This is a genomic window from Dongshaea marina, from assembly GCF_003072645.1.
GTDB lineage: Bacteria > Pseudomonadota > Gammaproteobacteria > Enterobacterales > Aeromonadaceae > Dongshaea > Dongshaea marina.
Genome location: NZ_CP028897.1, coordinates 1742185 through 1857527 on the forward strand (window position 1 = coordinate 1742185; position 115343 = coordinate 1857527).

Annotated in this window: 91 protein-coding genes, 4 pseudogenes and 3 riboswitches (2 of these 98 only partly in view); of the genes and pseudogenes, 69 read left to right on the top strand and 26 right to left on the bottom strand. The window is 50.1% G+C overall.

What is annotated here, in order from left to right; translation table 11 throughout:
* A protein-coding gene (locus DB847_RS08485) for a glycoside hydrolase family 5 protein (RefSeq protein ID WP_199911776.1) crosses the window boundary here: on the top strand, nt 1-1127 show its 3' portion. Its footprint begins 13 nt before the window's first position; 1127 of the gene's 1140 nt are visible here — the last part of the coding sequence; the start codon falls outside the window, past its left edge; its stop codon occupies nt 1125-1127.
* 332 nt (nt 1128-1459) lie between these two features.
* Complete coding sequence (locus DB847_RS08490; protein ID WP_199911777.1) at nt 1460-2161, top strand: hypothetical protein; 702 nt, start codon at nt 1460-1462, stop codon at nt 2159-2161.
* Nucleotides 2162-2316: 155 nt separating this feature from the next.
* Here DB847_RS08490 and DB847_RS08495 read toward each other — a convergent pair whose 3' ends face one another.
* Both DB847_RS08495 and DB847_RS26335 read right to left on the bottom strand, forming a co-directional pair.
* Nucleotides 2317-2982 (bottom strand): hypothetical protein, encoded by a 666-nt coding sequence (locus DB847_RS08495; protein ID WP_108650289.1) that lies wholly within the window; start codon nt 2980-2982, stop codon nt 2317-2319.
* A 308-nt stretch (nt 2983-3290) separates the two neighbouring features.
* Nucleotides 3291-6069, bottom strand: a pseudogene (locus DB847_RS26335) (insulinase family protein).
* A gap of 219 nt (nt 6070-6288) precedes the next feature.
* On the opposite strand from DB847_RS26335, the gene sixA reads away from it, so the two are divergent.
* From sixA to DB847_RS08550, 9 genes are all read left to right on the top strand, one after another.
* Nucleotides 6289-6762: a phosphohistidine phosphatase SixA gene (gene sixA, locus DB847_RS08510; protein WP_108650291.1), complete on the top strand. Its 474-nt coding sequence runs from the start codon at nt 6289-6291 to the stop codon at nt 6760-6762.
* A gap of 221 nt (nt 6763-6983) precedes the next feature.
* Nucleotides 6984-7388 carry a GNAT family N-acetyltransferase gene (locus DB847_RS08515; RefSeq protein ID WP_159084477.1) on the top strand — a complete coding sequence of 135 codons (405 nt, stop codon included), beginning with the start codon at nt 6984-6986 and terminating at the stop codon, nt 7386-7388.
* Nucleotides 7389-7588: 200 nt separating this feature from the next.
* On the top strand, nt 7589-8548 hold the full coding sequence (locus tag DB847_RS08520; RefSeq protein ID WP_108650293.1) for a nucleoside hydrolase: 960 nt from the start codon (nt 7589-7591) through the stop codon (nt 8546-8548).
* Between the two features lie 998 nt (nt 8549-9546).
* Nucleotides 9547-9684: riboswitch (cobalamin riboswitch) on the top strand.
* A 34-nt stretch (nt 9685-9718) separates the two neighbouring features.
* Entirely contained in the window at nt 9719-11896 is a 2178-nt protein-coding gene (gene scpA / locus DB847_RS08525) for a methylmalonyl-CoA mutase (RefSeq protein ID WP_108650294.1), read from the top strand.
* A gap of 103 nt (nt 11897-11999) precedes the next feature.
* Nucleotides 12000-12779: a methylmalonyl-CoA decarboxylase gene (scpB, locus tag DB847_RS08530; protein WP_108650295.1), complete on the top strand. Its 780-nt coding sequence runs from the start codon at nt 12000-12002 to the stop codon at nt 12777-12779.
* Between the two features lie 117 nt (nt 12780-12896).
* Nucleotides 12897-14399 (top strand): succinate CoA transferase, encoded by a 1503-nt coding sequence (locus DB847_RS08535; RefSeq protein ID WP_108650296.1) that lies wholly within the window; start codon nt 12897-12899, stop codon nt 14397-14399.
* Between the two features lie 36 nt (nt 14400-14435).
* Entirely contained in the window at nt 14436-15413 is a 978-nt protein-coding gene (gene meaB / locus DB847_RS08540) for a methylmalonyl Co-A mutase-associated GTPase MeaB (protein ID WP_108650297.1), read from the top strand.
* Between the two features lie 79 nt (nt 15414-15492).
* Nucleotides 15493-15750, top strand: a complete 258-nt coding sequence (locus tag DB847_RS08545) for a TfoX/Sxy family DNA transformation protein (RefSeq protein ID WP_108650298.1) — start codon at nt 15493-15495, stop codon at nt 15748-15750.
* Nucleotides 15751-15763: 13 nt separating this feature from the next.
* Nucleotides 15764-15988, top strand: a complete 225-nt coding sequence (locus DB847_RS08550; RefSeq protein WP_108650299.1) for a cysteine-rich CWC family protein — start codon at nt 15764-15766, stop codon at nt 15986-15988.
* A gap of 46 nt (nt 15989-16034) precedes the next feature.
* Here DB847_RS08550 and DB847_RS08555 read toward each other — a convergent pair whose 3' ends face one another.
* Nucleotides 16035-17423, bottom strand: coding sequence for an alanine/glycine:cation symporter family protein (locus tag DB847_RS08555; RefSeq protein WP_108650300.1), 1389 nt, complete (start codon nt 17421-17423; stop codon nt 16035-16037).
* Nucleotides 17424-17907: 484 nt separating this feature from the next.
* Here DB847_RS08555 and DB847_RS08560 point away from each other — a divergent pair, with 484 nt between their 5' ends.
* Both DB847_RS08560 and DB847_RS08565 read left to right on the top strand, forming a co-directional pair.
* Complete coding sequence (locus DB847_RS08560) at nt 17908-19035, top strand: DUF481 domain-containing protein (RefSeq protein WP_159084478.1); 1128 nt, start codon at nt 17908-17910, stop codon at nt 19033-19035.
* Nucleotides 19036-19044: 9 nt separating this feature from the next.
* Nucleotides 19045-19743, top strand: coding sequence for a hypothetical protein (locus DB847_RS08565; protein ID WP_108650302.1), 699 nt, complete (start codon nt 19045-19047; stop codon nt 19741-19743).
* Nucleotides 19744-20518: 775 nt separating this feature from the next.
* On the opposite strand, the gene DB847_RS08570 is transcribed toward DB847_RS08565, so the two are convergent.
* From DB847_RS08570 to DB847_RS08585, 4 genes are all read right to left on the bottom strand, one after another.
* On the bottom strand, nt 20519-21070 hold the full coding sequence (locus DB847_RS08570; RefSeq protein WP_108650303.1) for a hypothetical protein: 552 nt from the start codon (nt 21068-21070) through the stop codon (nt 20519-20521).
* A gap of 387 nt (nt 21071-21457) precedes the next feature.
* The gene (locus DB847_RS08575) at nt 21458-22108 is read right to left on the bottom strand and encodes a substrate-binding periplasmic protein (protein ID WP_159084479.1); all 651 of its coding nucleotides are present in this window, start codon (nt 22106-22108) and stop codon (nt 21458-21460) included.
* 260 nt (nt 22109-22368) lie between these two features.
* Nucleotides 22369-22824, bottom strand: coding sequence for a glycoside hydrolase domain-containing protein (locus tag DB847_RS26005; RefSeq protein ID WP_267897751.1), 456 nt, complete (start codon nt 22822-22824; stop codon nt 22369-22371).
* Nucleotides 22824-25121 (bottom strand): glycoside hydrolase domain-containing protein, encoded by a 2298-nt coding sequence (locus DB847_RS08585; protein ID WP_159084480.1) that lies wholly within the window; start codon nt 25119-25121, stop codon nt 22824-22826. The genes DB847_RS26005 and DB847_RS08585 overlap by 1 nt, the downstream gene beginning before the upstream one ends.
* Before the next feature lie 882 nt (nt 25122-26003).
* Between DB847_RS08585 and DB847_RS08590 the strand changes: the two genes are divergently transcribed.
* The 10 genes and pseudogenes from DB847_RS08590 to DB847_RS08630 all read left to right on the top strand — a co-directional run bounded on the left by DB847_RS08590 (nt 26004) and on the right by DB847_RS08630 (nt 39042).
* Entirely contained in the window at nt 26004-27767 is a 1764-nt protein-coding gene (locus DB847_RS08590; protein ID WP_159084481.1) for a substrate-binding domain-containing protein, read from the top strand.
* Nucleotides 27768-27958: 191 nt separating this feature from the next.
* Entirely contained in the window at nt 27959-28468 is a 510-nt protein-coding gene (locus DB847_RS08595; RefSeq protein ID WP_159084482.1) for a hypothetical protein, read from the top strand.
* 1455 nt (nt 28469-29923) lie between these two features.
* Nucleotides 29924-30451 carry a translesion error-prone DNA polymerase V autoproteolytic subunit gene (umuD, locus tag DB847_RS08600; RefSeq protein ID WP_234418539.1) on the top strand — a complete coding sequence of 176 codons (528 nt, stop codon included), beginning with the start codon at nt 29924-29926 and terminating at the stop codon, nt 30449-30451.
* Nucleotides 30448-31716, top strand: coding sequence for a translesion error-prone DNA polymerase V subunit UmuC (gene umuC / locus DB847_RS08605; RefSeq protein WP_108650310.1), 1269 nt, complete (start codon nt 30448-30450; stop codon nt 31714-31716). Before umuD ends, umuC begins: the two co-directional genes overlap by 4 nt.
* Before the next feature lie 333 nt (nt 31717-32049).
* Nucleotides 32050-32967 (top strand): annotated as a pseudogene (locus DB847_RS08610) (IS5 family transposase).
* Nucleotides 32968-33717: 750 nt separating this feature from the next.
* Nucleotides 33718-35100, top strand: a complete 1383-nt coding sequence (locus tag DB847_RS26340) for a molybdopterin-dependent oxidoreductase (protein ID WP_325049155.1) — start codon at nt 33718-33720, stop codon at nt 35098-35100.
* 197 nt (nt 35101-35297) lie between these two features.
* Nucleotides 35298-36641 carry a molybdopterin oxidoreductase family protein gene (locus DB847_RS26345; protein ID WP_325049156.1) on the top strand — a complete coding sequence of 448 codons (1344 nt, stop codon included), beginning with the start codon at nt 35298-35300 and terminating at the stop codon, nt 36639-36641.
* 12 nt (nt 36642-36653) lie between these two features.
* Nucleotides 36654-37334 carry a 4Fe-4S dicluster domain-containing protein gene (locus tag DB847_RS08620; RefSeq protein ID WP_108650311.1) on the top strand — a complete coding sequence of 227 codons (681 nt, stop codon included), beginning with the start codon at nt 36654-36656 and terminating at the stop codon, nt 37332-37334.
* Nucleotides 37331-38275: a dimethyl sulfoxide reductase anchor subunit family protein gene (locus tag DB847_RS08625; protein ID WP_108650312.1), complete on the top strand. Its 945-nt coding sequence runs from the start codon at nt 37331-37333 to the stop codon at nt 38273-38275. The genes DB847_RS08620 and DB847_RS08625 overlap by 4 nt, the downstream gene beginning before the upstream one ends.
* A 125-nt stretch (nt 38276-38400) precedes the next feature.
* Nucleotides 38401-39042, top strand: coding sequence for a sulfite exporter TauE/SafE family protein (locus tag DB847_RS08630; RefSeq protein ID WP_108650313.1), 642 nt, complete (start codon nt 38401-38403; stop codon nt 39040-39042).
* A gap of 124 nt (nt 39043-39166) precedes the next feature.
* Here the strand turns inward: DB847_RS08630 and DB847_RS08635 are convergent.
* A protein-coding gene (locus DB847_RS08635; RefSeq protein ID WP_407644441.1) for an IS1 family transposase occupies nt 39167-39912 on the bottom strand; the annotation gives its coding sequence in 2 pieces (ribosomal slippage) (nt 39167-39627 and nt 39627-39912; 747 coding nt in all).
* A 21-nt stretch (nt 39913-39933) separates the two neighbouring features.
* On the opposite strand from DB847_RS08635, the gene DB847_RS08640 reads away from it, so the two are divergent.
* From DB847_RS08640 to DB847_RS08685, 10 genes are all read left to right on the top strand, one after another.
* The gene (locus DB847_RS08640) at nt 39934-40851 is read left to right on the top strand and encodes an IS5 family transposase (RefSeq protein WP_108648954.1); all 918 of its coding nucleotides are present in this window, start codon (nt 39934-39936) and stop codon (nt 40849-40851) included.
* A gap of 140 nt (nt 40852-40991) precedes the next feature.
* Nucleotides 40992-41357, top strand: coding sequence for a hypothetical protein (locus DB847_RS08645; protein ID WP_108650314.1), 366 nt, complete (start codon nt 40992-40994; stop codon nt 41355-41357).
* A gap of 410 nt (nt 41358-41767) precedes the next feature.
* Complete coding sequence (locus DB847_RS08650) at nt 41768-43561, top strand: PLP-dependent transferase (RefSeq protein ID WP_108652938.1); 1794 nt, start codon at nt 41768-41770, stop codon at nt 43559-43561.
* Nucleotides 43562-43973: 412 nt separating this feature from the next.
* Entirely contained in the window at nt 43974-44654 is a 681-nt protein-coding gene (locus DB847_RS08655) for an ABC transporter substrate-binding protein (protein WP_159084483.1), read from the top strand.
* Between the two features lie 35 nt (nt 44655-44689).
* Nucleotides 44690-45049 carry a hypothetical protein gene (locus tag DB847_RS08660; RefSeq protein WP_159084484.1) on the top strand — a complete coding sequence of 120 codons (360 nt, stop codon included), beginning with the start codon at nt 44690-44692 and terminating at the stop codon, nt 45047-45049.
* Nucleotides 45050-45061: 12 nt separating this feature from the next.
* The gene (locus DB847_RS08665; RefSeq protein WP_108650317.1) at nt 45062-45898 is read left to right on the top strand and encodes a cache domain-containing protein; all 837 of its coding nucleotides are present in this window, start codon (nt 45062-45064) and stop codon (nt 45896-45898) included.
* Nucleotides 45865-49155, top strand: coding sequence for a response regulator (locus DB847_RS08670; RefSeq protein ID WP_108650318.1), 3291 nt, complete (start codon nt 45865-45867; stop codon nt 49153-49155). The genes DB847_RS08665 and DB847_RS08670 overlap by 34 nt, the downstream gene beginning before the upstream one ends.
* 30 nt (nt 49156-49185) lie before the next feature.
* Nucleotides 49186-50010: a CheR family methyltransferase gene (locus tag DB847_RS08675; RefSeq protein WP_108650319.1), complete on the top strand. Its 825-nt coding sequence runs from the start codon at nt 49186-49188 to the stop codon at nt 50008-50010.
* The gene (locus DB847_RS08680) at nt 50007-50633 is read left to right on the top strand and encodes a chemotaxis protein CheB (protein WP_108650320.1); all 627 of its coding nucleotides are present in this window, start codon (nt 50007-50009) and stop codon (nt 50631-50633) included. The genes DB847_RS08675 and DB847_RS08680 overlap by 4 nt, the downstream gene beginning before the upstream one ends.
* On the top strand, nt 50630-51775 hold the full coding sequence (locus DB847_RS08685; RefSeq protein ID WP_108650321.1) for a hybrid sensor histidine kinase/response regulator: 1146 nt from the start codon (nt 50630-50632) through the stop codon (nt 51773-51775). The genes DB847_RS08680 and DB847_RS08685 overlap by 4 nt, the downstream gene beginning before the upstream one ends.
* Nucleotides 51776-51802: 27 nt before the next feature.
* On the opposite strand, the gene DB847_RS08690 is transcribed toward DB847_RS08685, so the two are convergent.
* From DB847_RS08690 to DB847_RS08705, 4 genes are all read right to left on the bottom strand, one after another.
* Nucleotides 51803-52639 carry an SDR family oxidoreductase gene (locus DB847_RS08690; RefSeq protein WP_108650322.1) on the bottom strand — a complete coding sequence of 279 codons (837 nt, stop codon included), beginning with the start codon at nt 52637-52639 and terminating at the stop codon, nt 51803-51805.
* Nucleotides 52640-52714: 75 nt separating this feature from the next.
* On the bottom strand, nt 52715-53119 hold the full coding sequence (locus DB847_RS08695; RefSeq protein WP_108650323.1) for a MarR family transcriptional regulator: 405 nt from the start codon (nt 53117-53119) through the stop codon (nt 52715-52717).
* Entirely contained in the window at nt 53094-53993 is a 900-nt protein-coding gene (locus tag DB847_RS08700; protein ID WP_159084485.1) for a hypothetical protein, read from the bottom strand. The genes DB847_RS08695 and DB847_RS08700 overlap by 26 nt, the downstream gene beginning before the upstream one ends.
* Nucleotides 53994-54303: 310 nt before the next feature.
* Nucleotides 54304-55044, bottom strand: a complete 741-nt coding sequence (locus DB847_RS08705; protein WP_108650325.1) for an HlyD family secretion protein — start codon at nt 55042-55044, stop codon at nt 54304-54306.
* Between the two features lie 624 nt (nt 55045-55668).
* On the opposite strand from DB847_RS08705, the gene DB847_RS08715 reads away from it, so the two are divergent.
* Together DB847_RS08715 and dbpA are read left to right on the top strand one after the other, a co-directional pair.
* The gene (locus DB847_RS08715) at nt 55669-57240 is read left to right on the top strand and encodes an ABC-F family ATPase (RefSeq protein ID WP_407644459.1); all 1572 of its coding nucleotides are present in this window, start codon (nt 55669-55671) and stop codon (nt 57238-57240) included.
* A gap of 87 nt (nt 57241-57327) precedes the next feature.
* Nucleotides 57328-58716 (top strand): ATP-dependent RNA helicase DbpA, encoded by a 1389-nt coding sequence (dbpA, locus tag DB847_RS08720; protein ID WP_108650328.1) that lies wholly within the window; start codon nt 57328-57330, stop codon nt 58714-58716.
* 183 nt (nt 58717-58899) lie between these two features.
* Here dbpA and DB847_RS08725 read toward each other — a convergent pair whose 3' ends face one another.
* Nucleotides 58900-59772, bottom strand: a complete 873-nt coding sequence (locus tag DB847_RS08725; RefSeq protein ID WP_159084486.1) for an alpha/beta fold hydrolase — start codon at nt 59770-59772, stop codon at nt 58900-58902.
* Nucleotides 59773-60336: 564 nt separating this feature from the next.
* Here DB847_RS08725 and DB847_RS08730 point away from each other — a divergent pair.
* The 3 genes from DB847_RS08730 to DB847_RS08740 are packed head-to-tail and all read left to right on the top strand — an operon-like array spanning nt 60337 to nt 62365.
* The gene (locus tag DB847_RS08730) at nt 60337-60840 is read left to right on the top strand and encodes an NAD(P)-binding domain-containing protein (RefSeq protein WP_159084487.1); all 504 of its coding nucleotides are present in this window, start codon (nt 60337-60339) and stop codon (nt 60838-60840) included.
* 8 nt (nt 60841-60848) lie between these two features.
* Complete coding sequence (locus DB847_RS08735; protein WP_159084488.1) at nt 60849-61460, top strand: NAD/NADP octopine/nopaline dehydrogenase family protein; 612 nt, start codon at nt 60849-60851, stop codon at nt 61458-61460.
* Nucleotides 61457-62365, top strand: a complete 909-nt coding sequence (locus DB847_RS08740; protein ID WP_108650332.1) for a DMT family transporter — start codon at nt 61457-61459, stop codon at nt 62363-62365. The genes DB847_RS08735 and DB847_RS08740 overlap by 4 nt, the downstream gene beginning before the upstream one ends.
* 298 nt (nt 62366-62663) lie before the next feature.
* On the opposite strand, the gene DB847_RS08745 is transcribed toward DB847_RS08740, so the two are convergent.
* The 3 genes and pseudogenes from DB847_RS08745 to glgC all read right to left on the bottom strand — a co-directional run bounded on the left by DB847_RS08745 (nt 62664) and on the right by glgC (nt 65881).
* Nucleotides 62664-63611, bottom strand: coding sequence for an AEC family transporter (locus DB847_RS08745; protein WP_108650333.1), 948 nt, complete (start codon nt 63609-63611; stop codon nt 62664-62666).
* 195 nt (nt 63612-63806) lie between these two features.
* Nucleotides 63807-64610, bottom strand: coding sequence for a DUF2071 domain-containing protein (locus DB847_RS08750; RefSeq protein WP_108650334.1), 804 nt, complete (start codon nt 64608-64610; stop codon nt 63807-63809).
* A 39-nt stretch (nt 64611-64649) separates the two neighbouring features.
* Nucleotides 64650-65881, bottom strand: a pseudogene (gene glgC, locus DB847_RS08755) (glucose-1-phosphate adenylyltransferase).
* A gap of 209 nt (nt 65882-66090) precedes the next feature.
* Here glgC and DB847_RS08760 point away from each other — a divergent pair.
* From DB847_RS08760 to DB847_RS08780, 5 genes are all read left to right on the top strand, one after another.
* Complete coding sequence (locus DB847_RS08760; protein WP_108650335.1) at nt 66091-66579, top strand: prolyl-tRNA synthetase associated domain-containing protein; 489 nt, start codon at nt 66091-66093, stop codon at nt 66577-66579.
* Between the two features lie 178 nt (nt 66580-66757).
* Complete coding sequence (gene sbcD, locus DB847_RS08765) at nt 66758-67987, top strand: exonuclease subunit SbcD (protein WP_108652939.1); 1230 nt, start codon at nt 66758-66760, stop codon at nt 67985-67987.
* Nucleotides 67984-70776 (top strand): AAA family ATPase, encoded by a 2793-nt coding sequence (locus DB847_RS08770; protein ID WP_108650336.1) that lies wholly within the window; start codon nt 67984-67986, stop codon nt 70774-70776. Before sbcD ends, DB847_RS08770 begins: the two co-directional genes overlap by 4 nt.
* On the top strand, nt 70752-71672 hold the full coding sequence (locus tag DB847_RS08775) for an SbcC/MukB-like Walker B domain-containing protein (RefSeq protein WP_108650337.1): 921 nt from the start codon (nt 70752-70754) through the stop codon (nt 71670-71672). The genes DB847_RS08770 and DB847_RS08775 overlap by 25 nt, the downstream gene beginning before the upstream one ends.
* 221 nt (nt 71673-71893) lie before the next feature.
* The gene (locus tag DB847_RS08780) at nt 71894-72562 is read left to right on the top strand and encodes a glutathione binding-like protein (RefSeq protein WP_108650338.1); all 669 of its coding nucleotides are present in this window, start codon (nt 71894-71896) and stop codon (nt 72560-72562) included.
* Between the two features lie 34 nt (nt 72563-72596).
* On the opposite strand, the gene DB847_RS08785 is transcribed toward DB847_RS08780, so the two are convergent.
* From DB847_RS08785 to DB847_RS08790, 3 genes are all read right to left on the bottom strand, one after another.
* Nucleotides 72597-73457 carry an SLC13 family permease gene (locus DB847_RS08785; RefSeq protein WP_108650339.1) on the bottom strand — a complete coding sequence of 287 codons (861 nt, stop codon included), beginning with the start codon at nt 73455-73457 and terminating at the stop codon, nt 72597-72599.
* A gap of 117 nt (nt 73458-73574) precedes the next feature.
* Nucleotides 73575-73814: a hypothetical protein gene (locus DB847_RS24320; RefSeq protein WP_159084489.1), complete on the bottom strand. Its 240-nt coding sequence runs from the start codon at nt 73812-73814 to the stop codon at nt 73575-73577.
* A 59-nt stretch (nt 73815-73873) separates the two neighbouring features.
* Nucleotides 73874-74401: a DOMON domain-containing protein gene (locus tag DB847_RS08790; RefSeq protein ID WP_159084490.1), complete on the bottom strand. Its 528-nt coding sequence runs from the start codon at nt 74399-74401 to the stop codon at nt 73874-73876.
* 312 nt (nt 74402-74713) lie between these two features.
* Between DB847_RS08790 and DB847_RS24325 the strand changes: the two genes are divergently transcribed.
* Both DB847_RS24325 and DB847_RS08795 read left to right on the top strand, forming a co-directional pair.
* The gene (locus DB847_RS24325) at nt 74714-74884 is read left to right on the top strand and encodes a hypothetical protein (protein ID WP_159084491.1); all 171 of its coding nucleotides are present in this window, start codon (nt 74714-74716) and stop codon (nt 74882-74884) included.
* Nucleotides 74881-75957, top strand: coding sequence for a C45 family peptidase (locus tag DB847_RS08795; RefSeq protein ID WP_108650341.1), 1077 nt, complete (start codon nt 74881-74883; stop codon nt 75955-75957). The genes DB847_RS24325 and DB847_RS08795 overlap by 4 nt, the downstream gene beginning before the upstream one ends.
* A 71-nt stretch (nt 75958-76028) precedes the next feature.
* Here DB847_RS08795 and DB847_RS08800 read toward each other — a convergent pair whose 3' ends face one another.
* From DB847_RS08800 to DB847_RS08815, 3 genes are all read right to left on the bottom strand, one after another.
* Nucleotides 76029-76484 carry a hypothetical protein gene (locus DB847_RS08800; protein WP_108650342.1) on the bottom strand — a complete coding sequence of 152 codons (456 nt, stop codon included), beginning with the start codon at nt 76482-76484 and terminating at the stop codon, nt 76029-76031.
* Between the two features lie 293 nt (nt 76485-76777).
* Nucleotides 76778-78190: an amino acid permease gene (locus DB847_RS08805; RefSeq protein WP_108650343.1), complete on the bottom strand. Its 1413-nt coding sequence runs from the start codon at nt 78188-78190 to the stop codon at nt 76778-76780.
* Between the two features lie 451 nt (nt 78191-78641).
* A riboswitch (Lysine riboswitch) is annotated at nt 78642-78820 on the bottom strand.
* A gap of 194 nt (nt 78821-79014) precedes the next feature.
* The gene (locus DB847_RS08815) at nt 79015-80607 is read right to left on the bottom strand and encodes a Na+/H+ antiporter NhaC family protein (protein ID WP_108650345.1); all 1593 of its coding nucleotides are present in this window, start codon (nt 80605-80607) and stop codon (nt 79015-79017) included.
* Between the two features lie 453 nt (nt 80608-81060).
* Nucleotides 81061-81238, bottom strand: a riboswitch (Lysine riboswitch).
* A gap of 211 nt (nt 81239-81449) precedes the next feature.
* Between DB847_RS08815 and nhaD the strand changes: the two genes are divergently transcribed.
* Complete coding sequence (nhaD, locus tag DB847_RS08820) at nt 81450-82823, top strand: sodium:proton antiporter NhaD (RefSeq protein ID WP_108652940.1); 1374 nt, start codon at nt 81450-81452, stop codon at nt 82821-82823.
* 129 nt (nt 82824-82952) lie between these two features.
* Nucleotides 82953-83708 (top strand): substrate-binding periplasmic protein, encoded by a 756-nt coding sequence (locus DB847_RS08825; RefSeq protein WP_108650346.1) that lies wholly within the window; start codon nt 82953-82955, stop codon nt 83706-83708.
* 156 nt (nt 83709-83864) lie between these two features.
* Here the strand turns inward: DB847_RS08825 and DB847_RS08830 are convergent, their stop codons facing one another.
* Nucleotides 83865-85445, bottom strand: a complete 1581-nt coding sequence (locus DB847_RS08830) for a Na+/H+ antiporter NhaC family protein (protein WP_108650347.1) — start codon at nt 85443-85445, stop codon at nt 83865-83867.
* Nucleotides 85446-85710: 265 nt separating this feature from the next.
* Here DB847_RS08830 and DB847_RS08835 point away from each other — a divergent pair, with 265 nt between their 5' ends.
* Nucleotides 85711-86964, top strand: coding sequence for an MFS transporter (locus DB847_RS08835; protein ID WP_108650348.1), 1254 nt, complete (start codon nt 85711-85713; stop codon nt 86962-86964).
* An 81-nt stretch (nt 86965-87045) separates the two neighbouring features.
* A complete protein-coding gene (locus DB847_RS08840; RefSeq protein ID WP_108650349.1) occupies nt 87046-87699 on the top strand; it encodes a class I SAM-dependent methyltransferase in 654 nt (217 codons plus the stop codon).
* A gap of 29 nt (nt 87700-87728) precedes the next feature.
* Here DB847_RS08840 and DB847_RS08845 read toward each other — a convergent pair whose 3' ends face one another.
* Nucleotides 87729-89354: a methyl-accepting chemotaxis protein gene (locus DB847_RS08845; protein WP_108650350.1), complete on the bottom strand. Its 1626-nt coding sequence runs from the start codon at nt 89352-89354 to the stop codon at nt 87729-87731.
* A 110-nt stretch (nt 89355-89464) separates the two neighbouring features.
* Between DB847_RS08845 and DB847_RS08850 the strand changes: the two genes are divergently transcribed.
* The 3 genes from DB847_RS08850 to DB847_RS08860 all read left to right on the top strand — a co-directional run bounded on the left by DB847_RS08850 (nt 89465) and on the right by DB847_RS08860 (nt 91239).
* A complete protein-coding gene (locus DB847_RS08850; RefSeq protein ID WP_108650351.1) occupies nt 89465-90031 on the top strand; it encodes a nucleotidyltransferase family protein in 567 nt (188 codons plus the stop codon).
* A 77-nt stretch (nt 90032-90108) separates the two neighbouring features.
* Nucleotides 90109-90798: an SIMPL domain-containing protein gene (locus tag DB847_RS08855; RefSeq protein ID WP_108650352.1), complete on the top strand. Its 690-nt coding sequence runs from the start codon at nt 90109-90111 to the stop codon at nt 90796-90798.
* A gap of 183 nt (nt 90799-90981) precedes the next feature.
* Complete coding sequence (locus DB847_RS08860; RefSeq protein ID WP_108650353.1) at nt 90982-91239, top strand: hypothetical protein; 258 nt, start codon at nt 90982-90984, stop codon at nt 91237-91239.
* Between the two features lie 51 nt (nt 91240-91290).
* On the opposite strand, the gene DB847_RS08865 is transcribed toward DB847_RS08860, so the two are convergent.
* On the bottom strand, nt 91291-91983 hold the full coding sequence (locus tag DB847_RS08865; protein WP_108650354.1) for an AIM24 family protein: 693 nt from the start codon (nt 91981-91983) through the stop codon (nt 91291-91293).
* Between the two features lie 596 nt (nt 91984-92579).
* On the opposite strand from DB847_RS08865, the gene DB847_RS08870 reads away from it, so the two are divergent.
* The 11 genes from DB847_RS08870 (at nt 92580) to DB847_RS08920 (ending at nt 107238) form a co-directional block, all read left to right on the top strand.
* Nucleotides 92580-93575 carry an Ig-like domain-containing protein gene (locus DB847_RS08870; protein WP_108650355.1) on the top strand — a complete coding sequence of 332 codons (996 nt, stop codon included), beginning with the start codon at nt 92580-92582 and terminating at the stop codon, nt 93573-93575.
* 953 nt (nt 93576-94528) lie between these two features.
* Nucleotides 94529-95545, top strand: coding sequence for a hypothetical protein (locus DB847_RS08875; protein ID WP_108650356.1), 1017 nt, complete (start codon nt 94529-94531; stop codon nt 95543-95545).
* Between the two features lie 531 nt (nt 95546-96076).
* A complete protein-coding gene (gene tssB, locus DB847_RS08880; protein ID WP_108650357.1) occupies nt 96077-96595 on the top strand; it encodes a type VI secretion system contractile sheath small subunit in 519 nt (172 codons plus the stop codon).
* Complete coding sequence (gene tssC, locus DB847_RS08885; protein WP_108650358.1) at nt 96588-98069, top strand: type VI secretion system contractile sheath large subunit; 1482 nt, start codon at nt 96588-96590, stop codon at nt 98067-98069. The genes tssB and tssC overlap by 8 nt, the downstream gene beginning before the upstream one ends.
* 37 nt (nt 98070-98106) lie before the next feature.
* Nucleotides 98107-98589, top strand: coding sequence for a type VI secretion system tube protein TssD (tssD, locus tag DB847_RS08890; protein WP_108650359.1), 483 nt, complete (start codon nt 98107-98109; stop codon nt 98587-98589).
* 49 nt (nt 98590-98638) lie between these two features.
* Nucleotides 98639-99052, top strand: a complete 414-nt coding sequence (gene tssE, locus DB847_RS08895) for a type VI secretion system baseplate subunit TssE (protein WP_108650360.1) — start codon at nt 98639-98641, stop codon at nt 99050-99052.
* A gap of 10 nt (nt 99053-99062) precedes the next feature.
* Nucleotides 99063-100763: a type VI secretion system baseplate subunit TssF gene (tssF, locus tag DB847_RS08900; protein WP_108650361.1), complete on the top strand. Its 1701-nt coding sequence runs from the start codon at nt 99063-99065 to the stop codon at nt 100761-100763.
* Nucleotides 100727-101725 (top strand): type VI secretion system baseplate subunit TssG, encoded by a 999-nt coding sequence (gene tssG / locus DB847_RS08905; protein ID WP_108650362.1) that lies wholly within the window; start codon nt 100727-100729, stop codon nt 101723-101725. The genes tssF and tssG overlap by 37 nt, the downstream gene beginning before the upstream one ends.
* Nucleotides 101718-104345, top strand: a complete 2628-nt coding sequence (gene tssH, locus DB847_RS08910; protein ID WP_108650363.1) for a type VI secretion system ATPase TssH — start codon at nt 101718-101720, stop codon at nt 104343-104345. The genes tssG and tssH overlap by 8 nt, the downstream gene beginning before the upstream one ends.
* A complete protein-coding gene (locus DB847_RS08915) occupies nt 104342-105889 on the top strand; it encodes a type VI secretion system Vgr family protein (RefSeq protein WP_108650364.1) in 1548 nt (515 codons plus the stop codon). Before tssH ends, DB847_RS08915 begins: the two co-directional genes overlap by 4 nt.
* Before the next feature lie 233 nt (nt 105890-106122).
* Nucleotides 106123-107238: a hypothetical protein gene (locus DB847_RS08920; protein ID WP_159084492.1), complete on the top strand. Its 1116-nt coding sequence runs from the start codon at nt 106123-106125 to the stop codon at nt 107236-107238.
* 134 nt (nt 107239-107372) lie between these two features.
* On the opposite strand, the gene DB847_RS08925 is transcribed toward DB847_RS08920, so the two are convergent.
* Entirely contained in the window at nt 107373-107987 is a 615-nt protein-coding gene (locus DB847_RS08925; protein ID WP_159084493.1) for a YdcF family protein, read from the bottom strand.
* Nucleotides 107988-108502: 515 nt separating this feature from the next.
* Between DB847_RS08925 and DB847_RS08930 the strand changes: the two genes are divergently transcribed.
* From DB847_RS08930 to DB847_RS08950, 6 genes and pseudogenes are all read left to right on the top strand, one after another.
* Nucleotides 108503-109471: an Ig-like domain-containing protein gene (locus tag DB847_RS08930; RefSeq protein WP_108650367.1), complete on the top strand. Its 969-nt coding sequence runs from the start codon at nt 108503-108505 to the stop codon at nt 109469-109471.
* Nucleotides 109472-109612: 141 nt separating this feature from the next.
* Nucleotides 109613-110428, top strand: a pseudogene (locus DB847_RS26615) (DUF2169 domain-containing protein); the annotation flags it as partial.
* Nucleotides 110429-110623: 195 nt separating this feature from the next.
* Entirely contained in the window at nt 110624-113311 is a 2688-nt protein-coding gene (locus DB847_RS08935) for a pentapeptide repeat-containing protein (protein WP_234418540.1), read from the top strand.
* A complete protein-coding gene (locus DB847_RS08940; protein WP_108650369.1) occupies nt 113298-114371 on the top strand; it encodes a pentapeptide repeat-containing protein in 1074 nt (357 codons plus the stop codon). The genes DB847_RS08935 and DB847_RS08940 overlap by 14 nt, the downstream gene beginning before the upstream one ends.
* A gap of 26 nt (nt 114372-114397) precedes the next feature.
* The gene (locus DB847_RS08945) at nt 114398-114793 is read left to right on the top strand and encodes a PAAR-like domain-containing protein (RefSeq protein WP_108650370.1); all 396 of its coding nucleotides are present in this window, start codon (nt 114398-114400) and stop codon (nt 114791-114793) included.
* 305 nt (nt 114794-115098) lie between these two features.
* Nucleotides 115099-115343 carry the start of a DUF2169 family type VI secretion system accessory protein gene (locus DB847_RS08950; protein ID WP_159084495.1) on the top strand. 1516 nt of this gene lie beyond the right edge of the window, so 245 of the gene's 1761 nt are visible here — the first part of the coding sequence; its start codon is at nt 115099-115101; its stop codon lies off the right edge, out of view.

Genomic DNA, 115343 nt, shown 5'->3' on the forward strand with positions numbered 1-115343 from the left:
AAATTCTCCTTCTCATCTGTTCATCTTTATTGGTGAGCTCAAATACTTTTGGCGCCGATCTGATCCATTTTTGGGACGAGCCTCAGCATGGCGGCAATAGCTTCAATCGATTACCACCTGATCAGGCCTATTTTGAGGCACTGAGACAGTACCATGCCAGTTGGGTTCGGCTGGCTTATGGGAAGTGGAAGTCCAAAGAGCGTGATTTCCTGATAGGGGATGCAGATGACTATCAGGGGCTGGTGAAGTCGGATTTGAACACCCTAAAATCTGTCATTGGGCGAGCTCACAAGGCCGGGCTCAAGGTTGTGGTCACTCCCCTGTCTCTTCCACTCGCTCGCTGGAGCCAAAATAATGGGGGAAAAACCGATAGCCGGTTATGGCAGAGTAAGGGCAACTGGCAAGTCGCTGCAAAGTTCTGGCGAGATCTCGCCGCCGAGTTAAAAAATACCCCCGGGATTGCGGCCTATAACATTATTAACGAGCCGACACCCGAAAAAGGTGCAGGCCTTGCCGAACATGCCACGGTGAAGCAGATGCAGGCCTGGTATGCCAAACACAAAGGGGGGGCCAGAGATCTGCCGCTTTTTTATGAAACCATCATCCGGGCGATCCGTAGCGTAGATCCACTGACACCAATCATGGTGGATGCAGGTTGGTATGCCGCAGCCGATGATTTTAGCTATTGGCCAAAACCACTTTCAGATAAACGGGTGCTCTATAGCTTTCATATGTATGAGCCCTATGCGGCGACCAGCGGCCCGAACCTTCGGCGCAAACACCCCTATGTTTACCCTGGCAAGGTGCCCTTTGGAGATGGAGCTGTTCAGCTTTGGGATGCAAAGCGGGTTGCTCAGTATCTGACCCTGCCGGTCAACTGGGCAAGAGAGCAGAAGATCCCGATGAACCGGCTGGTGGCGGGCGAGTTTGGCTGTGTTCGTAAGATGAATAGCTGCAAGCAGTATCTGACGGATGTATTAACCGTTTTGGATCAATACCGGCTGCACTGGGCTTTTTATAGCTTTCGCGAAGATAGCTGGGATGCGATGAACTATGAGCTTGGCCCCAGCAAAATGTTGGATGGAAATATTGGCAGGCCCAGGAAAAAGGAGAGCCCGATCCTGTGAAATACCACTCATCTCCTCTGTTTGAAGTGATCCAAAAACGACTGTGAGGGAGAGCTGATGTTCAAGTCAATGATTGGCTGTTTACTGATTAGCTTATTCTCCTTTACAAGCTATGCATCCCCTCAGGTTTATCTCTTTATGGGGGAGGCTCTGTCAAAGCACACCGGCGCCTGATTGAGAATGATCCTATTGCGGGCGTGCAGAAAATATACTCCTGGAGATTGCTTGAACCAGAAAAAGGGGTCTATAATTTCGAGCCGATCCGCCGTGATCTGAAGCTTTTGCAGTCAATTCATAAAAAGTTGTGGATCCAAATCCAGGATAAATCATTTATGCCTGAGATTATCAATGTTCCTGATTATCTCAGGGCGAAACGCTATGCAGGAGGTATTACGCCACAGACCGATTTTCCCGGGGAGGGCAAGCCCCTGTCCAGTGGTTGGGTTGCCAAGATGTGGATCCCCTGTGTGCGAGAAAGGTTTCAAAAACTGCTGCAACAACTTGGCAAAGCCTTTGATGGAGAAATCGCCGGGATCAACCTGACGGAGACCGCCATCAGTCTGGATGAGAAAAACCTGCCAACTCACTTTAGTTATGACCGGTATTTTGGCTCTGTTTTAGCCAATATGCTGGCTCTTCGTCAGGCTTTTCAGCGCAGCCAGGTGGTGCAGTACGTTAATTTTTTCCCCGGAGAGTGGAACAATGATCGCCAATATATGAGCCGCTTGTTTGCATTTGCACTCAAGTATCATATTGGGCTGGGTGGGCCGGATGTGGTTCCGTATCGCAAGGGGCAGATGAAAAATAGCTATCCGTTTTTTCACTGTAATAAAGGCCGGCTGCCCCTGATCGCAATGGCGATCCAGGAGCCGGATTATAGTTACACCACCCCTGAGACAGGTCAAAAATTTACCGCCACACAGTTGTATCGATTTGCGACCCGCTACCTGGGGGCAAAGGTGATTTTCTGGAATATTCAGCAGCCACAATACTCACAGCAGGTTAAGCCATTGCTGAATAAAGTGTTGGGTTGACAGAGTCATGGTTCGGAGCTGCCCTGGCTTGAGAGCAGCTCCATTATGGTCACGCCAAAAAAGCGTTGAATCACTCAATTTTACTTCTCCAGCTTATCGAGCTTCAGACTCTGAGCCCTTATTTGGTTCAGCGATTCTTTGTTTGGGTCCAGGAGCTAATCTACCAACAGTATTTGAAGCACATTTTCCATGCCTACATCTATTTCCCGAATGGAGCTATCTAGCCGTGTAATCTGAGTATTGATACTGGTGATATTTGTTCCTAACTCTCCAACGCTGGTATTAACTGTATCTAGTCGGGAGTTGGTTTCATTAAGTCTTACTTGCTCTGTGGTAATTGCATGATTCACATCTTCGATTCTTGTATTCAGCGTGGTCGTGATCTCTGTCTCGAAGCTCGCCAGTTTTGATCCTGTGTTGGCTATCGACTGGTTTGTTGCATTAAGCCTTGAGTTAATCAGTTCTGTTTTATCCAGAACAGTACTTACTTGTGTGGCACAAGCCTGGCGCTCTTCCAAACACTTTTTATCCATCTCCCCGATAAGCTCATGCTTGGCCATTGAAAACTCATGCAATGTCTTTTCAAAGCTATAGGAGAATCCAAGAACGATACTCAGCTCAACTCCAAGAATGGTCTCAGCGGCAAGGCCGCCGATGACCCGGTTTTCATTACCGGCGATGATGTCTGACTTTGCCCCAAGATGCACTGAGGTATCTGAGCCGGTAAAGTGACTATAGGCATTGACGCACTTGAGGTAGTAGTTACCCGCACCTGTATCTGCATAAGAGCCTGGTGTCGCTATTGGGTGGTCGGAACTCATGCTCTCTCCCTGTTGATTTCACTCCATCTCATATCATGCTAAAGATTGCTGGTTGACGGGGTCAATGCGCCAGGAATCGGGCTTGAGGCCGCTTCTTTTTTGCTGTTGATTGGCAACTGAAAGGCTTAGGGCAGTATAGAGACCCCGGCTTATTTTATTTGCCAGAAGTTGTCACAACCGGTGTCAGCTTTGTTAAGCATTAAAAGCGCAAAACATTTTAAAAAGTCTCTGAACCGATGAGGGGTGCGAACAGAGTTGACGCTCCTATAGCGAAGAGAGGGGTTCGCTCTTCGCCAGGAGAGATCCAACTAACTTGTATAGAATTTTTTGACCCTGAGTTTGAAGGCGCGGCTATCATCCAGATAGATCCCTTGCTCAATGGGCTCCTGATGATCCGGATGCTGACCATGGCTGCAGAGCAGCAGGCGGCTGGAGCGTGAAGAGCGTAACCCACTCATAAAGCGGATCAGATCGCTGCGTTCAAACTTCTCAATCTCTCCGGCGATTTTTGAGCGGATTTCAAAATTAAGATCTTTATTGCCTATGCTGATCCAAAGACGCTGACTGCGGCTGCGCAGGTTTGTATCCTTGTCTCTGAAATGTGCCAGCAGTCCCGATTTTGTCTCCTGCCACTGTTGCTCGTTGATCTCCAGCATTATCAGCGGGAAGTTGTCGATAAAGCGGTCGATCCTTTGCTGTAGCTGTTTGGGGCCGACCCTTGGAGACTGCACATAAAAAATCAATCCCGGATGTTGATTGAGAGGGAGTAGTCCGGTACCTACCACATAGCCCAATTGCTGACGGGTTCTCAATTCATTAAAAAATGAAGAGGAGATCAGCTGGTTGGCAAAGCAGACCCGGGCGATCTGAGCCGGAGTGATGCTACGGGACTGATAATAGACCAGGACCCCTGAGTCCGGGTGAGGGCAGTTGATCTCATAGATAAGAGTCGGGCAGTTGCTGATGTCTATTAGCTTACGTCGGGTTTCCCGGCTGGGAAGGGTGTTGGGAGTCAGCTCTTTTTCCAGCATGGCAGCTATTTTTAATGCCTCTTCAGGTTCAAAATCCCCATGGGCAAACATCTCGATATGCACCGCCTTGTAAAGGTTCTGAATAAATTCCGGAAGCTCTTCGAGGGCGATCCCATCGAGGTGATGCAGCAGTTGTTGCAGCGGGGGTTATTGGGTTGCAGCAGGGAGGTGAGCTGGTTGAATAGCTGGTTGATGGGGCGTCCCTTGATCTGATTATTCCAGCTCCGCTTGAGCTGTTGTTTGATCTGGGCAAACCGCTTGGGATCCGGGTACCCCAGGGTCCGGTTCCCCAGGATGGTTTCCAGTAGCAGGTGCTGTTTCTGACTAAATCCGCCAAGATGGATGGTAAAGCCTCCCTGGTGGGCATAGATATGGTAGCTGAGTCCGGCCTGCTCCGCCGGGTAGGTGAGCTGATTGAGATGATCGCACAGCAGAGCCACAGCCAGCCGGGTCATGGTGATATGGCGAACCGAGCGCACCGCATGCTCACTGTCGACGGCAACATAGATATTGCCCTTGGGAACCCTGAATTCATGTTCCTGAAAATGCCAGAGACGAAAACCGGGCTTATCGATGAGGCACATAGGCTGGTGCTGTTTGTCGCGAGGCTCCCGGGGCGTAAGGTTCTCGCAGATAAAAGGATTGGGAGGCGCCAGAGTGATCGGCGATGAACTGCTATGGGTTTGCAACTGCCTGAGCCAGTCTGGATCCAGCTTCTCCTTTGCGTAAGGAGTATTGTACCAGGGGCATACTGATCTGTGGTGCAGTTGGGAGCTGTCAGGTAGAGATTGAGATTTGGAGTATCCAGCTGTTGCAGTAGTTGTTCGATCTGTTTGGCATCGAAGGATGCCATCATATAGTCACCCTGGATCCAGTCATCCTCCTCATAGTGGAGCATGTTTAACGAGAGACCGGATGCAAAGTCGATGGGCTTATTTTTTTCCTGATAGCGAAACGCCGTCTGCAGTACCTGTTGTCTCTCCCGGTAGCGCCACTGCTGGAGGCCTTCGGCCCGGATCTGCCTGAGTGTCGCCAGGGTGAGCTCGACAATCTGCGGGTAGTGCGCCAGCCCTGACTCGGTCAGACCAAACTCGATATCGTAATTTTTGAAATTGTAGCCACTGATACCGCCCCCGGCAGAGAGGCGGGTGATCCAACCCCTTTGTCTGAGTATCTGCAGCAGGCTACCGGGACCTTCGTCACCCAGAAGGTGGCTGATGAAGCTCAGGGGTTTTTGTTGATAGAGCTGCCGGGTTTCTGGCAGGGCAAAGGTCATCTGGAGTTTTCTAAGCTCCTTAATCGGGCTGATATGGTAAATAAAATTGAGATCCTGCGGGCGATACAGTGGCTGATCCGCAAGGGCGTGCTGTTGCTCTGTATCTGGGATATCCGAGAAATGACGAAGGACGAGCGCTTCGAGGCTGGGAAGATCAAGTTGTGAGTAGAGGACCAGGGTCATGTTGCTGGCCCTATAGTGAGTTTTGACAAACTCAACAAGCTCGGGACGAACCGATGCATTATCTTTGTCGGCGAGGGTTTCAAGATTACCGACCGAGAACTTAGAAAAGGGATGAGCGGGATTCACGCTCTCTTTGAGCACCTGGTAAAAACGTCGGGTTTCATCCTGTAGCTTTAAGCGAAACTCTGACTCAATGGCCTGACGCTCTTTATTGATCAGCGCCTCATTGAGAGTCGGGCAGACAAAAAACCGGGAAAAGCGTTGCAGAGCCGGTTCAAAAAAATCATGCTCAATGTCGAAAAAGTAGTTGGTGATCTCTGTGCCGGTCCAGGCGTTGTGCTGTCCACCATGCTGAGAGATAAAGCCATGGTACTCATCGGGCTTGGGGAAGGCTTCGGTCCCCAAAAACAGCATATGTTCGACAAAGTGGGCCATCCCCGGGCGATCTTGCGGATCATGAAATTGACCGGCATTGACCGCGATAGCGGCCGCCGAACGCTCGCTATCCGGATCACTGACCAGCAGCACCCGCAATTGATTGGCGAGAGTGAGACTAAGATAGTGGCGCAGATCATTGGGGCTCGTCACTAGGGGCATGGTGGTGGTCCATAAAGCTCTGAATGGTTCTCTTTATTATCAACAGCCCCCTCGTCAGGTGCAAACCCGGATTGTGGCTCAGGCCCTGTTGAGCTCTCAGATTTGGTTAAAATCGCAAACATCAATTACTCCTGAGTCCAATGAACTAGGATGGGATATTTATTTGTGGGCCATAGCGCAGTAACATGGAGCAACAGATGACAGAGGTAAGAGGTTGTGATGCGAGTCTTTATTATGCGCCATGGACAGGCGGTTACCCACGCTTCACGGGATGCGCTTCGTCCGCTGACTGATGTCGGTAAACAGGAGTCGCGAGCCGTTGGTTATTGGTTGCGGGATAAAATATCTGAGCTTGATTATGTGATGCATAGCAGTTACCTGCGTGCGCAGCAGACCTGGCAGATCATCAGTGATATTCTCCCGACGCCCAAGCGAGTGGATCTCAGTGATGAAATAGTCCCCCATGGCGATCCGCAGCTCATCGCAGACTATCTGCTTGGATTTGCCGAGCATCATGGCTACCAGAACATACTGTTGGTGAGCCACCTTCCTTTCGTCGGCTATCTGGTTTCTGAGCTTGCCAGTCATCAGGGCGCTCCCATCTTTCCAACCTCAGGGGTTGCCTGTATCGAAATCGAGGATAATGGCGACAGGGGTGAGCTTCGCTGGCTTGAGGGACCCCACAGCATCTGAACTTGCGGGCTTCGAAGTGCTCAGGGGCTATTGTTGCAGATCTTCAAACCTGCGGACGTTCTGCAAAGAGTCACCTCGTTGACCCCGGGTGTGAAACCTTCTTGAACCCATCACATTGGAAGAGGCTTATGACTTAGCCTCTGCTCCAAAAAGTTTCGAAGGGGTTATGCCAGTTGCCGGGGTGATGAGGCGAGCTTGTGGCATTTTGGACGGTGATCCGGATGATATCTAAATACAAAGCAATCCATCAGCAACAGATTATAGATGCCATTTCACAAGATCCGGATTGGGCTTGCTTCACCCAGGGTGATGCACTCGAACACTATAAGGCGGCATTAGAGAGCGGGGTTACTTATGTCGCCCATAGTGACGGGGAGTTTTGTGGTTACCTGAGGGCTCTGCTAGATCCTCATTTTGCACTCTATATCAGTGAACTCTATGTCGTCACCAAATGGAGAAATAACAAGATTGGGCAAGCCCTTTTGCAGAAGGCCTCAGATGATCACAGCGAGTTAAGCGTTTATGTGTTATCCGATGAGGATGGCTATTATCTGAAAAAAGGATACGGCAAGGCTGGCTCTGTCTTTTTACTATCAGAGCCCGGGGTGCCTGACGATGTCCTCTAATGAAGCGATGGAAAAATCATTCACCATAGGGTTAATCATGACCTGGGCTCCGGCCTGGACGCGTTAGCGGTTGTGAGCCGAGCTCCCCGACCTTGATATCAGGTTCAGATCTCATTTTCTACCAGAGATAGCCTCCTTCAGGGGGCTGTAACTACCGGCTTCTATCCCGGGGCCCGATTTTCAATCACAAGGAACTTCTCATGATAAAAAAAATAATTATTGATACCGATCCCGGCATTGATGATGCCTTTGCGCTGCTATTTGCCAAGCGGCATCCTCAATTGCAATTGATGGGGATCACCACGGTTGCAGGGAATGCCAGTGTCGAGCAGACGACCCACAATGCGCTGTTCTTAAAAGAGCAATTTAAGATGGAGGTTCCTGTCTGTCAGGGGGCTGCGGTTGCGCTGCATGGTGAGCCTCATCAGTACCCGGCCCATATTCATGGGCACAATGGCTTAGGTGATATTGAGATCCCGCAGGCGGTTCCCGAGCTTCACTCTCTGTCTGCGGTTGATTTTTTGATCCAGAGCATAATGCAGCATCCGGGGGAAATCACCCTGGTGACATTGGGCCAGCTTACCAACCTGGCCCTGGCTCTGGAGCGTCAGCCTGAAATCGCGAGTCTGGTCAAAGAGGTTGTGGTGATGGGAGGAGCTCTCGGATACCAGGGGCATCAGGGAAACCTGACGCCGGTTGCGGAGGCAAATATTGGTTGCGATCCGGAGGCGGCAGAAAAAGTGTTTGCCGCCAACTGGCCCCTGACCCTGGTTGGGCTGGATGTGACCAATGAGATCTGGCTGGATACGCTGCAGCTCAACGAATTGGCCGACAAAGGGGGAGCAGAGGGGGAGCTACTCGCTACGATCAGCGGCTGTTATGCCGACTTTTATCATCAAAACACCGGGCGTGAAGGGGTGGCGGCCCATGATGTATCCGCAATCGCTTATCTGGTGGCGGCTGAGCACTTTGAGACCAAACAGGGAGTGTTAAGAGTGGTGACCCAGGGCTGGTCGCGTGGGCAAACCCAACTCATTGTCAAAAATCGCCGCCTGGCCAATGATCCCGATTGGTGTGATTTGCCGGAAAAAACTGCCTGTATTGGCGTTGACTCGAAGCGGCTTAACCAGATCCTGATGGAGACCCTGCTCTATCAATAAGCTAATGCCTGTGGTTTGAGCGGCAGCAACCGCTACTTCTGACAGGCTGAGGCTTCGAATCATCATTTCCTGAGGATTCCTTCTTGGCCTGCGATATATAAAGCCCTGCAGCTGATTCCATCGAACGGGAGTGGTGAATTCAGATGATAAGTACAAGGTTCATATTTGGGGTTGCTCAGGGCTCGGAAAGGATCTTTGCTATCTCCTTCCATGGGCGGGTGGCTCCTATTGGGAGGAGGTGTCGCTTAGATAAATGAGATATTCGTCACACAAAACCCTCTTATTAATTGAATCACAAGCATCTACTCCTAAGAAATCACCTTTTTAACAGCCTAAAAAAGACTCTCCCTCTCCTGCTGGTTAATCAAATGTTAATTTAGTTCTTTGTTTGTTTCCTCCTCCTGAGGGCGATTATGTCAGCAAGATATAAATGACAGCTTAGCTATTGGCCGACCGAGCCGGCAGGGGGATCTTCAATCGTCCCTTGCGCCTTTATTCTCAAGGCTTCCGTGAAGGGTGAGAGCTTACGTTTTACGGGTTATCACTCATCCGAAAGTGACCAATTATGACAGCTTGAGACTATTTATGATCCAATCTGTATGTAGCGGAAAAGTAACATTGAGTCGACTGAAACGAGCCTGAATATGTTTTCAGAGCTGACTCAGGATGAAAATTGACCATTTTTAAACGATTATGGGTCATCCTTTGAGGGATAGATTTGTTGTGAGGGGTGTCGGTATCATATTTTCGTCGAGTGAGAGATAGCCATCTGTTTATTGAATGTGGAATATGTTTAATACCCGATTTATCCAAATGGATGGCCGAAAGAAATTTATATGAATACATATCATTAAATTCCACTCTCTTTATAAGTACAGAGGAAAATCAGATTAAGTATCGTGATAAATAAGCGAGTGGTTTGCTTTTCTTGTCTACTTATTCCTACTGAGATGAAGAATACGATTAATTCACTGCACAGGTGATTCTAACTGTTTTTCTATCTCAGTTATTTTAAAAGGATCCATAACTGCATCTGAAAGGATCTATGGGGAATCTCGTGAGAATCGAGAGCGGTCGCGCCACTGTGAGCGGGTATTTAACTCGTGAGCCAGACCTCCATAAAAGACAACGCATTCTTCGCGGGATGAGAATGAAAATGCGGAGTTGAATATGTCAGTTGAAACACAGCAATGGGAACAAGCTGCCACCAAACAGCTGAAAGGAAAGCCTGTTGATAGCTTAAAGCGGACAACCCCTGAGGGAATAGAGGTTAAGCCTCTTTATACCGCTGAAGATCTGGAAAACCTTGAAACTCAAAACACCATGCCGGGCCTGGCTCCCTATGTTCGTGGCCCTTACCCAACCATGTATGCCGGACGCCCCTGGACCATACGTCAATATGCGGGCTTCTCTACCGCTAAAGAGTCCAACGCCTTCTATCGTAAGAACCTGGCTGCCGGGCAGAAAGGTTTGTCGGTTGCGTTCGATTTAGCAACTCACCGTGGCTATGACTCAGATAACCCCAGGGTTGCCGGCGATGTGGGTAAGGCCGGGGTTGCGATCGACAGCGTCGAAGATATGAAGATCCTGTTTGATCAGATCCCGCTGGATAAGATGTCTGTTTCCATGACCATGAATGGTGCCGTGATCCCCGTGATGGCGAACTATATCGTCGCCGCAGAGGAGCAGGGCGTTAGCCAGGAGCAGTTAACCGGGACAATTCAGAACGATATCCTGAAAGAGTTTTTAACCCGTAATACCTATATCTATCCGCCAGCACCCTCAATGCGGATCATCTCAGACATCATGGGGTATTGCTCCAAGAATATGCCGCGCTTTAATACCATCAGTATTAGTGGTTACCACATGATGGAGGCGGGGGCCAATGCGGTTCAGCAAACCGCTTTTACCATTGCCGATGGGATTGAGTACTGTAAGTCTGCGATCGCTGCCGGCCTGAGTGTCGATGACTTTGCACCACGTCTGTCTTTCTTCTTTGGGATCGGGATGAACTTCTTCATGAATATTGCCATGCTGCGTGCGGCAAGATTCCTGTGGAATGAAGAGATGATGAAGTTTGATCCGAAAAACCCTAAATCCTGCATGCTGCGGACCCACTGTCAGACCTCAGGCTGGAGCCTGACCGAGCAGCAACCCTATAACAACATCATCCGTACCACCCTCGAGTGTATGTCTGCGGTACTCGGTGGCACTCAGTCATTGCATACCAACGCCTTTGATGAGGCGATTGGTCTGCCCACCGAGTTCTCGGCGCGGATCGCCCGTAATACTCAGATCATTGTGCAGGAAGAGTCCCAGGTGTGTGATGTCATTGATCCCCTGGGTGGCTCCTACTATGTGGAGTCTCTGACCAACTCCATCATCACCGAAGCCCGCAAACTGATTCGTGAAATTGAAAAGCTTGGTGGCATGTCCAAGGCGATTGAGTCCGGGATGCCGAAGAAGCTGATTGAAGAGGCTGCGGCCCGCACCCAGGCACGGATCGAGCTGGGTGAAGATGTGATTGTCGGGGTCAATAAATACAAGCTGGATCAGGAAGCTGAGGTTCCGGTGCTGGAGATCTCCGATGAGGTTCGCCTGGAGCAGATTGAGAGCCTGAAGAAGCTTAAAGCGACCCGGGATAACAGCGCCGTTGAACAGGCGCTGGCCAAGGTAACCCGGGTGGCCCGTGATGGTGGAAACCTGCTGGAAGTTGCCGTGGAAGCGGTGCGCCTTCGTGCCACCGTGGGTGAGATCAGTGATGCGATGGAGACAGTGTTTGGCCGTTACAGCGCTAAATCTGAGCTTATCTCAGGTGTTTACTCATCAGAGTATGGTCAGGAAAACAGCGGCTTTGAGCAAACCAAGCTACGCACCGCAGCCTTTGCCGAGCAGGAGGGACGTCGCCCAAGGATCCTGATCGCCAAGATTGGCCAGGATGGGCACGACCGGGGCAGCAAGGTGGTTGCAACCGCACTGGCCGATCTCGGGTTTGATGTGGATCTGACACCAATGTTTGTGACCCCGCAGGAAGCGGCCAAGATGGCGATGGAGAATGATGTGCATGCGATCGGTGCTTCCTCTTTGGCTGCCGGACACAAATATATAGTGGCAACCCTGGATAGTGAGCTGAAAAAGCATGGCGCTTCGGATATCAAGATCTTCATCGGTGGGGTGATCCCACGCCAGGATTACGATGAGCTCTATCAGGAGGGAGCAAAAGCGGTGTTTGGCCCAGGCTCAAACATAGTGGATGTTGCCAATGAGATCCTGGATATGATCAGTGAGCCGCAATCTTCTGAGCAGCAGGCAACTGAGCAGAGTGAAACCGCAGGCTGCCCAGCCTAATCATCCTGAAAAACGTTTTTATCCTTTTTACTGCCAAGGGGGAGTTTCTCCCCCAGCCTTCAGACCAGGGCAGTTCAATTTACAAAGATTAATAGGGGTTATTATGTCTCTCGTAGAAACTAAATTCGAAAATCACGTCGGAACCATCACCTTAAATGACCAAAGACACCTCAATGCGCTGAGCGCTGAATTGGTCGATGATATTATTCATGCCCTCAATGAGTTTAATAACTCTGAAACTCGCGCCGTGATTATTCGTGCGCCGAAGGGGGTCAAGGTGTTCTCGGCCGGTCACGATGTGAAGGAGCTTCCAAAAGGCACGGTCGATCCCCTGACCTATAACGATCCACTGCGTCGCGTGGTGCGTGAGCTGGAGCTGTTCCCACACCCAACCATAGCCATGATGGAGGGAACCGTATGGGGAGGTGCCTGTGAGCTGGTGATGAGTTGTGACATCCTGATCTCCTCTGATACATCCACCTTTGCGATCACTCCGGCCAAGTTGGGCGTTCCCTATAATCTGTCGGGTGTCCTCAACTTCATGCAGAACATCAGCATCCCGGTGATGAAAGAGATGCTATTTACAGCCGAGCCGATCTCCGCTTCTCGCGCCGTCGAGATCGGGATGATCAACCACGCTGTGCCTGTCGAGCAGCTTGAGGGCTTTACCATTGAGATGGCGGCCAAGATCACCCGTAACGCACCATTATCTATCTCGGTGATGAAAGATGAGATGCGGGTTCTGGCCGGAGCCTTCCCGCTCAACCCGGTTGACTTCGAACGAATCCAGGGCAACCGTCGCAAAGTCTACAACAGTAAGGATTACCTCGAAGGGATCAATGCCTTCTTTGAAAAGCGCCGCCCCGAATTTAAGGGCGAGTAGTGGTCTGTTATCGGGTCATGCGCTGACTCGCGAACCACTTCTGTTCGATATTTTCAAAGACAGTACCGGGCGGCTCAACGGATGAGCTCCCCGGTGAAAACAAACAGGAAGGCATAGATGAATATTCAAACACATGCTCCGGTGCTCAGTGCTGAGGAGGCTGCCGCACTGATCCCCCACGATGCCATGATAGGCTTTAGTGGATTTACATCGGCAGGTGCCGCCAAGGCGGTGCCACGGGCGCTGGCTCAGAGAGCGAAAGCGCTGCACGCAGCACAAACGCCCTTTAAACTCAAGGTCCTTGCGGGGGCATCCACGGGTAAGAGTGTGGACTCGGCCCTGGCTGAGGCCAACGCGATCAGCTCCAGAGTGGGCTACCAATCCTCCCGCGAGCTTCGCAAACAGATTAATGCCGAAGAGGTGGATTTTATAGATATTCACCTGTCTCACCTGCCACAAATGGTGCAGAGCGGCTCACTGGGCAAGCTTGATTTTGCGGTGATTGAGGCGACCGAGTACTCTCCCGACGGCCGTGTCTATCTCAGTACCTCCATCGGTGCCTCACCGACCTACCTTGAGTGCGCCGATAAGGTGATTATCGAGATCAACCGTTATCACTCGCCACGCTTAAGTGAGATGACCGACATCCTGAGTGTGAAGCGTCCACCACACCGGGATCTGATCCCGATTTTTAATCCGCTCTCCAAAGCGGGTCGCCAGTATGCCAGTGTCGACCCACAAAAAGTGGTCGGGATTGTGTATACGGATGAACCGGATGAGGTTCCTCCCTTTGCCGCCCCGGATAAGACCAGTGAGCTCATCAGCAATCATGTGGTGGAGTTTTTGCTGTGGAAGATGAGTACAGGGCAGATCCCCAAGGAGTTTCTGCCGATTCAAAGTGGCGTGGGTAACATAGGCAATGCGGTGATGAATGGGCTGGGTCATCACAAGGATATCCCTCCCTTCACCATGTTTACCGAGGTGCTTCAGGATTCCATCGTGGATCTGATGGAGAGTGGTAAAGTTCAGGGAGCCAGTACCTGTGCGCTGACGATCCTTCCGGAAAACCTGGAGCGGATCTATAACAACATGGACTTTTTTGCGCCCCGGGTAGTGCTGCGGCCACAGGATATCTCCAATAACCCGACCCTGGCACGCCAGCTGGGAGTGATCGCTATCAACACGGCCCTTGAGGTGGATATCTATGGTAATGTGAACTCCACTCATGTGTGTGGCACAGATATGATGAACGGCATTGGTGGCAGCGGTGATTTTGAGCGCAATGGCTACCTGTCGATCTTTGTCTGTCCCTCCATCGCCAAGGGCGGCAAGATCTCGACAATCGTGCCTATGTGCACCCATATCGATAGCAGTGAGCACTCGGTGGATGCCATCATCACCGAGCAGGGGATCGCCTACATTCGTAATCTGTCACCTAAAAAACGCGCCGAGGTGATTATCGAAAACTGTGTCCACCCCATGTACAAGGATTTCATGAGAGATTATCTCGCATCCTGTAAAAAGGGGCATATCCGCCACAACCTGAGCCGCTGCTTCGAACTTCACCAGAATCTCCTGGAGCAGGGAGCTATGCTGCCCGGATTACGGGAAACCGCATGAGGGCCCTGAGCCGGATTGATATGGGAGATCATTAAGATGAGATTTGATACGGCCGAGGATTACATCCGTGGGATCCTGTCCGGCAACCGCAGGGCCCTGGCCAAGGCGATCACTCTGACCGAGAGCTCCCATGCCAGGCATGAGTCACTGGCACAACAGGTGATGCTCGGAGTGATGAAGGAGACCGGACGGGCGATCAGGGTCGGGATCACCGGGGTACCCGGCGTGGGTAAGAGCACTTTCATCGAGTCTCTTGGACTCTACCTGGCCGGGTTGGGCCATAGGGTCGCCGTGCTGGCTGTCGATCCCAGTAGCCCGATCAGCGGTGGGAGTATCCTGGGAGATAAGACCCGGATGGAGAAACTCTCGACTCATGACAATGTGTATATCCGCCCCTCTCCCTCTTCGAATCACCTGGGGGGAGTGACCCGCAAGACCCGCGAGGCGATGCTACTTTGTGAGGCTGCAGGTTTTGACGTGATCCTGGTGGAAACCGTGGGGGTCGGTCAGTCTGAGGTGGCGGTGGCCTCTATGGTGGACTTTTTCCTGGTGCTGATGCTGGCCAATGCCGGCGATGAGCTACAGGGGATCAAAAAAGGGGTCCTGGAGCTGGCGGATAGCCTGGTGATCAATAAAGCCGATAAAAACAGTATGGATCGGGCCCTGGTGGCGAAGAAGCAGTATGAAAATGCCTTTCATCTGTTGCGGCCGGCTTCGCCGAACTGGTCACCCAAAGTCCTGACCTGTAGCGCCCTTGAGAGCCGGGGAGTCCCTGAGGTATGGGAGACGATTTTGAGTCATCACCAGTCCCTGAGCCAAAGTGGCGAGCTTTCGCAAAACCGCCAGCGCCAATCACTGGACTGGATGTGGTCCATCATTGATGAGGGGCTCAAGAGCCACTTCATGGGCTTGCCCGAAGTTCAGCAGGCGATCCCGCAACTGGTTGCCTCTTTAGAAGATCAGAGCCTGAGTCCCGTCATGGCGGCTAACCGGGTTCTTGACCTTATCAAATAGTGAAGCAACAGCCGGGTGAGGTAGCCTCAGTTACCGCCCGGCTGCGTTTTCCTGCCCTGTTCGACACTTAGGAGAGTGTATGAGTCTTAGTTCACTGGTTAAGCTGGCCCCCGAGGTTTATGATCCCTCTGTCTCAGAGCTGCTGGATGCATCCATGGAGTTAAAAACCATAGGTGCCATTCGCTCTTTTATTCAGCTCAAGGGGCAAGGTGCGGATCCTTCGATGATGCGCTTTTTGCACCAGCTGGTCTCTATGCTCGAAGAGCAGCATTGGAGTGAGGTTGCCAAGCCTGAGAAAAAACGTTTGCTGGCCGAGATCCAGCAGTTATTAGCCTGATTTGAGAACCCTGATGCCCCAGATAAAAGAGAAATTGTGTCCTCTGTGCCATAAACCCAATGGCTGCATGGTGAACAGCGAGCAGCCCTGTTGGTGCACCGAGCGAAAAATACCTGCAGCCCTGATCAAACGTGTTCCTGAAAAGCTGCAGGGCAAAGCCTGTATCTGCCAGAGCTGTGTCACCGCATATCATGCAGAGACTCTGATCGTTTCGGCCGAGCTAAAACAGACCCTCTGAGCCTCTCTCCTTGGTTACAACTCCTGTCACAGCGGCACAATCGGGCTCAGTGCTTATGGGGGCAGCTGGCTACGGCTCGCTCCAGTGCCTTGAATGCAAAATACTCCCGGGTGGTGTGAAAGACCACTGGGCTGAGTAGCACCAGTGCTATCAGGTTAGGGATCGCCATCATCGCATTGAGGGTATCCGCAAGTAGCCAGATAAAACTCAGTGAGCCGGTGGCCCCAACCGGAATTGCACAGATCCACAGCAGGCGAAAGGGAAGAATGGCCTTGTCTCCCAGCAGGTACTGCACGCATTTTTCTCCATAAAAGCTCCACCCCAGGATGGTGGTAAAGGCAAATATTGCCAGTGCGATCGCCACCACATAGCCACCGACTCCGGGGAGGGTGGAGCTAAATGCATGAGCGGTTAACACAGAGCCTGTTTCACCCGAGTTCCAGGCTCCCGAGACCACTATGGCCAGCCCGGTAATGCTACAGATCACCAGGGTATCCAGGAAGGTTCCCAGCATGGCTATGAGCCCCTGCTTAACGGGTTCGTTGGTCTGGGCGACTGCATGAGCGATAGGTGCGCTGCCAAGGCCTGCTTCATTGGAGAACACTCCCCGGGCAACTCCAAATTGGATGGCAGCAGCAACACCGGCACCTGCGAAACCACCACTGGCTGCAACCGGATTGAAGGCACTGTGTAAGATGAGCCAAAAAGCCTCTGGAATCGCACTGTAATTTGCGATGAGAACAATCAGCCCTCCAGCCAGGTACAGTAAGGCCATCAGGGGAACCAATCGACTGGCGACCTGGGCTATTCTTTTGACACCACCAATGATCACAGAGCCGACCAGCAGCATGGTGATCAGGCCACTCACCCATAAGGGGATCCCAAAGCTTGACTCCAGGGCATGAGAAACCGAGTTAGCCTGAACTGTGTTGCCGATGCCAAAACCTGCGATTGAACCAAACAGGGCAAACAGAGCTCCCAGCCAGGCCCATCTTTTCCCAAGGCCATTTTTGATGTAGTACATGGGGCCACCTACATGGTCTCCCTTGTCATCCCGCTCACGAAATTTGACAGCGCAGACCGCTTCAGAATACTTGGTTGCCATCCCAACCAGGGCTGTACACCACATCCAAAACAGGGCTCCGGGTCCGCCAAGGAAGATAGCGGTGGCGACGCCCGCAATATTTCCTGTGCCAATGGTGGCAGAGAGTGAGGTCATCAGGGCGCTGAACGGGCTTATCTCTCCCTCTTTTTTACTCTCCTCATCGCTTCTTCTTCCTTTCCATAAGAGTCGGAAACTGGTGACGAGTTTTCTAACCTGTAACCCCCTGAGTCCCAGGGTCAGAAACAGTCCAACTCCCAGGATCATCACGAGCATCGGGATGCCCCATACAAAGCTATTGATTTGCTTGATTAGTTCGGTAAGCCAATTCATGCAGATCCTCCGCAGTGATCACTCTAAAAGAGTGGATGCCGATAATGAGGGTAGCTGGCTAAGAGGGGTAACCAATATAAGAATTATCCCGGATTTTGCCTGTGCCAGCTGGGGTTAGCCCCACATGTAACAAGTTTGTTAAATTATCAACTATTGCTGGCTGTCGCAAATCAATTACAAATGAGTCTCATTTTAACCCGTTAAAACCCCCAGGCACGCAAGCCTTGCTGTTGCTGCCGGGGTCTGATTACCCAGGCCCGTGATTATCGATTTGCAGGGCTATTTTTGAAATGGGTCGGGTGGCGACGAAAATTGACAGGAGAGCACCGACAACCCTCAAGATTGAGCCCCTCCGGTTATTGCATCGAGCCCTTGGATCAGTAATGATCTCCATTCAAATGGTGCAAAGTGCCCCTTAAGGGGTCATAAGCGTATTGATGGGTATTATGAATAAGGCAGGGTTAGGGTGAGGAGCAAAGTTTTATTGTACACGGCTGTTATGCTGGGATGTAGCTACTCCCTGAACTCAAATGCTGAAGAGGTGATGCTCTCCAACGGGGATATGCTGACAGTCACCATTAAGTCGATCAAAAAGAATGTGTTGCATGCTCACAGCCCGGTTCTGGGGGATCTCAATATCCCGGTCAGTGGCATCAAGAGTATCGCTCTTGACGAGTCCTACTGGGTGAAGGTCAAAGGAGGAAGTGAGTTTAACTTCATCAGCTTCAAGGGGGGAGTGAAACGCTATTATCCCAGTGCAGATCACAGCCACTTCATCGATATCAAGGACTTTACCAGCCTGGCCGAGCTGGAAAAAAATAAACCCAAACAAGTTGCAAAGCCCAAAGTCGTCGCTCCCAAGCCAGTACTGGCGCCGGTGCCGGTCAGTAAGATTAGTCCTCCCGTTAAAAACAGTGTGATTACCGCAGAGGATCTCAAAGAGGTTCCTAAAAACGAGTGGTTGTTCTCCAATCAGCTCTCCGGTTATCTGGATTTTGATGATCTGGGGAGTCACGAGGATAAAAAAACCACCATTAGTGGCAGCGGTAGCCACCAGGCGCGTAATACCAAGAATCGCCATACCCTTAACTGGAGCTTTGAAAATGAGATGGAGGATGGCGAGCACGATGAAAAATATGCCTTAGGGTATGACTATAACCACTTCATCGATGGCAAGAAGAAGTATGTGCTGGGCAAAGCCAACTTTACCTTTGATGATGGCGAGTCTCCCTATAAGATCACGACGGCCAATACGGGTATGGGTTACCAGCTATTTGACAACAATGATCTGTCGTTGAACGTCGAGGCGGGCCCGGGATACACGATTCAGGAATATCGCAAGCAGGATGATGTTCACTCCCTCTCAGCCTTTATCGGTTTACACTATAATCAGCAGATCACCAAGGCCCTGTCGATATTCAATACTACCGATGTGAATTACATCCTCAAGAATGATTCGTTTATCGTCACCGGCAAGGTTGGACTCAAGCACATGCTCACCGAGACCCTGTGGCTGGAAGTGGTCAGTAAATACAATTGGAATTCGGATCCGGATTCTGGTTTTAGTAACTATAACGGTAATCTTAAGTTTGGTGTTGGCTTTGCCTGGTAGATTGGTTTCATGATTAAAAATATTGTAATTGCCTTGTTGGCTGTGGCCTGTGTAGCCCTTGGTGTGATGAACTATCAGCAGAAACAGGTGCTCAAGCCCTATCGGGAGCATCCGGTTAAGGTCCTCGATTGCCAGAACTCTGAGGATCCTTTGGTGAGCCTGTGGTGCCGGGCCGGGCAGAGCTTTGATGCATCCGACTATGCCAAACAGGGGAAGGAGAGTCGCAGTCAGTATATCGATGGCTGGCTCCATGGGATCACCCTGCAGCTCGATGATAAAGTTGCTGCGGATGATTCAAAGAATACTCAGACTTCGCCGGTCTGGCGGGCGGCAGAGCGCCGCTCCCAGGAGCAGCTTGGAAGCATCTATGGTAAAGAGGTCAATACCATCTACAGTAACCGCCGCCTGGAGCCCTTTATCGGTGGGATTGGCCGGTCCTATGCGAACTCACCCTTTACCAATCGGGATATATTGAGCAAAAATCAGTACACCATAGGTTATCTGACCGGGCGCTTGTATGGTCTCCAGGAGCCCCATAGCCTGGAGGAGCTGATTAATGACCAGAGTATTGCCAGCTATAGCGAAAAGATGGCCCAGGCGCTCATCGAAGATGATCATCAGTCACCCATGTTTAATCAGGGGCTGATCGATGGGGTGCATGCCTCATTGCTGGAGCTGTCCCGAAAGCTGAAAGAAGGGATAGAGTAGGGGGGAGGTTGCCCTGCGGGCTGCTTGTTTGTACCTGCGGCAAGGATGTCCGGCTGCGGACTGCGGGTTAAGGAGAGAACGCTTCCCTCCTTAACAATCCTCCAGCGCCCCGGATCTCGCTTTACCCTCAGTGAACCTGATGATCGAAGCACCGATTAGACGTCACATCCATGTGACGGCTAATCTCTCATGGCATCCATGCCATTCAACTTCAATCCTGACGGTCCACTTCGGCGCTCACTCACGGGGAGGGAATACAACTTCTACCTCGTGTCACCTTGCTCTGGGAGCAACTTCACCCCTTTGCAGAGCTACGCGGCTCGGCGTCCTGCCTCAAGAGCTTATAACTCCAAATAAGCTGGATAACTTTGTAATGAAATCAGACTTTGGGTATTTGCCCTGCGGGGATTCTTTGTGGCTTCGGCTCGGGTGTCGGAAGTCCCCGACGGCAGATTATACCAATCCCAATAATTAGGTGATCAGGATGTGACTTGTACTGATTTGGATAATCTGTGAGTGATTTAGCCCGTTGTCAGCATGGATGCTGGCATCGAGCATACATGAATGTACTTGCTGCGTGGCTCAAATGACTCATGGATTATCATCAATCTGATCACTTTTTTTTCATTAATGGTATTACTTTGGTATCGCCAAAATAATCAAAAAATTCATTGCTTCGGGAGCTATTTCAGCTGTCTAAAAAGTATTAATGCCTATGTCATATGGTGAAGAGCCCGGCAAGGGCTCATACAGTGTGTTTTCAGCTATTCGATACCTATGCTTTCCAAGGTTTCACATGAATATCAAAAAAGGCGATTTCACCATAATCAATGGCTAGGTCGTTTAGTTTATTTAGGGCATACGGGTTCCCCGTTGCCGATGTACTCCAACCTATGCGAATGCTCTGTTGAAAGGTTTGTGTCAGGTATGCCGAGTAGTTAACTAATTGACTCTGTATAGTTTTTTTATCAATTTTGTTAGTGAAGGGCTCATTGTGCGTTACTTCGATATGACCCAATAAAGAACCATCACAACTCTGCTCACGAATATCGGCCTCCCATCTAAAATCAAAGTTATTCGTATTTGAGTTGATCCCAATTGCAAAGTCATGCTCTGGTCTTTCATTCACGGTTTCGGGCTTAACTGTATAATTTCGTGAAGGATACTTAATATTTATAGATGTATTATTGGTTGGTTGGCAGATCGCAATGGCTTCAGTCGTATCATTATGGAAATAGGTACCAAAATCAAAGAAAACATAATTATTACTTGCCATTACTCCAGAACTGGTAACTAATAACAATCCACCGATGACTATATTTTTCATCTATTACCTCTTTCTTTCCTGAAAAAAGTTTGTTTATATCTATTGGTATAACCAGGTTATAAAATCACTACTGAATCATAGCAATGGGGTAAATGCCATAAATCGGTCAAATGCCTTAATTTGTGCAGATGCTATAGTGGAGCCGTAAAACTGAAAAATATTTAGATGCCGCGGGCTTTAGCTTGTACGATCTTAGGTAAAACTCGCAGCAGCTATCGAAGGTGATCACCAGTCCTCCATGTTGAACCAGGGGCTGAACTATGGGGTGTATGCGTCATTGCTGGAGCTGTACCGAAAGCTAAGGGAAGGGATGGAGTAGGGAGTGGCACCATTACAGCAGGCTACAGTTTCAGCTGTTAAGCTAAATTGTGCCTATTGCTCTCAGGGTTAAAACTCAATTCTTTCTAGCTCTCCTTCTTGCACAAGGGCATCATAAGCCTTTAGTAATCTTTCTTTAACTAAGTCGTCTGTGCGTTGGCTCATTGCGATGTAAGGTGCTGTTTTAAAAAGGGCCAGTACCGGCGTAACCTTGTCTGGACTTAGGCCATAATGACTAAACTCATCCTTCATTGTCGCACTATTAAATGCAATCATATCAAATCGGCCATGTGCAAACATTTTAACTGTTAGTTTCTGTGAGTGTGGTGTGGTGAGCATGTCGATACTAAACCCTTCACTTATCAACCATAAATGATTCATGGAGTTCAGATTGGCGCCTACTTTATATGTTTTAGCTTCTTGAATGTTTTTAGGGTTTATGTGGCTGTTTTTTTTCAGACGATACAGGTAGGAGAATTGGCTCTTTCCTACTGGAACAACCCATTTAAACAGATGTTCCCTATCTGGTGTTCTGGAAATGCTGTATATTAGTACATTTTTTTCATGAAGCGCCTTTCTATAGGCTCGAGGCCATGGGTACACAGTTATCTCATATTTAAATCCTGATCGATTAAGTATTTTTTTTAATATTTCTGTTCCTATACCCTTAATTTCACCATTTTCTTCATAATTATATGGTCGCCAATTATCTGTAACCACATGCATCTCTGTGGATCTAACAGGTGAATTGAGTAATAGCACCAGTATAAAAAAGATAAACGTTAACAATGAGTTAGAGTGTTTAACCATCTTTGTTGTCTCAGTAAGGCTACTGACTTAAGGATAGTCAATGACGGTAAAATGGTGTTTTGTCACCCCTCATAGGGCGGCGCTCTGCCTCGTCTCAAGCAACCGCCCTGTTACTGGCTTAGCAGGTTGAGTCCCGGACCCTGATGAGTCGGGTCCGGGAGGGTCATCAGTTAACCTGCAGGTTGCTCCTGCATATCGAATTTCAGAACTGCATGATTGCTGTTAGCAAACAGCTGGTTCTGGTCCATTCCATAGTTGCTGGCTGCCAGCTTATTAAGCGGCTTACCATTGAGTGAGATACTCTTTACATAGATGTTGGACTGGCTATTATTTGGCGCACTAATGACCAGGCTTCTTGCCGGCTGATCCCGATAAGCGGGCACCCGGATCACCATCTTGTTGAACAGGGGGCTGCCAAACTCGATGCGGCTGGTCCCCGGCAGAGGGTGGAATCCCATGGCGCTATTTAGATACCAGGCAGACATAGAGCCATTATCCTCATCACCACTGAGCCCATCCGGTGCATTGGCGAACAGAGGGTGGACTGCTTTGCCTGGGCTGGTGCCGGCGGGCTTATCCCCAAAGCAATGATAATCGCTATAGGTGAGGGCTCGATTTGGATCCATCATATCCCGGATAATGCACTGGGTTTTCCAGGGGCATGGGTGTAGTTATATTGGTACTCATTTCCCCAGGAGGGTTGATCGTTAAACCCATACTGTCCCAATCCCAGGTAGGTCATCTCCTTTGCTTCATGGATATAGCCATAGGCGGTTGCGTCATAATCTGAGGTGCTGGTGAAAAGCTTATCCAGTTGCGCCTCTAAGGCTGCCTTTGGATCGCTAATCCCATTGGCCTTTGCAAAAAGTGTTGCTAACTTGGGTACATCGTATGGCATATAGAACATGAACTGCCAGGCACTTCCCTCGTTATAGCCATTACGCCACACATAGAGGCCGGATAGATTCGGATTGCTGGTTGTGAGCCCATACCAGATCGGCTGGCCATCTTGAGAGGAGCCCTCCCGGGTATGGAAAAAGCCACGCAGCGTATCCGTTGACCCATCCGGGTCGGTCACCTTGTAGGGGTTATCTGCATCAAACAGATTTCCGGTGATCCGGGAGGATTCATCACGCATCTGCTTGGCTAACTGACGATAGCTATTTTTGGCAAGCCCATGGCTCTCTCGTATCAGTCCATCAGCCATGTTTGCGATACAGACATCATCATAGGCGTAGTCCAGGCTATTTCCCGTGGCTTCAGAGCCGCTACTACTTCCCGGAATATAGCCGTGGGCCTGAAGTGTTTCGAAGTCGGTGCGGCCACACTTGCTACCGTTGGCACATTGCGCATCTCCCGCCGGGTCCTGCTGGGCATCTTTTAAGATTGCTGCAAAAGCGGTAGAGACATCATAGTCGCGAACTCCGCGAAGATAAGCATCAGCAATCACGCAATCACTGTGGGTGCCGGTCATCGAGTTTCGATAGCCAGGGCTTGACCATTGAGAGAGCCAGCCTCCCTCACGATAAACATTGAGCTGTCCCTGGATTAGTTTGTTTTCAACATCCGGAAACACCAGGCTATAGAATGGATACTTGGTTCGGTAAACATCCCAGGTGCCTTCGTCGGTAAAGATGTAACCGTTATGCACCAGGGGTTGACCTGCGGCATCATCCTGATAAGCCTGATAGGGACTGCGGTGGAACAGGTAGTTGTATGTATAACTGCCATCGGCATTTTTGCTGGCACTGGTGTCACATTGCCCGTTGGCCGTGTATTGGCTGCACTCAAACCAGGCATGAGGATTGATCAATGTACGATAGAGCCCGGTGTAATACACGGCTCGCTCTTGATCAAAGGTGGCCTGAGAAACATTGGGTGACTCAAGCTGAACTCGTGACAGGTAGCGATTCCAATCTGCTTTACTGAGCGCAACCTGATCGGAAAAGCGATGGGGCTGCCAGCTATCTCCCTCGGTTTTTCCCATCTCATGCTCCAGGTTGAACTTGGCCTGGGAACTGCTGATATAGGAGTTGCCGACCAGGGCCGAGACCTCATTTGTATCAAAGGTAAATGCAACGATCAGGTGATTTCCTGTCGCCTGGTAACTCTGATCCTTGCTGTTGAATTCGGGCTCTACGCTTGTTCCGCTATCCCAGACTTTTATCTCTGTTGGATGGATTTCGCGCGTGCTATCCCCCTGATAGAACCGCATATTGAAGAAAGCCTTAAAATCACTGGGCAGTCCCTCCTGATTCCCATCCTGGGTATATCCAAAGAAGTCAGATAGATTGGATGGCCAGCTGATTTGATCCTGGCGCTGGCTTCCGGCATCCTGCAGGTCGAAGATTAAGCGGATCTTTTGTCCGGGATCGGGCATGGTGAATCTAAGATAGCCAGCTCTGCGAGAGCTCGTCATCTGTGATTTCAAACCATTGGCAAAAGTGATCTGGTACTCATAGGGGTGTGAAAATTCATTGGCATGCTCAAAGGAGCCGTAAGCTGCGACATTGTCGTTACTCGGGTAGGTATCCTCGCCAACCTTACTGGAGGCTGGAATCGGCATCAGGCTAAAGTAGCCATAATCGCCAATCCAGGGGCTCGGCTCATGAGAGAATCGAAAACCCGTGATGGGATTAACGATCGTATCATCCACACAATTTGGTTCCTGTTTTGTACAACTGCTATAGGCGTAATACCAGCTACCGGTATTCATCTGGGGGGAGAGCAGGGTCATCGGCATCGGCGTTGCAACATAAGGCAGCTTATTACCATGAGAGAAGTTTCCGTGAGAGTCTGTTCCTATCATGGGGTTTACATATTTAGAAAAATCCTGGGTTGTGGTTGTTCCTGAAAAAGCATGCCCCGAAACACACAGGGAGATGGCTATGGAAAGGGTGCTACACACCTTTTTTAACTTCACTTGAGGACTCCTTGTCACTGATTTTTCTGTCATCAACAAAGCGCTGATTGAATACAGAACACACCAAGGTTAAGAGGCATATATCAATCAGCCCGGCTCTGAATGCACTTACTAAATTTCCTTGTGACAGATAAAAAGACGAATAAATAGATTGATAAATCGCTTTAATGGTGATTAAAGCGGGCCTATTATTAAAATAGCAGGCTAATTCAATGAACTTTCTCTCATAATCAGACTTGTCAAAGATAAGATTTAAAATATGAAACCCGTATCATGTTTCTGAGCTTTTTTGTGTGACTCAGGTTCTGTTTTTAATGATATAAACTAGTCACAGCTGAAATTCACCTTATAAACCGACATGGATTTAGCTGGCAGATAAAAGAGAGGAGGAGTTAAAGCGATAGATGAGCTTTTAATGATTAATTATTTTTATTGGGTGATTATGCTCTGAGGGGTAAATACTGATTTAGATATCGAGCCAGTCGAGAGTGATACTCAGCAGAGCTGACCGTTTTTTATGTGCTTCTTACCGGTGCGGAGGCCTTTCATGAACCGGCGTCTGGCCCTTTAGGGCTGGCCCCATGGGATGGGGATGTTGTGCATATTATTCATGACATCAGCGGATTGTGTATACGCCTTTCATGTTTAGCTATTTTGTTCTACTAGTTAGAGTGGGGAGATGGATTTTATATAAATGGGGCCTATATTGTGAGACTTATATGGAAATTATATTTTGTCACTGTTGTAGCTCTTTTTAGTACAGCTACTTTTAGTGAGCAAAGTAATGCTCCCATTGAGTACCAAGTAACAGCACCATTAAAAACACAAGCCTCTTTCGAAAACCTTCCTGACAACATGAATTCCTCCATAACCGTGGCCTATATGCCACCTGCCACAGAATTCAACTTTTATCTTGATGTTGGCAAGGGGATCAAGTCAGTTGCGACGAGGGCAGGCTATGAATCCTTTATGTTTGCACCACAGAACGATAACCCTGCCCAACAGATGAAAATGATCAGGGAGGCGATGCGCAGGAAGGTCGATGCCATTATCTTATCGACTCATGATCCTAAATCAGCCGCCCCAATCGTCAAAGATGCCGTCAGCCAGGGAATTATTGTCGTGATTGTTAACTCTGATAACCCGGAGTTTACGACGCCGGTGCATGCGGTCGTGGGTTACCTGCAACGCAAGGGAACCCGGGCGATTGGAAATTATCTTCTGAAAAAAGTTGGGAAGGAGCAAAAGAGAAAAGTTGGCATTATCGAGGGGGCTCCCGGTTATCATACGATTGAGCGCACCGGGGGGTTCATCGATGGGATCGAGGATTCAAATCTGGAGGTGGTTTCCCGCCTGAATGGGAAGTGGAACACCGAGGGGGGATATGCTGCGGCCCTGGATATGTTTAAGGCGCACCCCGACATTGAGATCGTTTTTGCAGCAAACGATTTTGAAATCATAGGGGTAGCCTCTGCCCTGGAAGCGCTGAAAATCCAAGATGTGATCTTGCTCGGGAATGATGGCGATCCGGCGGCACTTGAGAGGATTGCCGATGGACAGCTGACCGCAACGGTAAACACAGATCCCATCAGGATGGGAAAGATTGTGATGCAGGTGGTGATAGATGCGCTTCAGGGGAAATTCACAGGAGGCTTTGTCGAAACTCCAACTGTCATCGTCGATGAAGATAATGTTGAAAATTACTGGGATCCTCCTGAGATGGTTAAGGATGATGACTTTAGTGAGTTTCGTGTTTTCAGTGAGGCGCAGCCAGGGCTGGTAAGTAAAGAAGGCGGATTGTATGTGGATATTATCCGGCGTATTTTTGAGACTCAGGATATCAAAGTTAAGCTTTATATTACCCCTTATGCCCGGGCTAAAAAGCTGGTGGAGATGAAACAGGGGGATGCTATTTTAGGTGCATATCGTGGTGAGGAGGAGGGTTTTATTTTTCCACAGTGGCATTATAGTGCCAATGTCATCTCTGTTTTGTATAAAACAAAATCGGTGGATAGATGGAGTGGTCAGGACACTCTTGCCGGTAAAAAGTTAAGTTTGCTTAAAAACTATGACTACGATAAATATCTCTATGTTCCCATCATTAAAATTGAGAGCCGGAACCGTCATAATGCTATCGCTCTGTTACACAGAGACAGGATCTCATTTTTTCTCGATGATGGGGTGATTCTGAGAAAGGAGCTACAGCCATTGAGCTCTGAATTGGGTCTTGAGGTGAGTGATTACCAGATACAGGATGTCATGCTGTTGAAACTTTACCTGGCATTTTCAAATACCAAAAAGGGGGCTGAGTTTTCCCGGATTTTTGATGACGGGATAGCACAGCTTCTGGCCTCGGGTGAGCTTAAAGTCTTATTCGATAAGTGGGGTTTACTCCATTTCCCTTCAATCTATAGCCTGATTAGGCCGGTATGCCCTGTGAAGGGGAGACTCTACCTGCTTATATCCATAAGTTCTTCGATCATCTTTGTCTCGATGCGGCAATACCAGACACTAAGCGCTGCTAGCATGGTTTTACTGCCCTGCACCTGCTGGCGGTCAACATATCAAGGAGTGATCGTGAGTCTGTACGATCCGCTTAACTTGCTGCAGGAGGTTACATCTGCTGACTTTATCCCGATTGCCTAACAGTGAGTTTTCTCTGACTGTATCCTTGGGCCGGGTCGTCGCTTTACCATCACCGCCCCGGATGGAGTATCAGAAACCTTGGGATGTGATCCTCAGCTTGATGGATGGTGCGACAGAGAGTCTTCCCGGTGGTAACATCATACGGATAATTCAGGGAAGACAGAGCAGCACTGATTTTGGAGTGCATATCAATGGAAAACATTTTTCACGTAGCTGTTATGGAGCAGGAGATCATCAGCATTTATGGTGATGAAGCTCTGGAGCTGGAAGCTCTCTCAATGCCAGAGCTCATGGCATTTTCAGCAAAGCATGGTTTCTCAAGGCCCGCTCCCGGGCAAAATAAAAAACGATTCGCCGCCATGCTCAACACCTGCATGAGGGCTGGGATCGAGTTTAAGGATCAACGGGTGAAGCAACTGATCTTGATCGTGGCTGAGATTTTACAGAGCCTGCCTGATGCCCTGAGTTGGTACCAGCTTCGACCTATTCCGGCACTTGGAGATAGAACGGCAAGACAGTTGGTTGCTCTTGGTCGGATCTCGGAACTCATCGGATATATCAAGACGGGGCTTTGTGGACTTTGTGCGAGCGCCAGCCAGACTCCAGCAACAGCCAAGTCTGTCAGCTGTATGAAGGAGAGAGGGCCTGAGAGCCAGCCTGGTTGTCACCAGCCCGTCCTGGCTTTTGCTGCCTCGCAGTAAACCTGCAGTGCGCGATACAATGAACGGTTTGCTATTGGCACAAAGTGACCCTCAATGATCTGAGCTGCGGTCAGCTTATTTGTGCCTGTGGCACAATTGTCCGGCGGTGGACTTTGGGTCAGGCCGTTCTCAGGCATCCCGCCTGCCACGGCATTGATACATCCTGTATGGCAGGGATGCTCACCCAGTCCCTCTAACAACCCCGAGGGAGCCCCTCGATTCGCATTGATCCTGAAAATCACTTACTCCTTGAAGCTCAGCATAGACACGCCGCATATCATCCATGATATGCCTACCCAGTTCGATATCCCTATCTCTCGCTCTGTCTCTCCGGGAGATACTCCTCCCTTGGCGTGGCTATGCACTCATGGCGTCCTGCCATTCGGCTTCACTCGCATTATGATTTTCAGGCACGAATCAAAGGGGAAGTAACCCCCGTGAGCGAGTGCCGAGGCGAACTATAAACCTGCTATTTTTGTTTTCGAGGCAGGATGCCGAGTTGCGCAGCTCTGCGGAGGGACTCGCAGCGCGGAGCGAACTTTTGGTTACTTTTCTTGACAGAAAAGTGACTCGCCGGTCGGGCGAGACCGACAATTGCCACTTTAGTGGCAAATAGGCATCCGCAGGATATATAAGATCCGCTATTGGTATAAAGTGACCCTCAATGATCTGACTTGCGGTCAGCTTATTTGTGCCTGTGGCACAACTGTCCGGCCGCGGATGCTACACAAGGATGTGCGAATGTAGCGGTAGCCATGGATGGCGTAAGCTACCTGACGGTCAGAGGGACTGCTCACCCAGTCCCCCTAACAACCCCGAGGGTGCCCCCCGATTCGCATTGATCCTGAAAATCACTTACTCTTTGAAGCTCAGCATAGACACGCCGTCCTTGGCGTGGCTATGCACTCATGGCGTCCTGCCATTCGGCTTCACTCGCATTATGATTTTCAGGTACGAATCAAAGGGGAAGTAACCCCCGTGAGCGAGCGCTGAGGTGAAGCCTAGATGATTGGAGTTGAGCAACAGGACGTTGTGAAAGAGTAGCCAGACCATGGGTGTAACCTCTCCCTGAGAGGTGTAACGAGAGACAGGATGTCGAACCGGAAAGGAATATCATGGATGATATTCGGTCTGTCTACGCGGTGCTTCAATCATCAGCTGAACCGAGGGTAAAGCGAGATCCGGGGCGCCCCGGGAGATGCACGCCGCTAGCGCCATCCTTGGCTAACGCGGCATTCACACTTCCCTGTGTATCAGAGATGCGGGGCACCTTTGCCATATAGGGATATATCAATGCCGTGAAAGGCAGGGCGGAGTTGCAAAGCACGTAGCGAGAGCAATGGACTGCGAACTGGAGAGGGCTATCAGGATGGTAGCCGCCTGAGAACGGCCTTGCCTGCCGCCGGTCAGCACCGGCACTTGCAGCGAAGCTGCAAATCAGCCGTGTGCAGCACAATGAAACCAACACATCTGATGGTGTTGTCAATCGTGACCCGGTTGCCAGAGTCTCTGGAATCGATAATACTGTATGTACGTACAGTATTATCGATTGTTGTTATGCTATCAGCCTTTCCAGTGCCATTTGAGAGCCGTGTCCGGCTCTGTTGCCCGCTGTTTCGGGACCCTGTCGTCGCCGGATTTCCTTCTCCTGCCTCAGACTTTGCAGAGAAAAGTCTGGATCTCAATGAATTGTGTATTCAGCATCCGGCGGCGACCTATTTTTTGCGGGTTCAGGGGGACTCCATGACTGAAGCCGGGATCTTCGACGGGGACATCGTCGTGGTCGATCGTGCACTGATCCCCCAACATGGTGACATAGTGATCGCCGCCCTCAATGGCGAGTTCACCATCAAACGGTTGCATAAAAAAACATCTCTCAAACTGCTGGCCTGTAATCCGGCTTATTCTGATATTGAGGTTGGAGCCGATGATCAGTTTGAGCTGTTTGGAGTGGTGAGTTCAGCGGTGCGGTGCCTGCGATGAGTCGCTGCTACGCCCTGGTCGATTGTAATAATTTCTACGCCAGCTGCGAGCGGCTTTTTCGCCCCGATCTGGTGCGCCAGCCGATCGTGGTGCTCTCCAATAATGATGGCTGTGTGGTCGCCCGTTCAAAGGAGGCCAAGGCTCTGGGGATCCCGATGGCGGTACCGGCCTTTAAGATCAAAGATCTCATCCTGTCGGGGAAGGTGCTGGCGTTTTCCAGTAACTATCCTCTGTATGCGGATGTGAGTGAGCGGGTGATCCGTACTCTGGAGAGCCTGGCTCCCGCCTGTGAAGTTTACTCGATTGATGAGAGTTTTGTTGATCTCACGGGAGTTCGGGGGGAGCGCCTGGAGCAGCTTGCGCAGAAGATCCGTCAGCGGGTGCTGCACTGGACCGGTATTTCGGTCGGGATTGGGATCGGCCCAACCAAGACACTGGCGAAGCTGGCAAACTATGCTGCTAAAAAATACCCGGCAACGGGAGGCATAGTTGATCTGAGCGATCCTGTGCGAGCCGCGAGGCTGATGGCGTTAACTCCTGTGGATGAGGTCTGGGGGGTCGGGCGCCGCCTGGCGCGTCAGCTTGCGGCCATCGGCTGTCAGACGGCCGCCGATCTGGCGGGGCGTTACCCTAAACTGATTCGTCAGCGGTTCTCGGTAGCTTTGGAGCGAACCGTGCGGGAGCTCAATGGTGAACCCTGTTTTGGGTTTGAGCAGCAACCGGCGGACAAGCAGCAGATCATCTGCTCGCGATCCTTTGGCAGTAAGATCACCAGTCTGGGTGCGTTGCGTGAAGCGGTGAGTGAGTTTGCTGCCAGAGCCTGCGAGAAGCTACGGGCTCAGCGCAGTTATGCGGGCAGCGTATCTGTATTTGTTCGCAGCAGCCCGTTTGCCGAGGGTGCTCCTTACTATGCGAAGCGCAGTATCTCTGAGCTGACATTTCCCTGCGATGATACCCGGGATATTCTCGAGCTGGCGCTGACTCAGCTGGCCGCTATCTATCGGGAGGGGATTCAATACGCCAAGGCCGGGGTGATGCTGGGGGACTTCAGGCGGGCAGGGGAGTATCAGGGCGATCTTTTTTGCTCCAAAGTGGAGCGCCCTCACAGCCGCGAGCTGATGCAGACCTTGGATCGGATCAACCGTAGTGGCAGGGGGCGACTGCGCTTTGCCTGCCAGGGGGTACAGCAGCCCTGGAAAATGCGCCAGCTACATCTGTCCCCCCGCTATACCACCTGCTGGGATGAGCTTGCAATCGTGCGTTAACGATTTTTATTGTACCTTCGAAGCGTTGTAGAACACCCCATCAAGAAATGAAGCGGGTCGCTTGAACTTGTAGGGTGAAGATTTTGTCTGAGAGCTGCTTTCAGGACAATACAACGCTTATAGCCACCTCTGTTATTCTTGGTACACACTGAAGCGTGCAAAGGCTCGATGAGCCCAAAAAGTTTCTGATAGGAGATATTAGTTCGGGGATTCAACGAAGTGAGCGGTTGAATTATGCCGTTTAGAGTCAAGGAGGGCGTTGTTTCCTAAATCGATGGAACCTTTTGGTTTGAGCAAGATCTGATCTCCCATCGTCATGATGGGAAGCTTCAAATGGGTAAATCCAACGGCAAAATCAAGAACTGGTCTCAATACAATAAAGCATTGGTAAAGCGTGGCTCGATCACCTTCTGGTTGGATGAGAATGCAGTCAAAAACTGGCATTGTCAGGAGCACCATGGCGACAGAGGAAGAGGCTTCACGTTCAGTGATACCGCTATCGAAACCGCGTTGATGCTCAAAGGAGTATTCAGCCTTCCACTGAGGGGGTTGTAAGGATTCCTTGATTCGGTCTTTCAGCTCATGAATGTTCCTCTTAAGTCACCGACTTATAGCTGTATCAGCAAACGAGCGAAGACCGTTGAGATAAAATATCGCCGCCCCAGCCGAGGCCCTGTTGCTCACGTGGTCGTTGATGGGACAGGGCTCAAAATCCACGGTGAGGGCGAGTGGAAAATGCGCAAGCACGGAAAAGAAAAGCGCCGAGTTTGGCGCAAGCTCCACCTGGCTGTTGATGCTCAAACTCATGAAATCATAGCAGCCGAGGTCAGCCTTGATAGTGTTGGAGATAACGAGGTGTTGCCGACCTTATTAAACCCACTACGACGCAAGATACAGCAAGTCTCAGCAGATGGTGCATACGATACAGAGGCTTGCTATGCACTGTTACAGAGAAAGGGTTGTAAACCAACGATTCCTCCCCGCAGTAATGCAGCTTACTGGAAAGGAGATCATCCCAGAAATGAAGCTGTCGAAGCGCTTAAAAATGGGCAGCTTTCACAATGGAAGCATGACAACGACTACCATCAGCGCTCGTTAGCAGAAACAGCAATGTCTCGCTACAAACAGCTCAATTCTCCACAGCTGAGCTTACGTTGTTATAACGGTCAGGTTGGGGAAGCCTTGGCCGGAGTTAAAGCTTTAAACAAAGTGATCGGGCTTGGTATGCCTGTCAGGCAGCAAGCTGCCTGAATGGGTACAAGTCAATTATCAGACTCGGATTTAGGAAACAACGCCGTCAAGGAGCATCTAGAGCCAAACTGGCTCGCCTTGATCGATAAATGCCATCACGACCAAAGCCGTGATGGTGAACATACTCCTCTTGCTAGAAATTCTGATATTTCAATTTATACAATACTATCTTGCTAAATCAGATTTATTTTATAGAGAAATAATAGGCATGTCCCATAATAATAGCTGGTTCTATATTACTAGATATCTGATAAGGTATTAAAGGAGCTTTAAATATGAGAAGACCCTGACTGGTGCGTTATTGTCTATTTAATGGTGATATTTACCCCAATAAATAATCATTACTCTTGTTAGAAAAAACAAAACGCAGTGTAAAAAAAAACAAGATATCCCTCTGTTTTGTGATGTCATATAATCTATTCTCTAAATTGAATACCTATATCTGTAAAGACACTGTGAAGAGGATTCATAGGGGCTCGTCGTTCTATGTAGAACTATTCGATATAAGAGCAATCATTTTCTATTCAGAACTAAAGTAGATAATAAGTCCATAGGAGAATAAGTTAACCAATAGATGAGCGATTTTTAGTCATACATTATATATATCAGAATAAATGATTGTTTTATCAATGCTTATTGAGTGGCGACATTTTTTGTGAAAGCTGAACTTTATTATGATTCAGCCTGGGGATACTTGAATTTCTATTATACCCTTGGGATGGAGTCCGATAGGATTATCTTTGATTATGGATGACCAAAATGAAAAGAAAAACAAAACAACTAGACGAGTTATTGGAGATTAAAAAAACTACTTGCTATATGTGCGCCTGTCGCTGTGGTATTCGGGTACACCTGCGAAATGGAGAGATTCGATATATCGATGGGAATCCGGAGCATCCTCTTAATCAGGGGGTGATTTGTGCTAAGGGCGCATCAGGGATCATGAAACAATATTCACCGGCACGTCTCACTGTTCCACTTAAGCGCAAAGAGTCGAGTGAGCGTGGTAAAGCGGAATTTGAGCCGATTGGATGGGAGGAAGTGTTTGAGATCCTTGCAAATCGTCTTGGCCACCTGCGTGCAACCGACCCCAAGAAGTTTGCCTTGTTTACTGGGCGGGATCAGATGCAGGCCCTAACAGGTCTTTTTGCTAAACAGTTTGGTACTCCAAATTATGCTGCTCATGGTGGTTTTTGTTCGGTCAATATGGCGGCAGGAATGATCTATACCCTTGGAGGATCTTTTTGGGAGTTTGGCGGCCCGGATCTTGATAAGGCCAAACTGTTTATCATGATTGGGACCGCAGAGGATCATCACTCTAACCCGATGAAGATTGCCCTAAGTAAATTTAAGCGCTCAGGTGGTCGATTTATCGCGATCAACCCAATTCGTACTGGGTATGCAGCGATTGCTGATGAATGGATAGCCATTAAGCCAGGTACTGATGGGGCATTATTTATGGCGATCCTCTATTTGCTATTCAAGCATGACGCCTATGATCATCAATTTGTAGCTCGATATAGCAATGCAGCCGGATTGGTTAACCTGGATCCTGATAGTCCACAATGTGGTCTTCTTGTCGCCTCGGATAGCAAAGATCCTCTGACTCCACACTTATGGTGGGATCCAGAAACAAATCAAGCCGTCACGGATCACAAAGCCGGTGTTTTGCCAGCCCTTGAGGGGGAATACCAATTAGAGGATGGTACCCCCGTTGCGCCGGTTCTTGAGTTACTACGTCGTCAAGTCACAGACTGTACTCCCGAGTGGGCTGCAGATATCACCGGGATTGAGTCTTCGGCAATTATCCGCTTAGCTCGAGAGATGATTGCTCTGTTCAAAGAGCAGCGTATCTCTATGCCCATCCATTGGACGGACAGCTGGGGAGTGCATCATCAACAAGTGGAGGGAACACCAGTTGCTTTCCATGCCATGCGTGGTTTAGCTGCTCATTCGAATGGATTTCAGACCATCCGTGCTCTCTCAGTACTGATGACTATGCTAGGCACGATTGATTGTCCCGGAGGTTTTCGCCACAAAGCACCTTACCCGCAGATGACCCCTCCTTATGCTAAGCCGCCCAACAGTTCAGAATCAATTCGGATCAACTCGCCACTTAGCATGGGCCATTAGGTTGGCCAGCCTCTCCGGAAGATTTGGCTGTTGATGAACAGGGTAGGCCTCTTAGGATCGATAAGGCATTCTCTTGGGAGTACCCGCTTGCGGTTCATGGCATGATGCATAATGTAATTACCAACGCTTGGCGTGGTGATCCCTACTCAATCGATACTCTATTGATTTTCATGTCCAATATGGCCTGGAATTCCACGATGAACACTCAAAAAGTGCGCGAGATGTTAGTGGATAAAAGCCCGGATGGTCATTATAAGATCCCATTTCTGGTTGTATGTGATGCCTTTCAGTCGGAAATGACTGCATTCGCAGATCTTATCCTTCCCGACACTACCTATCTGGAGCGTCATGATGTGATGTCTATGCTGGATAGGCCTATCTCAGAGTATGATGGTCCGGTTGATTCGGTTCGAATTCCGGTATTGCCTCCTACGGGTGAATGCAAGCCTTTTCAGGATGTTTTAATCGAGCTTGGATCTCGTCTCAAATTACCCGCCTTTACGACTGAGCAGGGAGAAGCCAGATACAGCGACTACTGTGACTTTATTACGAACTATCAAACGGCTCCTAGCTCAGGAGTGGGTTTCCTAATGGGTTGGCGTGGCAAAGATGGCAAAAGTGGCCTTAGAGGTGAGCCGAATCCAAACCAGTGGCGGCAATATGCAGAAAATAATTGCTATTACCATCACAAGCTACCGCCAGGGCAGCAGTTTATGCGTAATTGTAATAGCCATTACCTTGATTTTGCTAAAGATATGGGATTTAGAGCTGATTCGGCACCGGCATTGATTCAAATCTATTCTGAGGTGTTACAGAAGTTTCGCCTTGCAGCCCTGGGCCAGACTGAGGGACGTCGCCCGCCAGCCCGTTTGGCTCAGCGAATCGTCGAGTATTTCGATCCACTTCCATTCTGGTATCCCTCCCTGGAGTCACAGCAGACAGATAATAGTCGCTATCCCCTGTTTGCTGTAACCCAAAGACCGATGGCGATGTATCACTCCTGGGATTCGCAAAATGCTTGGTTACGGCAGATCCATGGAGAAAACCCCCTCTATATTCACCCTGCGACAGCCGAGCACAATGGGATCAGAGATGGTGACTGGATCCTTGTTGAATCCCAGTGGGGACAAGTTCGCTGCCAGGCACGCTACAGTGAAGCGGTGAACCCAAATACGGTGTGGACCTGGAATGCGATAGGTAAGGCTCCCGGTGCCTGGCTCCTCTCAAAAGATGCGAGTGAGGCTAGTCGAGGCTTTCTACTGAATCACTTGATTAGCGAGGAGTTACCTGCCTGTGAGCAAGGAGTCACTCATTATTCAAACTCCGATCCTATTACCGGTCAGGCGGGTTGGTACGATGTTAAGGTTCGCCTCTCTCCTGTTTGTAAAGATGAGCTATCTACTCAGGCTCGACCTTCAGCTATGCAGCCTCTTCCCGGTACGGTAGGTGTACTGGATCCCAGGGTTCAGGGGTACAGGGCTGGCCAGGGAATTTTCTCTGGTTGGCTAAAGCGCATGATGCCTGTTCAACGTAAATCTTAAGGAGCCTCTGTTATGTCTCAAATGGCTTTAGTTATTGATCTTAATGTTTGTGTTGGCTGCCAGGCATGTGTCACCAGCTGCAAAGAGTGGAATACCTCGGGACAGGCTGGAGCTCTGAATGATTTGGAGCCGTATGGAGAAAATCCCTGTGGAACCTTTTTTAATCGGGTACAGACCTATGAGGCTGGTCAATATCCAGATGTGGAGACAGTTCACTTTCCAAAATCTTGCCTGCATTGCGAAAACCCACCCTGTGTTCCTGTATGTCCGACGGGCGCGAGTTATAAGCGAAAATCCGATGGGGTTGTATTAATCGATTATGACAAGTGTATTGGCTGTAAGTATTGTGCATGGGCTTGTCCCTATGGCGTTCGAGAGTTTGATCTAAAGCGCAAAGAGATGACGAAATGCACTCTATGTTCCGATCGAATCAATAATCCAGATCTTCCAAGAGATGAACGCAAACCCGCTTGCGTCTTGGCATGTCCGACTTCGGCGCGGATCTTTGGTGACATTCATGATCCCAATTCAGAGGTATCTAAGGCGATCGATGAGCATGGAGGCTATCAGCTGATGCCTGAGTTAGGTACCCAGCCATCAAATCATTATTTACCTCGCAGGATACAAACTGTCGATTTGGGTGAATCTCTGATTACCAGCTGTCAGTGTGGTTCACAGGAGGTGTCATCATGAAACCCGCATTTTCAGTTCTGTTTCTCACGACACTGATCGGAGTAGGGCAAGGGCTTCAGTTGTTTATCTTTGTCTTGTCTATTTTTGACAAGCAAGAGTACTCGCATCACTACTTCTATGTCATTGGAAGTCTGAGTGCCTTGGTGCTTTGCTTACTCGGGCTCATCGCCTCAGTGTTCCATTTGGGACATCCAGAGCGTGCCTGGCGGGCTATCTTGTGCTGGAAAACCTCCTGGCTTTCCAGAGAGTGTCTGTGTTTGCCACTATTTATGCTGTTGACCCTGCTCTATGGCATCAGCCTTTATTTGAACTTGCCATATAGCTTATGGCTTGGTTTTGCTGCATCAGTGGTTGCTTTGGCTCTGTTTGTTTGTACCTCAATGATTTATGCCTGCCTTAAATTTATTAAGCAGTGGTCTACCCCTTGGACCCTGGTTAACTTTATTATCTATGGCACCACTGGCGGCATCCTTACCAGCTGGCTGTGTGCACTGTGTACGCTTTCCAATCAGCAACAAAAGAGTGACCTGTTTGCAATTCTCAGTGGTATTTCACTATTACTGGCACTGAGTTGTTTTTTGCTCTCTTTGGTAAGAAATCAGCGACCGTGCGCGGCCAGTACATTACAAAGTGCAACGGGAATCTCTGGATCTAAAGTAAAACTGATCTCTCGTGGTTTTACAGCGAGCTCCTTTAACCTGAAAGAGTTTTTTCATGGTAAGAGTGGGAGACTGGTTTTAGCTATTACTTGGGCATCAACTCTGCTCGCCTTTATTTGTCCTTTGTTATTGGTTATCTGCGTAGTGCTTGTGGATAGCATCTCGCTTCGTATTGCAATTTTGGGGCTCGCTCTGATCAGCCATTACCTAGGGATTTTAGCTGAGCGGTGGTTGTTTTTTGCCTGTGCCGAGCATCCACAAAATATCTATTATCGCTATTAATGATCCGGTCATTCATGAGGCCTAATGGTCTCATGATAACTATATGATTCATTGTTATTGGATTAGTGTTCAATTAGAAAAATCATAATTATCGTCTTAAGTTGTTTTGCTTTGATGAGGTATATATGCTCATTTATGTTTCATACTTATGTTTATCTCTTTCTACTTCAATTTTGGGGGGATTTATTGGGATCGGAGGAGGTGTTATTTTAAGGCCATCTCTCAGTTACTTTCACGAGAGTGCTAACGCGGCTGCGGCATTATCTATTGCATCGGTATTTTTTATGGCTCTATTTAGTTTTTTTCGTTATCAGAAAAACACCGCCATTAATTACCGTGTTGCACTACTGGTATCATGCACGATATTACCTGGAACTATTATCGGTACCTGTGCGATTAGCTACATTGATGAAAGCTATATCAATGGAGCCTATCTTCTAGTTCTTATACTGCTATTATTGTGCACTCTATTCAACAAACAGTTCAGTAATTTACCAAGTTATCTGGTGATTAATATCAGTCTGTCTGTTCTGATCGGATTTTTGGCTGGGTTACTTGGGATCGGTGGTGGTCCGTTTTTGATTCCACTATTGATGCTGGCTTTTAAGCTGAACTCTAAGCAGATTACCGGTACAAGTGTGTTTATTGTACTACTTAGTTCCACTGTCAGTCTCGGACAGCATATGCTGGCAATGAACCTTGACTATATGAAAGCCCTGCCGCTGATTATAGGGGCTATCTTCGGGGGGCATTGGGAGCTTGGCTAAATGGTCGAGTAAATTATCGATTTATACTGTTAACTTATAAGGGGATATTAGTTCTGTTGCTTGTAAATAGTGGGTTCAATATGTTGCTACATTGGTATTGAGACGTATGCGTGAGCTATGTAGGTCATGCCTCTAAAGCGTTGTAGAACTCTCTTTCGAGGAAGGTGCCAATCACTTTTTCATGGATTTCTCTTGAGCGAGAGAAGCAGGGAGTTTTTCGATGAAGCCTCTTAATCCTTGTTCTAAGAGTGAGGTTTTGTCGCTCGACTCGCTGGGTAAAGATTTTCCCTGTGAGATGCTGTTCAGGAGCAATGCAACGCTTATAGCTCCCCCAGTCATCACTGGTAAACATCGCAACGTGCAGAGGCTCGATGATCTCTAAAAGCTGCCTGCATGATGCATCTGTTCGGGGACCAAAAAAGTGAGCGATGGGTTTACGCCGTTTAGAATCAACGACGAGCCAAAGCCAAACTTGCTCATCTTTATTGCCAACATAGGACCACATCTCATCCAATTCACAGATTAACTGGGCATCCTCCAGGGTATCGAGGTCCTGTGTAAGCTGGATGGGGTTTAGTTTTTTAAGGTGCGGATGACGGTGTTGATACCCACTTTGAGAACCCGGACAGTACCTCTGACACCAGAGCCGTTCAAAGCCATCTCTACAATCTGCTCTTTCATCCCTGGCTCATGGGCTCGGTAATGATAGTTCAATTGAAAAGTGCGGCGGCAAGCAGTGCAGTAATAGCGCTGATGACCACCTCGACCAAAGCCATGACGGCGTACATGTTCACCCTGCTTACAATATCGACAGGCGTTGTTTCCTAAATCGATGGAACCTTTTGGTTTGAGCAAGATCTGATCTCCCATCGTCATGATGGGAAGCTTCAAATGGGTAAATCCAACGGCAAAATCAAGAACTGGTCTCAATACAATAAAGCATTGGTAAAGCGTGGCTCGATCACCTTCTGGTTGGATGAGAATGCAGTCAAAAACTGGCATTGTCAGGAGCACCATGGCGACAGAGGAAGAGGCTTCACGTTCAGTGATACGGCCATCGAAACCGCGTTGATGCTCAAAGGAGTATTCAGCCTTCCACTGAGGGGGTTGCAAGGATTCCTTGATTCGGTCTTTCAGCTCATGAATGTTCCTCTTAAGTCACCGACTTATAGCTGTATCAGCAAACGAGCGAAGACCGTTGAGATAAAATATCGCCGCCCCAGCCGAGGCCCTGTTGCTCACGTGGTCGTTGATGGGACAGGGCTCAAAATCCACGGTGAGGGAGAGTGGAAAATGCGCAAGCACGGAAAAGAAAAGCGCCGAGTTTGGCGCAAGCTCCACCTGGCTGTTGATGCTCAAACTCATGAAATCATAGCAGCCGAGGTCAGCCTTGATAGTGTTGGAGATAACGAGGTGTTGCCGACCTTATTAAACCCACTACGACGCAAGATACAGCAAGTCTCAGCAGATGGTGCATACGATACAGAGGCTTGCTATGCACTGTTACAGAGAAAGGGTTGTAAACCAACGATTCCTCCCCGCAGTAATGCAGCTTACTGGAAAGGAGATCATCCCAGAAATGAAGCTGTCGAAGCGCTTAAAAATGGGCAGCTTTCACAATGGAAGCATGACAACGACTACCATCAGCGCTCGTTAGCAGAAACAGCAATGTCTCGCTACAAACAGCTCAATTCTCCACAGCTGAGCTTACGTTGTTATAACGGTCAGGTTGGGGAAGCCTTGGCCGGAGTTAAAGCTTTAAACAAAGTGATCGGGCTTGGTATGCCTGTCAGGCAGCAAGCTGCCTGAATGGGTACAAGTCAATTATCAGACTCGGATTTAGGAAACAACGCCATATCGACACAACACTTCAATGGTTGCCATAAGATGCCTCCCTGCAAAGTCGCATTGATTTTACAGGAAAAACGCTTTGGAGGCATGACCGCAAGTTGGTAAATGCAAAGGCAAAACTGTTTTATAAAAACGTGGATCTTGATTCACAAGATATAAACAAGCTATTTTTGATCAATGAGGATGCCGGTTTTTTTCAGGATGAGTTAAAGTCCCTGTTAGTTACCAAACTGCTATCAAAAATGCATGTGGCAAGCTTCGATAATGCAGAGGATCTAATTAACCAACATGGTGGGTTTATCTGTGGTCCTGACATTAGCTGCTTAAATGAACGATACTCATCTTGTGAAATGAGCTTACCCTATAACATTAATTTGGGTATACTTACGACAAATATCAAGACGAATTATAACTTAGAGCGTTTTGTTCTTGATGTGAAAAGTTCACTGAAAGATTTTCATTAGGCTTGTTTTATTATTGTTTCTATTTTCCTCTAAGGATGATTAATATAATTATTGTTGTTCATTGCTCAATTTAATTCTTGAGTTTTTCCTTATGGGATTGTTTTTTAATCCTGCAGGTTTTCTGTTCTTTTTGATTATCCGGGCTGCTCAGTATATTTAGGTGAAATAACTTCTGAGGAGGGAGGTAAACTCGAGGGCTTGACTGGAAAAAGAGCTATTGAGAGAGTGATATTTCGATGATATCACAGGTTTCTCTCTTGGTTATTGCTGCCAATAGAATCGGGATATATATTGGTCTTGGTGTAAATTGAGCCCATATCACTTCGGCAGGTTCAAATTGTTTACAGAGATCATGGCTGCGAGTGATGGAGCACTTTTTCATGATTAGACACGGATAAAAGGACATGACTATGGGCATTCCCCAAGGATTTAATGCAGCGAAAATCTTATCCCCCAAGCGAAACAGCAGCAGCGCACAGAGCATCGATGAGCTGGCTCTCGAGCAACTCAGGCATTTTGGGATCTCTGCGGACAGTGATTACGGGGAGGCGCTCAGGAGGCTGGCGACCGATCTCTATCATGCACAGTCTGATATGTCACAGCTGTGGGCAATTACCAGTGAGACACTGGCACAACTGGATAAGAAAGATAAGCTTGCTTATTTTAACGCCAAGCGTTTTCTCTCTTTTCAGCTGGCCAAGATCCTTGATGGGCTACAAAACCCGTTTCGCCAGACCGCACAGAGCCTGGATCATACCCAGGCCACCCTGTTGGCGAAGGGCAGCTACCCGCTGTTTGACAACATCTCCGCAATTTTTTCTGCAACGCCGGTGATCGCCCGAACTGCAACCTACATCTTTGCCTGCAATGAATGGGTGGATGATGCCTTTCATGGGAAGGAGATGACCCACCAGATCTATTCGCGGCTACTCAACCCCACCTCGATCTCACTGGCCAATGCGATCGTCGATCTGGAGGCCGGGCCCTATACGGCGGATTATCTGGCATGGAACTTTAATAGTGGCATGGCTGCCATCGATGCCTTGCTGTCCAATGTGATGTGTTACGGCGACGTTCTTCTGGTATCACGCAACATTTACGGTGGAGTGCATCAGCTGCTGGTGGATCATTATGCCCGCCGGGATAAACTCAATCTGCAGATCGAATGGTTCGAGGGTTATACCGGCGAGGAGTTTGATAGCTGCCTCAACAGGGTGAAGACCCAATACCGGGATAAGCTCTCGGAGAAAAAGCTGCATATCTACCTGGAGTCACCCTGCAACCCCCATGGCTATGTGCTGGATGTTCCCGAGATTTGCCGGATCGCCCATCAAAGTGGTGAACATCTGGTGATGCTCGATTCAACCCTGGCGACACCGATTCTCAATAAACCCCTACAGCGGCCTGAGCCGGCCGAGCGCCCTGATTATGTGGTCCATAGTTATACCAAGGATATTTCGGGAACCGGGGCATCCACAGCCGGGGTGGTGATCGGGCAGGGGCACCGGATGTTTATCCCCAAGGGGGAGCAGATTAATGGTGTCTCATGGGAAAACTCGATGTTCTGGGATGTTTACTACATCAAGGGGGCTTTTCTGGATGCAGACAAGGCTTACGAGGTATTAACCGGCATGAAGACATTGTCGGAACGGGCCTATAAAAAAGCGATTAATACCACAGCCTTCACCAATTTTTTGGCCAGCCATCCACAGCTTAATGTGCACTCCCATGCGGTTGCATCAGATAAAAACTCCGATCTCAGGGAGAAGTGTCTGGAGCAGGGGTTACCCTGCGCCCTGTTTACCGTCGACATGGAAGATGCCGGGATAGATAAAGAGAGTTTTTCGCGCTTTTTTGATGGGCTGGAGCCCGGCTTTAGCCTAATGGTGAGCCTGGGACAGTCGAATACCATGATCCTTTGTCCGGCGCTCACCTCACACTCAGAGCTATCTCCCGAGGCGATGCGTGAGGCGAATATCTTTCCAACCACGATGCGGATCTCTGTGGGGTGTGAGAGTGTAAAAGATCTGATTGCCGCCCTTATTAATGCAACCCGAGCCCATATCGATCCGATTAAACCCGGTTTTAGCGACCAGTTTATGTCGGCGCAAGAGATCGATCGCATGGTTGAGAGGGTGACTCTTGATATTTATCGTAAGCAGCTAGCCGCTATGCCATCGATGCAGCACTTGCTGGAGAGCTGAGTGCTTGAGTGAGGCGCGAGCTAACAAGCCCAGGCCTGGCCTGGGCTTTTTATGCGCTCTGACTTGTGATCCCCAGTATTTTTAAACTAACTCTGTCTTGATTCAGAGTCACATAACTCTTTTATAACCTGATAGTTTTTACACTTATGGTTCCAAATGGATAATTATTGGCTATACCTTTAGAGAGATGAGTTTGTAGAAACGATCCATAGTTTGCAGAGTTGTCATGCATTGGAGGGGTCGCTGAGGTTTATCCAGCCATTGCCACATGGAGTGTGTTCAGATGGTAAGCATAACCGAGACTGTAAGTTGCTTTGCGACGGTTGATGACGAAAGCATTGCTAAATTGGGGCCATCTCAAGATAACCGTATGAACAAGGGGTTCTGCTCGGCTCTCCTATTGCTGAGTTGCTTGCTAGTAGTAATACTGCCATGGAGGAGTGCGGAGGCGCAGCGTCAACTGGTGAAGGCTCTCTACCTTCCACTGGCCGATCATTACACCGCAGTTGTTGCTTACGAAAAATATGGCTCACAGATGAAGCATGCAGATTTTCGTTTAGAAAAGATGAAGAGCTTGCTGCTGATGCGCGCTTATTTTATGTCAGGTGATGTGGATATGACCTTTATCGTCAGTCCGATGGCGATGGATATGTTCCGCGAGCATCCGAATTTTCGTTGGGTCAGCCTGATGCACCGGGATGGCAATGCGATGGCGATCAATGATCAGCTAAACATGGATGCAAAACTAGAGGAGGAGCGGATCAGGCGTAAGCCCGATGCCAGAGTAGCTGATGCGCTGGTTAAGGCTGGAAAGCGTTTGGGGAAGCCCAGTCAGGTTGGGATTCCACACCAGTTAGCAACACACTCGGTAATTCTCTACAAATATCTCAAAGATCAGGGTAAGTCTCTTACCTTTGAAAGGGGCAAGCATCAGGATGTGCTTGCCATCCAGGTTGATCCCCCAAGGCCCCCTCATTTATCAAGAAGAATAATAGTCGTGCTATTCCTGCCTCTTTTGTGCAGTCACTTCCCTGGGCTGATGTGGTTGAGACAGGGGACTATGGCCATGTCGCCTGGTATTCCAAGGACGTGATGCCCTGGCCGAATGGTCATGTGGAGTGCATCGCTTTGGCGACCGATCGAGCGATCGCCTCCAAGGAGAAGGCTATTCGGGAGGTGGTACATTATATTCACCGCGCGGGCGGGGACATAGAGCTGGCTAGAAAAAATGGCGGCCAGCAGTTGGATGTAATTACCGAGATGATCCGAAAACATATCCCGGAACATAACAGGGAAGCGATCATTCAGAGCCTGCGTCTGGATTTGGACGTAATTAATTACCGAAACCTGGATGTTGATGAAAATGCCAAGGGTAGCATGCGGCAGATCATGGAGCTCGCAATCGAGGGGGGGATGCTTAAGCAGAGGATCGATATCGATGCGTTTGCGGAGCAGCGTTTTAATAGTCAACTGATAGATCAGCACTAGGAGAACTGAGTTATGGAAACACAACCTAATAACAGTGAACTCAGCGGCTCCGGTGGGACAAAAAATTTTTTTATGGGACGAGGTCTGGGGCGTTCGCTTTTGCTCTGGTTTCTGTTTTTATCGCTGATCCCCTTGCTGATCGCCAGTACCATTAGCTACTTCAGTGCCCGGGATGCATTGCGTGAAGATGCCTATAACGCTCTGGAGACAGTGACGAAGCTCAAGACTGCTAATATCAGCTCATATTTTAACGAGCACCTGATGGTGGATCTGGATAACCAGGCTCGGATGCACACCAATGTAAACCTGTTGGAAAGCCTGACCAAAGCCTGGCAGCGTAGCAATAAAAGCTTAAGTGACTTCGTGAAAAGCTATCCCTGGGAGGTCATTGTCCACGAGCAGGCTGCTGATCTAATAACCTTCACCAAGACCTATCATGATCAGGATGTTTTGCTATTAGATACCCAGGGCAATGTGTTGTTTTCGGTCAAGCGCTGGAGCGACTTGGGAACTAACCTGGTGAGCTCCGGAGACCCAAAGTTGTCAGCTGCTCTGGAACAGGCACTGAAAAGCGGCAAGCCGGTTTTTTCGGATCTGATAGCTTATGCGCCTGCTGACAACAGGGTGACAGGATTTCTGATCTCAGTGTTACTCAATGACAGCGGCGATAAAATTGGATTGATAGTCCTCGAGATTTCGGTCGATGCGATCGATAGCATTTTGCAGCATTCCCTGGCCCAGGGAGACAGCGGGGCGATCTACCTTATTGGCAACGACCTGAAGATGCGCTCTCACTCCCACGAGGGGGGCAGGAGATGGTACTCAATCAACGGGTCGACACCATGCTGACCCGGCAATGGCGAGACTCCCTTGATTCGACAGGAGCCACTGTAGAAGATAAGCACTCTCATACTTTCCAGTACACAGGCACCCAGGGCCGTATGATGCTGGGAGTCTATGAAACCATAGAGGTGGGTGGGGTTCGCTTCGGGGTCATATCTGAGCTCCCACTGGCAGAGGCGATGGCACCGGTTACCACCCTTGGTCAGATCTCTTTGCTGTTACTGATACTGACAGCCCTGGTCGTTGCCGTGATTGCGGTGCTTCTCACTCGGCGTATCGTCCGGCCGATCCTGGCGCTGTCAGCGGGAGCAGACAGGATAAGCAGTGGTGATCTGCAGCAGGAGATTGAGAGCAGTTCGACCAACGAGATAGGAGGCCTGGCAGACAGCTTTAACCAGATGTTACGCAACCTGCGTTCGACCCGGGAGCAGACGGCGGCTCTGGATTGGCTCAAGACGGGTCAAGCCGGACTCAATGAGGTGACTCGTGGTGAGCAGGATCTGGCATCGCTGGGGAACAATATCATCAGCTACCTCGCTCAATATCTTGATGCCGAAATTGGAGCTATCTACCTGGCTGAAGAGGGACATCTGCGGATGATTGGTAGCTACGCCTACAGCCAGCGCAAGAATCTCTCCAACGAGTTTGCTCCCGGAGAGGGACTGATCGGCCAGGCGGCGCTTGAGAAAAAGCCAATCCTTTTGACCAACTGCCCGGATGATTATATCCGGATCCAATCCGGGTTAGGGGAGTCGGTGCCCCACAACATCCTGGTTTTTCCTGTGGTCAAAGATGGACAGACTCTGAGTGTCATAGAGCTTGGTTCTTTTGAGGTATTTGGTGAGGCCAAGCAGGAGTTTATGCAAGAGGTGTCACCTGCGATCTCCTCGATTCTCAAGACGGTCAATGCACAGGTGCAAACCCAAAAGCTGCTGGAGGAGACCCAGGCTCAGTCCAGGCAGCTACAGACTCAGCAGGAGGAGTTAAGGGTTGCCAACGAAGAGCTTCAATCTCAGCAGGAGGAGCTAAAGACAGCTAACGAAGAGCTCCAGGAGCAGACCGGTCGCCTGCGAGCCTCTGAGGAGAGCCTGCAGGCACAGCAGGAGGAGCTGCGGGTTACCAATGAGGAGCTGGAGGAGAAAAATGAGCAGCTCGAAAATCAGACCCGCGAGGTTGAGCAGGCGCGCGAAGATGTGGAAGAGAAGGCTGAGGCCCTCGCCCAGGCCAGTAAATATAAGTCGCAGTTCCTGGCAAACATGTCCCATGAGCTTCGCTCTCCCCTGAACAGCCTGCTGCTGCTGGCTGACTCCCTCAGGCAGAACAAAGAGGGGAACCTTAACGAGGATCAGGTGGAATCGGCCGGGATTATCTTTGACAGTGGTAATGATCTCTTGTCACTGATTAATGAGATCCTGGATCTGTCGAAAATCGAGGCGGGACGGATGGATCTCAATCTTGAGTCTGTCGCTCTTGATGAGCTGGGGGATGAGGTAAAGGCTGGTTTTGGTCATCTTGCCAGGGCAAAAGGGCTGAAGCTTGAGATAGAGCTGACGGAGGTGCTTCCCGAGAAGATCACCACAGATCGCAAGCGACTAATGCAGATCCTCAAGAACCTGGTGTCCAATGCGATCAAGTTTACCGAGCACGGAGAGATAGCGATCCACTTCAGGGTGCCGGAGGATTCGGTGAGATTCAAACATAGTGGTTTGAGTGTAGAGCAGTCCCTGGCGATTGAGGTGAGTGATACCGGGATTGGGCTGGCCGCCGATAAGCAGAAGATGATTTTTGAGGCGTTTCAGCAGGCCGATGGTGGCACCGCCAGGCGTTACGGGGGGACGGGGCTCGGGCTTGCGATCTCAAGGGAGCTGGCAAACCTGCTCGGAGGGGAGATCCAGCTCGAGAGTGAACCCGGCAAGGGGTCAACCTTTACCCTCTACCTACCGCTGGCAATGACTCAGCCCGAGATAGACGTTGAGACTAAGGCTCACTTTCCGCTCGAAAAGCCGCCGGCTCCCAAGCTGCAGATAAAGAGTGCAGCAAAGCCTGTCGTCACGCCTTTTGCAGATGATCGCAATCAGCTTGAGGATGACAAACAGACGCTATTGGTGATTGAGGATGATGTGAATTTTGCCAAGATCCTCTATCAGCATGCCCGGGATCACCACTTTAATTGCCTGGTAGCCTTGACCGGTGAAGAGGGGCTGGAGCTGGCGAAGCAGCACCAACCAACGGCGATCACCCTGGATCTCAAGCTGCCCGGAGTCGATGGCTGGGCCGTACTTGGTTGTCTCAAAGATGACCCTCAGACTCGTCATATACCGGTGCATATCATCTCATCCCTGGAAGGAGACGCCGAGTCCCTGCGCCGCGGTGCCATAGGTCATCTGGCAAAGCCAGCGACGCAGAAGGATCTTGAGGATGTTTTCGGGCGCATCGAAGCGATCTCCAGCCAGCAGTTAAAGCGGTTACTGCTGGTGGAGGATAGCCGGGGCGACCGTAAGGCGGTGACCGAGCTTCTCGATGGGATGGAGATCATTATTGATGAGGTTGAAAGCGGTGAGGAGGCCTTCGAGGCTTTGCGGCAGCAAAAGTATGATTGTGTGATCTTAGATCTGGGGCTCAGAGACATGGATGGTGGGGAGCTGCTTCGCAAGTTAAACCATGAGTCTAAGGTCGATATTCCGCCGGTGATTATATACACCGCCCGGGATCTCACCCGCGATGAAGAGATAGAGCTACGTGAATATGCAAGCACCATAGTTCTGAAAAATGTGCGCTCCCAGGAGCGGTTACTGGATGAGGTCTCGCTGTTTTTGCACAGTGTGGTGAGCGATATGCCGGAGCAGAAGCAGAAGATTATCTCCAATCTGCATGACACAGATTCGATGCTGATTAATCGTAAGGTGCTGGTGGTCGATGATGATATGCGCACCATGTTTGCACTCTCAAAACTGCTGAGCAGTCATGGATTGGTGGTATTGCGCGCCGAAGACGGGGCAAAGGCCCTTGAGGTTCTCGGCAGTGCTCCGGATATTGAGTTGGTATTGACCGATATCATGATGCCGGGGATGGATGGCTATGAAACCATTGAGAAAATTCGTGCCCAGGAGCGATTCAGAAAGCTCCCTATCATTGCTCTGACAGCCAAGGCGATGGCTGAGGATCGTGAGCGTTGCTTTGCGGTCGGTGCCAGTGACTATCTGCCCAAACCGGTTGATCAGACGCGCTTACTGTCGATGCTGAGAGTCTGGCTCTATCGCTAACTTGGATAACCCAACCTGACGGAGGCTTGCGTGAACCAGGACACTCTTGAGCAAATCGAGATCGAGCTCTTGCTGGAGGCTATCTATCTGACCCATGGCTATGATTTTCGCTCCTATGCCAGAGCCTCACTGGATCGGCGGATCCGCCAATTTGTTGCGACTTCGGAGTTTCGCACCATCTCAGAGCTGATCCCTGCGGTGTTGCATGATCGGGAGATCTTTAGTCGGGTGGCGCAAAACTTCTCAATCTGTGTGACCGAGATGTTCCGCGATCCCTTCGTCTACCAGGCGATTCGTGCCAAGGTGCTTCCGCGTCTGAGTAGCTACCCGTTTTTTAAGGTCTGGCATGCAGGCTGTGCCAGCGGGGAAGAGGTTTACTCGGTGGCGATCGTGCTTCAGGAGGAGGGACTGTTGGAGCGGGCAACCCTCTATGCAACCGATTTTAATCCACAGGCGCTGGAGCTGGGACGCAGTGGGATCTATCCGCTGGAAAAGATGCAGGTTTATACCAAAAATTACCAGCAGGCGGGCGGCACCAGCAGTTTCTCCGATTATTACCATGCTCGCTATGATGCGGCGGCTCTCAATGAGACCCTTAAACAGAGGATCACCTTTGCGGCCCACAACCTGGTGACCGACGGGGTGTTTGGTGAAACTCAGCTGGTGTTTGCCCGTAACCTGCTTATCTACTTCAACCAGGAGCTGCAGAACCGGGTGCTGAGGCTTTTTACCGACAGCCTGGTGCATGGCGGATTTCTCTGCCTGGGGACGGCTGAGTCGATCGAATTTTCCCAGGTGGCAGATTGCTATGAGGTGGTGGATGCAGAAGCCAGGATCTACAGGAAGGTGCTATGAGTCGAGCCTGCTACCGGGCGGTCGTGATGGGCGCTTCAATGGGAGGAATGGAGGCATTGATCTCGGTTCTTGGAGCTTTGCCCGAGGATTTTTCTTTACCTGTGCTGGTGGTCCAGCACCTGCACGCCTCCGATCGTGGGCGTTTTGCCCGGCACCTGGACCAAAAGGTACAGCTGAGGGTGAAGAGTGCCGTCGATAAAGAGCAGATCTATCCGGCCCGGGTCTATCTGGCCCCGGCCAACTATCACCTGCTGGTGGAGCGAGATGAAACCCTGGCTATGAGCCTGGATCTGCCGGTGAACTGGTCACGCCCCTCCATTGATGTCATGTTCGAGAGCGCGGCGCGGGTTTGGTGTCACCAGTTGATAGGTCTCATACTCAGCGGCACTCAGCGCGATGGGGCCTTTGGCCTGAGCTGTGTCGCCGAGCGCGGAGGCCTGACTCTGGTGCAGGATCCGCAAACGGCTCACAGCGATGAGATGCCTCGTGCAGCCCTTGATGCAGCGCGGGTTGATCATGTGCTGCCTCTGTCAGAGATCGGCGGTTTTCTCAGGGTGGCCGCGGCCCAAAGTGAGTCTCAATTGGAGTGGACTATGATCAAACAGAGGGGGGCTCAGATATGAACCAGAAGATCCTGATTGTAGATGACAAACAAGCCAACCTGATGGCTCTGCAGCAGACGCTGGCTGAGGTTCAGGCCGAGGTGATCAGTGCTCTGAGCGGAGATGAAGCGCTACGCTTAGCCTTGAATCATAATTTTGCGTTGGCGATCCTGGATGTCAACATGCCGGAGATGGATGGCTATGAACTGGCTGAGATCCTGCGCAATGATGAGCGAACCCAGTTTACCCCCATTATCTTTTTGACCGCCCTGTGTGTCGAAGAAACAGATGTATTCAAGGGGTATGAGGCGGGAGCGGTGGATTATCTGGTGAAGCCCTATAACCCGAGGATCTTGCTGGGTAAGGTTCGGGGATTTCTGCTCCTTGATCAGCAGCGAAAGTTGTTACATCAACAGCAAAAGCAGCTGGAAGCCACCAACCGTGAGCTTGAGGCTTTCTCTTATTCGGTTTCCCATGATCTCAAGGCCCCTTTGCGAGCCCTGTCTGGCTTTAGTGAGGCCCTGGTTGAGGATTATGGAGAGGTGATCCAGGGCGAGGGACAGCTCTATCTTAAGCGATTGCAGAACTCAGCCAAAGAGATGGCGGATCTGATTGATGATCTGTTGCGGTTATCGCGCTCGACCCGTGCCGAGATGCACCGTAGTGAGGTTAACCTGTCACAGATGGCAAAAAAGATCATCGGTCAGCTTGAGCTGCAACAACCGGATCACCCCATTGAGATCAGCGTGATGGCGGATCTGTTTGCCTATGCCGATCAAGGTTTGATGCTCAGTGTGCTGGAGAACCTATTCAGCAATGCCTGGAAATTTACCCAAAACCGGGATGATGCGCATATTGAGTTTGGCTGCCGGGAGATCGATGGCCAGGTGACCTACTATGTCCGGGACAATGGGGCCGGCTTTAATATGAGCATGGCGGATAAGCTCTTTACTCCCTTCGGTCGCCTGCATCGCAGGGATGAATATCCCGGAACCGGAATCGGACTGGCGACCGTGCAACGGATCATCCATCGCCATGGTGGACGGATCTGGGCCGAGAGTGAGCCGGACAGGGGAGCAAGCTTCTTTTTCCAGCTCGGTGAGGAGATCAAACTTCCTGAGGTGCTGGCGGCGAACCCTCTGCGGGTGAGTAACGCTCCCTGAGTAAGGGGCTACCTGAGGTACTTTAGCTCAGGGGGCGGCAACGGTGAGATCGGGCAAGGCCTGAAGAGGGTCTCGGATCTGGTAGCGATAGTTGAGCTCCCGGCAGATCCGTGACCCATCGATGACTCTGTCCTGATCTTTCGACCCTTGTGCTGCAAACTTGGGGAGGGGGACTCCCAGCAGTTGACTTGCCCTGGTATAAAATGCTTCCCGGGTTGGATGGTGAGGCGGGCAGAGATTGTAGCAGTTGCCAGGCAGCGGCTTCGAATACTCAAGCAGCGCGCACACACCGCCGATGGCATCGTCCAGGTGCAGCATATTCACTGAGTTTTGTCCCGAGGGCAGGCTTTTCTTTCCCGATAGAAAGCGCCCCGGGTGACGCTCAGGGCCCATCAGACCGGCAAAGCGGACGATGCAGGCATTGGGTAAAGCGGCAAAGAGCTGCTCGGCCTGAATAAGCCTGTGGGCCCCGGGGCTGTCACTCAGAGGAGATCCTTCATCAAGACGAGTTCCCGGAGCATAGACACCTGTGCTGCTGATAAAGATCAGCCGCCGATAATTTCTTTCACTGAGCCTCTGTTGCAGTGTTTTGAGCTGAGCCAGGTAGGGATCAGAGCCTGGATCCTGCCCCCTGGAAGGGGGGATATTGATGAGAATATTATCGGTATCGAATAGCTCCGGGCAGTCGGTCAGGAGCTCGGGGTAAGCGAGATCGAGTCGTGAAGCCAGGATCCCCTGCCTGCGAAGCTGTGTTACTCCCTCTGGATTCCGCTTGCTTCCTTTGACCCTGTACCCCCTGGCAAGCAGCTCTTTTGCCAGAGGCAGGCCGAACCAGCCGCAGCCGATGATTGAAATAGTTATCATGGGTAGCACCTTATTTGGATTCTTTGGTCATTTCCGGATTTATTTCCCGGGCTTAGTCTGTTGTGAGATTTTGTCTCAGGATCTCCAGGCTAGCATTGAGTTGAGAGGCCTCTTCGGGGGGAGTCCCTGTAGAAGTTCAGATTCCAATTCCCTCTGGATCTGGTAGAGCTTTTGACAGCAGAGCTGGCCGGGCTCGGTGAGGGATAAAAATATCTCCCGTCCCTCACGTTGGCGCTTAATTAAACCCAATTGATCAAGGGCCGTTAACCATCGGGTCACCAGTGATTTAGAGCGTTGTAGTTTTTGTACCAGATAACTTTGATTGTATTTCTCGGCGTCACGGCGATACATCATCATCAGAATGCGGCACTGGGCATAGGAGAGCTCGCTTCCCTCATGCTTCACCTGTTCGGAGAAACGGTTTTTCAGATGAAAAGAGATGCTTTGCAAGAGATCAATCATTGCCATGGGGTGTGTCATCAGAAAGTGCCTTGTGTCGGTTTGCCAGTATGCTCTCGGGGTGAAAAAGGGTCATAAACAGGATCCAGCCCATCGCAAGTCCCAGTAGGGCTCCAAAGGATCGCTGGAACACATCGCTGAATATACTCTGCAGTGGCATGGAGGAGAACCCAGCTGTCAGAACAATCAGTAGCATTGCTGCTGCCTGACAATAGCCATATTCATGACCATTACTGATCCCATGATAAGCCAGGACAAACAGGATGATAGCGATCACTGGTAGCATGATCAGAATATTGTCACAGATATTTTGTAAAAGCATCAGCAGAATCAAGCTTGGCAAAATAAACAAGATCCCACCCATTGCCCGGTTGGAGCCATAGCGCATACCTGCCGAGTATTCAGGATTGATTAACATGATCATAGGAACCAGGGCCGTTCCAGAGATGGGAAGTTTGAGTAACGTCACCAGTATACCCATGGAGAGATAACAGAGCGAAAACTTAATGGAGGAGCTCAACATACCCATATCGATGGCCAGCTTGGGGCGAACCGGGTGGCGTGTCGTTAATAAATTCAGGTAGTGGCGTTTATGAGCGGATTTTTGTGAAAACAGCAGACACAGGATTGTGCCGAGCAGGGTTTGTACGCACATGGCGTAGATGGCGGAGCTGAAGTGAGTCGGCTCCAGGATCCCTCCCCAGATAAACATAAAAAAATAGATAGCCAGTATGATCCCACCATAGGGAAAAAGTTTACTCTTATGTAGCAGACAGCCTGTGATCATTACGATGAATGTGCCGGTTAATCCCAGCAGCTGGTTGGTCTCAAAGAGGTTCAGTAACAACAGAGCCAGTATAGCGGCAAGCAAAGTTCCGATGAGGCGTATGATCATTAAAAAAAAGATCTGATCCCATTTTCTGAGCATCATGTTAAAGCATAGATAAGCTCCGTAATAGGATATTGAAAGATGCATCCAATGGCTGATAAGCAGGGAAAGAGAGACTGCAAGAGTGATGCGCACTGCATGGTCGAGACGGTAAGCTTCCAAAATGCGGGCTCTCATGACAGATAGCCCAGTAAGCTTGCCAGCTTAATCCAGCATTGAGATAGCTTGTTCATGATTGGGGATTTTCCCAGTACCAGTACGGTTGCCGTGGCGCCGGTTCTAAGCTCATTCGTCCCGAGGGCTTTGGGTGAGATTTTTACAAAGACCGGAAAGCGTTGGGCAAAGCTGACCCAGTCGGTAGCTTTTTGAACTCCAGGGAGATCGCCGTTAGTTTTTTGATCGCCAACCTGAACACCTCTTCCAATCGCTTCAACCCTGGCCTGAAACAATTTTCCCGGATATAGAGAAAGAGATACCAATGCCCTGGCTCCGGGGACGATCCCCCAAGGTTATTTTCTTTATAGTTCGCAACGACCATCCAGCTTCTGGTATCGATGATACTCATGACTGCAAGACCTGCGGAGAGTTGGGTCCCAACGCTTAAATTTAAATGGGTGAGCTCACCATCGATTGGGGCATAAATTCTGGTGTGTTGCAGGTTCAATTTAGCGACAGTGATTTGGTTATGCACCGTGGTCACCAGGCTTTGTTGGGCGAGAAAAGTATCCTGACTAATCACTGCGTGTGCCAACAGGATTTTGTCTTGCTCAAGACGGTGAGCCTGGTAGCGGTATTGTGCCTGAAGCTGATTCAATCTAGCCCGGTAGCTGGATGGATCTAAAGAAAAGAGCAGCTGTCCTTTATGGATGGACTGGTTGTCTTTCACATAGATATGCTGCATCTGCCCGGAAACCAGGCTTGAAAGGTGCAGTACATTGGTCTGAATATAGGCATTACTGGTCAGAGGTGTCATATGATCCATCGCCACATAATAGGCGATAGCAAGGATCACCAGCAGGCTACAGATGAGATAGATACGACGAAAAGTAAACAGCATGATTTTTCTCCGAAAGAAATAGAACGGCTGATAAATTCACCTGCCTCAGAAAAGAATCAGGGTGGTGCAAGTAATTTGATTGGCTAACTGCAAGAGCAGCCCGGAACTGGTGTGATATCCGGGAGCGTGCTGGCGAATGAAAGTACCCTTATCTGTTGTCTGGATTCGCGCTTTTTCAGGCCTTGTCGACAGGGGGGACTGGGTGTATTTAGCCCTACAAAACATGGATTCAACCCTTTGGTTGAACATCCCGGGACTATCAGCCAGGGGCAGGAGTCGATCGATGGCAACATATCCGACAGCTAAAAGTATTAGCAAAAAAATGTGACAAAGAAGAGAGCGGCTAAAAACCATGCACCCTCCTGTTCCTTGAAACGTGATTTGCTAACGATGATGAAACTTTAAGGTATATTGTTTACCAAGTCAACTGTTCCCTAGGTGAACTGTTTCATTTATAAAGAATTAACCACGGGGTTATCCATTGAGTCGCTATTCATCGCCGTGAGCAACCTCACACTTTGATTGCTAATCGGCTGCAACACAGGTAGAATCCGCGTTCGCTCTCCATGTGAACAAATTTTAACCAGAGGTTGTTGCCCAGTGATCTACGCAAACTCCATCACCATGCAATTTGGCGCCAAGCCGTTGTTTGAGAATGTTTCAGTCAAGTTCGGTAACGGTAATCGTTATGGGCTGATCGGTGCCAATGGCTGTGGCAAGTCAACCTTCATGAAGATTTTGAGCGGAGAACTATCACCTTCGGCAGGCTCTGTATCCATTGATACCGGTGAGCGGGTTGGTAAGTTGCATCAGGATCAATTCGCCTTCGAAGAGTACAGTGTCATCGATACTGTGATCATGGGGCACACCGAGATGTGGCAGGTTAAGGAAGAGCGTGATCGCATCTATGCAATGGCCGAGATGAGTGAAGAAGATGGAATGCGGGTGGCCGATTTCGAGACTCAGTTTGCCGAGATGGATGGTTACAGTGCCGAGGCGCGTGCCGGTGAGCTGTTGCTCGGTGTCGGGATCCCTCTGGAGCAACACTATGGCCCCATGAGCGAAGTGGCCCCAGGCTGGAAGCTGCGGGTGCTACTGGCCCAGGCCCTGTTCTCTGATCCGGATATTCTGCTGCTGGATGAGCCAACCAACAACCTGGATATCGACACCATCCGCTGGCTGGAGAATGTGCTTAATGAGCGCAAGTCCACCATGATCATCATCTCCCACGATCGTCACTTCCTCAATACGGTCTGCACCCACATGGCAGATCTGGATTACGGTGAGCTGCGTCTGTTCCCAGGAAATTATGATGAATATATGACAGCAGCGACCCAGGCCCGAGAGCGCCTGCTGGCAGATAATGCCAAGAAAAAGGCCAAGATCGCCGAGCTTCAAACCTTTGTTAGCCGCTTCTCGGCCAACGCCTCCAAGGCCAAGCAAGCAACCTCCCGTGCCAAGCAGATCGATAAGATCAAGCTTGATGAGGTCAAGGCCTCCAGCCGGGTGAACCCTTATATCCGGTTTGAGCAGGAGAAGAAGCTGTTCCGTAACGCCCTGGAGCTTGAGAATCTCAGCAAAGATTTTGGTGAGGGACCTATCTTTAAAGACTTCAGCATGATCACCGAAGTGGGTGAGCGCATCGCGATCATTGGTCAGAACGGTGCCGGTAAGACCACATTGATCCGTACCAAGCAGGGGGAGCTTGAGGCCGACTCTGGTGAGGTCAAATGGTCAGAAAATACCAATATCGGTTACTACGCTCAGGATCACAGCCATGAGTTTGAGTCGGATCTGAATCTTTTTGACTGGATGAGCCAGTGGCGTCAGCCCGGTGATGATGAGCAGGCGGTGCGTAGTGTTTTGGGGCGCCTGCTGTTTTCCCAGGATGACATCAAGAAATCGGTACGAGTCCTCTCCGGTGGTGAGAAGGGGCGGATGCTGTTTGGTAAGCTGATGATGCAGCGTCCCAATGTGCTGATGATGGATGAGCCCACCAACCACCTGGATATGGAATCCATCGAATCATTGAACCTGGCCCTTGAAAACTACCCGGGAACCCTGTTCTTCGTCAGCCATGACCGTGAGTTTGTCTCCTCACTGGCGACCCGGATTCTGGAAGTGACTCCTGCGGGCATCGTTGATTTCAAGGGTGGCTACGAAGAGTACCTCAAGACCAAAGAGCTTGCCTCCTAAGTTGTGAGCAGGGCCCGTATGGGCCCTTTTGACTCGAAACCTTCATCTCAATCATCCACCCGGATACTCAAGCACAGGAATCTTATTGTGACCGCAAACTCTTTTTCATCCCTTGGGCTGCGCCAGGAGCTGCTGGGTAACCTTGAAACCCTGGATTACCAGAGCATGACGCCAATTCAGGCCGAAACCCTGCCGCTGATCCTGGATGGGCTGGATGTGATTGGCCAGGGAAAAACCGGCTCGGGTAAGACGGCGGCGTTTGCCCTGGGGTTACTGCAGAAGCTGGACGTGAAGCAGTATCAGACTCAGTCTTTGGTGTTGTGTCCGACCCGTGAGCTTGCCGATCAGGTGGCGAAAGAGATCCGCAAACTGGCGCGCGCCATCCCCAACATCAAGGTACTCACCCTGTGTGGCGGGATGTCAATGGGCCACCAGATAAGCTCCCTGCAGCATGGGGCCCATATCCTGGTGGGAACGCCGGGGCGGGTGATGGATCATCTGCGAAAGCGTACCCTGACCCTGAATCATCTCAACACTCTGGTTTTGGATGAGGCGGACCGGATGCTGGATATGGGGTTTGAGGAGTCACTCAATAAGATAGTGCGCCAGCTTCCAAAGAATCGTCAGACCCTGTTGTTTAGCGCAACCTATCCCGAATCAATCCAGTCGATGGCCGAACGGGTGATGCATAAGCCTGAGATGGTTCAGGTGGCCTCGACCCATGATGAGAGCAGTATTCAAGAATATTTCTATAAGGTGCGGGATCGCGAGCAGCGGATGATCGCGGTGCGGCTTATTTTACAAAAGTTTCGCCCCCAGAGCAGTGTGGTGTTCTGTAATACCAAGCGCGAGACCCAGGAGCTTGCTGAAGAGCTGGCTGAGCATGGCTTTAGCGCCGTTGCGCTGCACGGGGATCTGGAGCAAAAAGAGCGCTCACAGATCCTGGTACGTTTTGCCAACCGAAGCGCTTCTGTGCTGGTTGCGACCGATGTTGCCTCCCGCGGTCTGGATATCGAGTCGGTGGATGCGGTAATCAACTTCCAGCTGGCTTATGATCCCGAGGTACATGTGCATCGTATCGGTCGTACCGGCCGCGCCGGCAGCAGTGGTACGGCGCACTCCCTGTATGGAGATCGGGATGGCCAGAAGCTGGTGTTACTGGAGGACTACCTTGGCCGGACGATCCAGAACAGTGCTTTGCCTTCCCAGAACCTTTTGAATCGACCCAGCTTGTGCCCGCCGATGGCCACCCTGCGCATCGATGGGGTAAAGAAGCAGAAGATCCGCGCCGGAGATATCCTGGGGGCCCTGACCGGGGAGGATGGGATCACAGGTAAAGAGGTGGGTAAAATCGATCTGTTTGAATATTGCGCCTATGTGGCGGTCAAGCGTGATGTGGTCAAACCCGCCCTGAAAAAGCTCAGTAGCGGTAAGATCAAGGGGCGGACATTCAGGGTACGCCAGATCCGCCGCTAGCCCGGGATCCTATGCACAAGGATGTGCTATAGCATCACCACGCTCACTCTCTTCTCTTCCTCTATTCCACTGAAGTTCTATTCATCGGTTTGACCCAAGCCGCGCCCATCAAGACACAGTGCTGACTTCTTATCCTTTTGTGACAGCGAGGGAGGCTTTGAGCTTGTTTATTCGTCTGCGAGCCTAGCAAGGCTTGAGCAGAAACGAGCGGACAGCGCTGGCAACCGCATCAACTGAACCAGGCTCCAGGTGAAAATGATGGCTACCGGGAAGCTGCTCTATCTCAATATTGGAGCTGTAGTTGAGTAGCGATTTAGTTTGCTCGGCGAGACCCACAGCTCCTTTCGTTGCAATTAACAGCTGGCTTGGGCAGGTGATGGCTTCGATAAAGGCCTCGATCTGAGGCTGGGAGAGCTTAAACTGTGAGGCATGGTTGAGGCGTGGATCGTGAGCCCAGTGATATCCCTTGGGGCTACGTCTCACTCCTCTAGCCATGAGATGCATTGCGGCATGTACTGACAGGGGATAGCGCCCGCTGCGTCTCACCTGAATAAATGGATCCAGGTCCGTGCAGATCCGGTGGGGTTTGATGGGCTTTAGGCTATCCTCTGTGGCCCGGGCTAGCTGTTGCGGCGCTTCTTCCTCCGGGATTGGCGCGGGCATAAATCCATCGAGCAGAACCAGTTTGGCGACAAGCTGAGGCTTGATCGCTGCAAGGAGGGCGGCAACGATCGCCCCCCTGGAGTGGCCCAGCAGATAAAACCGATCCCAGTTCATCTGCTGGCTGATAGTGATGATGCCGCTGATATCATCCCAAACGTTGTATGAGGCATCTGCAGAGCGATGGTCGCTTTTGCCGTGACCCTGAAGATCAAGGGCAAGCAGGGAATACTCTGCAAGTCTTGGGGCGAGCTCGGTAAAAGAGCCTGAATTATCCAAAAAGCCATGCAGGGCGATAATGGGAAGAGCTGCTTCATTGGTTGTCAAAATTTTAGGATGCCATAGCTGAGCCGCTACGCTCTTTCCCTGTACCTCAAATTGCTTCTCTTCTACCACAGGCTTCACCATGTTGGAGTCATAACAACAGATTTTAGAATAAAGGCTGCATTGTAGGCCAAGACGTTGAGAGTGTCGCTGTTCATCGAGTGGCTTATGAATGTTACTTTGCTGAATCCCCCCCTTGACCTTCTAAATAACTGTTCCAAATAGTAGATCACTTGGGCTTCGGCTGAGCTGTGCTCAGGCTGACCCTCTGTGTCAGGGATGACGCAGCGGAGCTTCCATGGATGGATTAACAGCGTGTCTGCAGGCACAACTCGGTTGATGTAGCAGTATTAGGAGCAGCTATTTAGTCACAGAAAGCTTTAGAGTGATCATCCCGAAGCTCTGAGCGGGAGATTAAGATGAGAGATGTTTGATCCTGGCTTTGATTATTATTCTGTTGATCCGCCGATTCAGGGACAAACCTAAAGAGGTTAGGGGAGAATAATGAGAGCGAATATCGGTGTCGTGATTTTCCAGGGATAAAGGTGAGTAAATTCAGGGCTTGCAATGATAATGAGAGTCATTATCATTGCAAGCCCTGTGATTAAGGTTCTATTTATCAGTAAAGGAAGACACATGAAAATAACGGTTATTGGCTGTGGCCATGGTGGCCAGGCACTCGCAGCACATCTCTCATTATTAGACCACCAGGTGACTCTCTATGCAGATGAAAAACATCCCGGGTATCTGCACCAAATAAAAGACAGGCAAATTACTCTTGAGGGCGCCATTGAGGGAAAGGCAAGTATCCATCGATTAACAACCAATATTAAGGATGCCGTCAGGGATGCACAGATCATCTATCTCTCACTGCCAACGGATGCCCATTTTCAGCAGTTTAAAAAAATGCTGAAGTTTCTTGATGAAGGGCAACTGGTTGTCACTTTGGCGGGAAACTACAGCTCAATCTATTTCTATCAGGAAATGGTTCGGGTGGCGAAACATAAAAAGGTTTTGCTGGCCGATCTGGCATCACTTCCTTATGCCTGCCGGACAGAGAATCCGGGCAGGGTATATGTGATTGATGTAAAAAAAGAGGTCTCCATCGCCGCAATGCCTGCGCTTGATACCCCCGGGTGATCGATATCATGGCTGGCAGTTTTCCCTCTAAGTTGGTCGCGAGCCACAATATTCTGGAGCTGGGTTTTAACATTACCAGTGCGATTAGTCATCCAACCATCATGCTGATGAACTCCGGACGAATTGGTCATGAGAATGAAGATTTTTATTTTTATAAGGAGGGGATCAGCATTGAAAACGCCAATATCATTCGGGTATTGGATGAAGACAGGCAGAGGATAGGCCAGCTCTATGGCTTGACCCTTCCAAGTTATCTTGAGCTTATGAATCGTTTCTATGATTTTAAGTGTGACTCCTATTATGAATTTTTTACCCGCTCTCCGGTACACAATAAATTAAAGCTCTGTCCTCCCTCAGTTGACTATCGTTACCTGTCTCAAGATGTTCCATTTATTATTTTGCCCTGGTATAACCTGGGGCTGCGGGCAGGATATGACTCAAAGGTGATGCGATCGATCATCGAACTCTCTTCCCTGTTAAATGGGGCTGATTATTCTGCATGTGGACGCCGTCTTGCCGATCATATTTTCTCCGATATGTCCCTCGATGAGGTATCGGACTTTGTGACCTATGGTGCTGTTAGTGCGATGAAGCCAAGCAAACTGGATAAGGCATCATGACTCGATATTTTTCTGGCGGGAAAGCCAGGGCGATTGTATATATCACTTTGGCTTACCTGAGTATTTCATTGATGAGTGTCTTTGTGAAAGTATCTTCGCAGACACTGCCCTCCACTGAAGTATTATTTGCCCGATTTTTTATCGGGCTTATCTTCGTGATCCCTTTTATTGTGGCCGATAAAGCATTTAGCTTTAAGGTCACCCGGGTCCGGTTTTCCCTGCTAAGAAACCTGTCGGGCCTGGCTTCCATGCTGTTGATGTTTTATAGCCTCAAGCATATTTCAGTCTCCAGCTCTATGCTGCTGATGAATACGGCCTCGATTTTTGTCCCGCTATTGATGTTTTTGTTGTTTGGAAGAAGAACGCAGTGGCGTGTTGTCGCCTGTACTCTGGCTGGTTTTGTTGGGGTGTTTATTATCATCTCCCCGGCCCATTCAGCGGTGTCGAGTTTTTACCTCATACTTGGATTGGCGGCGGCCATATTTGCAGCATTTGCCTATATAGGGATCAAAGAGCTAAGCAAAGATGATTCTGCTTTAAATATCACCTTTTATTTCTACCTGATGAGCTCAATTCTGGTGCCTCTGTTCATGGGGTATGGCTGGAGGCTGCCCTCATGGTATGAGGTTTTTCTGCTATCTCTGGTGGGGGGACTGGGGTTAGCCTTTCAAATTTGCATGACTCTGGCGCTCAAGCATGCCCCTATCACCCGAATAACGCCCTTCATCTTTACCGGGATCATTTTTTCGACTTTGCTCGATTGGGCGATCTGGAGTGTGACTCCATCACTGAGTTTCTGGATAGGTTCACTCTTTATTATTGGCTCAGTGACCACTGTCGCCGCGATGCAGGATAGGCAGGCGCAGCCTGTTTCAACTCCAGGAAGGGAGCCTGCCGTCAGGTAGAGCATTTTTAGTTTAATCAGGGGCGCTATTCACCCCTCAAATTCAAGTACAGCAGAGCAACATGGATGTGATTTGCGTGTCAGCGTTCAAAGTCGAAGCGGCTCTTATGAGAGTGCACCTGTTTATCCGGAAAATGCTCTAAATAACTGTTCCAAATAGTCGATCACTTGAGGCAGCTGTTGAATTGTGAATGAGCAGACCCTCTGCGTCATGGATGACGCGGTGGAGCTTCCATGGATGGATTCATAGCGTGCCTGCCAGCACTATCAACAGATGTAGCAGTAATAGGATCAGCTATTTAGAGTGCCATCAGCCATAGGTTGATGGAGATGAAACTGAGCAAGGTGGTGGCAACCACCACAAAGGTTTGGGTTTGGGCCCCGAGCTGATACTTGTTGGCGATGATGTAGTTATGGGTTGCCGTCGGGCTGGCACACAGCAGCACCAGTGCGACGAGATAGTGATGGGGGAGCTGCATGGCAGAGCCGACCCCCAGGGCGATGGCCGGGAATAGCAAAAGCTTAAATAGGGTGATGAGGCTAATGGATGCTATGTCTTCACTGCTTTTCCAGTGCTTGAGGTGGTGAGCGCAGGAGATCCCAAGGGCAAAAAGGGCAACCGGTGCCGATGTGGCCCCCATAAAGTGCATGAATTTCGTGAGCTGAGCGTTGAGGGGGATGGCCAGGGAGCCCGCGATAAAACCCAGCAGGGAGGAGGCGATAATCGGATTGGTACACAGCACCTTCGCGGTGCGTTTGATGATAAACAGCAGGCTACTGCCCTGGGGCACTTTGTGACTCGTGGTGATGACGATTTCAATCACCAAAATCGTCAGGGTAAAGAAGATGATGTTCTGGATAGCCATCAGTGGAATGGCCAGTACCGGGGAGACAAACACCAGCATGAACAGTGGGATGGTAAAGTAGGCCCCATCGACCTGGCTCACCGCAATTGAGCTCATAATGCTCTCGGCCAGGCTTTTTTTCATCACCTTAAAGCTTATCAGCAGGAGCAAACCTATGATGATCAGCATGGAGATGATATAGGCCAGAGAGTATTGAAACTCCTGAACACTGAAGTGACTGTGATAGCAGCTTAAGAATAGGGCAATGGGTAGAGCGATATAAAACACAAAGTGGATCAGAGTCAGATCCGAACCTTTTTTAAATATTTTGCTGTGGCCCATGATGAACCCAAGAAAGATGGCCAAGAATAGTACCGATGTGGTTGCAAATACCTTTTCCATAAGGATCCCTGTTGGTGGTGAGCGGGGTTGAGCCCTGTAATATTCAAGGCTGGTTATGAAGAAAGCCGCTGAAGTGATAAGACTTTTAAGTAAAAGAGCGAATGAGTGTAAGGGGGAAAATGGCTGTTAACAATTATTTAACCTTGGAACTGCGACTTAAGTCACTTGGGCAGCGGGAAGGAAAGCAAGATAAGCCTAAAAGCCAGGGGATTCTTTGACGACACTGGGAGGAAGGTAAATTGTAAATTCTGTCATAGGGCAGATCAGTACGCTGTGGGCATCCTGTTGCTCCTGTGGGCTAACCAGACCCATGTTTGATAATAACCCAAAGTTTGCGCACTCAAGCCTCGCTGCCTGTACCGGTATTTTGTCATGCCACACACGATAGGAGCCAAGTTGTCCATCACGTCTTCGATAGAACCCGGTAAGAGGATGGGTTAGGAAAGCAAGGGCCGTTTCATCATCTGCAAAGCCGCTCAGACAGAGTTTGGAGGCTGGGACCTGACTCAGGGAAACAGACGCAGGTGCCCACTGAGAGTGAGTATGCATCTGATATTTTGTATAGCGATTTTCCTGATCGCAATATTCACAATCAAAATGAATTTTTCCGCGATACCAGGGCAGCTTCCAGAGGTACTTAGGGAGGGGCAAGGTCCATGAGTCAAGAGTGGTCCCAAGAAACCAGACACAGTGCTCTGCTGTTTGGGTATCCTTAACATAGATGCGGTAGTTGGTTTGGCCCATGGTAAATTTGGGGAAGGGGTAGACCGCAGAGGTAAAATCGATATCGATAAAGGGGACTACAGAGAGTAACGCAAGCTCTTGCCCCGAGATGTTGATGAGGTCCGGGGCAAAGCGTGGCGGGATCAGGGGAGCAATCCGCTTGGGATCGATGGCATAGCTGATGATCGCAAAGTGCTGCAATTTACACTCAACATCAATCCCTTTCGGCGGGGTTTTTGCTTGTAATAGGGTCTCGAACCTGAGCCTGGGTTGCATTGTCTCCTCGCTGGCCACTCCTATTGAGTGCAGGCCTGGCTATTTACTCACTACTACGATGCCGGATTCGGTGACCGTATGACCATTAGCCCTGTCTTGAGCGTGGTCGTAACCTATTGTGCTGTTATCAGCAATGGTGACCCTTCATTGATGATTGCGCGCCTAAGTTTGGCATTTCGGCCTATGGTAACGTCTTCGGCGAGGATCGAGTCCTCCACCAGGCTATAGCTGTGCACCTTGCAGCGGGGTCCAAGGATCGAGCGGCGAACCTTGCCACCACTGATGATACAGCCTCCGCACACGTAAGAGTCCAGGCTTTGCCCCCGTCTATGGTCATCATCAAAAACTGTCTTGGCTGGAGGATCATTGCTGAAGCTGGAGTAAACCGGCCAGTGGTAGTTGTAAAGATTCAGGTGGGGTGAGACGTCAATCAGATCCATGTTGGCTTCATAGTAGGAGTCAATGGTTCCGACATCCTTCCAATAGCCCTTCTCTTCGGGCTGCATTCCAGGAATGATATTTTCGTTAAAGTTATAGGCGAACACCCGGTCACTCTGTCCCAGCATCATGGGGATCACATGCATGCCAAAATCCAGATCCTGATGGTGCTTTTTACCCATCTTGAGGATAGCGATCAGCTTCTCCCTGGAGAAGATGTAGTTCCCCATGGAGGCCAGGCAGGTATTGCGACCCGGTATAGTTGCGGGATTTTTGGGCTTTTCGGTAAACTCGGTCACCCGGGCCTCTTCATCAACGGAGAGAACTCCAAAGCGGCTTGCCTCATCTTTACTGACCTCAAGGGCCGCGATCGTAATATCGGCCTGACTGTGAGTGTGGGCATCGATCATCTGGCGTATATCCATCTTATAGATATGATCGCCACCAAAGACCGCGACATAATCGGCATCGGAGCACTCAATAAAGCGCAGATAGTGATTGATTGCATCTGCGGTGCCCTGGAACCAGGCCTCACTTTCACTGCTGGTTTCAGGCGAGATGGCATCAAAAAATTCATTCATCCCGGTTCTTCGTCCCCAGGAGTCCCGAATATGTTTATTCAGGGAGTAGGAACGATACTGGGTCAGAATATAGACATTCTTGATGTTGGAATTGAAAAAATTACTGAGGACAAAATCGATGATCTTGTATTGCCCCCCAAAGGCGACACAAGGCTTTGATTTGTGCAGGGTGAGAGGACTGAGGCGGGATCCTTTACCGCCGGCCAGCACCATGGCGAACGTCTTTTTGGGGACGGGAGGGTGAGCTGTCATAACTTCTCTCCATGTGTGAGAGCTCTGAAAGCCTGAGCAAGCAGCGCCGAAATTAAGTCACTCCTTTGATGCTAGCTAATTTTGTGGATCAAATACCAGTAGAACCCGGCATTTGTCGAATAAAGATTAACCTTGATCAATTCAATCGGGCTAAGATAGACAGATCGAAGCAGGGGGAGTACCACCTTCGTTAATGGATCTGAGCCAGGATGGATATTTACCAGTTTTTGCAGCAGCACCAGATCAGCTACCAGCGTTTTGATCATCCAGCGGTCTATACCTGTGAACAGGCGAGTCGCCTGCGCCCCGAACTGCCCGGAGCTAAGTGCAAAAATCTCTTCCTGAGGGATAGAAAAGGGCGACGTCATTTTCTGGTCGTGGCTTGCGATCATAAAATCGTTGATCTCAAGGCTTTGGCCGAGCAGCTTGGGTTATCAAGGCTGGGCCTGGCGTCGGCAGAGCGCTTAAAGCATTACCTGAGTCTGGAGCCGGGAGCGGTGAGCCTGCTGGCGATCATTCATGATTGTCAGCATAGAGTCGAGGTGGTGATTGATCGGGCGATCTGGAGCCAGGAGATACTACTCTGTCACCCCCTGGTCAATACCAGTACCCTGGCTATTCCAAAAATTGCAATCCAGACACTCCTGACAGAGACCGGGCACCAGCCTCTGATCCTGGATATCCCGGCCAGAGCTTAGCTTTGAGCAGGGGGCAAGTCAGGGGAATATCAACCTTATGCAAGGTTTTTGAGCGGGGTCCCGAGTCTGTGAGTATAGAGCCTGGCTAAGGCTCTATACAGTGTATTTTTACAATACCAATGCTCCCGCCAGTCGGTATAATCTGCTGTTTTTGATCCCCCAAATTTCCAGGCACCCAATGCGTATTCTTCACACCTCAGACTGGCACCTTGGCCAGTATTTTATCACCAAGAGTCGTGCCGCTGAGCACCAGGCATTTATCAGCTGGCTGCTTTGCCAGGTGAGCGAACAAGAGATTGATGCCCTGATCATCGCAGGGGATCTTTTCGATACCGGCGCTCCCCCGAGCTATGCTCGCGAGTTGTATAACCGCTTTGTGGTGGATCTCAATCGCCTGGGCTGTCAATTGGTGGTTTTGGCTGGGAACCATGATTCGGTGGCTACCCTGGGTGAATCGCGGGAGCTGCTCGCATGCCTGAATACTCAGGTGATCCCCAAGGTTAGTGATGACCCTGGTTCACAACTGCTGGTGTTAAAAGATGCTCGCGGGGAGCCGGGAGCTATCTTGTGTGCCGTGCCCTATATTCGCCCCCGGGATGTGATGAAAAGCCGTGCGGGTGAATCCGGAGATGAGAAACAGCAGGCTCTGGGTGAGGCGATCGCAGAGCACTATCAAAGGCTCTACCAGTTAGCACAGGAGCTGCGCGAGAGTTATGACGCATCTCTTCCGATTATCGCGACCGGCCACCTGACGGCGATGGGGGTTAGCTGCTCTGAGTCGGTGCGGGATATCTATGTGGGAACCCTGGAGGCTTTTCCCGCCTCGCTTTTTCCGGCGTTTGATTATATTGCCCTGGGTCATATTCATCGTCCGCAGCGGGTAGGTAAGACAGAGCATATCCGCTATTCTGGCTCGCCTATTCCCCTGAGCTTTGATGAGCTAGGGAGCCAAAAGCAACTGCTGGTTGTTGAATTCACCGGAGGAAAACTCAGTTCGGTTGAGCCGCTTAACATCCCTTGCTTTCAACCCATGCAGGTCATCAGGGGTTCTCTTGCGAAGATAGAGCATCAGCTTGAGGCTCTGGATGACTCGGCTGAGCTTGCGCTATGGCTGAGTATTGAAGTACAGGGGCAGGAGTATCTTCACGATCTGCAGCAGCGGATCTCGGCGATGATCCATGGGCGTAACCTGGAGATACTCCAGTTAAGACGGGCCAGGGAGCGTTCGGGGCTCGCCTTGCAGCAGACCAAAGAGGTTCTCACCGAGCTAAAACCCCATGAAGTATTTGAAAAGCGCCTGGCTCTTGAGAGTTTTGAAACTGAGGACGAGCTCAGGCGGCGGGAGCGGTTGTGTCACACCTTTAGCCAGATCCTGAATCAACTTGAGAGCCGGGAGGAGCGGGCATGAAGATCCTGAGCCTGCGTTTTAAAAACATCAACTCCCTGAAGGGAGAGTGGAAAATCGATTTCACCCGGCCGCCTTTTTCTAACAACGGGCTATTTGCGATCACCGGGGCGACGGGGGCGGGTAAAACCACCCTGCTGGATGCGATCTGCCTTGCTCTCTACCACGAGACTCCAAGACTTGGAGGGATCTCAGCTTCCAGTAATGAACTGATGACCCGGGGGACCGCGGAGTGTCTTGCCGAGGTTGAGTTTGAGGTCAAGGGGCAGGGCTACCGGGCTTTTTGGAGCCAGCGCCGCTCCCGGGGGAAAGTGGATGGCAATCTGCAGGCCGCCAACGTCGAGTTAGCGCGAATCGAAGATAATGAGATCCTGGCCTCTAAGATCAAGGATAAGGCTGAGCAGATAGAGGCTCTCACCGGCCTGGATTTCAAGCGCTTCACCAAGTCGATGCTGCTCTCTCAGGGGCAGTTTGCTGCCTTTTTAAATGCCGATGCCAATGACAGAGCCGCCCTGCTCGAAGAGCTGACAGGAACGCTCATCTATGGGCAGATCTCGGAGCAGGTGTTCCTGCACTACAAAGACAAAAAAACAGAGCTTGAGCAGCTCAAGAGTCAGCTTGACGCTGTGGCCCTGCTTGATGATGAGAAGCTCAGTGCGCTCAGGCAAAAAGAGCAGCAACAAAGCACGTGTGAAAGGGAGCTTGAGCGGGAGCTACAAAAGGGCCAGTCGCACCTGCAGTGGTGGCGTGATGAAACAGCAGCCCAGCAGGCGCTGGAGGAGGCCAGCTCTGAACGGCAGGTGGCTCTTAAGCGCCTGCAGCAGGAGCAAGCAGATCTCCAGCGTCTGGAAGAGGCTGAGCCCGCCGAAAAACTGCGCCAACCCTTTAACCTTTGTCTGACAACCAAGGATAAATTGGCTCAGGTACAAAAAGAGTTTCAGCAACTTGCTGAGCAAAAGAGCGAGCTTGAGGCAGAAACTCTCAAGGCTCATGCTGCATGGCAGCAACAGGAGTCTGAACTCAGGCAGTTAAAGGCGCAGCATGCTCAAAAGAATCTTTTGATAGAGAATGAGGTTTTGCCCCTGGATCAGCTCTGTAAACAGTTGAATCAGGAGCTTATTGAGCGACATGAGAAACAGCAGCAACAGCTAAGCCAGCTTACGGAGCAGGAGCAAACTCTTCACAGTGAAGGTCTGCAGCAAGCCGGGATTGAGCAAAAGTTTAAGGGGCTCGAGGAATACCTGGCCAGTCATGCCGGGGATGCTGAGTTGGATGGGCAGCTTAAGCTCTGGAGGGTGGAGTTTGAGCGCTTAGCGGATCTTGCCCGGGAGCAGAGCTCTCTTAATCAAAAAAATATCCTCCTGCAGCAGCAACAACGGGAGGCCGAGCAGTTTCTGGAGAGCCATCAGCAGCAAGTGGCCAGAGAGACACTGGAGCTTAATCAAAAGAGTCAGGCTCTGCAGCAGATTGAGATGCAGCTCACCCAGCTGACTCGCCAGCAGGATGCTTCTTCGCTGCAGCAGCAGATCCAGCAATTGACCGCCGGGCAGCCCCTTCGCTTTGAACTGCAGAGTATCGCAGAGGACTATCTTGCTCAGCAGCAGGAGTTACACCTGGCCTCCCGGCAGAGGGAGGAGCTCAGCAGCGAGCTTGAATCGATTCAAAAGCAGCTTGATGAGGAGCGGCTGCGTTTTAAAGAAAAAAGAGCGCACCTTCAGGATCTTCAGGCATTGGTCGAGAAGGAGCGGCTTATTCTCAGCCTGAGTGAAGCCCGTGCCAGGTTGCAGCCCGGCGAGGCCTGCCCTCTGTGTGGCTCGACAGAGCACCCCCTGGTCGATAGCTATCAGGTTTTGGAGTTATCTGACTCAGAGCGGCGGACTCAGACATTGCAAACCGAGCTTAGCGCGCTCGAGCAGCTGGGCCAATCCCTCAGGGATGAGGTGCAACTAAAACAGGCAAAGTATGCAGAGCTCGAGCGCCGGCTGGATCAGCTTGGTCAAAAGCAAGCCGGGTATGTCGAGCGCTGGCAACAGCTGGTTTCAGAGCTACACCTTGAGCTGACCCTGGGGAATGGCGAGCAAATCGAGGGCTATCTTAGTAAGACACAGAGTCATATCGAGGCGCTTAATCAGCAGCTCCGGGAGATCCAGCAACTGCAGCAATCCCAGGGGCAGCTGCAGCATCAGCAGATGCAACTCATCCAGGCCCATAGTGAGAGCCAGCACCAGCAGGTACGTCACGAGCAGCAACTTACCCAACTCAAGCGAGAGCAACAGCTGTTGGCAGAGCAGCATCAGCGCCTCGATGAACAGCAGCAACAACTTGAGAAGGGGTTATTACAGCAACTAGAGCCTCTCGGGTACCAATTGCCCGGAGATGGACAGCAGCAGGGCTGGCTGGAGCAACTGGAGGCATCTGCAAACCGCTGGAAACAATCTGAGCAGGAACGGCAGGGGCTAATCCTACAGCTTCTGGAGCAGCGGGACAAAGTTGAGCGCCTCACCCATCAGCGCGATGCGCAAAGGCTTCTGCTTGATGAGCATCAGGCAGAGCTCAATATCAAACAGCGAGAGTTCGATGAGAAGCGCCAGCTCAGAGTACAGCTATTTGCTGAGCAGGATGTTGATGAGGCCCGCCTTGAGATGCGTCAGCAGCTCCTAACGCAGGAGGAGGCTCAGCAGAGCAGCTTGACCCATTACCATGGGCTGAATCAGCAGCTCGAAAATCTAAAGGGGGGGGCGAGAGGCTTGAGCAGGATTGTCAGAAGTTGCAGCATGAGGTTGAACATCTGAGTCTGGAGTGGCACACGGCATTGGAGAATAGCCCGTTTGACGATGAAGGGGCATTTCGTCTGGCCCTGCTCAACGAGCAGGAAAAACAGCACTTATCTCGGCTAAAGCAGCAGCTGACGATCCAACTTGAGCGCTCGCTGGCCCTGGAAGAGCAAGCCAGGGAATCCCTGGATCGCATCCATGGAGCGGAGCATGCGAAGTTATGGAGCCAGCTGCCAATGGCTGAGGTGCAGCAGCAGTTGGTCGCCCTGGGACAACAACTCGATGCCCTTCGCGATCAGCAGACCGAGCTTCGGGTTTCACTTAAGCATGATCGGCAGTTACGTCAGCAGCAGGCAAACCTGTTGGAGCGAATGGCACAGCAGCAGCTGGAGTATGATGATCTAAGTTATCTCAATGCCTTGATCGGATCTAAAAATGGCGATGCGTTCCGTAAGTTTGCACAGGGGCTGACCCTGGATCACCTGGTACACCTGGCCAATCGCCAGTTGCACAAGTTACATAGTCGTTATCAGTTACAACGAAAAGCGACCGGTGTTCTGGAGCTGGAGGTCCTGGACCTGTGGCAGGGGGATGAAGTGCGGGATACCCGAACTCTGTCTGGTGGGGAAAGCTTCCTGGTCAGCCTGGCCCTGGCCCTTGGGCTATCGGATCTGGTGAGTCATAAAACCTCTATTGAATCTCTATTTCTAGATGAGGGTTTTGGCACTCTGGATAGCGAAACCCTGGACACCGCGCTTAATGCCCTGGATAACCTCAATGCATCGGGCAAGATGATCGGGGTCATTAGCCACATTGAGGCGATGAAGGAGCGGATCCCGGTACAGATCCGGGTGAAAAAGAGTAACGGTCTGGGCGTCAGCCGGTTGGCTGCTGAATACGCAATTTCAAGCTGATTTAATTCACAGAGTTTGGGAACAACTCGGGCAAATATCTGGATGACTCTGTGGATAACCTTGTCTAGGGCCCAGAGGGGCAGGTCACGTAAAACTTGGGCAGTTTTTGCCCTGGCCCTCGCGTCATCCTTGGACAGGGATCCAAAGGGTTGCGCTGTGCTCGCGGCCCGCGGGCAGATCTGCTAGGCTGCCCTCTCTAAGCCATCAATATGGATATAACCATGGATAGAATACAGCTTTACTCCCTTGCAACCCCCAACGGCCAGAAGGTGTCCATTGCTCTTGAGGAGCTGGGTCTCCCCTATGATGCACACACCATAGATATCATGGCCGGTGATCAATTCTCTGATGAGTTTATCCGGATCAATCCTAACTCGAAAATTCCCGCGATTGTCGATCTGAATCCGGACAATATTGAAGATGGCCAGCCCCTGCCGATCATGGAGTCGGGGGCTATCTTGCTTTATCTGGCTGAGAAAACCGGCAAGCTGCTTTCGGCGGATCCGCGTCTTAGAGTTGAAACCCTGCAGTGGTTGTTTTTCCAGGTCGGTGGAATTGGGCCCATGTTTGGTCAGTTTGGTCACTTCTATCGCTACGGACGGGACAACTGCGATCATCCTTATCCGGTCGAGCGCTATGCAACCGAAGCCCGGCGTTTGCTCGGGGTGCTGGAGACACGTCTTGAGGGCCGCCACTACCTGGTGGGAGAGGCCTACAGTATTGCGGATATTGCGACTTTTCCCTGGGTGATCTGCCTGGATCGTTTTTATGAGGCGAGTGAGAAGCTGGGGCTGAGCGAGTTTCCCAATGTGGCAGCCTGGGTGGAGCGTTGTCGCTGTCGTCCGGCCTCGGTGCGAGGGCTTGAGGTATGCCGGATAGAGCGTGATTAAGGGCTAGTCCGATGGACAGGTCTTCTTCGCGGGGCTAGTGAAGAAACAGCCAGTACACCAGTAGGTTGATGGCTGTGACCGGTACTCCATACAGGGCGAATCGATAAAAGGAGATCCCGGGCTCGCCTCTTTTCTCTGCATTCTGAATGATGATGAGGTTGCTGGCGGCACCGAAAATCAGCAGGTTTCCGGCAACCGTGCTTCCGGCGGCCAGCGTCATGTAAGCACTAAGCTCATGGGCATGGCCCTTGAGCACAGGAAGGTAGAGTGCCACCAGAGGGACATTGGAGGTGAGCTGACTCACCAGCGCAGAGACAAGCAGGATCCCTACGCTACTGGTTGGGGTATGCTGCATATAGTCTTTCAAACTCGAGGTATCCCACACGCTTTGGATCAGAATGAACATCCCGATAAAAAAGATCAGGGTGTGCCAATCCAGCCTTAACAGAATACCCTTGCGCTGGCGCGAGAGCAGCAAGATCAGTGAGGCGGGAGCCAGGGCAATCCAGTGCAGTGGAACAGAGGGAAGGCGGATGAATGAGGCCGTAATATTGTAGGCGATCATCATCAACGCCAGGGCGGCTGCGATGACACTCAGGCGCAGCAGCCCGGACTGTCTGGGTTGAGGCGTGATGGGCTCAGCCGGGACAAGGGGCTGTTTCCGTAGCAGATACAGGATCAACAGATAGAGCAGCAACAGGTTGATCAGGGTTGGCAGCGCCAGGTAGCGGAAAAAGACAATAAAGGGGCTTTCGATCGGTGCGCCGAGTGCGATCAACAGGTTTTGCGGATTGCCTATCGGTGAGGCGATGCTGCCAAGAGTGATCGCAAATGCCAGCCCGAGCAACAGGGGCTGTGAGTGACAGCCCCGATGACGAGCGACCTTGATCAGCAAGGGGTCGCAATGATGGCGACCGTGTCGTTCATCAACAGGGCCGAGAGCCCCCCATTGCGAAAATGATAAGCGCCACTAATTTAGCATGGGAGCAACTATCACCCAGATAGCGAGGGATCAGCTCACTGAAATAGCCACTGCTTTCAATGGCCTGGCCGAGTACAAACATGCCGAACAGAAAAGAGATGATCTCCCAATCGATTGCCCGCCAGGCATCTGAGGGGAGATCTGCCCGCTCGCCAGGGCCACCAGGGCGCCGACTGTCATGATCTGCCAGATTTGCACCGGGAATGGCAGTAGCTGGCGCAACGCGATCCCGACAAATACCAGTAATAAAACGCTCAGGGCAAGTGACATCGCGTGTTATTTCTCATGAAAAGACAAGGCGGCTCTGCGAGTCGTGAGCCGCAGGTATATCAGGATTTAGCCGGGATCAGAACCACCTTGGTACCCTCGGCAAAGGCATGGTAACTGTTCAGATCTTTGGCTCCATTTGCCCCATAGGCCACCAGGAACTTATATTTTTCACCGGGCTTGATGCTGTAGTTGAAGTTAGCAATGGCGGAGCTCAGCGGCAGACTGAAGCTTAGCTCCGTCCAGCCCTCTTTTTGTGAGCCTTTAATATCTGAAAGCAGCTGGTCTGCAGCAACCTTGGCATGTGAGGTGTAGCCATTTCCATACTCGGTCGACAGGACCGGCTTGCCTGTTTTTGGGTCAAAGTAGCCGATCACGAATTTCGCATTTTTCATATAAAAAGAGGGCTCAAGACCGATGGCGATCCAGCCGGTTGTTTTTGCCCTGAGATCAAAGTGGATCCGCTGATCTGTTGCCTTCCAGTTCACCGTGACGTTATTGTAATTTATCTGGCCTGGCTGTTGTTGTGTCTTGGCCATACAGGAGGAGAGGCCGAGTAGTAAAAGTAGTGAAAATAGAATTTTCTTCATAGTGACTCCGTGTCGCATCTTGTACAGGCTAATTTCATCAGTTGAGGGTAACCAACTCTGATGTCTGACTCAATGCTCCCTTTATGATATCCAGATCACGAAACCTGAATAAATAATCTTAAAACCATGGGCTATATCCGTTTTTGATAGCGGGAATTACCGGGCTTGTTAGAGTTTATCTGTCTTTATCCATGTCTTACCCAGGCTTGGAGGGGTTTCTTTGTGACCCAGGGAGGGGAGCAAAGCCGTCAGAGCCAGCTTACATTTAGCACTCCTCTTCTCAATTTCAATGACTGAGAGAAAGAGAAAACAATGAATCAACGATTCAGCCTTTTTATTCTTTTATTGCTGTTTTTTGCCAGCCGCGCCGGGACAGTATCGCTTCATAAGCAGGATAACTATTATCGGGTGTTTATCAATATAGCCAGGGGTGATCATTATCAGACGGGCAGGGGCTGGCGACCGCCGTTCATCGCCGCGTGACTGGATACTCCAGTGATCTCAAGGGGTTGGTTCAGTTTGCTGAATCTTTGATCGAGGAGCAAACTCAGGTGAGTCAGCAGCAGGCTTATACCATTTTGCAAAACCGTGCGGATATCTTGTTTGGTAATCTTCATAAAGAGTATCAAGATGAACTACAGGGGTTTATTGATCACTATACGGCTTTGGATCCCTCCATTTCGGCAGCAGATATCAAGATTACAAACTTCTTTGCGGATATAGCCCTGCCGACCTCCTGCTCCTCCTATGCGGCCTGGGGGAATAAGACATTGGATGGGAAAACACTCTTTGGGCGTAATCTGGATTTTGCCGATCCCAACCTATCAATCCATCACAGCTATGCGGTGATCACCATTAAGGAGCAAGGAAAGAGCTTTACCCAGATTGGCTCCTTACTTATGCCTTTTTCAAATCTGACCCTGTTTAGTAAAACACTCTCTTTGTCTGCATTGATTGCAAACATCGGGGAGCCATTGTCAGTAACTTCGGGCTCTTATGCCCTGGGGTATGCTTATCGTGATGCGATTGAACACTCGGATACTTTGGCGGGGGCTAAAAAGATCCTGAACCGTTATCAATATACCTGGGGCTCTCTGACGGCAGTGGCTACCCCTCAGCGCTCTGCAATTTTAGAAGATGCCATGGGCTATGACAGAGATTATCGTTATTACAATAGTGTGCTCAATTCAGATATTGAGCCTAAGTTTAATTCCGGTTATCAGCAGATCGCAGCGGTAAACACCTTCATGCTGCCGGAAAACCCCCTGTATTTTTACAGCAGACTTTCGCTGCTGCAGTTGGATAATCAAACGCGCTGGCAGGAGTTTTATCAGAGGACCAATAATAATCATCCTGAGACCGAGCAGAACGTCATGAATCTGATGGATTACCATAAGGCAGATATCGCGGGGAGCACCACAGACATCTATAACCATGAGACGCTGCTATCTGTCATCTATCGTTTTGGGAGTAAGTATGCCTGGGTTGCCTTTAACTCGGATAAGGTGAATCCGGATCAGATGAAGTATCAAAAAGTCTCTTTGTTTACTCGCTGAGTGGGCTGTGGATTGTGGTTGTCACCTCGCTGGCATGAGAGTGGGGTGATGCCCTATCTTTGGGAGACACTTTACTCTTTCCTGGTTGTTGCAAGTTGTAGCTGTTGCTGGCACCACTGGAGGGCAGCATCATATTCGGTGAAAAATTTTACCTTGACGATATCGGGAGATACAGTTTCAAAGTGCTTTTGGGCCAGGTGTTGATGCAGGTGCATACTGGGTAGGATGGCCTGGCAGACTAAACCATGATCCAACATGTATATTAGTAAATCATCAAATAGCTCCCATACCCTTGGGGTCCCCAGATCCCACTGCCTCTGGTCAATGACGGTTCCCCAGGGTGCCTGGCAAAGCTCAAGGCTTTTGCACTTAACCTCCTCACAAAACGCTTGTGCAACGGTGTCGCTCCAAGGGCCATATCCTTCGATAAACATGATAGGAGGGGTGACTTTTACCTTAAAGAAACCATGCATAGTGTGGCCGATAGCGCTAATGCTACAAGGAAGACATACTATTATTTTAGCCATATCTTTTACCGTCCGGAACTATTGCTAGTCATAGATGGCGATGATTATCATCCCCGATAACCTTTCCTTGTCGGTGCCCATACCTCCTGCGTATTAGCGGGGAGACGTATCCTTGCTATACAGGATGTATCAATGCCGTGTGAGGCATGGTGTCGTTGCCAACGTAGCGAGAGCAATGGACTGCGAACTGGAGAGGGCTATCTGGATGGTAGCCTCCTGAGAGCGGTTTTTTTGCGGTAGGGCTAGACCGGGAGATAGCAAAAGAGGCCTGCTGAGGCCTCTTTGATGAAAGCTTACTCCGCAGTGGCTGGCTGCAGGATCTTTTGCTCTGGTGAGGTTACAGTCATCGCCCCTGAATTGCTGCCAATCTTATGGATCAGGATGATGGCGATAAAGCCGATCAGGGCACCGAACTTCTCGAAGAAGCTCCCCACAGTCAGGTGAGAGCCATAGGCCTGTCCCAGGACCACCAGGGCAATAAACACCATGGATAGCACAGGGGCGATTGGGAACCACTTGGCCTTGTACTTGAGGCGTGACAGATCCCCTTTAAGGACTCGCTTTCTGAAGCAGTAGTGGCTCAGGGCGATTCCAAACCAGCTGATGAAACCACACAGCGAGGAGATCCCAAGCAGGATGGAAAATAGCTTGCCGCTACCAATAAAGGAGGAGAGGAATACCACGGCGCCGATGATGACGGTGGCCAGCAGGGCATAGATAGGCAGACCATAGCTGGTGGTCTTTTGGAAAATTTTGGGAGCCTGCTTTGAGTTACCCATGTGCCACAGGGTACGGGTCGAGGCGTACATGCTGGCGTTCGCTGCAGAGATGATGGCGATCAGCACCACCAGGTTGATGAGACTCGTTGCATAGCCTTTTCCGAAGAACATCTGGAACACCAGGGTAAAGGGGCTTGACTCAACGCTTCCCTGGTTCACCAGGCTTGGGGTGTTAAAAGGCAGCAGCAGGCTGATACACAGTGTGGTCAGGATGTAGAAAATAAGCAGGCGCCAGAACACGGCTTTGACCGCTTTGGGGATATTCTTTTCAGGGTTTTTGGTTTCACCTGCAGTGATCCCGATAAGCTCACATCCCTGAAACGAGAATCCGGCGATTAAAAAGACAGAGATAAACCCGCTCAGGCCGTTATGGAAAGGGCCATCCGCCAGGGTGAAGTTTTGTACGCCATGCCCGGGGGTTTTATAGATGAGAGCCAGGCTAAGCAGAATGAAAATAACAATAACGGCCACTTTAATAAAGGACATCATATATTCTGATTCGGCATAGACCTTGACGGAAAATAGGTTCATTCCCAGGACCAGGGCAAAGAATATCCCTGAGATCAGCAGATCCGGAGCATGGGGGAACCAGAATTTTACAATAATAGTGGCGGCTGATATCTCGGCTGCCAGGGTGATGGCCCAGTTAAACCAGTAGTTATAGCTCATGGCAACGCCGAATGATTTATCGACGTACATAGAGGAGTATTCACAGAAAGAGCCCGAAGTCGGACGATCGGTTGCCATCTCCCCAAGACTGGTGATCAAAAAATAGACCATGATGGCGATCAGGGCATAGGCTGCGATGGAGCCTCCGGGGCCGGCGGTATGAACGGCGTAGCCGATCGCCAGGAAAATGCCGGTACCAATTGAGCCCCCTAGGGCGATCATATTCAGATGTCTGGCTTTAAGGTCGCGTTTAAGCATAACAATAACTCAAAATAATTTTTATGATTCATTTCACGCACGGCAATAATTAAAAAAGGAAATAAGGTATCCCTCATCACGAATAAATAGATGAATGCCGTAACTTAGCTAAACAGGTTATAAATTAAATAACTGTCATCAACTTCGCTGTAACAAAACTGATTCTAAACTGAATAGCCTGAATAATTTCGTTCGTGCGAAAGGACTGAGCGAGTGAATCATAGTCGGACTATCAAGCCCAACATGCTTAAGACGCTTGCTGAAAGATTTATTTGTTTTGTAAAAGCCTTTTGCCAGCATGGCAGTTGGCAATAAATTCCTAAACACCGAATCGGTATCGGCATTGATTGTAACGATCATGAGTTCCTGCACCTTCACATCAGGTGGAGAACTATCAAAAAAGGGAAAGAAAGAAGGTCCTCGAAAAGGGAGGGCGAGCGACTTCATAACCCCTTCAAGTAGTGCTCCATAGTGACTAAATACTATGGCAGTGTTGAGCCTTTCGGGTTCAACCCCAGCAAAGAGAGCTGATGGCATCTCTTCACTTCGGCATCGACTCCTTTCTGTGGGGGTCCTTGGTTATCACCCTCGCCTCACATACTGATAATCAATGCGGCCTCTACTTAAGGTTGCTGGCCATTCTACTCCAGAAACATGACAAAGCAAGTGGTTTTACCCCTTGGATAGCTTCTAAGCGATTGATCTTTGTTACAGCTTTGTAACCCTTATAGGACGTGGGGTCCAGGGCAATTGGTAATTTTTTGTAAGGGGAGCAGAGGCTTATTTAAAGAAGTGTGGGGCAGCTCTCAGGCTGCCCCAATGATTTATTCAGCGTCGGCTAAATTCAGATTGCTCTTACGGCGTATCGAATGTAGGCGCAGGGTGATACACAGGACGATAAACAGCGCGGCGCAGGTGGCAAAGCCGATGGCGGTCGACTGGGTGATCCCAAGTACCAGGTAGCCCGTCAATGCAATGGTCGCCACGGTTAGTGCGTAAGGAAGCTGGGTCATCACGTGATCAATGTGATGACAGCTTGCCCCCGTCGAGCTGAGAATCGTGGTATCTGATATCGGCGAGCAGTGATCACCAAACACAGAGCCTGCCAGAACCGCGGAGAGCATTGGCAACATCTGTGCGATATCACTGGCGGCAGCCAGATCTCCGGCAATGGGTAGCATGATTCCGAAGGTGCCCCAGCTGGTTCCGGTTGAGAAGGCCATGATCCCGGAGAGAATAAACACCAGAGCCGGGAGCAGGGCGGTTGGAACACTATGCTGTGCCATCGAAGCCAGGTACTGACCGGTTTGGGTATCCTTGATCACACTGCCGATACACCAGGCACCCAGCAGGATCCAGATCGCCGGAAGCATGGAGCCAACGCCTTCACGCAGAGCCAGCAGCCAGTTATTCAGGCTCTGGCGCTGGGGGAGCATCAAAATGATGGCACTGGCAAGGCCTGCCAGGCTACCAAACACTAAAGAGATCCCGACATTGGTATTTTGCAATGCGCCGAGGATTGAGAAGCCAAGCTCCTGCTCATCAAGTGCCTTGGCACCGCTGAGCAGCATAAAGACGATGGTGCCGAAGGTCAGTATCGCAATCGGTACCAGCAGATCCCGGACTCGTCCCTTTTCGGAAACCGGCAGATCCTGGCTGGCTCCCGGAGGAGTGCCCTTTGCTGGATCATAGAGCTCACCCTCGAGAGCACGCTGCTCATGCTGCTTCATCGGACCAAAGTCGTACTCCATCAAGACCACAAACAGCACCATCAACAGGGTGAACACGGCATAAAAGTTCATCGGTACCATCTGGGCAAATACCGACAGGGCAGATTGTCCGGTCAGACCATGGGCCGCGACTATGCCGCCGATGAGGGCGATAATATAGGCTCCCCAGCTGGAGATCGGCATCAGTACACACACGGGGGCAGCCGTCGAGTCCAGCAGATAGGCAAGCTTGGCCCGGGAGATCTTAAAGCGATCCGTCAGTGGTCGGCAGATGGTTCCAACAGACAGCGAATGAAAATAGTCGTCAATAAAGAACAGGAATACCATCAACCCGGTGAGCTTCTTCGCTTGCTTGCGGGTGCGGATATAGCGGCGTGCCCAATCGGTGAAGGCCCGGGTAGCGCCACTGATGGTCATCAGGCTGATCATGCAGCCTAACAGCAGCAGAAACAGCAGGATACAAACATTGTTCTGGTTCAGAGCTCCGGATTGCCAGAAGATACCGGAGAGGGTTGAGCCAATATATTGAGCTGCATCCAAGGGATTTCCCTGGGTCAGGAGCAGGGCTCCTACAATAATACCTGCGCCCAGAGAAAGCAGTACCCTGCGGGTCGCAATCGCCAGAGCGACCGCCGTCAGAGGCGGCAGGAGTGAAAACACCGAGTCGGCATAGTGGGTAATCATCATCTGTCATTTACCTTAAATATCCGGAAGAGACGAAGGCAGTAACGGTCAGTGGATGCTCCTTGAGGAGTCTTAATTTCCAGTCACCAAAGCCCTTTGAATTTGTGCTCTATCCTGGTTGTCGTGGATTAATTGTTTGTTTTTTATCCGCAATCCCGGGCCTGTGGCTCACAGAAAGGGATGATTGATTCACGCGTTAATAAACGGCGATGAGCTAGACGCTCGGTTTATCCACGGGTTTTCGGCTAAAACCGGAGAGGTTACAGATGAAGGAGGGGGTAAAGTTGCGGGTCGGGCAGACCGACACACTCGTTCGCAAGTGAGTTGTGAAATACTGCATGACGACAGCAATATTGGTTAACATCAGTTTCTTCACCTTATGTTCAGGTGGAGAACTAGCAAAAAGGGAGGGAGGATCAACCTCTGTTTCAGTGGCATTCAAGCCACTTCATGACCCCTTCAAGTAGCGCTCCATAGTTGTTATCAGCTATGGCAGTGTTGATCCTTTCGGAGACAACACCAGCAAAGAGAATCGACCTCTTCTCTTCACTTCGGCGCCGGCTCCTTTCACTAGGTATCAACGGGGGTCAACCTCAACCTGACTACTGATAGGCGGCGCGCCTCTACTTAAGGCACTATCGATTGTGATCTAAATCAATGTTTAAAACAAGAGCTAATTGAGAGTGTTTTTTAGTTTTTTTCCTGGATTGATGTTTTCTCTGCATTTTCATAAGCTGGAGACTCAATAGGAGAAGAACAGGAGTCTTTCCGTTTATGCTAGGGAACAGCAGAAAAGCCTTGCCTCTATCCTTGTGTTTGCTCTTGCTCCTATCGCCTTGCGTTGCATGGGGGCGAGCTCAGGCCCAATCGACCTGACCTACAACTGGGTTGGCTTTGTCTCCCTGGCTATCTTTTGTGTCGCCTATCTGGTGGTGATAGGTGAAGAGTACTTAAGGCTCCACAAGTCCAAGCCGGTATTGATCGCCGCGGGCCTTATTTGGGCGATCATCGGGGCTGTCTCGGTCAAGCATGGCATTTCAGAGGCGGCGGAGCATGCCTTGCAGCGCAACCTCCTGGAATATGCAGAGCTGATGCTGTTTCTGCTGGTGGCGATGACCTATATCAATGCGATGGAGGAGCGACGGATCTTCGATGCCCTGCGAACCTGGATGGTTCGTAAGGGGTGGAACTACCGGGCGCTGTTCTGGATCACTGGTATTCTCACCTTCTTTATCTCTCCGGTGGCGGATAACCTGACCACGGCGTTACTCATGTGCTCCGTGGTGCTCAAGGTTGCCCGGGGCGATCGGCGCTTTATCAATATTTGTTGTATCAATATCGTGGTGGCTGCTAACGCCGGGGGCGCGTTCAGTCCCTTTGGTGATATTACCACCCTGATGGTGTGGCAGGAGGGCAAGGTCACCTTCATCCAGTTCACGGCGCTGTTTCTGCCTTCCGTGGTTAACTTCTTATTGCCAGCCCTGTGCATGCACTTTTTTGTCCCTAAAAAATCACCACGTCCCTCCGACGAGTACATAGAGATGAAGCGTGGCTCCTGGCGGATCATCGGCTTGTTTTTGTGCACCATAGCCACGGCGGTGGCGATGCACAGCGTGCTGCATTTGCCTCCGGTGGTCGGCATGATGTTGGGATTAGGTTATCTTCAGTTCTTTGGCTACTATCTGCGCTGCTCTTTGCCTTCAACCCTGGCGCGCAGCCGCGCTGAAGCTTACGCCCGTGGAGATGAGCGAGCTCTCAAGCGCCTTGGTAACATAGTGCCGTTTGATGTGTTTAGCCGGATCGCTCGTGCCGAGTGGGATACCCTGCTGTTCTTCTATGGGGTGGTTCTGTGTGTCGGGGGACTGGGTTTTCTGGGGTATCTCTCCATGGGGTCTGAGCTCCTTTATAGTCATTGGAGCTATACCCAGGCAAATACGGCACTGGGCCTGCTGTCAGCTGTGATCGATAACATTCCTGTGATGTTTGCGGTTTTGAGTATGGATCCGGCAATGTCACTGGGCCAGTGGCTGATGATCACCCTGACGGCAGGCGTAGGCGGCAGCCTGCTCTCCATCGGCTCGGCGGCAGGGGTTGCACTGATGGGCCAGGCGAGGGGATATTACACCTTCTTTGGGCACCTCAAGTGGTTCCCTGTGTTGTTGGTCGGTTATCTGGCCAGTATCTGGGTCCATCTCTACCTCAATAGCGCCCTGTTTTAAACAGCGCTCTGCAAGGAACTTCTGTGCCTGTTTGCTGGTGCACCTTCCCCTGAGGCTTGCTGCAAAGTTGGGGTGTTTTGGGTATCTTTTTCTACACTAGAAGGAGATCTCAGATAAACAGGCAGAGTCATGATCCGAGCCTTCCTTTTTTTACTGCTGGCCTGCTTTTGTCAGTCCGTGGTTAGTCAGACGGTCACTCTTTCAACCGGGGAGTGGTCTCCCTATAATTCAGAGAAACTCAAATATGGAGGCATATCGAATGGGTTGGTTGAGGAGGCCTTTGCCCAGGAGGGGATAAAAGTTGACTATATCTATACCTCCTGGCCCAGGGCTTACCGGATCTCTGAGGCTGGCGAGGTCGCCGGAACCTGCTGTTGGTATGAATCGGATAAACGCCGCAAGACGCACTTTTACAGCGATCCGATCGTCAGTGATAGTGTGGTCTGGTTTCATCTTAAGGGCCGGCCGATTAAATGGCAGAGTATGAAGGATCTCAAGGGGAAACGGATCGTTGCGATTCGGGGATTTACCTATAACGAGGCCTTCTATAAAGCGATCGAGCAGGGGGTTATTGATGTAACCTTTGTCAATCGGTTGCAACAGTGCTTCGACATGATCCTGGCGGGTAGAATGGACCTGACCTTGGAGGGAGTCGACCGGGGTTATTACGTGCTGAGGAAAAACTATCCTGAGAGTGAAAACCTGTTTACCAATAATCCCGAGCCGGTGGTCGTGACTCCAATCCACTTTCTTATTTCTAAGAAGCACCCGAATGCGAAAAAATTGATGGAGGTCTTCAATCGGGGGTTGTCAAAGCTTAAAGCTCAGGGGCGGGTCGAAGAGATCCAGCTGTTGGGGCGCCTGGGTAAACTACATCTCAATTAGGGGTGTGCTTAGTAAGTGACTTGTTATTTCATGGTCAGGATGACTTTACCTTTTTGGCCAGGAGAATGATTGAGCTCTTCCTTTTAGTGTGACCGCTACTTCTAATTGCAAGAATGATGAGGTTGTTCGATTTGAATTAGTGGCCTGTGAGTCACTCTAGTCCGATGGGGTTTTTGTGGTGCTGTTGGGGAGCAGGCGTAAAATGGTACAGATGACGACAAATAGCAGCACGCAGACCCCCAGACTCAGCCAGACTGAGTGGGTGTATCCCAGCAGTATATAGCCAATCAATGCGATCGAGGCGACCATCAGGGCGTAGGGGATCTGGGTCATCACATGATCAATATGATGGCAGCCGGCACCCGTGGATGAGAGTATGGTGGTATCCGAGATCGGTGAGCAGTGATCGCCAAACACTGAGCCTGCCAGTACCGCAGATAGCATGGGGATCATCTGAGTCATATCGGCACCGGCGGCCAGATCGCCGGCGATCGGCAGCATGACACCGAAGGTTCCCCAGCTGGAGCCGGTCGAGAAGGCCATGATCCCAGAGAGCACAAACATCAGGGCAGGCAACAGGTGTGAGGGGATATTCCCCTGAGCCAGTGACGCAAGATAATGACCGGTATGGGTATCACTGATCACATGCCCGATACACCAGGCGCTAAGCAGGATCCAGATCGCTGGCAACATGGAGCTAATCCCGCTGCGTAGGGTGAGCCACCAATGTTGGATACTCTGCTTTTGTGGGATGACTAAAATGATGGTAGAAGCCAGGCTGATGATGCTACCAAACAGCAGCGAGATGCCGACCTGGGTATTCTGTAAGGCGCCCAGGATGCTGAAGCTGGCGCTTTGCTGCGTGAGGGCCTGAGCACCAGTGATTATCATCAGGGCAATGGTGCCGAAAATCAGCAGAGCGATCGGCACGATCAGGACCCGGACCCGTCCGTCTTCGGCGACAGGAAGCTGTTGGCAAACGCCCGGAGGCGTTCCTTTTTTGGGATCATAGAGTTGGCCTGCCAGGGCGTTTTGCTCCTGGCGTTTCATCGGGCCAAAGTCATACTCCATCATCACCACAAACAGCACCATCAACAGGGTAAAAATTGCGTAGAAGTTCATCGGAACCATCTGGGCAAATACCGCCAACGGCGATTGCCCGGTCAGGTGATGGGCGGTCAAAATTCCACCGATGACGGCGATGATGTAGGCTCCCCAGCTGGAGATCGGCATCAGGACGCATACAGGGGCGGCCGTTGAGTCTAACAGGTAGGCAAGCTTGGCCCGGGAGATCTTGAAGCGATCGGTGAGGGGGCGACAGATAGTTCCTACCGACAGTGAGTGGAAGTAGTCATCGATAAAGAACAGAAATACCATTAAACCAGTGAGTTTTTTCGCCTGCTTTCGGGTATGGATAAACTGCTGGCCCCAATCGGTAAAAGCCCGGGTAGCCCCACTGATAGTCATCAGGCTGATCATACACCCCAGCAGCAGTAAAAATAGCAGGATGCAGACGTTATTTTGGTTTAATGCTCCGGCGTGCCAAAAAATATCAGTGAAGGTTGCAGCGATATACTTACCGGCCTCAATAGGGTGGCCACCGGTGAGCATCAGTGAACCGACAAGGATCCCGATCCCCAGAGATAACAGAACGCGACGGGTGATGATGGCTAAGGCGATGGTCGCAATAGGAGGAAGCAGTGAAAGAATTGAGTCAGCATAGTCCACATGGGTCATAGAGTGCTTCCTTAGGTCGAGCCAGCAACATCCGGGTCTGCATGTTTGCCCTGTTATTTCAGACAACTCATATAACAAAAAGCGTGGGTGATGGTGGCGGATAACTCAAGCCGGAATTCGCGGCTATCAAGGACTCATCACTGGTGGGGACCTTTGGCTGCCGATGAGGCCGTGCTACTATCGCTTTTTTGAGACTTTAGCGATTTAGTAAACTCGCTGGGACAGATGGGATCATAGCGGGTGATGAGCCGCACAAGGAGAGTTGATGTATTGGCTGTTATTGCTGATAGTTACCGGGTTTTATTGCTACGAGTTTTTCTTAAGGATTTTTCCCGGGCTGGTGGTGCCGCAATTGGTCGCTCAGTATCAGACTCAGGCTCTGGGGATCGCCGAGTTTGCTTCTGCCTATTACATCGCCTACCTGCTGGCTCAGATCCCGGCGGGACTACTGTTTGATCGCTTCTCGGTGAAGAAGGTCCTGACGGGGGCACTTGCCCTGTGTATCTGCGGCTCATTGATCTTTATGGCAAGCTCCCTGATGTGGCAGGGAATTGCCGGAAGAGTCCTTATCGGGATCGGTTCAGCATTTGCTTTTGTCGGGGCCCTCTACGTGACCAAACGCTACCTGCCGGCAAGGTATTTCACGACCATCACATCCCTGGTGATCTCTCTTGGGACTATAGCCGGTGCCTTTGGGCAGGTTTTTGCGTCCAAAATGATCCACCAGTTTGGCTGGCAACAGAATATGTGGGGGATTGCCCTGATTGGAGGGGGGATCATCGCTGCGATCCTGCTGTTACCCTCGCGAAAGCTTGCCGGTGGCGCGACCCAAACCGCCCAGCCACTGGGCCTGTTCTTCGCCCAGACCTGGCAACTCATCAAAAATCGTCAAATTTGGGAAAATGGCGTGGTGGGGGGCTTATTTTATCTGCCTACTTCAATTTTTGCCGCCGTCTGGGGGATCACTTTTCTGGTGGGGCAGTATCAGCTGGATAAGACCCAGGCCTCGTTTGCGATCACCCTGATCTTTTTGGGGTGGGCTCTGGGCGCTCCCGTGGTGGGGTGGTTGTGTGACAAGTTTGGTTGTGAGCGTCGGCTGATGATGGGGGGCGCACTGGTGGCGGCGCTGCTGATCAGTGGAGTGCTGTATAGCAACCAGTTAACACTGGCAACAATCTATGGGGCTCTGTTCGCGTTTGGTCTGGCTTCAAGCTCACAGGTGATCGTGTGGCGTATTTTCCACCAACAGCACTTCAGGCAGGAGGTGATAGGCACCGCTTCGGCACTGACCAATATGGTGATCATGATGTCGGGCGCCTTATCACAATTTCTGGTGGGGGCTTTGATCAACCTCACTCATAACTACCGGGATCCCGGTGCGGCCAGCCCATTTAGTGTTGAAGATCTCAAGGTGGCACTGGTGGTGCTTCCCCTGTGCTTGCTGTTATCTGCGGTGCTGAGTTATCGCCTTACACGCAGGGAGCTTCCCGCTTCACCTATGATCACCCAGGCGTCCTGAAGTGCCAGGCAACGGGAGTTGCCCTTGCTGTTCCGGGTTCAGGAATAGACAATAGCCCGATTTGAAACGAGAAGAGTCCCTATGCAACAGCAATCCGAGCCAGGGCTGTGCCCGCTGTGCGGCAGTTTAGAATATGCGCACTACTTTACAGACAGTCGGCGTGATTATTGGCTCTGTGAGCACTGCGGCCTGGTGTTCGTCGCACCGCAGCAGTATCTGAGTGAAGCGCAAGAGCGTGCCGAGTATGATCTTCATCAAAACTCCCCCGATGATGCAGGGTATCGCCGATTCCTGGGGCGTGTCTTCGATCCGATTTGCGCCAGGATCTCAGCCGGGGCCCGGGGGTTAGACTTTGGTTGTGGTCCCGGGCCGACCCTCTCTTTGATGTTTGAGGAGGCCGGTTACCCGGTGGCACTGTATGATCACTTTTACTATCCACAGCCTTCGGCTCTGCAAGCTAAATACGATTTTATCACTGCAACCGAGGTGGTGGAGCATCTTCATCAACCGATGCAGGTGATTAAGATGTTGGTGAACTGCTTAAAACCCGGGGGAGTTCTGGGGGTGATGACCAAGCTGGTCAAGGATCGCCAGGCGTTTGCCAACTGGCACTATAAGAATGATCTCACCCATGTGTGCTTCTTCTCCCAACAGACTTTCCGCTGGTTAGCCGGTGAGCTTGAGCTACAGCTTGAGTTTATTGGCTCTGACGTGATCCTGCTCAGCCAAGGTTAATCTCTCAACCTTGGCTGAGCCTGGTTTGGCTAAAGTTTGAAAGAGCCGACCTGCTCGCGCATATGGCTGACCAGCTCGTTTAACTGTTTGACGGAACCTGATAGCTTGTCCGTTTCATCACTGGATTGGCGGGTAATATCGTTGACCATGACGATACTGGCGTTAATGCTCTCAGCAACACTCGCCTGCTCTTCGGCAGCGGTCGCCACCTGGCTGTTAAGATGAGAGATGTTATCGACCGAGCTCATGATATTTTGCAAGGCTTCACCAGCCTCCTGAACCTTGTGATTGGTTTGCTCAACCTGGGATGATCCCTGATCCATTGATTCGACTGATTCTCTGACGCCCCCCTGCAGTTTTTCGATCATCTGCTCTATCTCCTGAGTGGAGTGCTGGGTTCTCTGTGCCAGGTGGCGAACCTCATCTGCGACCACGGCAAAGCCGCGCCCCTGTTCACCGGCCCGGGCGGCCTCGATTGCTGCGTTCAGGGCCAGTAGATTGGTCTGTTCTGCAATTCCCTTAATCACATCCAGAACCTGTCCTATGTTCTCGCTCTCAGCCGAAAGGTTATTCACTACCTGCTGGATCTGCTCAATCCGTTCAGAGAGGGTCTGCATCCCTTGAATTGACTGGTTTACCACCTCATGACCTGTTGTCGCGTGATTTAGGGCTGTCGTCGCAGCGTCTGAGGCGTCGGTGGTGCTCTTGGCGACTTCATTGACGGTGGCTGTCATCTGGTTCATCGCTGTTGCGGTTTGCTCGGTTTCACTTTGCTGTTGTAGCATGCGATCTGAGGTCATCTGGGTAAAATGATGCAGCTCTGAGGATGCATCCGAGATGGTATTGGTTACACCGGATATATTGCTCAAAATGGTGCGAAGGTGCTCAAATAGTTGATTCAGGTTATAGGAGATCCGTCCCAGTTCATCGTGATTATAGATCTCAAACTGGATCTTTAGATCGGAGTTTTTTCGGGCCAGGTTTAGTCCCGACATGATATTGTTGACCGGCTTCATGACCGAGCGGTTTAACCAGACCCCAAGTACGATACAGATAAGGATCACCAACAGGGTCAGCCCGTTAAACAGATAAAGGGCACTGCTATAGATGGAATCGATTCGATCCCGCTCTTCGGCGGCAACCTTGAGCTGCAGATTCACCAGCTCGGTGATCTTGTTACTGATGGGATCTATGGTTTGATAGGCTAACGGAATACTCTCCTGTAGTTGGCCTGGGATATTTCCCTGTTTGGAAGCGAGCAGGGAGAGGATATTACGGATCTCCCGGTTCGCAGGCACAAATAGCTGCTTTGCCTGTTCGGCCAGACTTGCTTCTTCGGGCGTGAGCTTGGTTGCCAGGTAACTGGACCATACTTTACTGATCCTTGCTTGCGCCTCACTAATTCCCTGAGAAGCCTCCTGAGCTGTCATGATCCCCGCATTGGTTTTATTGATCGCATCAATGACCAGCACCGCATAATCATCGGCAATACTCTTAAGCTGCTCCAGCGGAACTACCCGATCGTTATAGATAGAAACGACCCCCTGTTGAATCGCGTTCATATTCCGGCTGGCAAGAAATGAGACCAGCACCAGCATAATCAAGGGTATGGTGAGTGAGATCAGGATCTTGTGTCTGACCTGTAACTTATTCATGGCTCGCTCCCTGCCCGTTGTTCCATTATCATCTTTAACTTAGAACATATTTCCTGACTAAAACAGTCGGATATAGAGTCGCCGATCAATTAATCCACAAGAGTGACGCAATGACAGAATATGAGTTGCAGCGAAAAAGCAGTCAGTTATTGGAGCAGGATCCTCTTCGGCTTCACTGCCTACAGGCGGCCAGGACTCTCGAGCTACCAGATTGGTATCTGGGGGCGGGTTTTGTTCGGAATCTGATCTGGGATCACCTGCACCATAAGAGGGAGCCGACGCCATTAAATGATGTGGATTGTGTCTTCTTCGATCCTCAGGATCTCTCCCGGGAAAAGGAGCTTGCTCTTGAAAATCGGCTTCGTCAGTTAGTACCTCAGGTTTGCTGGGAGGTTCGTAATCAGGCCAGAATGCATCTAAAGCATGCTGATGCGCCATATAGGGACAGTGCCGATGCCATTGCTCAGTGGGTTGAGGCGCCGACCTGTGTCGGAGTCAGGCTCCTGGGCTCAGGGAAGATGATGTTTACCGCACGCTTTGGTCTTAAGGAGAACTGGTCACTCAAGGTCAGGCCAAACCCTCTGGTCAATCGCCCAATCTCTTTATACAGACAGAGGGTCCGAGACAAGAATTGGCAGCAAAACTGGCCAAATTTAACTGTTTTTGAGATGGCGTGATCCCGGTTTTTGATCTTTATCATCAGACTCGATATGGTGAGATAGAGTCATTAGAGAACAGCGGTTGGAGAGTTTGGATGAAACAGGTGATCAGTGCTTTACTGCTGGCGTGTGGGGTTGCGCTGGCAGGATGGTTTATAGGACATAACTATCTTCAGGTAAATGAACAGAAAACAGTTGCGGTGAAGGGATTGGCTGAGCGGGATGTAAAGTCGGATCTGGGAATTGCAACCTTTCGCTATAGCGCTACGGCGGATACTCTTCCGGTGCTTTATCGTAATTTAAAGAGCTCGCAGGATGCGATCATCACGTTTTTAACCAAGTCCGGGTTTGCTAAAAAAGAGATCCAGATCGGTTTGCCGAATGTTACGGATAACTTCAGTAACAATTATGGGGATAACCGCAAGGCGAAGCGCTATAAGGCCGCATCCCAAATTATCTTGATGACTCATGATGTCGATTTGGTGGGTAAATCGCTTCAGCAAACTGACCAGTTGGTCTCTAAGGGGATAGTGCTGGATAACGTTCAGCTCACCTATCGCTACACCAGCCTGAACCAGATCAAGCAGCAGATGCTGACCGAGGCGGTGAAGAATGCGCAGAATGCCGCCGAGGTATTTGCAACCAATGCCCATGCCAAGCTAGGGAAAATTAAGTTTGCTTCACAGGGACAGTTCAGTATCTCGGATGCAAACGGCAGCTACTCGAATAATGATGTGATGAAAAAAGTGAGGGTAGTGAGTTCGGTTCGATATCAACTGCATTAACTGACAAGAACCTGGCTCAGGGCTTGGCAGCTTACCTTGAGCTGGGTTCGATGCTTGGTTCAGCTGCGTTCAGAGTTAACCTATAACAAAATCACTCAAGTGTGAGCTGCTAGTGAGTCAGGAAGAGTCTGGCTCTCTATAATGGTCCCATAGGCTAAACTGCCACTCATAGAAGGAGCTATCGTGACTGTCTACGCCGTTATCAATGCTGTAAACCTGGATAATGATGAGCTAATGGATGAACAGATCCAGCTGGTTAAAGATTACATCGAAGAGCCTGAGTTTCATCCACTGCTGGCATCGAAACATCTGCTGGTGGAGCTGGCGGGTATGCTGCAGATTGGTGACCATGTAGTTCTCTGTGATTACCGCTCGGTAGAGCTTGAGAAGCTAACAAAATTGGTCATCGTTTCAGGCTGTATCCTGACCATTCTCGGTTAGCTAAAAAGACCGAGCCTGGCCTCCTGCTGTCACAGGGGGCTGGCTGTAGAGCTACTTATCCTCCGGTCGTTTAAGGATCGCTTGGTTTTGCTCTCTTAAAGTCGCAAACCGCTGCTCCAGGGTATGCAGATGTCCGGGGACGGGAGCTATCATCACCTTTCCTTCACCACTAAAGGTATTCACTAATCCCTCCCCGGAAAATAGCGTCGATAGTAGCTTGCGGGATGATTTAGCGACTTCGAAGGTGACGCACTCCTGGCGAGCGACCGCAAAGTTACCATCCACAGTTAGTTTACGCCCGGCAAGATCAATGGTCTGAATCGGGCCGGGGGAGCTGATGACCAGCTTTCCTGTGCCAGAGACTTTGGTCTGGAAGTACCCCTCATCACTTAAAAGCCCTCCGATCATCTTATTTTGAAAAAGCTCAAGCTCCAGTGATAACTCGGAGGCAACATAGCAGCCTTGATCGATGATCCACTGTTCATCCTGAAGTTCGACTACTGTGAAGTTGTCAAAACTGGGTTCCAGCCAGATCTCTCCCTTGCCCTGATAAATCGGCCGAATCATTTTCTCTGACGTGAGGAGTGACTTGAAAAAACCAGTGATGGAGGGGGCCTTCGCCTCCATCTCTATCTCCCCTAAAGACCAGGAGAGCTGACCGGATTCTGTTTGAACTGCATCATCTTCAAGGGTGATTTTCAGCTGGTGGTAGAGTTGCTGCTCAAGGATTTCAAAGTGAATCATGGTGATATCTCATTTTTATGAGAGGGCTTATTTCAGGTTAGTTCATATCCAGGCCGCAGGAATGGGAGCTAAAGCATAGCCAAGTGGATATGTGATAGATAGATCACATTTTGCAAAATCGATTTAGCAAAAAGAGTTGTCACAGCTGAAAGGTGTCGGCTAGGCTGAATTTGTTTGTAATTAAGCTATTTTGAATTGAGGTCATCCAGCGTCATTTTTTCTTGATAAAGAAATGAATCTGATTAGAGCTATAACTGAAACTCATAGAGTTATTCCTAGGGTCACGGGAACGATTTTATTAGAGTGTGCGGAACATTAAATCCGACTGTTCGGTTCAAATTGTCATCTCAGAGCTATGAAGAAGGAGACTTTATGTTATCCAGAAAATTATCATTGTTTCTATTTGGATTCTGGCTACTGGGCATATGGCAGATCGCCTTTTGGACAATCACTGATGATTGGGAAAACAACTGGGCTTCTGAAAAACCGACGGTCAGCTCATCTTATCAATCTCAAAGTACTGACACACAGATGCATAAGATGTAATTGCTATTTTTCATGGCTCTATCTATTCACCGTGACTCAAGGAGATGATGATGGCAGATATAATAATGACAATCACACAACCGGATGCAAATCAGGTATTTGATACCTCTGATTCCGTGAGGATTCAGGTATCCATTTCGGGTGATGATACCAGTCAAATCAATAAAGTATCCTTCTACTATCAGGGGCAAGGAGATGAATCTGCAAGCTTAATCGACTCTGATAGCTTACCTGATCCTCAGTGTAGCTGGAGTGCTCCATCTGTTAAGAGTGATACTGAATATACTTTATCTGCTCAAGCCTTTTCATATGATGGAACTGCGATAGGGGATGTGGCAACTTGCAGTGTCAGGGTAAACAAAGATCCATCAGTCCAGAATAAAACGCCTTACGAAAATGGCTCACAAAATCTTGGATATGGAAGTGATGGGAAAGATTTTGGGGCCGATTGGGGGAAAGCCAACTTTTCAATAACAGCTCAGAACAAGTGGGGACTAACCTTAGGCATCTCTCAGAATATAACCGTTGGTATGAAATCCTATACCACTATTGGCGGGACCTTTAATGTCAATGTCGCTTTTGGCGCGGACTTCAATCTGACGGGAAAGCTGGGAGTCAGTGCAGGTTGTAAGTCTAATTTTGATAGTAAGGTGGTAGATCTCAGAGCGGATAGTGAAGAGGTTGCTGCTTCAAAATTTGAAGCAAAGTTGAATAAGACAGGTGTAGTCCTGGGTTTAAAAACAGTAATGGACTCTCATGTAAAAGCATTGAATAAGCGGGTAAATATCACTAATCAAGATATAGTATCATGCCAGTCAAAAGTGCGACAGCATACGACTTTAATTAGCTCACACTCTAATAAATTTGATCAGGTTAACAATAGATTTAGTTCAGTTTCTTCAAGTATAGAAAGTGTTCAATCACAGTTGTCGGACTTGAATTCCGATATCCAATTTGTTGATTCCAGGGTTTGTCAGGCAAAGAGTGAGATAAAAAGTAATACAGCACGAATAGAATCAATAGAGGGTGTAGTGATTGTTGGTTGACATGATTTGTTATTTGTGGGGTTTTCAAGTACATTCCTAGCTAATAATTTCACTCTTACTCTGAAAGAGCTTTTTAACAAAAACCTCCTGAGATATCTAACTCGAAACGACTATTATGGTTGTAGATGGAATTGATAATATATGACTGGTGAGCCCTGTTGATCTGGGGTTAAATCTCAAATATGAAGAAAAGTCAGATTTTATCTGAATTGAGGAATGGCCGTTTAATGAGGTAGGTATAAGCATAAAAGTATCGGATATAGTATCCAATCAGGCTTAGGTATTGTTCATACTTTTTCGAGAGTCATGATTATGGTTTGAGCAGTTTTTATATCGAGGTGATTCTGTTCAAGAGATGAGGAGGATATATAGTTCGGTTAACTTTTGTGGTACTTGTATGGCGACTATCCTGCTTGGAAGAATTTCAAAAATGAGTGATGAAATCTAACACCATGATAATTTTAATGCTGAATTAAGTAGAGGACAAATGTCGTTTTGATCACAGTTTGCTAAACTGGTTTAGCATTTGGCTGTATAAAGCGCAGTTTTGGGTTAGTCTGGAGTCGGTGATTTATTGTACAGGCCCATACTAAGCAGTTTTAGCTGCTATGACTAATACTCATATATTCCCGGCTTTGAATGAAGCAGCTGTTATCTGAATCAAGGCTGAATTCGAGCTGATATTCCTATAAGGAATGAATATATTCATAGTTATAGAAATAAATCAGGTGTAAAATGATTTTTGATAACTGTTTGATTTGTATTGGATAAGATTAAAAATTCACATATCAACTGTAAGGTTATCGGAAGTGTTTTAATTTAACGAAAGGCTGCAAGGGGCATTTATTGTAAGGGTCACACAATAATCATCACTATTGACATCTTCTGGATATCGAATCAGAAATCTATTTCCATAATTCTGGCATGGATTTCTCCTTCAAGAGGAGCTGATAATGACAGATCTAACCCTTAGCCTGACAAGTTCAAAAACGGCTTGTAATGTATCTGATGAGATTACACTGAGCGCATCGTTCACTGGTGATGATAGTCTCCTGGAGAAAATAGAATTTTATGGATGCGAAAAAAGTAAGTGGAGTGAGGAGGATATAGGAGATCTCATCTCCTCAGACACGCCTCCTAACCCGAGGGCAGCCTGGACAGCTCCTTCTAAAAAAAGTGATACGGTTTATATATTTACAGCTAAAGGACTGCAGAAGGATGGGAGCCAGTTGGGCGAGCTCGTCACTTGTAATATCACTGTCAAAAAAGATCCGGCCGAGCAGAATAATACGCCCTATGAGAATGGCTCCCAAAACCTGGGCTATTGCAGTGACGGTACAAATTGGGGCTTCGGTTGGGGGGATGCCAATTTTTCAATTAAAGCCCAGAATAAGTGGTCTCTCACCCTTGGGATTGCTCAGGATATTACGGTTGGAGCAAAGTCCTATACATTAATTGGTGGCAGCACCTCGATCAATTTTGCTGTGGGGCTTGATGTAAACTGCACTGCGAAGATTGAGCTTGCTCTGCTTGAGAAAAAGCTTTCTTTCAAGGGATTTAAGTGTAAGTACCAGAGCGATAAAGTGGTTGCTGAAGAGTTTGATACTAAGCTTCAGAAGTCAGAAGTGATCATGTCTATGATGAACTTCACCAATAGTGAGCTCAATGCAGTTGGGCAAAAGATCGCGACTAACACTCAATCAATACAAACGAATGCACAAAATATTACAGCTCAGACCAATCGAATCGATACTTCGATTCAAAGAATTGATGATAATGAGATGTCCATTGTCAATGTCGCTCTGAGTGTGGACGATACAGAGGCCGAGCTCAGAAGCTGCACAACACGCGTGGATCAAGTTTCAGCACAAGTGCAGCAAGTATCGACCCGGGTTGATAACGCAGAAACCGCGATCAATACGGTTGGGGGAGTTGCTATGACGACGGCTGCGATCATGATGTTTTCGTAGAGAAATATTTTGCATTAGAGCAGAGTCATACAGTTGTCATAAAGGCAAACTAGAATTTCCAGCAGCATGAAATAGAGCATAGTGGTGGGATGAGAATGCATGAAGAGAAGGTTTAAAAAATGATGAACTTCTATCTGATTTCATTCGTTCTCTTTAATAAATACGGAGAGTTATTGAAAAGGGTTTCAATCCCGTAGGGAACGTTCCCATTTTGTGATCAAGATAACTTTTTTCATAAATTGTTCTTTCTATCATTAAATGGCTCTGACGTCAGAGGATGTCATAACTTTTTGAATGTGGGTTGATATAGCTATTTGAGACCCCATCTATTTTGTATGGCCAACCTTGTTGGCCAAGGAAAATGAAAAGGGAGTTTTTCAGGATCAGGATGATGGCATTGCTTATTCAGCTTTTATTCAATCAATTCTGGTTTTATAGGAATACTCCCGGCGAGATGTGGCGGCTCTCACCGTAAAGGGTGTAACAGACGGACATCTGTTTACTAGCGTATTCGAGAAGGAGAAGTTGGAGATGGCAAAAGAAGGCTCGTTGGCTCCAAAAGAGCGGGTGAATATTGTATATCGTCCCGCAACTGGTGGAGCTCAGGAAGATGTTGAGCTGCCTCTCAAGATGTTGGTGGTCGGTGACTTTACCCAGCGCGAAGATGAGCGCATGGTGGAAGAGCGCGCCCCGATCAATATCGATAAGGATAATTTCAACGAAGTACTTAAGGCCCAGGGACTGGAGCTTGAGATGAATGTACCACGCCGCCTGGCTGGCTCAGTTGAGGATGATTTGCTTCCGGTGAGCCTGAAGTTTGATTCCCTGCGCGATTTTGAGCCGGATCAGATTATCCAGAAGGTTCCGGAGCTGGCCAAGCTGTTGGAGCTGCGTGAAGCCCTCAAGGCCCTCAAGAGTCCACTGAGCAATGTTCCGGCGTTTCGTAAAAAAATTCAGGCTTTAGTTCAGGATGAGTCCGCCAGGGAAGCTCTTTTAGCCGAGCTGGGTATTGATGCAGAAGAAGCTCAGGGAGAAGAGGTCGATGGCTGATCAACAAGTTGCAGAGGCAACCACAGATACTCAGGCAGATCAGGTAAACTTCCTTGATGATATCGTTGAAGCGACCCGCCTCAATCCGGAAGATCAGGCCTACTCGGTGACCCGCAGCGGCCTGCAGGCGCTGCTGACCGACCTGGTCAAGCCCGAATACCAGGGTGCCAAGGTCTCCGGCGATCTGGTGGACGCGATGATCGGTGAGCTGGATCGCCAGCTGTCGGTGCAGGTCGATGAGATTTTGCATTGTGAGGAGTTTCGTACCCTGGAGAGCTCCTGGCGTGGCCTCAAGTTCCTGGTGGATCGCACCGATTTTCGTGAGAACGTGCGCATCGAATTCGTGAACCTCTCCAAGCAGGATCTGATGGATGACTTTGAGGATAGCCCTGAGGTCGTCAAATCCGGCCTGTACCAGATGGCCTACACCGCTGAGTATGGCCAGTTCGGTGGCCAGCCCTACGGCACCATCATAGGCAACTATGATTTCGATCCCGGTCCCCAGGATATGAAGCTGTTGCAGAACCTCGCTTCTGTTTCGGCGATGGCTCACGCCCCCTTCATTGCAGCGGCAGGCTGTGGCTTCTTCGGCATAGAGAGGTGGGAAGATCTTCCCGGGCTTAAAGATCTGCACTCGGTCTTTGAGGGCCCTCAGTACGCCAAGTGGAACTCGTTTCGTGACAGCGAGGATGCCCGCTATGTGGGGCTGACCCTGCCACAGTTTTTGCTGCGTCTGCCCTATGGTCAGAGTACCGCACCGAGCAAGCTCTTCAACTACAACGAAACCGTCAGTGACGGTGACCGTGACTACTGCTGGGGCAATACCGCGTTTGCTTTTGGTAGCCGCCTGTCCGACAGCTTCGCTCAGTATCGCTGGTGTGCCAACATCATCGGCCCTCAGAGTGGCGGTGCGGTGGAAGATCTGCCGCTCTATCAGTTCCAGTCGATGGGCGAGACCAAGACCAAGATCCCGACCCAGGTGTTGATCTCCGAGCGACGTGAATATGAGCTGGCCGAAGAGGGCTTTATCGCGCTGACCATGCGTAAGGGCAGTGACAATGCGGCGTTTTTCTCCGCCAACTCCTGCCAGCGTCCCAAGACCTTTGGCAACTCGCCGGAGGGCAGGGAGGCTGAGCTTAATTACCGGCTCTCCACCCAGCTGCCTTACATGATGATCATGGATCGACTGGCGCACTACATTAAGGTGCTGCAGCGCGAGCATATCGGCTCCTGGAAGGAGCGTCAGGATCTGGAGCGAGAGCTCAATAAATGGGTCAGTCAGTATGTGACCGAGATGGATAACCCGCAGCCGGATGTTCGTAGCCGGCGTCCGTTGCGGGCGGTTGAGATTCAGGTGAATGATGTGCCGGGTGATCCCGGTTGGTATCAGGTGTCACTGAAGGCACGCCCACATTTTAAGTATATGGGCGCATCATTTACCCTTTCACTGGTCGGCAAGCTCGATAAAGAGTAGTGCAGATCATTTTGTCTAAAGTAAGGAGAAATAAGTCATGGCTTTGACTATGTATATGTCAGTGAACGGTAAGAACCAGGGTGAAATCAAAGGCGGTTGTACCCAGGCTGGCGAGAAATTGGACAAGGTTCTGGTATATGCCTTTGATCACAACGTTGAGATCCCTAAAGATACGCACACCGGCCTGCCGACCGGCCAGCGTATCCACCATCCGCTGACCATCACCAAGGCTCGCGATGTAGCCTCTCCAAAACTGCTCAAGGCCTGTACCTCAGGCGAGCAGTGCACCGTTAATATCGATTTTTATGACATCGATACCGATGGCACCGAGAAGAAGTACTACTCGATCCAGCTGGATGAGGCGATCATCGTGAATCGTAACACCAATACTCCACACACTTTCCTGGAAGAGAACAAGCCCTACAAGGATATGGAACAGGTCTCCTTCACCTACTCCAAGATCACCGAAACCTTTATGGACGGTAACATCGAGGTTATGGACTCCTGGAAAGAGTCTTAACGGATAGGGGGCGGCCGGGCCGCCCCTCTTTTTACCACAGGGAGGTGTGATGCGTACCGAGCGTTTATTGGAGCGGATCCGTTACGGTGAAAATCCCGACGGTCACGACAGTGAGCTGGTGCGTCTGAGCAGCTCGGTGACCCGCTACCTGTCGCGGATGCTCAACACTCAGCAAGGCAGTGCCCTGACGGTGCCCGATTTCGGGATGCCGGATCTCAATCAGGTGCGCTTTGGGGAGGGATTGGAGAATCTGCGGGGACTGGAGCGGGTCATTGCCGATCTGATCTTGCGGTATGAGCCCAGGGTGGAGCGGGTTCAGGTTGAGTTCATACCCCAGGAGACGGATCGTCTGTCGCTGGTCTTTAAGATCAGGGCAGGCATACGTTATGAGAATAATCTGGTGCCCGTGGTGTTTGAAACCGTGCTGGGCCCGGATGGCCGTATCTCGGTCGCGGAGAGCTGACGGACAGGGAATGATTAATCGATACTATCAGCAGCAGCTGAGCTACCTGCGGGAGCTCGGCATCGAGTTTTCCCGCAAACACCCGGCGCTGGCGCCGATGCTGGCCGGGCAGAACGCCGATCCCGATGTGGAGCGGCTCCTCGAAGGGACCGCCTTTTTATCGGGGATGGTGCAGGAGCGGCTGGATGATGATTTTCCTGAGATCATCCATGGTCTGACCGAGCTGTTGTTTCCCCACTACCTGCGGCCGCTGCCGGCGGCCACGATGATCCAGTTTCGTCCCAAGCCGGGGCTCAAAGAGCCGCTGACCATCAGGTCGGGGGTGGAGCTTGCCTCGGTGGAGCGGGACGGACAAAGCTGCACCTTTACCACCTGCGGCGATGTGGAGCTGTTACCGCTCACCCTGGAGTCAGTCGTCACCCGAAATGACCGGGTGCGGCTGAGTTTTAACCTGCAGGGGATGCCCCTTGAAAGCTGGCAGAGTGATTCGCTGCGGCTTTTTCTTCGGGGCAACTACAGTGAGGCGGTGGAGCGCTTCTCCACCCTGAGCCGCCATCTCAAGGGGGTGCGATTGCATGCCGGAGGGCGCTCGGTGCGCCTGAGCACCGAGCAGGGTTTTCGGGTGATGCCCGAGGATGACGGGATGCCGCTCTTTCCCTATCCGAGCAATGCTTTTCGGGCCTTTTTATCGGTGCAGGAGTATTTCCTGCTGCCGCAGAAGTTTCTGTTCTTCGAGCTCAGGGGTCTCTCCTGGCTACGCCAGTTTGGTGAGCTGGGCAGTTTCGAGGTGGAGCTGGAGCTTGGGACCGATAGTCTGGAGCTCCACGGCGGGCATCTGGCGCTGTTTTGTGTGCCGGCGGTCAATCTTTTCTCCCACCATGCGGACAGTATACTGCTGGACCATCGGCTGCCCGAGTATCGGGTGAGCCCCTCGGGGGGCGAGAGCTACCAGGTCTATTCGGTGGAGCGGGTCACCGGTTTTGAGCAGGGCTCGGCCCGGGCTCGGGAGTATCGGCCTTTTGCGATGTTTAATCCCCAGGCGGAGCAGGTGCCGGTCTACTCACTGCGGCGTCGCCAGTCGACCCTGGGCAGCGGCTCGGATCTGTTTTTGTCGGTGACCTACCCGAAAAAGGTGGGGCAAATTCAGCGTGAGAGCCTGGCGCTGCAGGTGCGCTGCACCAATGGTCAGCTGGCGGATAAGCTGCAATACGGGGATATCTGTCGCCCCACCGAGAGCTCGCCGGCGTTGGCGGAGTTTTCCAACATCATCCCGCCCACCATGTCGGTGGAGTGCCCGCTGGGGGATAACCTGCTGTGGCGGATGCTGTCTCATCTTTATCTCAACCAGCTGAGCCTGTCGAAAAAAGAGAATCTCATCGCCATGCTCAAGCTCTATATCTTCACCGACTCCCAGGCGCGGGCCAAGGTGCTGGCGAACACCAAACGGGTGGAGGCGATCCGCGATCTGAAGATGGAGACGGTGAATCGATTGCACCGGGGGATTTTGGTGCGGGGCAGCTCGCTCCGATTGCAGCTCGACCCTGACGGCTTTCCCAGTCGCGGCGACATGTACCTGTTTGGCGCTATGGTAAACCGATTGCTGTCGGCCTATTCAAGCATCAACAGTTTTACCCAACTGCGGGTGGATAACCTGCATGATAAAGAGAGCTTTTTATGGCCCGCGCAGATCGGCTCACGCAGCCTGGTGTAATCGAGGAGCTTAAGACTCGCCCCGAGCTGTTCAGCTATGTGCAGGCGCTGCGGCTGCTGCGTTGGCAGGGGGAGGGCAGTGATTACCTCAAGCGTCGGGTGCGCAGCCGTGCCCAGTTGTCGCTGGGTTTTCCGGCCACCGATGTGGTGGGTCTCACCGAGCAGGGGAAACAGACCACCCTGACCACCACCTTCCTGGGGCTGTATGGTCCGGCCTCACCGCTCCCCACCTTCTACACCGAGGAGCTGCTGGATGAGGCCAACGAGGATGGCTGCGCGACCCGGGATTTTTATGATGTCCTGAGCCAGCCCTTCTTCGAGCAGTATTTTCGGGCGTGGGAGAAGTACCGGCTGTTGCCGCAACTGGTGGGGGCGCGTAACCCCAAGCTGCTGGAGCGGTTGTTCGCCCTGGTGGGGATCCAGAGTGACACCCTGGCGGGGAGTGAGGCGGAGGCTTTTGAGCTGCTGCCCTATATGGGGCTCCTCAGCCAGGGGATGCGCTCGGCCCAGGGGCTGGAGGCGCTGATGCGTCATCTCATCGGGGCCGACTCCAAGGTATGGCTGGAGCAGTGGGTGGAGCGCTGGGTGGAGATCCCGGGCGAGCAGCGCTGCGGTCTGGGAGAGGCCAATAGTGAGCTGGGTGGCGAGTGTTATCTGGGCAGTCAAATTCGCGATTGCAGCAGTGCCTGCCGCATTCATGTCGAGGTGAATGATCGCGCCCTGTTTGAGTCGCTGCTGCCGGGGGCGCCCCTGTATCAAAAGATTTTGAAATTTTTACGCCACTATATGCTGGATATGCTGGACATGGAGCTGCGTATCTGGCCGGGAGCGAATGTGGTGGGCGAGCCGGTGCTGAACTCCCGGCAGGGCGCGCTGCTGGGGATGAATGCCTGGCTGGGCGGCGTGCCCCACCACCTGACGTTGCCACTGAATTACCTTCAAGGAGAGAGAGTCGATGGTTAACATTAGTTTGAAAACCCTGCTGGGCAAACTGAACTACTACTGCAGCAACACCCTGAACAATGCGGCGGGGCTGTGTGTGTCGCGCACCCAGTATGAGGTGACGCCGGAGCACTGGCTGCTCAAGTGTCTGGAGGCCCGGGAGGGGGACTGGCAGGCAATTTTGACGGCCCAGGGGGTGGATGTGAACGCCCTTATCATCAAACTCAATCGCTCCTTGGAGGAGCTGGCGACCGGCAACAGTGGCAAGCCGGTGTTCTCGCCACGTTTAACCGATCTTCTGACCGATGCCTGGCTCGTCGCCAGTGTCGATCTGGAGCTTGCACAAATTCGCTCCGGCGCCGTGTTGCTGGCGCTGCTGGCCAAGCCGATGAGTTACGGGCAGAGCGGTTGGTTTGAGTGCCTGCGCAAGATTGACCGTGAGCAGTTGCAGCAGCAGTTTTTTGCGCTGGTACGTGAGTCGGCGGAGCAGGCAGAGCCGGCGGCGACCGAGGGTAAAACCGAGGGTGGGGAATCCAAGGCGGGCGGCTTTGTGGAGCGGTTTTGCATCGACTTTACCGCCAAGGCGGCGGGCGGCACCCTGGACCCTGTGTTTGGCCGGGATCCGGAGATCCGCCAGATGGTGGATATCCTGGCCCGGCGGCGTAAGAACAACCCGATTTTGGTGGGCGAGCCCGGGGTGGGCAAGACCGCGGTGATGGAGGGATTGGCGCTGCGCATTCACGAGGGGGATGTGCCGGAATCGTTAGAACAGGTACGGCTCTTGGGGTTGGATATGGGGGCCCTGGAGGCGGGTGCCGGGATGAAGGGGGAGTTTGAGAATCGCCTCAAGGGGGTGATCGATGAAATTAAGAGCAGCGAGCGGCCGATTATCCTGTTTATCGATGAGGCCCACACCCTGATCGGGGCCGGGGGCAGTGTCGGGGGCTCGGATGCGGCGAACCTGCTCAAACCGGCGCTGGCGCGGGGAGAGCTTAAGACCTGTGCGGCGACCACCTGGGGGGAGTACAAGAAGTACTTTGAGAAAGACCCGGCGCTGGCGCGGCGCTTCCAGCTGGTGAAGCTCGATGAGCCGAGCGTTGCCACCTCGGCGCTGATTTTGCGTGGGTTGCGGGATTCCTATGAGCGCAGCCACCAGGTGGTGATCCGCGACGATGCGTTGCAGGCGGCGGCGGAGCTGAGCGATCGCTATATCAGCGGGCGGTTTTTGCCGGATAAGGCGATTGACCTGATGGATACCGCCTGTGCCCGAGTGAAGGTGAATCTCAGGGCGACGCCACCGGCGCTGGAGGATGTGCAGCGGCGTATCCAGGCGCTGAGTCGTCAGCAGCAGGGGCTGGAGCGGGATGCCGAGCATGGTCAGGCGATCGACCCTGAGGCACTGGCGGAGCTGAAAGAAGGGATTAGTGAGGGGGAGGTGCAGGCCGAGGCATTGACGGCGAGCTGGCAGGCGGAGCAGCAGGCGGTGCAGGTGGTGTTAGCGGTGCGCGAGAAGCTCGCGCAGGCGCAAGAGAGTGAGCGGACCACCTTGCTGGATGAGCTGAATGCGGCGCGGGAGGCGCTGGCCGAAGTGCAGCAGGAGCCACCGATGCTGGCCTATGAGGTGACCCCAGAGCTGATGGCGCAGGTGGTGTGTGACTGGACCGGGATCCCGCTGGGTAAGATGGCCCAGGATCAGGCAAGTCTGCTGCTGAATCTGGAGCAGGAGATGGGGGCCCGAATTAAGGGGCAGGATGCGGCGCTGGGTGCGCTGTCGACCGTGCTGCGTGCGGCCAAGTCGGGGTTGACTAAGCCGGAGCAGCCCCTTGGAGTCTTCTTGTTGGTGGGGCCCTCGGGGGTGGGTAAGACCGAGACCGGGCTGACCCTGGCGGAGCTGCTGTTTGGTAGCGAGAGTCACTTGGTGACCATCAACATGAGTGAATTCCAGGAGAAGCACACGGTGAGCCGGCTCATCGGTTCGCCTCCGGGTTATGTGGGCTATGGCGAGGGCGGGATGCTGACCGAGGCGGTGCGCCAGCAACCCTACAGCGTGGTGCTGCTTGATGAGGTGGAAAAAGCCCATCCGGATGTGTTGAACCTCTTCTACCAGGTGTTTGATAAGGGGGTCCTCAACGATGGCGAGGGGCAGACCATCAACTTTGCCAACACGGTGATTTTGCTGACCAGTAATCTGGCCAGTGATGTGATCACCGAGCTGTGTGGTGAGGGCTGTGATGCCGAGACCATCGGCACTGCCATTCGGCCGATGCTCAATGAGCACTTTAAGCCGGCGCTGCTGGCACGGATGACGTTGCTGCCCTACGGGGCCTTGCCCAATGAGGCGATGGCCGAGATCACAGAGCTCAAGCTGGGGCAGCTGAAGCAGATGCTCAAACACAACAATGGGGTGACCTTGAGTTACTCCGATGCGGTGGTGGAGCAGATCGTGGCGCGCTGTGATGAGAGTGAGACCGGGGCGCGCAACATCGACTTTATCCTCAATGGCCGGGTGCTGCCGGAGCTCTCCAGGGCGGTGCTGGCGCAGATGGGGGATGAGTCGTTGCCGGCGGTAATCACCCTTAGCTGTGATGATGCAGGCAACTTTGAGTTTGATTTTAGCGAGTCGGTCGGGGAGGGAGCATGAGCCTGAATCAGAGTAAGTTTTTATTTAATGCCAGCGGCTGGGAGTCCGATGCCTTCTCTGTGGTGCGCTTTGAGGGCGAAGAGGGACTCAGTGAGCTCTATCGTTTTGAGGTGACCCTGGCTTGCCAGGATATGGAGCTGGAGCATCGTAAGCTTCTAAGCGCCGAGTGTACCTTTACCATCGATCGTGAGCAGAGTGATGCCCAGAATTTTCATGGGGTTCTGGCCGGGGTGCAGGTACTGGGTGAGTCCCATGGCGCCATTTATCTGAAGGCCACCCTGATGCCACGGGTCTGGGGGCTCACCCTGGGCGTGGGCAGCCAGATCTTTTTGGATAAGAGTATTCCGGAGATCATCGAGGCGGTTCTCAAGGATAGGACTAATAATGGGGTCTTACCTAATTATGAGCTACAGCTGAGCGGTGACTATGAGCCCCGGGAGTATGTGTGTCAGTACAATGAGTCGCCATTTCATTTTATCTCACGGCTGATGGAGCAGGAGGGGATCTACTACTACTTTGAGCAGCGTGAAGGTGAGGAGGTACTGTGTATCCGGGATCACCTGATGGCACATAAGGCAAAAGAGGATTCGGCTCTGAGTTACTCCCCGGCAACCGGGCTGGAAAACTCCGTCTATGAGGAGGTACTGACTGAGTTTATCTCCAATGATGAGCGGTTACCGCAAGGCGTCTTGCTCAAGGGGTATGACTATGAGCGGCCCGATCTTTTGCCAGAGGGCAAGGCGAAGGTCTCTGACTCCGGGTTTGGTACCGTCTATTACTATGGTGAGAACTTTACCACCCGAGCCGAAGGCAACCGGTTGGCCAAGGTGCGGGCTCAGCAGCTTATTAGTAAAGCGGTTGAGCATCAGGGGGTTGGTTCAGTTCCCTGGCTGCAGCCGGGTTTTCTGTTTAGCCTGCAGGAGCATTTCCTGAGTAGCTTCAACCAGCAGTATTTGATCACCTCGATTGTGCATGAGGGGAGTCAGGCAAGCTATCTGACCCATGGGATAGAGCAGGGCGAAGAGCACAATGGGCTTTATTATCGAAACCGATTCCGCTGTATTCCCTCCATGGTTCAGTATCGCAACTCACTCAAGACCAAGCGACCTAAGATCACCGGGGTACTGAGTGCCTGGATCGATGCGGCAGGCAGTGGCCAGCACGCGATGCTCGATGATCAGGGGCGTTACAAAGTGCTGATGCCCTTTGATCTGTCTGGGCGCGATGATGGCAAAGCCTCCTGCTGGCTGAGGATGGCCCAGCCCTATGGGGGGAGTGGTCACGGAATGCATTTTCCGCTGCTGAAAAAAACCGAAATCTTGCTGAGTTTTGTGGAGGGCGATCCGGACAGGCCTGTGATCCAGGCGACGGTGCCCAATGCAGATAACCCAAGCCTGGTGAATGAGAACACTAACACCCACAATACCATTCAGAGTGCCAGCGGTAGTCAGATCATCATGGATGATACCTCCGGCAAGGAAGTGGTACATCTTAACTGTGGTGGGGCGATGATCTCCTTTGGCCCAGGAGTTAAAGGATTCTAAATCACCCGGAGGAGCTGTTTCTGGCAGCTTCTCCCATTTCTCTCACGCTTCCTCTTGCAGCTCTTCGCAAATATCAATATGACTTGGCTAAGAATGCTAATTAGAACATTCTCACCATAAATGGAGCCAATGCCAGAAACTCATCTGATCGGTTTGACAGTTACGACCCAAATTAATCCGAAAGGACTCTTGTTTTAATAAAAGATCAATATTATAGGGAACGTTCCCATGTTGTGATCCTGTTAACTCTTTTCAGTTTTGATTCGAATTATCATAAGTTGTCTTTTGTAAGCTTGCCTGATTTGAGATCACTAAAGGGAATGGGAGGAAACATCATGGGTTCGATCACAGTCACGACTAAGGATGGAAAAACGACCTACCAGCAGTCCACCACGGTTGCGATCAATGTTGTTGTTAAAACCGCTCAATCCTATGACAAGGTAAAGCTTTTTATTGATGGTAGTCTGTATGACACTAAATTGGCCGGTGAAAATCAGGATGACAGAACGTATGAGTTCAGCTGGACCACGGGCGGGACAGATACCAAAGGCGAGGGGAACCGACTTGAGGCTCAGGCGATCGCCTCCGATGGAAGCGTGGTTCTGGATAGCCGGGATAAAAGCTCGAATGGTTGCTCGATAACAGTCAAGGGTAAGAAAGAGGAAGATGATGGCTGGCAGCATAAAGATTGTGACTGGGATCCCTCAGAAGATTGGAGTGGTGGGCAGAAAAACCTGAGCACAACCACAGCTCCCAAAGGTGCCGCAAACTTTAGCATGGTTGCCAAGAATGTTTACACATTGGCCATGGGGATAGAGCAGGGATTAAATATCGGTGCTAAGAGTTATAGCGTTTGGGGGACTTATGATGAGTTCAACCTGGCTGCGCGTTTCTTTTTGAACCCTGCCTGGGATGTCGGTTGTAAGTATACCGAAATTGTTACCGCCTTTAAGAAAACCTGGGTAACAGGTTATGCAGATAAGGTTGCTGCTGAGGAGTTTGAGGCAAAGTTAAATAAGAGCGGCGCTTTCGGAAGCATGATAAGTGCTACTACGAATCAGGTTGCTGCACTTGGAGAAAAAGTTGAAGTTGTAAGTCAGGTTGTAGAAGCTAACTTTAACGAGATTCAGACGCATGGTCAGCAGATTGAAGCAACACAACAAAGGCTTTCAACCACGCAAACTTCTGTCATGCAAAATTCGTTGAGTACAGCTGTCTTGGGTGTAGCAGTTAATCAGGTGAACTCGAAAGTGGATAATGTCGCTACCGAGGTTAATCAATGTCAAAGCCGCATCGATGGCTGTGCTTGTGCGATTGAGGAGATCTCAGCAATTAGGTTGATAGCATAATTTTAATACTCTATATCTCTTAAAAAAATAAGAGCTAAGATGCCTGGCCTTATCAGTTGAATGATGAAATTAGCAACGGCTTCTAATCTAGAAGCCCAGGAACTGCGTTGTGGCTTGAGTTAAGACTCCTGTGCCTAAAGACCTTTTATCCAGTATTTAACCCAGGCAGGGACCTCTCTTACTGTTGAGTAGATATCCCGTGGCTCATAGTAATCGGGGTAATAGCCACTTACTTGGGTAAACCCGGCATTTCGTAAGGAGAGTTTGCAGCGGGAAATGTGAAATTGCTGGCTAATAGCGACAACCCGTGTCTCTTTACTTAATAGTCTTATGGCATTTTTCGAGGTTTGACTGGAGGTGTTGCCCTGGCTGTCGACCAGCAGCTTGCTATCGGGTACCCCTGATTGCCTCAGGTACTGAGCCATCACCTTGGCTTCGTCAAATCCCTCACTGCCAATACCCCCGCTTACTAAGATACGTTTTATCAGCCCTTGGTTATAGAGTGTAAGGGCTGCATCGAGCCTTGCTTTTAAGCGCTGGGAGGGGAGGCCCGTATCTGGTTCAACCTTGTTGCCGTATACGACACCGACTTCGGAGTCATTTGGAAACGAAGTAGATGCATCAGCGTATAGCATCGCGATGCATAGAAGATAGGAGATTCCAATAAAAGGAAGAAGGTATCGTAGCATTTTCTTATCAAAAATGGATAAATTTATCGGAATGCTAATGCGGGACTTTTGCCATTGCAACTTGATTATTGTTTGCCTGGGAGTCAAATGGCTTGTGTTCAAGGGAGAATTTTTTCTGTATAGCTTAGTCGATAGCCTCGAACTGTTAGCTGGCTATCAGGTTACCTTTGATTCTCATTCGTAATCCAGGAACTTCGGCTTTGCAAAAGTGATAATATATCTGGATTTCAAAAGTCACTGAGTAAGTATGATAATTACTCCATAGTATTTACATCCTAAGCCCCCAGATCATTGTAGAGGTTTACAACTTGTTAAATGTATGGATATAAGCCATTTTCTTTTAAAAATGTACTTTTATCCAGGAAAGCGGTTTCAAAGTGATGGGGAACGTTCCCATTCTGTGATCTTGCTATCGTTTCCTGATTTTGATCCTGTTTACTATTCTCCCATTAGTTATCGCTCATTGTGTTGCTGCATAAGAGATCAGCCACGAATGGAAGCTACAAGTCTCTTTCTTCTAGTGTTTGGACACTCAAGTTTGTAGAAGAGGGGCATATAGGGTAAGGGAAATAATTATGGCGACTCTGACAATCACAAATCCAGAACAAGAAACCACCTATGACGGAGGAACAAAGGTTACCTTTTCGGCAAAGACGGATGCTTCAGATGTAGCGAAGATAGAGTACGTTAATAATGACAATGGCTCTTATATAGGTTCAGGAATGGCCCCCGATTATAAGTGTAACTATACATTACCTGGGGCTTCTGATAGTAAACAGACAGTTAATATCAAGGCCAAAGCCCTTCAGGCCAGTGGTAACTCTGTAGCTTCATCAGCTGTCACGATTTATGTAAATGCACAGATAAAAAAATCAGATCCTGATCTATCCAAGACAAAATGGGAAGGCGGAAAGCCCGCAGACGATAATGGTAATAAGCAGTGGGGCAGATTGCATAGTTCAGCTGGAAACTTAACGATCCTTGCAGAAAATAGCTGGTCTTTGAAGTTTGGTAACGAGTTTGGCTGGAATTTCGGTACTAAGTGGTATACCACGACCGGGATGCAGTGGGATGCCCGGGTTGGTGCTTTGGGAGTGATCGTTAATAGTGGGTGGGATGTATTTGGGACTTGGTGGCGTTGTCTGCAGTCTTTATATCATCTATATGTAATTAAAAAAGCAGACTACATAAAAATGTCAAAAATGGAGGCTGTAGTTGATGTTGCAACGTTAGGGATGTTTTCATCTGGAGCATGTGCTAATCAAGATCAATATACAGAGGCTAAACTTGATTTAATTGCAAGTAAACTAGAAAAAAATGAAATGGTAGTTAAGAGTAGTGATATGGTTGTTCGTCAATCTTTGGTTGAGGTTGAAGATCAAGAAGTATCAATTGAACAGAGTAATGTTTCTATGGGGCAGAGTGAAGTCGTGATTGAAGAAAATCAATCACTTGTATCAAGTGGAGCTGCTGGTATAAATGAATATGAGTGTTTTATTGATCAGATCGCATTAGGGATTGATGAAGGGCTAAGATTTTTTTGATTCAATTAATCTGACTGTTACGGATAAATATCACATATAAATGTTTTTGGCCATTCTGTCTAAAATTGACATGTTTAAATTATTAATTAACATTGTAATGTTTCAGGATGTATTGAAATGTTTTAAATAAGTGGATATATAGTGAGAATAATTAAAGGTTTACAATATGGATTATTAGTTACCCCTTTTTCTATCGCACGAAAAAATCGCTTGTCCGTCACTTTTCTCATTGGATTTGAATTAGGTGAAAGGGAGCAGACTCTTGATGAGCAGCAATTATGGAAACGACTTCACAAGGCTTTGGATGGCGATATTTTTGATGTGGGATTGCCTAAGATCACTGGTGAGTGGCTGATTAAAGGGGGAGCCTATCCGGTGGGAACCCCCCGGCCACGAGTTAGAGTTGGGGCAGGAGTTGGAGGCATCAACAAAGAGCTGGATATCTATGGCTCTCGTCAGTGGCTTCTTAGCGGTAAGACATCCGAGCCTTTGCCGTTTGCGCGCCAGCCTATTGAATGGGAGCAGGCTTTTGGAGGAAGGCATAGTGATCCTGTTTTGATTGATAAGATTGCTGAATCTGAAACTCCTAAGGATTTGACTCCCCCTTCGGTTTTTTATCCGGGTCAAATCCAGCTACACCGTAAGCAGAGAGTCTTACCCGCAAGTTTTGCCCAGCTTGGGATGGAACATCCTCAGCGACGCCAGTATCTGGGGACTTATGATGACAACTGGCTTAAAAATAACTGGCCGGGCTTTCCCGATGATTTTGATTTGCGTTACTTCAGCGTTGCGCCTGCCGATCAACAGTTGCCCGCTTGGATAGAGCCAGGATCTGAATACCACTTAGTGAATCTGCACCCCAAACGCTCTGAAATTACCGGGTATCTGCCAACCTGGAGACCTCGCGTTTTTACTGAGCAACAAGTTAAAGATAAAGAGATATTCAGTGAACTCAAGCTGCGCTGCGATACGCTGTGGTTTTACCCGGAGGTTGAGCTTGGGGTGATGCTGTATCGCGGGGTGATGGATGTCATTGATGATGAAGCACTGGATATTAAGACACTGGTATGTGGCTTTGAGGCCCCGGGAAGTGAGCCACTAGGGTGGGAGCACTATCTGGCAGAGTCTAAGAAGAGTCCTTCTGAGCGTTTAATGCCGCAGATGGCAGCAGTAAAAGCAGAAGCAGAGGAGCAAAAAGCTAAGGCAAAGTTACTAATGGCTCAGGGCAAGAAGAAGCTTGCCGATGTCCCTAAATTATTTCAGTTCAAGCTCGATCAAGTCAAAGGAAAAGTACCATCTCCGCGCCCCGGAATGCAGGATATCGGGCCTGTGATGAGCCAGATGCTTGATCAGAGAATTGAGCAACTTGTAAGTGCTAAACCCAGACTTTCTCAGTTTGCCAATGAGAAAACTTTAGCTAACTTGGATCGCTCTCACGCAAATCTTCTGAAGATGCGTAAAAAAGCGGGGAGTCAGCCAGCCAAGCTGGCCAGGGCTCAGCGGCAGATGCAGCAGATGATTACCCAGACGGAGCAACAGCTTGAGCAACCCTTAAAGCAGAGTCACGAACTTGCCAAACGTCCAGATATCATTGAGGCACAGCAACGTTTGACCAAGATGAGGGCTGAGTATTCAGAAATGTACGAAGGGCCAAAAACCTGGGCTGGACAAGCGAGTCGGTTGGTTGGGCTAGGGATTCTTAATAGAGCAAAATTTATCACGGCTCAGAGTGATCAACTGGGTTTACGCTCTATGAGTTGTCAACGCTACCTGATCGGTTATCTATCCAAGGCTGAGCCTTTTATTCCGCAAGAGTGGGAGTTAGATGAGCCAGCAGAACGTGATTATATCGGCCCGGGTTGGTTATTCTCCGAATATCAGAAAGATAAGTTCGTGGGTTTGACTGTAAGACCGGAGAGGCTGGATAACCGAAAGGGTGAGTATCGAGTACAGGGTAGTGGAGACCCAGTCTGGATCTCAGGGCCGGAAGAAGATGATGCTCCTGCAGTTGTAGTGGATGAGCAGCTGACCGCTTATCTATTAGCTCAGGATGTAGATGACTCGATACGGGTAGTATTAGCTGAATCATCTGACAGTGAAGGAGCTAAAAAAACATCAGAGGCAAATCCGCTGTTGATCCCGGTTGCTTTTAAGGATAGAGATGATGAGTCTCTCTTAGAGCCTTGGCTCAAGGTGAATCAGAGTGCAAAGCTTTGGCCTTTGCCTGAAGAGAGTGTATCACTCCATCAGTTTACCCGTGAGGGTAAGGATGCTCGTGATTGGCTAAAGCCATACCTGAGAGAAGATAAATCTGAAGCGCCATCCTATCAAGACTTTGAAAAAGCAATGAAGAAAAAGATGACTGGTGGGATGGAAATTGAAGATTATTTTGAGCATAAGCAGCAGCAAAATTTTGCGTTGATGGAGGAGAATTCTCACAAGATCTCCTCACCAAAAGGACGAGAGGATGCTCTAAAATCGGTGCAGGATCTCAAAAACAAATTTGCACAAGATAAGGTCAATCCTCAACAAATAGATACCATTGCTGCGATGCAAAAAGGCCATCAGCATGTCAAAGAAACCTGTGATAAGGTTGGTCAGCAATTTTCTGAACTAAGAGAGGCTGGTCATAAACTTCCTGAAAAGGAGGTTGGCAAGGCTTTGCAACGTAATCAGAGATTAAAAAATGCGATGCAGTCCATGCATGATGAGCTGCAACCTTTCGTCAAAGATATGCTGGATAAAAAGCCTGAGATTGATCAAAAGATAGCAGATCTCAAAAGCGATCCTAAATTGACTGCGATGAAATACCGTAAATTGACTCGCTCTGAGCTGGAGCAGGCTTATGCCAAAGGGGAGTCACTAAAACGTCTGGATCTTAAAGGGATGGATCTCAAAGGTATTAACTTAAGTGGTGCCGATCTGAGTGATTCAATTCTGCAAGATGCTGATTTTACAGGGGCTGATTTGAACGATTGCAAGCTTCACTCGGTGATTGCCGTGAAGATCAAACTCAATGGTTCTAACCTTGAGCGGGCTGACTTGACTAAGGCGATTATGAATGAGGCTGAGCTCAATCAATGTCATGCTGAGGGAGCTATTTGGGATAGGGCCTTACTCAAAGAAGCGAAATTTACTGGGGCAAACCTTAAACAGGGGCGATTTTTCCGAACCCTCTTGGAAAGAGCTGAGCTCAATAATACTCATTTAGAACATGCGGATCTAAAGTCTGTTTATGCCTTGAAAGCAAATCTAGAGGCAAGCAGGTTAAATGGTAGTCAGTTGGAAAAAGCTGTAATGCTCAATGCGATACTTTCAGGTGCTGATTTTCGTGATGCAAAGGGATTTGAAGCGAATATGTGGGGAGCACAAGCCCAGGAGGCTGACTTTCGTAAAACTTTTCTCCCCAAACTACGTTTAGGTCCTGCGAAATTACACAAGGCTAAATTGCAGGGGAGTCAGATGCAGTATCTGAATCTAATGGGGGGAGATGCCAACCTTGCAAATTTTGAGGGGGCAGCTCTGGATAGAGCTTACATGGATAGTGCCAAATTGACTCAATGCAATCTAAGAAATACCGATATGTCATGGGCTAATTTAACCTGTTGTAATCTGGAAGGTGCGGATCTCAAAGGTGCTGATTTGATGTATGGGAGACTGAAGAAGGTCCGTATGACTGGTGCGGATCTAACAACGACTAACTTTTTCGGTGCAGACCTCACAAAGTTAGTGTTGGGTAAAGCTAAACTCAGTGGCACCAACTTCAAGCGAACGGTGTTGGCTGGGCAAGGACACATGGTTGAGGAGATCAATCAGGAGGTCGTTGATGAACCGGCTTGAGCTAGATAAACATTTAACTAAGATTCCGGTTGTGAGGGATGAGTCATTTATTAGTGGGGACTTAGTTTCTCTAGTCTGCAGTAAGGGAGTATTTGAGAATTGTGACTTTACGGGGGCTAATTTATCTCTCTCTGAGATGACAGGAACAATCTTTCGTAACTGTAATTTTCATCAGGCTTTATTAACAGGTGCAGACCTGAATCGCTGTATATTTCAGAGCTGTAACTTATCTGAAAGTTGCCTCCAGAATGTCCAGATATCTTCTGCTTTATTTAAAGGTTGTGATCTTACAAAAGGTGATTTGAAAGCCGTTCATGGTAAAAGCACTATCTTTGAAAACAGTGAGCTTGGTGACACGTACTGGAAGGGGAGCTACTTAAGAAAAAGTATCATATCTAAATGTGATCTTAACAGGGCACAAATCTGTGATGTAGAGTTGGATAGCTGTGTGTTTACTGAGTGTTTGCTCTATAACGTTTCTTTTCATGGCAGCTTATTAAAAGGAGCCTATTTAGCTAAACTTGACCTACGCAGTTTGAGTCTTCGAAATGTGCGACTCTATGCGGCTAAATTCGATTATTGCAATATGCAGAATATGGATCTGAGCCGCCTCGAATTTGAGTACTGTAGCTTTATTGGAACTAAGCTCAATGGAGCCAATCTTTATGGTGTTAAAGCTGCTTATGGACGCTTTGAAGAAGCAGATTTTAGTGATACATGTTGTATTAAAGCAGACTTCTCATGTGCGAATTTTGAAAAAGCTAATTTTTATCAGACCGACTTCTCTGCGTGCCAATTTAAAATGGCCCAGATGAAATATATAGTCGCAGAAAAAACGTCTTGGTCTCGAGCCGTTTGTTGTTATGCAGACTTTTCCTATGCAAGGTTAACAAATATTGATTTTAGCATGGCTAATTTAGGCCGGGCACGCTTTCATCGCTGCCAGCAAGAGAGAGTCACTTGGAAGGGGGCAAATAGAGTTGGTATGACCTGGAGTGATGAAGAGTTACTGGAAGCAGAAACATGGGATTTGAGAAGAGTTGAAACAACGGGAAATTGAATATTTTTATCAGGAGTATATAAGATATGCCATTAGCAAATGCTTCTCCTGCAGCTAAGCAAATAGCGCCGGGAACAGATGTATGTAAAGCACCAGCAGTGCCTGCACCTTTGCCGGTTCCTTGCCCAAATATGGCTCAAAAAGTTATGTCGACTTCATATCCAAAGGTATACATAGAGGAATTCCCTATGACCCCTATGATGACTATGGTTCCTATCTCAAGTGGAGATGAAGCTGGAATTTTAGGAGGGGTTGCTATCCCTATGGATATGGGGTTTAGTATGCATACAGTTCCAAAGCCAAATGTTATAACACCCCTTGGGCCTGCAGTGGATGATTTAAAGGATATAGCAATACAAAATGGGGGGAATACAAGGGGAATGAACATCCCTGGTCAATTTAAGGTATTCAGTAAGAACTGATACTGAGGTGTATGAGTGGAATCTGGTAACTTGATAGTTTAGCTATTGAATTTTTCCTTTTCTTAAGAGCAAATGGGTTAGAGCGCAAGGGAACGTTCCCATTTTGTGATTCACTTAACTGTCATATTCATGATTTAGGATTATCATCTGTCCCATTAAGGGGGAGGCGTAGCTGTATTTGCTCCATTTGGAGCCATGTTAAGAAAATGTTTGGTTGCAGGGCCACAGAAATTTATAATTGCGTTCTCACAGCTCGGCAGCAGGAGTATAATCGCCGGGACTGGCTCCAAGCATAGGGACAGATGATGCGTGTAGTTAAAAACCTTCAGCAGGGGTTGCTGTTTACTCCGTTTTCATTGGCGCGCCAATCCAGATTGGCGGTCACCACCTTGGTTGCCTTCGAGCTGGGGGAGCACGAAACTCTCATCGATGAGCAGCAGCTATGGAACCGGGCCTTTGAGGTGCTTGACGGTGAGTTGCTTGATGCCGGGCTTCCCAAGGTCAGAGGGGAGTGGTTGATCAAGGGAGCCGCTTATCCGGGTGAGAAGGC

Coding starts and splice junctions, on each gene's coding strand:
- DB847_RS08490 (WP_199911777.1), top strand. CDS start 1,460: ATGCCTGAGATTATCAATGTTCCTGATTATCTCAGGGCGAAACGCTAT.
- DB847_RS08495 (WP_108650289.1), bottom strand. CDS start 2,982: ATGAGTTCCGACCACCCAATAGCGACACCAGGCTCTTATGCAGATACA.
- sixA (WP_108650291.1), top strand. CDS start 6,289: ATGCGAGTCTTTATTATGCGCCATGGACAGGCGGTTACCCACGCTTCA.
- DB847_RS08515 (WP_159084477.1), top strand. CDS start 6,984: ATGATATCTAAATACAAAGCAATCCATCAGCAACAGATTATAGATGCC.
- DB847_RS08520 (WP_108650293.1), top strand. CDS start 7,589: ATGATAAAAAAAATAATTATTGATACCGATCCCGGCATTGATGATGCC.
- scpA (WP_108650294.1), top strand. CDS start 9,719: ATGTCAGTTGAAACACAGCAATGGGAACAAGCTGCCACCAAACAGCTG.
- scpB (WP_108650295.1), top strand. CDS start 12,000: ATGTCTCTCGTAGAAACTAAATTCGAAAATCACGTCGGAACCATCACC.
- DB847_RS08535 (WP_108650296.1), top strand. CDS start 12,897: ATGAATATTCAAACACATGCTCCGGTGCTCAGTGCTGAGGAGGCTGCC.
- meaB (WP_108650297.1), top strand. CDS start 14,436: ATGAGATTTGATACGGCCGAGGATTACATCCGTGGGATCCTGTCCGGC.
- DB847_RS08545 (WP_108650298.1), top strand. CDS start 15,493: ATGAGTCTTAGTTCACTGGTTAAGCTGGCCCCCGAGGTTTATGATCCC.
- DB847_RS08550 (WP_108650299.1), top strand. CDS start 15,764: ATGCCCCAGATAAAAGAGAAATTGTGTCCTCTGTGCCATAAACCCAAT.
- DB847_RS08555 (WP_108650300.1), bottom strand. CDS start 17,423: ATGAATTGGCTTACCGAACTAATCAAGCAAATCAATAGCTTTGTATGG.
- DB847_RS08565 (WP_108650302.1), top strand. CDS start 19,045: ATGATTAAAAATATTGTAATTGCCTTGTTGGCTGTGGCCTGTGTAGCC.
- DB847_RS08570 (WP_108650303.1), bottom strand. CDS start 21,070: ATGAAAAATATAGTCATCGGTGGATTGTTATTAGTTACCAGTTCTGGA.
- DB847_RS26005 (WP_267897751.1), bottom strand. CDS start 22,824: ATGGATCCAAATCGAGCCCTCACCTATAGCGATTATCATTGCTTTGGG.
- DB847_RS08590 (WP_159084481.1), top strand. CDS start 26,004: ATGCCACCTGCCACAGAATTCAACTTTTATCTTGATGTTGGCAAGGGG.
- DB847_RS08595 (WP_159084482.1), top strand. CDS start 27,959: ATGGAAAACATTTTTCACGTAGCTGTTATGGAGCAGGAGATCATCAGC.
- umuD (WP_234418539.1), top strand. CDS start 29,924: ATGAAACCAACACATCTGATGGTGTTGTCAATCGTGACCCGGTTGCCA.
- umuC (WP_108650310.1), top strand. CDS start 30,448: ATGAGTCGCTGCTACGCCCTGGTCGATTGTAATAATTTCTACGCCAGC.
- DB847_RS26340 (WP_325049155.1), top strand. CDS start 33,718: ATGACCAAAATGAAAAGAAAAACAAAACAACTAGACGAGTTATTGGAG.
- DB847_RS26345 (WP_325049156.1), top strand. CDS start 35,298: ATGAACACTCAAAAAGTGCGCGAGATGTTAGTGGATAAAAGCCCGGAT.
- DB847_RS08620 (WP_108650311.1), top strand. CDS start 36,654: ATGTCTCAAATGGCTTTAGTTATTGATCTTAATGTTTGTGTTGGCTGC.
- DB847_RS08625 (WP_108650312.1), top strand. CDS start 37,331: ATGAAACCCGCATTTTCAGTTCTGTTTCTCACGACACTGATCGGAGTA.
- DB847_RS08630 (WP_108650313.1), top strand. CDS start 38,401: ATGCTCATTTATGTTTCATACTTATGTTTATCTCTTTCTACTTCAATT.
- DB847_RS08640 (WP_108648954.1), top strand. CDS start 39,934: ATGGGTAAATCCAACGGCAAAATCAAGAACTGGTCTCAATACAATAAA.
- DB847_RS08650 (WP_108652938.1), top strand. CDS start 41,768: ATGGGCATTCCCCAAGGATTTAATGCAGCGAAAATCTTATCCCCCAAG.
- DB847_RS08665 (WP_108650317.1), top strand. CDS start 45,062: ATGGAAACACAACCTAATAACAGTGAACTCAGCGGCTCCGGTGGGACA.
- DB847_RS08670 (WP_108650318.1), top strand. CDS start 45,865: ATGGTACTCAATCAACGGGTCGACACCATGCTGACCCGGCAATGGCGA.
- DB847_RS08680 (WP_108650320.1), top strand. CDS start 50,007: ATGAGTCGAGCCTGCTACCGGGCGGTCGTGATGGGCGCTTCAATGGGA.
- DB847_RS08685 (WP_108650321.1), top strand. CDS start 50,630: ATGAACCAGAAGATCCTGATTGTAGATGACAAACAAGCCAACCTGATG.
- DB847_RS08690 (WP_108650322.1), bottom strand. CDS start 52,639: ATGATAACTATTTCAATCATCGGCTGCGGCTGGTTCGGCCTGCCTCTG.
- DB847_RS08695 (WP_108650323.1), bottom strand. CDS start 53,119: ATGACACACCCCATGGCAATGATTGATCTCTTGCAAAGCATCTCTTTT.
- DB847_RS08700 (WP_159084485.1), bottom strand. CDS start 53,993: ATGATCATACGCCTCATCGGAACTTTGCTTGCCGCTATACTGGCTCTG.
- DB847_RS08705 (WP_108650325.1), bottom strand. CDS start 55,044: ATGCTGTTTACTTTTCGTCGTATCTATCTCATCTGTAGCCTGCTGGTG.
- DB847_RS08715 (WP_407644459.1), top strand. CDS start 55,669: ATGCAATTTGGCGCCAAGCCGTTGTTTGAGAATGTTTCAGTCAAGTTC.
- DB847_RS08730 (WP_159084487.1), top strand. CDS start 60,337: ATGAAAATAACGGTTATTGGCTGTGGCCATGGTGGCCAGGCACTCGCA.
- DB847_RS08735 (WP_159084488.1), top strand. CDS start 60,849: ATGGCTGGCAGTTTTCCCTCTAAGTTGGTCGCGAGCCACAATATTCTG.
- DB847_RS08740 (WP_108650332.1), top strand. CDS start 61,457: ATGACTCGATATTTTTCTGGCGGGAAAGCCAGGGCGATTGTATATATC.
- DB847_RS08745 (WP_108650333.1), bottom strand. CDS start 63,611: ATGGAAAAGGTATTTGCAACCACATCGGTACTATTCTTGGCCATCTTT.
- DB847_RS08750 (WP_108650334.1), bottom strand. CDS start 64,610: ATGCAACCCAGGCTCAGGTTCGAGACCCTATTACAAGCAAAAACCCCG.
- DB847_RS08760 (WP_108650335.1), top strand. CDS start 66,091: ATGGATATTTACCAGTTTTTGCAGCAGCACCAGATCAGCTACCAGCGT.
- sbcD (WP_108652939.1), top strand. CDS start 66,758: ATGCGTATTCTTCACACCTCAGACTGGCACCTTGGCCAGTATTTTATC.
- DB847_RS08770 (WP_108650336.1), top strand. CDS start 67,984: ATGAAGATCCTGAGCCTGCGTTTTAAAAACATCAACTCCCTGAAGGGA.
- DB847_RS08780 (WP_108650338.1), top strand. CDS start 71,894: ATGGATAGAATACAGCTTTACTCCCTTGCAACCCCCAACGGCCAGAAG.
- DB847_RS24320 (WP_159084489.1), bottom strand. CDS start 73,814: ATGTCACTTGCCCTGAGCGTTTTATTACTGGTATTTGTCGGGATCGCG.
- DB847_RS08790 (WP_159084490.1), bottom strand. CDS start 74,401: ATGAAGAAAATTCTATTTTCACTACTTTTACTACTCGGCCTCTCCTCC.
- DB847_RS24325 (WP_159084491.1), top strand. CDS start 74,714: ATGAATCAACGATTCAGCCTTTTTATTCTTTTATTGCTGTTTTTTGCC.
- DB847_RS08800 (WP_108650342.1), bottom strand. CDS start 76,484: ATGGCTAAAATAATAGTATGTCTTCCTTGTAGCATTAGCGCTATCGGC.
- DB847_RS08805 (WP_108650343.1), bottom strand. CDS start 78,190: ATGCTTAAACGCGACCTTAAAGCCAGACATCTGAATATGATCGCCCTA.
- DB847_RS08815 (WP_108650345.1), bottom strand. CDS start 80,607: ATGATGATTACCCACTATGCCGACTCGGTGTTTTCACTCCTGCCGCCT.
- nhaD (WP_108652940.1), top strand. CDS start 81,450: ATGGGGGCGAGCTCAGGCCCAATCGACCTGACCTACAACTGGGTTGGC.
- DB847_RS08825 (WP_108650346.1), top strand. CDS start 82,953: ATGATCCGAGCCTTCCTTTTTTTACTGCTGGCCTGCTTTTGTCAGTCC.
- DB847_RS08830 (WP_108650347.1), bottom strand. CDS start 85,445: ATGACCCATGTGGACTATGCTGACTCAATTCTTTCACTGCTTCCTCCT.
- DB847_RS08835 (WP_108650348.1), top strand. CDS start 85,711: ATGTATTGGCTGTTATTGCTGATAGTTACCGGGTTTTATTGCTACGAG.
- DB847_RS08840 (WP_108650349.1), top strand. CDS start 87,046: ATGCAACAGCAATCCGAGCCAGGGCTGTGCCCGCTGTGCGGCAGTTTA.
- DB847_RS08845 (WP_108650350.1), bottom strand. CDS start 89,354: ATGAATAAGTTACAGGTCAGACACAAGATCCTGATCTCACTCACCATA.
- DB847_RS08850 (WP_108650351.1), top strand. CDS start 89,465: ATGACAGAATATGAGTTGCAGCGAAAAAGCAGTCAGTTATTGGAGCAG.
- DB847_RS08855 (WP_108650352.1), top strand. CDS start 90,109: ATGAAACAGGTGATCAGTGCTTTACTGCTGGCGTGTGGGGTTGCGCTG.
- DB847_RS08865 (WP_108650354.1), bottom strand. CDS start 91,983: ATGATTCACTTTGAAATCCTTGAGCAGCAACTCTACCACCAGCTGAAA.
- DB847_RS08870 (WP_108650355.1), top strand. CDS start 92,580: ATGGCAGATATAATAATGACAATCACACAACCGGATGCAAATCAGGTA.
- DB847_RS08875 (WP_108650356.1), top strand. CDS start 94,529: ATGACAGATCTAACCCTTAGCCTGACAAGTTCAAAAACGGCTTGTAAT.
- tssB (WP_108650357.1), top strand. CDS start 96,077: ATGGCAAAAGAAGGCTCGTTGGCTCCAAAAGAGCGGGTGAATATTGTA.
- tssC (WP_108650358.1), top strand. CDS start 96,588: ATGGCTGATCAACAAGTTGCAGAGGCAACCACAGATACTCAGGCAGAT.
- tssD (WP_108650359.1), top strand. CDS start 98,107: ATGGCTTTGACTATGTATATGTCAGTGAACGGTAAGAACCAGGGTGAA.
- tssE (WP_108650360.1), top strand. CDS start 98,639: ATGCGTACCGAGCGTTTATTGGAGCGGATCCGTTACGGTGAAAATCCC.
- tssF (WP_108650361.1), top strand. CDS start 99,063: ATGATTAATCGATACTATCAGCAGCAGCTGAGCTACCTGCGGGAGCTC.
- tssG (WP_108650362.1), top strand. CDS start 100,727: ATGGCCCGCGCAGATCGGCTCACGCAGCCTGGTGTAATCGAGGAGCTT.
- tssH (WP_108650363.1), top strand. CDS start 101,718: ATGGTTAACATTAGTTTGAAAACCCTGCTGGGCAAACTGAACTACTAC.
- DB847_RS08915 (WP_108650364.1), top strand. CDS start 104,342: ATGAGCCTGAATCAGAGTAAGTTTTTATTTAATGCCAGCGGCTGGGAG.
- DB847_RS08930 (WP_108650367.1), top strand. CDS start 108,503: ATGGCGACTCTGACAATCACAAATCCAGAACAAGAAACCACCTATGAC.
- DB847_RS08935 (WP_234418540.1), top strand. CDS start 110,624: ATGCCGCAGATGGCAGCAGTAAAAGCAGAAGCAGAGGAGCAAAAAGCT.
- DB847_RS08940 (WP_108650369.1), top strand. CDS start 113,298: ATGAACCGGCTTGAGCTAGATAAACATTTAACTAAGATTCCGGTTGTG.
- DB847_RS08945 (WP_108650370.1), top strand. CDS start 114,398: ATGCCATTAGCAAATGCTTCTCCTGCAGCTAAGCAAATAGCGCCGGGA.